The organism is Neobacillus sp. BP17, from assembly GCF_059579525.1.
This window is the reverse complement of record NZ_CM184198.1, coordinates 3,636,424-3,751,766: the sequence shown is the minus strand read 5'-3', so window position 1 is coordinate 3,751,766 and position 115,343 is coordinate 3,636,424. Positions and strand designations below refer to the sequence as shown.

The 115,343-nt window shown below is 39.7% G+C and carries 106 protein-coding genes and 3 rRNA genes (2 of these 109 only partly in view); 89 read left to right on the top strand and 20 right to left on the bottom strand.

Features of this window, described 5'->3' with window-relative positions; translation table 11 throughout:
* The 24 genes from AC4QJR_RS18070 to AC4QJR_RS17955 form a co-directional block, all read left to right on the top strand.
* Positions 1-1,115, top strand: partial view of a nickel pincer cofactor-dependent isomerase, group 22 gene (locus AC4QJR_RS18070; protein ID WP_496523775.1) — the 3' portion only. It extends 160 nt beyond the left edge of the window; the window shows 1,115 of its 1,275 coding nt (coding positions 161-1,275); its start codon lies off the left edge, out of view; the stop codon is at positions 1,113-1,115.
* Between the two features lie 36 nt (positions 1,116-1,151).
* Positions 1,152-3,350 carry a dihydroxy-acid dehydratase domain-containing protein gene (locus AC4QJR_RS18065; RefSeq protein WP_496523774.1) on the top strand — a complete coding sequence of 733 codons (2,199 nt, stop codon included), beginning with the start codon at positions 1,152-1,154 and terminating at the stop codon, positions 3,348-3,350.
* 29 nt (positions 3,351-3,379) lie between these two features.
* A complete protein-coding gene (locus AC4QJR_RS18060; RefSeq protein WP_375377260.1) occupies positions 3,380-4,327 on the top strand; it encodes a U32 family peptidase in 948 nt (315 codons plus the stop codon).
* 96 nt (positions 4,328-4,423) lie between these two features.
* A complete protein-coding gene (locus AC4QJR_RS18055; protein ID WP_375377259.1) occupies positions 4,424-5,326 on the top strand; it encodes a fumarylacetoacetate hydrolase family protein in 903 nt (300 codons plus the stop codon).
* Positions 5,327-5,401: 75 nt separating this feature from the next.
* Positions 5,402-5,704: a UxaA family hydrolase gene (locus AC4QJR_RS18050; RefSeq protein ID WP_496523773.1), complete on the top strand. Its 303-nt coding sequence runs from the start codon at positions 5,402-5,404 to the stop codon at positions 5,702-5,704.
* Positions 5,694-6,869 carry a UxaA family hydrolase gene (locus AC4QJR_RS18045; RefSeq protein ID WP_496523772.1) on the top strand — a complete coding sequence of 392 codons (1,176 nt, stop codon included), beginning with the start codon at positions 5,694-5,696 and terminating at the stop codon, positions 6,867-6,869. Before AC4QJR_RS18050 ends, AC4QJR_RS18045 begins: the two co-directional genes overlap by 11 nt.
* Before the next feature lie 27 nt (positions 6,870-6,896).
* A complete protein-coding gene (gucD, locus tag AC4QJR_RS18040; RefSeq protein WP_496523771.1) occupies positions 6,897-8,363 on the top strand; it encodes an alpha-ketoglutaric semialdehyde dehydrogenase GucD in 1,467 nt (488 codons plus the stop codon).
* Between the two features lie 88 nt (positions 8,364-8,451).
* A complete protein-coding gene (larE, locus tag AC4QJR_RS18035; protein WP_496523770.1) occupies positions 8,452-9,255 on the top strand; it encodes an ATP-dependent sacrificial sulfur transferase LarE in 804 nt (267 codons plus the stop codon).
* Between the two features lie 226 nt (positions 9,256-9,481).
* Positions 9,482-9,616 (top strand): FbpB family small basic protein, encoded by a 135-nt coding sequence (locus AC4QJR_RS18030; RefSeq protein ID WP_098573813.1) that lies wholly within the window; start codon positions 9,482-9,484, stop codon positions 9,614-9,616.
* Between the two features lie 682 nt (positions 9,617-10,298).
* Positions 10,299-11,732, top strand: coding sequence for a group II intron reverse transcriptase/maturase (ltrA, locus tag AC4QJR_RS18025; protein ID WP_496523769.1), 1,434 nt, complete (start codon positions 10,299-10,301; stop codon positions 11,730-11,732).
* Positions 11,733-11,923: 191 nt separating this feature from the next.
* Positions 11,924-12,733, top strand: a complete 810-nt coding sequence (locus AC4QJR_RS18020) for an Fpg/Nei family DNA glycosylase (protein WP_496523768.1) — start codon at positions 11,924-11,926, stop codon at positions 12,731-12,733.
* 187 nt (positions 12,734-12,920) lie between these two features.
* Positions 12,921-13,556, top strand: a complete 636-nt coding sequence (gene ccpN / locus AC4QJR_RS18015; protein WP_496523767.1) for a transcriptional regulator CcpN — start codon at positions 12,921-12,923, stop codon at positions 13,554-13,556.
* A 22-nt stretch (positions 13,557-13,578) separates the two neighbouring features.
* Complete coding sequence (locus AC4QJR_RS18010) at positions 13,579-14,394, top strand: pyruvate, water dikinase regulatory protein (protein ID WP_098573805.1); 816 nt, start codon at positions 13,579-13,581, stop codon at positions 14,392-14,394.
* 1 nt (position 14,395) lies between these two features.
* On the top strand, positions 14,396-17,065 hold the full coding sequence (gene ppdK, locus AC4QJR_RS18005; protein WP_496523766.1) for a pyruvate, phosphate dikinase: 2,670 nt from the start codon (positions 14,396-14,398) through the stop codon (positions 17,063-17,065).
* Positions 17,066-17,202: 137 nt separating this feature from the next.
* Positions 17,203-17,394: a YbxH family protein gene (locus AC4QJR_RS18000; protein ID WP_098573799.1), complete on the top strand. Its 192-nt coding sequence runs from the start codon at positions 17,203-17,205 to the stop codon at positions 17,392-17,394.
* Between the two features lie 78 nt (positions 17,395-17,472).
* The gene (locus AC4QJR_RS17995) at positions 17,473-20,049 is read left to right on the top strand and encodes a DEAD/DEAH box helicase (RefSeq protein ID WP_496523765.1); all 2,577 of its coding nucleotides are present in this window, start codon (positions 17,473-17,475) and stop codon (positions 20,047-20,049) included.
* A 209-nt stretch (positions 20,050-20,258) separates the two neighbouring features.
* Complete coding sequence (locus AC4QJR_RS17990) at positions 20,259-22,121, top strand: M6 family metalloprotease domain-containing protein (RefSeq protein WP_496523764.1); 1,863 nt, start codon at positions 20,259-20,261, stop codon at positions 22,119-22,121.
* Between the two features lie 115 nt (positions 22,122-22,236).
* Positions 22,237-23,586, top strand: coding sequence for a 3' terminal RNA ribose 2'-O-methyltransferase Hen1 (locus AC4QJR_RS17985; RefSeq protein WP_496523763.1), 1,350 nt, complete (start codon positions 22,237-22,239; stop codon positions 23,584-23,586).
* Positions 23,583-26,177 carry a polynucleotide kinase-phosphatase gene (locus AC4QJR_RS17980; protein ID WP_496523762.1) on the top strand — a complete coding sequence of 865 codons (2,595 nt, stop codon included), beginning with the start codon at positions 23,583-23,585 and terminating at the stop codon, positions 26,175-26,177. Before AC4QJR_RS17985 ends, AC4QJR_RS17980 begins: the two co-directional genes overlap by 4 nt.
* A 97-nt stretch (positions 26,178-26,274) precedes the next feature.
* Entirely contained in the window at positions 26,275-27,549 is a 1,275-nt protein-coding gene (locus tag AC4QJR_RS17975) for a LysM peptidoglycan-binding domain-containing protein (protein WP_496523761.1), read from the top strand.
* Positions 27,550-27,805: 256 nt separating this feature from the next.
* The gene (dacB, locus tag AC4QJR_RS17970; protein ID WP_496523760.1) at positions 27,806-29,266 is read left to right on the top strand and encodes a D-alanyl-D-alanine carboxypeptidase/D-alanyl-D-alanine endopeptidase; all 1,461 of its coding nucleotides are present in this window, start codon (positions 27,806-27,808) and stop codon (positions 29,264-29,266) included.
* 69 nt (positions 29,267-29,335) lie between these two features.
* Positions 29,336-30,175, top strand: coding sequence for a deoxyribonuclease IV (locus tag AC4QJR_RS17965; protein WP_496523759.1), 840 nt, complete (start codon positions 29,336-29,338; stop codon positions 30,173-30,175).
* Between the two features lie 79 nt (positions 30,176-30,254).
* On the top strand, positions 30,255-30,977 hold the full coding sequence (locus tag AC4QJR_RS17960; protein ID WP_496523758.1) for a CBS domain-containing protein: 723 nt from the start codon (positions 30,255-30,257) through the stop codon (positions 30,975-30,977).
* A gap of 86 nt (positions 30,978-31,063) precedes the next feature.
* Positions 31,064-31,285, top strand: a complete 222-nt coding sequence (locus AC4QJR_RS17955) for a hypothetical protein (protein ID WP_496523757.1) — start codon at positions 31,064-31,066, stop codon at positions 31,283-31,285.
* Between the two features lie 142 nt (positions 31,286-31,427).
* Here the strand turns inward: AC4QJR_RS17955 and AC4QJR_RS17950 are convergent, their stop codons facing one another.
* Positions 31,428-32,156 carry a hypothetical protein gene (locus tag AC4QJR_RS17950; RefSeq protein WP_496523756.1) on the bottom strand — a complete coding sequence of 243 codons (729 nt, stop codon included), beginning with the start codon at positions 32,154-32,156 and terminating at the stop codon, positions 31,428-31,430.
* A gap of 316 nt (positions 32,157-32,472) precedes the next feature.
* Here AC4QJR_RS17950 and AC4QJR_RS17945 point away from each other — a divergent pair, with 316 nt between their 5' ends.
* Positions 32,473-33,195: a DsbA family oxidoreductase gene (locus tag AC4QJR_RS17945; protein WP_496523755.1), complete on the top strand. Its 723-nt coding sequence runs from the start codon at positions 32,473-32,475 to the stop codon at positions 33,193-33,195.
* A gap of 71 nt (positions 33,196-33,266) precedes the next feature.
* Here AC4QJR_RS17945 and AC4QJR_RS17940 read toward each other — a convergent pair whose 3' ends face one another.
* Entirely contained in the window at positions 33,267-33,710 is a 444-nt protein-coding gene (locus tag AC4QJR_RS17940) for a CotG/ExsB N-terminal domain-containing protein (protein ID WP_496523754.1), read from the bottom strand.
* A gap of 206 nt (positions 33,711-33,916) precedes the next feature.
* Between AC4QJR_RS17940 and AC4QJR_RS17935 the strand changes: the two genes are divergently transcribed.
* The 14 genes from AC4QJR_RS17935 (at position 33,917) to rrf (ending at position 49,266) form a co-directional block, all read left to right on the top strand.
* Positions 33,917-35,008 carry a CotH kinase family protein gene (locus tag AC4QJR_RS17935; protein ID WP_496523753.1) on the top strand — a complete coding sequence of 364 codons (1,092 nt, stop codon included), beginning with the start codon at positions 33,917-33,919 and terminating at the stop codon, positions 35,006-35,008.
* A gap of 244 nt (positions 35,009-35,252) precedes the next feature.
* A complete protein-coding gene (locus tag AC4QJR_RS17930; protein ID WP_496523752.1) occupies positions 35,253-36,203 on the top strand; it encodes an N-acetylmuramoyl-L-alanine amidase family protein in 951 nt (316 codons plus the stop codon).
* 187 nt (positions 36,204-36,390) lie between these two features.
* Positions 36,391-36,846, top strand: coding sequence for an N-acetyltransferase (locus AC4QJR_RS17925; protein ID WP_098573775.1), 456 nt, complete (start codon positions 36,391-36,393; stop codon positions 36,844-36,846).
* A gap of 479 nt (positions 36,847-37,325) precedes the next feature.
* Positions 37,326-37,448, top strand: coding sequence for a GapA-binding peptide SR1P (locus AC4QJR_RS17920; RefSeq protein ID WP_251463149.1), 123 nt, complete (start codon positions 37,326-37,328; stop codon positions 37,446-37,448).
* A gap of 256 nt (positions 37,449-37,704) precedes the next feature.
* Positions 37,705-37,872 carry a hypothetical protein gene (locus AC4QJR_RS17915; protein WP_180230099.1) on the top strand — a complete coding sequence of 56 codons (168 nt, stop codon included), beginning with the start codon at positions 37,705-37,707 and terminating at the stop codon, positions 37,870-37,872.
* 227 nt (positions 37,873-38,099) lie between these two features.
* On the top strand, positions 38,100-38,756 hold the full coding sequence (locus AC4QJR_RS17910; protein ID WP_496523751.1) for a PIG-L deacetylase family protein: 657 nt from the start codon (positions 38,100-38,102) through the stop codon (positions 38,754-38,756).
* Positions 38,753-40,045 (top strand): glycosyltransferase family 4 protein, encoded by a 1,293-nt coding sequence (locus AC4QJR_RS17905; RefSeq protein ID WP_496523750.1) that lies wholly within the window; start codon positions 38,753-38,755, stop codon positions 40,043-40,045. Before AC4QJR_RS17910 ends, AC4QJR_RS17905 begins: the two co-directional genes overlap by 4 nt.
* 15 nt (positions 40,046-40,060) lie before the next feature.
* Complete coding sequence (locus AC4QJR_RS17900; protein ID WP_496523749.1) at positions 40,061-41,242, top strand: carboxylate--amine ligase; 1,182 nt, start codon at positions 40,061-40,063, stop codon at positions 41,240-41,242.
* Positions 41,243-41,270: 28 nt separating this feature from the next.
* A complete protein-coding gene (locus AC4QJR_RS17895; RefSeq protein WP_496523748.1) occupies positions 41,271-42,341 on the top strand; it encodes a phosphotransferase in 1,071 nt (356 codons plus the stop codon).
* A gap of 98 nt (positions 42,342-42,439) precedes the next feature.
* Positions 42,440-43,366 carry an NAD-dependent epimerase/dehydratase family protein gene (locus tag AC4QJR_RS17890; protein ID WP_496523747.1) on the top strand — a complete coding sequence of 309 codons (927 nt, stop codon included), beginning with the start codon at positions 42,440-42,442 and terminating at the stop codon, positions 43,364-43,366.
* 18 nt (positions 43,367-43,384) lie between these two features.
* Complete coding sequence (locus tag AC4QJR_RS17885; protein WP_496523746.1) at positions 43,385-43,954, top strand: kinase; 570 nt, start codon at positions 43,385-43,387, stop codon at positions 43,952-43,954.
* Positions 43,955-44,401: 447 nt separating this feature from the next.
* A 16S ribosomal RNA gene (locus AC4QJR_RS17880) occupies positions 44,402-45,939 on the top strand.
* Between the two features lie 196 nt (positions 45,940-46,135).
* Positions 46,136-49,071 (top strand): 23S ribosomal RNA (locus AC4QJR_RS17875).
* Between the two features lie 78 nt (positions 49,072-49,149).
* Positions 49,150-49,266 (top strand): 5S ribosomal RNA (gene rrf, locus AC4QJR_RS17870).
* Together the 16S, 23S and 5S rRNA genes form the textbook arrangement of a ribosomal RNA operon.
* Before the next feature lie 120 nt (positions 49,267-49,386).
* Here the strand turns inward: rrf and AC4QJR_RS17865 are convergent.
* Positions 49,387-49,695, bottom strand: a complete 309-nt coding sequence (locus AC4QJR_RS17865) for a hypothetical protein (RefSeq protein ID WP_496523745.1) — start codon at positions 49,693-49,695, stop codon at positions 49,387-49,389.
* 157 nt (positions 49,696-49,852) lie between these two features.
* On the opposite strand from AC4QJR_RS17865, the gene AC4QJR_RS17860 reads away from it, so the two are divergent.
* The 3 genes from AC4QJR_RS17860 to AC4QJR_RS17850 all read left to right on the top strand — a co-directional run bounded on the left by AC4QJR_RS17860 (position 49,853) and on the right by AC4QJR_RS17850 (position 51,978).
* On the top strand, positions 49,853-50,818 hold the full coding sequence (locus AC4QJR_RS17860; RefSeq protein ID WP_496523744.1) for a DUF1835 domain-containing protein: 966 nt from the start codon (positions 49,853-49,855) through the stop codon (positions 50,816-50,818).
* Between the two features lie 153 nt (positions 50,819-50,971).
* Positions 50,972-51,316 (top strand): lmo0954 family membrane protein, encoded by a 345-nt coding sequence (locus AC4QJR_RS17855; protein ID WP_098576490.1) that lies wholly within the window; start codon positions 50,972-50,974, stop codon positions 51,314-51,316.
* A 23-nt stretch (positions 51,317-51,339) separates the two neighbouring features.
* Entirely contained in the window at positions 51,340-51,978 is a 639-nt protein-coding gene (locus AC4QJR_RS17850; RefSeq protein ID WP_496523743.1) for a PspA/IM30 family protein, read from the top strand.
* A 47-nt stretch (positions 51,979-52,025) separates the two neighbouring features.
* Here AC4QJR_RS17850 and AC4QJR_RS17845 read toward each other — a convergent pair whose 3' ends face one another.
* Positions 52,026-53,003 carry a ring-cleaving dioxygenase gene (locus AC4QJR_RS17845; protein ID WP_496523742.1) on the bottom strand — a complete coding sequence of 326 codons (978 nt, stop codon included), beginning with the start codon at positions 53,001-53,003 and terminating at the stop codon, positions 52,026-52,028.
* 268 nt (positions 53,004-53,271) lie between these two features.
* Here AC4QJR_RS17845 and AC4QJR_RS17840 point away from each other — a divergent pair, with 268 nt between their 5' ends.
* The 9 genes from AC4QJR_RS17840 (at position 53,272) to AC4QJR_RS17800 (ending at position 61,949) form a co-directional block, all read left to right on the top strand.
* Entirely contained in the window at positions 53,272-54,504 is a 1,233-nt protein-coding gene (locus tag AC4QJR_RS17840; RefSeq protein WP_496523741.1) for a DUF438 domain-containing protein, read from the top strand.
* 272 nt (positions 54,505-54,776) lie between these two features.
* Positions 54,777-55,970, top strand: a complete 1,194-nt coding sequence (locus AC4QJR_RS17835) for a glucose-1-phosphate adenylyltransferase (protein WP_496523740.1) — start codon at positions 54,777-54,779, stop codon at positions 55,968-55,970.
* A gap of 113 nt (positions 55,971-56,083) precedes the next feature.
* The gene (locus AC4QJR_RS17830) at positions 56,084-56,875 is read left to right on the top strand and encodes an HAD family hydrolase (protein WP_496523739.1); all 792 of its coding nucleotides are present in this window, start codon (positions 56,084-56,086) and stop codon (positions 56,873-56,875) included.
* A gap of 180 nt (positions 56,876-57,055) precedes the next feature.
* Entirely contained in the window at positions 57,056-57,745 is a 690-nt protein-coding gene (locus tag AC4QJR_RS17825; RefSeq protein WP_496523738.1) for a LytA/YqiH family protein, read from the top strand.
* Between the two features lie 295 nt (positions 57,746-58,040).
* Complete coding sequence (gene brnQ / locus AC4QJR_RS17820) at positions 58,041-59,420, top strand: branched-chain amino acid transport system II carrier protein (protein ID WP_496523737.1); 1,380 nt, start codon at positions 58,041-58,043, stop codon at positions 59,418-59,420.
* 176 nt (positions 59,421-59,596) lie between these two features.
* Positions 59,597-59,797 (top strand): cold-shock protein, encoded by a 201-nt coding sequence (locus AC4QJR_RS17815; RefSeq protein WP_026568674.1) that lies wholly within the window; start codon positions 59,597-59,599, stop codon positions 59,795-59,797.
* An 83-nt stretch (positions 59,798-59,880) separates the two neighbouring features.
* Positions 59,881-60,759 carry a LysR family transcriptional regulator gene (locus tag AC4QJR_RS17810; RefSeq protein ID WP_496523736.1) on the top strand — a complete coding sequence of 293 codons (879 nt, stop codon included), beginning with the start codon at positions 59,881-59,883 and terminating at the stop codon, positions 60,757-60,759.
* 135 nt (positions 60,760-60,894) lie between these two features.
* Positions 60,895-61,263, top strand: a complete 369-nt coding sequence (locus AC4QJR_RS17805) for a CidA/LrgA family protein (RefSeq protein ID WP_251463211.1) — start codon at positions 60,895-60,897, stop codon at positions 61,261-61,263.
* Entirely contained in the window at positions 61,263-61,949 is a 687-nt protein-coding gene (locus AC4QJR_RS17800) for an LrgB family protein (protein WP_098576495.1), read from the top strand. Before AC4QJR_RS17805 ends, AC4QJR_RS17800 begins: the two co-directional genes overlap by 1 nt.
* Positions 61,950-62,006: 57 nt before the next feature.
* Here the strand turns inward: AC4QJR_RS17800 and AC4QJR_RS17795 are convergent, their stop codons facing one another.
* The gene (locus AC4QJR_RS17795; RefSeq protein ID WP_098576481.1) at positions 62,007-62,501 is read right to left on the bottom strand and encodes an SdpI family protein; all 495 of its coding nucleotides are present in this window, start codon (positions 62,499-62,501) and stop codon (positions 62,007-62,009) included.
* Positions 62,502-62,628: 127 nt separating this feature from the next.
* On the bottom strand, positions 62,629-63,450 hold the full coding sequence (locus tag AC4QJR_RS17790; protein WP_496523735.1) for an HAD family hydrolase: 822 nt from the start codon (positions 63,448-63,450) through the stop codon (positions 62,629-62,631).
* Between the two features lie 275 nt (positions 63,451-63,725).
* Here AC4QJR_RS17790 and AC4QJR_RS17785 point away from each other — a divergent pair, with 275 nt between their 5' ends.
* From AC4QJR_RS17785 to AC4QJR_RS17765, 5 genes are all read left to right on the top strand, one after another.
* The gene (locus AC4QJR_RS17785; protein WP_251463214.1) at positions 63,726-64,007 is read left to right on the top strand and encodes a hypothetical protein; all 282 of its coding nucleotides are present in this window, start codon (positions 63,726-63,728) and stop codon (positions 64,005-64,007) included.
* A gap of 121 nt (positions 64,008-64,128) precedes the next feature.
* A complete protein-coding gene (locus tag AC4QJR_RS17780; protein WP_251463215.1) occupies positions 64,129-64,305 on the top strand; it encodes a DUF2187 family protein in 177 nt (58 codons plus the stop codon).
* 201 nt (positions 64,306-64,506) lie between these two features.
* A complete protein-coding gene (locus AC4QJR_RS17775) occupies positions 64,507-65,943 on the top strand; it encodes a DHA2 family efflux MFS transporter permease subunit (RefSeq protein ID WP_496523734.1) in 1,437 nt (478 codons plus the stop codon).
* 138 nt (positions 65,944-66,081) lie between these two features.
* Positions 66,082-66,216 carry a hypothetical protein gene (locus AC4QJR_RS17770; RefSeq protein ID WP_257148630.1) on the top strand — a complete coding sequence of 45 codons (135 nt, stop codon included), beginning with the start codon at positions 66,082-66,084 and terminating at the stop codon, positions 66,214-66,216.
* A gap of 36 nt (positions 66,217-66,252) precedes the next feature.
* Entirely contained in the window at positions 66,253-66,399 is a 147-nt protein-coding gene (locus AC4QJR_RS17765) for a hypothetical protein (protein ID WP_180230251.1), read from the top strand.
* Between the two features lie 247 nt (positions 66,400-66,646).
* Here AC4QJR_RS17765 and AC4QJR_RS17760 read toward each other — a convergent pair whose 3' ends face one another.
* Positions 66,647-67,237: a guanylate kinase gene (locus AC4QJR_RS17760; protein ID WP_496523733.1), complete on the bottom strand. Its 591-nt coding sequence runs from the start codon at positions 67,235-67,237 to the stop codon at positions 66,647-66,649.
* 380 nt (positions 67,238-67,617) lie between these two features.
* On the opposite strand from AC4QJR_RS17760, the gene AC4QJR_RS17755 reads away from it, so the two are divergent.
* The 9 genes from AC4QJR_RS17755 (at position 67,618) to ehuA (ending at position 75,872) form a co-directional block, all read left to right on the top strand.
* Positions 67,618-67,962, top strand: coding sequence for a lmo0954 family membrane protein (locus AC4QJR_RS17755; protein WP_496523732.1), 345 nt, complete (start codon positions 67,618-67,620; stop codon positions 67,960-67,962).
* Positions 67,963-68,175: 213 nt separating this feature from the next.
* Positions 68,176-68,835 (top strand): PspA/IM30 family protein, encoded by a 660-nt coding sequence (locus tag AC4QJR_RS17750; RefSeq protein WP_496523731.1) that lies wholly within the window; start codon positions 68,176-68,178, stop codon positions 68,833-68,835.
* Positions 68,836-68,973: 138 nt separating this feature from the next.
* Positions 68,974-69,639, top strand: coding sequence for an LbetaH domain-containing protein (locus AC4QJR_RS17745; protein ID WP_496523730.1), 666 nt, complete (start codon positions 68,974-68,976; stop codon positions 69,637-69,639).
* Positions 69,640-69,847: 208 nt separating this feature from the next.
* Positions 69,848-70,048, top strand: a complete 201-nt coding sequence (locus AC4QJR_RS17740; RefSeq protein WP_007083691.1) for a cold-shock protein — start codon at positions 69,848-69,850, stop codon at positions 70,046-70,048.
* A gap of 324 nt (positions 70,049-70,372) precedes the next feature.
* Positions 70,373-71,545 carry a DUF3800 domain-containing protein gene (locus AC4QJR_RS17735; RefSeq protein WP_496523729.1) on the top strand — a complete coding sequence of 391 codons (1,173 nt, stop codon included), beginning with the start codon at positions 70,373-70,375 and terminating at the stop codon, positions 71,543-71,545.
* A 268-nt stretch (positions 71,546-71,813) separates the two neighbouring features.
* Positions 71,814-73,502, top strand: coding sequence for a PucR family transcriptional regulator (locus AC4QJR_RS17730; RefSeq protein ID WP_496523728.1), 1,689 nt, complete (start codon positions 71,814-71,816; stop codon positions 73,500-73,502).
* 189 nt (positions 73,503-73,691) lie between these two features.
* Positions 73,692-74,351: an ectoine/hydroxyectoine ABC transporter permease subunit EhuC gene (ehuC, locus tag AC4QJR_RS17725; protein ID WP_496523727.1), complete on the top strand. Its 660-nt coding sequence runs from the start codon at positions 73,692-73,694 to the stop codon at positions 74,349-74,351.
* A 1-nt stretch (position 74,352) separates the two neighbouring features.
* Positions 74,353-75,057, top strand: coding sequence for an ectoine/hydroxyectoine ABC transporter permease subunit EhuD (gene ehuD / locus AC4QJR_RS17720; protein ID WP_496523726.1), 705 nt, complete (start codon positions 74,353-74,355; stop codon positions 75,055-75,057).
* Positions 75,057-75,872: an ectoine/hydroxyectoine ABC transporter ATP-binding protein EhuA gene (gene ehuA / locus AC4QJR_RS17715; protein ID WP_098573048.1), complete on the top strand. Its 816-nt coding sequence runs from the start codon at positions 75,057-75,059 to the stop codon at positions 75,870-75,872. The genes ehuD and ehuA overlap by 1 nt, the downstream gene beginning before the upstream one ends.
* Positions 75,873-75,945: 73 nt before the next feature.
* Here ehuA and ehuB read toward each other — a convergent pair whose 3' ends face one another.
* Positions 75,946-76,830, bottom strand: coding sequence for an ectoine/hydroxyectoine ABC transporter substrate-binding protein EhuB (ehuB, locus tag AC4QJR_RS17710; RefSeq protein WP_496523725.1), 885 nt, complete (start codon positions 76,828-76,830; stop codon positions 75,946-75,948).
* Between the two features lie 253 nt (positions 76,831-77,083).
* Here ehuB and AC4QJR_RS17705 point away from each other — a divergent pair, with 253 nt between their 5' ends.
* The 5 genes from AC4QJR_RS17705 (at position 77,084) to eutB (ending at position 83,307) form a co-directional block, all read left to right on the top strand.
* Positions 77,084-78,772 carry a PucR family transcriptional regulator gene (locus tag AC4QJR_RS17705; protein WP_496523724.1) on the top strand — a complete coding sequence of 563 codons (1,689 nt, stop codon included), beginning with the start codon at positions 77,084-77,086 and terminating at the stop codon, positions 78,770-78,772.
* 208 nt (positions 78,773-78,980) lie between these two features.
* Positions 78,981-80,207 (top strand): NAD(P)/FAD-dependent oxidoreductase, encoded by a 1,227-nt coding sequence (locus AC4QJR_RS17700; protein ID WP_496523723.1) that lies wholly within the window; start codon positions 78,981-78,983, stop codon positions 80,205-80,207.
* A gap of 36 nt (positions 80,208-80,243) precedes the next feature.
* Positions 80,244-81,014 (top strand): electron transfer flavoprotein subunit beta/FixA family protein, encoded by a 771-nt coding sequence (locus AC4QJR_RS17695; RefSeq protein ID WP_496523722.1) that lies wholly within the window; start codon positions 80,244-80,246, stop codon positions 81,012-81,014.
* Between the two features lie 10 nt (positions 81,015-81,024).
* Positions 81,025-82,008, top strand: coding sequence for an electron transfer flavoprotein subunit alpha/FixB family protein (locus AC4QJR_RS17690; protein WP_496523721.1), 984 nt, complete (start codon positions 81,025-81,027; stop codon positions 82,006-82,008).
* A gap of 294 nt (positions 82,009-82,302) precedes the next feature.
* Positions 82,303-83,307, top strand: a complete 1,005-nt coding sequence (gene eutB / locus AC4QJR_RS17685) for a hydroxyectoine utilization dehydratase EutB (RefSeq protein WP_496523720.1) — start codon at positions 82,303-82,305, stop codon at positions 83,305-83,307.
* Between the two features lie 104 nt (positions 83,308-83,411).
* On the opposite strand, the gene AC4QJR_RS17680 is transcribed toward eutB, so the two are convergent.
* A complete protein-coding gene (locus tag AC4QJR_RS17680; RefSeq protein WP_496523719.1) occupies positions 83,412-84,587 on the bottom strand; it encodes a M24 family metallopeptidase in 1,176 nt (391 codons plus the stop codon).
* Positions 84,588-84,830: 243 nt separating this feature from the next.
* Here AC4QJR_RS17680 and AC4QJR_RS17675 point away from each other — a divergent pair, with 243 nt between their 5' ends.
* The 8 genes from AC4QJR_RS17675 to AC4QJR_RS17640 all read left to right on the top strand — a co-directional run bounded on the left by AC4QJR_RS17675 (position 84,831) and on the right by AC4QJR_RS17640 (position 94,663).
* Positions 84,831-86,015 (top strand): M24 family metallopeptidase, encoded by a 1,185-nt coding sequence (locus AC4QJR_RS17675; protein ID WP_496523718.1) that lies wholly within the window; start codon positions 84,831-84,833, stop codon positions 86,013-86,015.
* Between the two features lie 23 nt (positions 86,016-86,038).
* Positions 86,039-87,043 carry a cyclodeaminase gene (locus AC4QJR_RS17670; RefSeq protein WP_496523717.1) on the top strand — a complete coding sequence of 335 codons (1,005 nt, stop codon included), beginning with the start codon at positions 86,039-86,041 and terminating at the stop codon, positions 87,041-87,043.
* A 16-nt stretch (positions 87,044-87,059) separates the two neighbouring features.
* Entirely contained in the window at positions 87,060-88,259 is a 1,200-nt protein-coding gene (locus AC4QJR_RS17665) for a cystathionine gamma-synthase family protein (protein ID WP_251463227.1), read from the top strand.
* A 35-nt stretch (positions 88,260-88,294) separates the two neighbouring features.
* Positions 88,295-89,542, top strand: coding sequence for a M20 metallopeptidase family protein (locus tag AC4QJR_RS17660; protein WP_496523716.1), 1,248 nt, complete (start codon positions 88,295-88,297; stop codon positions 89,540-89,542).
* Positions 89,532-90,587 (top strand): homoserine dehydrogenase, encoded by a 1,056-nt coding sequence (locus AC4QJR_RS17655; RefSeq protein WP_496523715.1) that lies wholly within the window; start codon positions 89,532-89,534, stop codon positions 90,585-90,587. The genes AC4QJR_RS17660 and AC4QJR_RS17655 overlap by 11 nt, the downstream gene beginning before the upstream one ends.
* A gap of 94 nt (positions 90,588-90,681) precedes the next feature.
* Positions 90,682-92,133, top strand: a complete 1,452-nt coding sequence (locus AC4QJR_RS17650; protein ID WP_496523714.1) for an aldehyde dehydrogenase family protein — start codon at positions 90,682-90,684, stop codon at positions 92,131-92,133.
* A gap of 28 nt (positions 92,134-92,161) precedes the next feature.
* Positions 92,162-93,337, top strand: coding sequence for a M24 family metallopeptidase (locus tag AC4QJR_RS17645; RefSeq protein WP_496523713.1), 1,176 nt, complete (start codon positions 92,162-92,164; stop codon positions 93,335-93,337).
* A gap of 33 nt (positions 93,338-93,370) precedes the next feature.
* Positions 93,371-94,663, top strand: a complete 1,293-nt coding sequence (locus tag AC4QJR_RS17640) for an MFS transporter (RefSeq protein ID WP_496523712.1) — start codon at positions 93,371-93,373, stop codon at positions 94,661-94,663.
* 198 nt (positions 94,664-94,861) lie between these two features.
* Here AC4QJR_RS17640 and AC4QJR_RS17635 read toward each other — a convergent pair whose 3' ends face one another.
* Positions 94,862-96,157: an arsenic transporter gene (locus AC4QJR_RS17635; protein WP_496523711.1), complete on the bottom strand. Its 1,296-nt coding sequence runs from the start codon at positions 96,155-96,157 to the stop codon at positions 94,862-94,864.
* Positions 96,158-96,454: 297 nt separating this feature from the next.
* Positions 96,455-96,853 carry a hypothetical protein gene (locus tag AC4QJR_RS17630; RefSeq protein ID WP_496523710.1) on the bottom strand — a complete coding sequence of 133 codons (399 nt, stop codon included), beginning with the start codon at positions 96,851-96,853 and terminating at the stop codon, positions 96,455-96,457.
* 309 nt (positions 96,854-97,162) lie between these two features.
* Here AC4QJR_RS17630 and AC4QJR_RS17625 point away from each other — a divergent pair, with 309 nt between their 5' ends.
* On the top strand, positions 97,163-98,164 hold the full coding sequence (locus AC4QJR_RS17625) for an LLM class flavin-dependent oxidoreductase (protein WP_496523709.1): 1,002 nt from the start codon (positions 97,163-97,165) through the stop codon (positions 98,162-98,164).
* Between the two features lie 63 nt (positions 98,165-98,227).
* Here the strand turns inward: AC4QJR_RS17625 and serC are convergent, their stop codons facing one another.
* Together serC and AC4QJR_RS17615 are read right to left on the bottom strand one after the other, a co-directional pair.
* A complete protein-coding gene (gene serC, locus AC4QJR_RS17620; protein WP_496523708.1) occupies positions 98,228-99,325 on the bottom strand; it encodes a 3-phosphoserine/phosphohydroxythreonine transaminase in 1,098 nt (365 codons plus the stop codon).
* Between the two features lie 152 nt (positions 99,326-99,477).
* On the bottom strand, positions 99,478-100,779 hold the full coding sequence (locus tag AC4QJR_RS17615; RefSeq protein WP_251463233.1) for an MFS transporter: 1,302 nt from the start codon (positions 100,777-100,779) through the stop codon (positions 99,478-99,480).
* 306 nt (positions 100,780-101,085) lie between these two features.
* Here AC4QJR_RS17615 and AC4QJR_RS17610 point away from each other — a divergent pair, with 306 nt between their 5' ends.
* Positions 101,086-101,340, top strand: coding sequence for a DUF1292 domain-containing protein (locus AC4QJR_RS17610; RefSeq protein ID WP_496523707.1), 255 nt, complete (start codon positions 101,086-101,088; stop codon positions 101,338-101,340).
* Between the two features lie 58 nt (positions 101,341-101,398).
* Here the strand turns inward: AC4QJR_RS17610 and AC4QJR_RS17605 are convergent, their stop codons facing one another.
* On the bottom strand, positions 101,399-101,635 hold the full coding sequence (locus tag AC4QJR_RS17605; protein ID WP_098573088.1) for a hypothetical protein: 237 nt from the start codon (positions 101,633-101,635) through the stop codon (positions 101,399-101,401).
* Between the two features lie 441 nt (positions 101,636-102,076).
* Here AC4QJR_RS17605 and AC4QJR_RS17600 point away from each other — a divergent pair, with 441 nt between their 5' ends.
* From AC4QJR_RS17600 to AC4QJR_RS17590, 3 genes are all read left to right on the top strand, one after another.
* The gene (locus tag AC4QJR_RS17600) at positions 102,077-102,811 is read left to right on the top strand and encodes a gamma-glutamyl-gamma-aminobutyrate hydrolase family protein (protein ID WP_496523706.1); all 735 of its coding nucleotides are present in this window, start codon (positions 102,077-102,079) and stop codon (positions 102,809-102,811) included.
* Between the two features lie 23 nt (positions 102,812-102,834).
* Positions 102,835-103,950: a cysteine desulfurase family protein gene (locus tag AC4QJR_RS17595; protein ID WP_496523705.1), complete on the top strand. Its 1,116-nt coding sequence runs from the start codon at positions 102,835-102,837 to the stop codon at positions 103,948-103,950.
* 535 nt (positions 103,951-104,485) lie between these two features.
* Positions 104,486-104,791, top strand: a complete 306-nt coding sequence (locus AC4QJR_RS17590) for a BC1872 family protein (RefSeq protein ID WP_496523704.1) — start codon at positions 104,486-104,488, stop codon at positions 104,789-104,791.
* A 66-nt stretch (positions 104,792-104,857) separates the two neighbouring features.
* Here the strand turns inward: AC4QJR_RS17590 and AC4QJR_RS17585 are convergent, their stop codons facing one another.
* Both AC4QJR_RS17585 and AC4QJR_RS17580 read right to left on the bottom strand, forming a co-directional pair.
* Entirely contained in the window at positions 104,858-105,385 is a 528-nt protein-coding gene (locus tag AC4QJR_RS17585; protein WP_496523703.1) for a GNAT family N-acetyltransferase, read from the bottom strand.
* Positions 105,386-105,434: 49 nt separating this feature from the next.
* On the bottom strand, positions 105,435-106,214 hold the full coding sequence (locus tag AC4QJR_RS17580) for a Cof-type HAD-IIB family hydrolase (RefSeq protein ID WP_496523702.1): 780 nt from the start codon (positions 106,212-106,214) through the stop codon (positions 105,435-105,437).
* 334 nt (positions 106,215-106,548) lie between these two features.
* Here AC4QJR_RS17580 and AC4QJR_RS17575 point away from each other — a divergent pair, with 334 nt between their 5' ends.
* Positions 106,549-106,704 (top strand): hypothetical protein, encoded by a 156-nt coding sequence (locus AC4QJR_RS17575; RefSeq protein ID WP_155929020.1) that lies wholly within the window; start codon positions 106,549-106,551, stop codon positions 106,702-106,704.
* A gap of 48 nt (positions 106,705-106,752) precedes the next feature.
* On the opposite strand, the gene AC4QJR_RS17570 is transcribed toward AC4QJR_RS17575, so the two are convergent.
* From AC4QJR_RS17570 to AC4QJR_RS17555, 4 genes are all read right to left on the bottom strand, one after another.
* The gene (locus tag AC4QJR_RS17570; RefSeq protein ID WP_098573099.1) at positions 106,753-107,433 is read right to left on the bottom strand and encodes a zinc metallopeptidase; all 681 of its coding nucleotides are present in this window, start codon (positions 107,431-107,433) and stop codon (positions 106,753-106,755) included.
* Positions 107,434-107,564: 131 nt separating this feature from the next.
* On the bottom strand, positions 107,565-108,491 hold the full coding sequence (locus tag AC4QJR_RS17565) for a DMT family transporter (protein WP_496523701.1): 927 nt from the start codon (positions 108,489-108,491) through the stop codon (positions 107,565-107,567).
* A gap of 117 nt (positions 108,492-108,608) precedes the next feature.
* Entirely contained in the window at positions 108,609-108,890 is a 282-nt protein-coding gene (locus tag AC4QJR_RS17560; RefSeq protein WP_496523700.1) for a hypothetical protein, read from the bottom strand.
* Positions 108,891-108,944: 54 nt separating this feature from the next.
* Positions 108,945-109,136 (bottom strand): hypothetical protein, encoded by a 192-nt coding sequence (locus AC4QJR_RS17555; protein ID WP_098573105.1) that lies wholly within the window; start codon positions 109,134-109,136, stop codon positions 108,945-108,947.
* 159 nt (positions 109,137-109,295) lie between these two features.
* Between AC4QJR_RS17555 and pdxR the strand changes: the two genes are divergently transcribed.
* From pdxR to AC4QJR_RS17530, 5 genes are all read left to right on the top strand, one after another.
* Positions 109,296-110,726 (top strand): MocR-like pyridoxine biosynthesis transcription factor PdxR, encoded by a 1,431-nt coding sequence (pdxR, locus tag AC4QJR_RS17550; RefSeq protein ID WP_496523699.1) that lies wholly within the window; start codon positions 109,296-109,298, stop codon positions 110,724-110,726.
* 30 nt (positions 110,727-110,756) lie between these two features.
* A complete protein-coding gene (pcp, locus tag AC4QJR_RS17545) occupies positions 110,757-111,404 on the top strand; it encodes a pyroglutamyl-peptidase I (RefSeq protein ID WP_496523698.1) in 648 nt (215 codons plus the stop codon).
* 511 nt (positions 111,405-111,915) lie between these two features.
* Positions 111,916-113,451, top strand: a complete 1,536-nt coding sequence (locus tag AC4QJR_RS17540; RefSeq protein WP_098573114.1) for an NCS1 family nucleobase:cation symporter-1 — start codon at positions 111,916-111,918, stop codon at positions 113,449-113,451.
* Between the two features lie 182 nt (positions 113,452-113,633).
* Positions 113,634-114,668: an LLM class flavin-dependent oxidoreductase gene (locus AC4QJR_RS17535; RefSeq protein ID WP_496523697.1), complete on the top strand. Its 1,035-nt coding sequence runs from the start codon at positions 113,634-113,636 to the stop codon at positions 114,666-114,668.
* A gap of 49 nt (positions 114,669-114,717) precedes the next feature.
* A protein-coding gene (locus AC4QJR_RS17530) for an AraC family transcriptional regulator (RefSeq protein WP_496523696.1) crosses the window boundary here: on the top strand, positions 114,718-115,343 show its 5' portion. Its footprint extends 574 nt past the window's final position; 626 of the gene's 1,200 nt are visible here — the first part of the coding sequence; the start codon lies at positions 114,718-114,720; its stop codon lies beyond the right edge, outside the window.

The window sequence follows — 115,343 nt, the reverse complement described above, 5'->3', positions numbered from 1 at the left end:
TAGCGATCGCAGTAGGATCAAGGGGCGTAGCAGACCTGCCAATTTTGGTAAGGGAAACGGCAAATGCGGTAAAAAAAGCCGGAGGAAATCCTTTTATCGTACCTGCAATGGGCAGCCATGGCGGAGCCACAGCTGAAGGCCAGAAGGATGTGCTTGAGCAGCTGGGAGTAACAGAAGGAACCACAGGGGCCCCTGTCAAATCCAGTATGGAGGTCGTAGAGATTGGAAGGCTTGAAAATGGCCTTCCAATCTATATCGATAAACATGCTTATGAGGCTGATAAGGTAATTGTTATTAACAGGATTAAACCACATACTGCCTTTCGGGGGCCTGTTGAAAGCGGCCTGATGAAGATGATTACGATTGGCCTGGGAAAACAAAAAGGTGCGGAGGCGGCCCATGCGTACAGCTTTAAATATATGGCCGAGCATGTTATAAAAATGGCTAAAATTGCAATTGCCAGGGTCCCTATTATTTTTGGGCTTGGGACGTTGGAGAATGCCTATGATCGACCGGCGAAAATAGTCGCCATTCCTTCTGAAGAAATTTTTACAAAAGAACCTTCATTATTGCTGGAAGCCAAATCGCTGATGCCAAGAATTATGTTTGATCCAATTGATGTTTTAGTTGTTAATGAAATTGGAAAAGATATTTCCGGCGATGGCATGGATCCAAATATTACTGGAAGGTATGCAACGCCTTATGCAAGCGGCGGACCGAAGGTAACAAGGATCGCTGTTTTGGGCTTAACAAAAAAGACCCACGGGAATGCAAATGGAATTGGAATGGCTGACATGTCCACTAAAAAAGTACTTGATGAAACAGCTTTGGAAAAAGGATATGCGAATGCCTTAACAAGTACCGTGATTGATGTGGTGAAGCTTCCAATGATTTTAGAGAACGAGGAACTGGCTGTAAAGGCAGCAATCAAAACGTGCAACGCCTTTGACTTAAGCAAAGCCCGGGTCGTAAGAATAAAAAATACACTTGATATTCATGAAATATGGATCTCAGAATCCCTGCTTGAAGAAGCACGACAGAATGAATTTATTGAGATACTATCTGAGCCTATAGAAATGGACTTATCGTCAAAGACTGCGGAGCAAGTATATTAAAAAGCAGTTTTGCTTTAGGTAAATGGAGGATCAATCATGACAGTAAAGTACCCCAATATCGAAAATAAGGTAAATCCTTATCGGGATAACGTCCAGGGCAAGGCAAATGAACCTATTTGTGTTGCGGGCTTATTGGACCGTTCCAAACAAATCCTTAGTACAGAAATGAAAGGGGTCAAGCCGGACTGGACACTTGAAGAAATTTATGACAGGCTTCATAACAATGCTCCGCGTATTGCCATAATTGGCGGGTCTCCTGACCATCCTGCGCATATCATGGATTTTCAGACGATTGCCAGGGCTGCCATTCGTATTTGGCAAAACGGCGGTGTCCCATTCCAGTTTTCGACCCCTGTTATGTGTGATGGAACTGCACAAAGCAACCAGGGGATGAGTTATTCCCTTCAGAGCAGAAATGCTGTTGCCCAAATGGTCGTAAACCAGATGGAAGCGCACAGCTACCATGGAGCATTTGTTATTCAGGGATGCGATAAACAGCCTCTGGGTGTTGTTTCTGCACTTGCACATCTGGACCGAATTAGAAGACATCGAAATGAAGCGCCATTTATTGCGACTTTTGCACCTGCCCATGTTCTAAAAGGAGGCACTATTCCTGATTATCTTTTTGCAGAACTTGAAGAAGTGGCGGTAAAAGCAGAAGCTTCCGGTGCAGAGGATATTGCCTATGATTTAAGGGATGCATTAGCGTACATACTCCAATGTTCTTCTAACACGGCATTTCAGGGAGTATTAGAGAGGGCCAGGGAAAGAGGCATTATTTCCAAAGAGCAGCATGAAGATTATGAGAAAAGGCTTGCAGTTGCAACTTGCGATGGCCAAGGCGGTGTGTGTGCATTCAATGGGACCGGAAACAGTTCAAGGCATCTTGTTGCTGGAATGGGGCTTGTCCACCCGGCATTGGAGCTTTTGACTGCTCCGCCTACGCAGTTTGAAGTAAACCAAGCGGTTGACTCACTTGCGCCTATGATAAATAATCCTGTATTTGGTGTTGCCAACATCATGGCAGCCAATATAAAGAACGCGATTAGAATTCACAGTGCTTCAGGAGGTTCCACGAACTTAATGATGCATATAGTTGCCGGGATGCTTTATGGCGGCTATAAATTTGATTTATGGGATTACGACCAGATACACCACGAAATTCCAATTCCAGATTTGTTCAATTACAGCCTTACCGAAGGGCGGGACATTTTTGCCCTTGCGATGCAATGCTGCAGCGGCCAAATCAAAGGGATGGAGACTTTGTTCTATGAACTTATTCAAAATGGCGTTCCCATGAATTTGGATGCGCCAACTGTTACAGGCTCAACCTGGGCAGAAAGGCTATCAGAAAAGCATAAATTGTCCGCTTTAGGAGTAAAAGAGAATCCAATCATTTTATCAAAGCCAAGAAGGCTGTTTAGTGGAGTTGATGTCATTAAAGGCAATTTTTTTGAGAGTGCTGTGGTAAAAATTAGCGGGATGACAACAGATCAACTCGATACTTTCGACAAAAAAGCATCATTCGTTCTTTTCTATGATAATGAAGAAACTGCTAATGAAAGCCTGTTGGATGAAAATCTATTGGATAAGATTAAGAAAAACAAAGAATTCAACTATGATTCTATGCTTGCAATGCTAAAGCAAAATGCCTTTGAAAAGTACGATCAATATAAGGCGCTGGAATATGATCAGCTATTTGAAAAGATGGTTGAGGAGGGCACTTTGAAAATATCGATTATTGTGTCCGGGCAAGGGCCGGAAGCGTTTGGTATGCCTGAAATGTTTACACCTATGCAACATATTAATGCCAACAGAAAACTTAAACGAATTGCAACTCTTATAAGTGATGGAAGATATTCTGGTGTTACATATGGCGCAGCTATCGGGCATATGACACCAGAAGCCAAGAATGGCGGAGGCATCCTTTATTTGCAAACTGGCGATGTTCTTTATCTTGAACTCCGAAGCAAGAAAATAGAGTTTTTGGATGAAACAGAATTCCAGAATGGAAGATTATCTTTCAATTTTGAAGATACAAAGAATGCAAGACAGGCGCTTGGAGAGCAAAGGCTTCTTAATATTCGCGAGCGTCAGAGACTTGTAGCAGCAAGCAATAGGATGGCAGGGCATACAGATGCAGCAAACGGTGTCGTACCATATGCTGTAGCGGAAGATGCTGTTTTTGATTATAAAAATGACGTCCTATTCCCTGTAAAGGAAGAATTGAAATAAGAAAAGTATATCGATGGGAGAGAGTAACTATGGAAAAAACACGAAAGTTCATTGAAAGTCTTGGATTCCCAAGTGGAGATCTTAACAGCCTGCCAGATTCACAGAAAACTTTTCCAGATGGGGCTCAATACAGAATCGAAATTCCAAGTGTCGAGGGACCTGCTGCCTTCAGGGAAGTCATTCAAGCATCCCAGGATTATGATGTAGAAATTCACAGAATTTCACAGGGAAGCGGAATCATGCTCTTAACAGATGACGAGCTGAAAGAAATGGCTGAACTAGGACAGGATAACAACCTTGAAGTTAGTTTATTTGTCGGTCCAAGAGGGACTTGGGATGTTACACCGATGTCCTGGGCAAGCGCTGGTAAGGTGATCGGGCTCAGGGTCGAAAGTATGGACCAGCTCGTATATTCTATTGAGGATATTAAGAGGGCCTGTGATTTTGGAATCAGAAGCATACTGGTTGCTGATGAAGGATTGCTTTGGCTGGTAAATGAGTTTAAGAAAAAAGGAGAGCTTCCTGAGGACCTTGTTGTTAAAATTTCCGTACAAATGGGGCAGGCGAACCCTGTATCCATTAAGTTAATGGAAGATATTGGAGCTTCTACTTTCAATGTTCCTACTGATTTAACTCTTGCCCGTCTCGCTGCAATCAGGCAGGCAATTGATATCCCTATTGATATTTATGTAGAAGTTCCAGATGATATCGGCGGTTTTATCAGGCATTATGAAATTCCTGAAATCATCCGTGTTGCAGCTCCTGTTTATATTAAATTTGGGCTGAAGAATGCACCAAATATTTATCCATCAGGCACACATCTTGAAAAGACTGCAGTTGCTCTTTCAAGAGAACGGTTAAGAAGAGCGAAGATCGGGTTAGATATGATCAAACGATATGCACCGCATTTGAAAACCTCTAAAAAAGGAGCCATTGGCCTGGGAGTTCCAAAACAGGGAGTAGAAGTGAGGAGATAAAATCTTTCTACCCGTTTAAATAATACTGCTCAAAAGGGCAGAGTATGACATGAAGGTAAAACACGGTTTTACAATATAAAACAGGAGGGTTTTAAAATGAGAATCATTCGTTTCCTTGACAATAATTCACAAATTGTACTTGCGGCCTTAACCGATCAGGAAGAGGTTTACCCAATTCCTTTTAATGATTTTATGGAGTTGGTTAATTTAGCTGAAAAATCTGGAATTTCAACACTAAAACTTGTTGAAACTTCCATTTCCGGCGTTACCGCGCTTAAAGAAAGGGTCGAAGATCTTCAACTTATCGTACCTATTGAAGCTCCTGAAGTTTGGGCCTCCGGCGTAACATATGAGAAAAGCAGGGATGCAAGAAACTATGAAGCTACTGGTGGAAAAGTCGATGTCGAAACTTGTTATGACAAAGTCTATGATGCAGAAAGGCCAGAAATCTTTTTTAAATCTACGGCTGCAAGGACAGTCGGGCCAAACACGCCTGTGTACTTAAGAAGTGATTCCAATTGGCAAATTCCAGAACCTGAAGTAGCTTTGGTCATTTCAAAGTCAGGTAAAATTGTCGGTTATACTGCTGGCAATGATATGAGCAGCCGCGATATTGAAGGGGAAAATCCTCTTTATTTGCCTCAGGCGAAAATCTGGAAACATTCCTGTTCGGTCGGGCCTGCTATCCGCCTGGCTGAAACAGTGGAGGATCCATATAATTTCCAAATAACTTGCCGTATTTATAGAAATAATAAATTGGTTGTTGAAGGAACCGCCAATACATCACAATTAAAGAGAAGATTCGACGAACTCGTTTCTTTCCTTGAAAAAGATAATGAAATTTTTGATGGAACGGTTCTTATGACAGGAACATGCATTGTTCCTCCAAATGAGTTCACTCTTCAAGACAATGACCAAATTGAAATTGAAGTATCAACTATTGGTGTACTGTCCAATCCAGTAAAAGAACAGCAGCGAAGTAAAGAGGCTGTAAAATAATAGAATAAGTGGTATTTTACGAGTGAAGCGAAGTAACCTTACAATTCTACTTATTCTGTGTTTGGTGGTGGAATCATGGCAAGCAATTTAAAAACGGTAATGATGAAACCAATCGATAAGGTGGCCATTGCTTTAATGGCCATCCCACCCGATTCGGAAGTGGAGATAACGTGCCAGGACAAAACTTTTAAAGTAATGATTTCAGAAGAAATAAAGTTTGGCCACAAGTTTGCAGTGGTTGATATGGAGCAGGGAGAAGAAATATTAAAATACGGCGAAGTTATCGGTCTCGCCACTAAAAAAATCCTTGCGGGTGAACATGTTCATGTTCATAACCTGGAAGGGATAAGGGGAAGGGGAGATAAGGTTGCAACTTGATCAAAACTTAACCTTCCTGGGGTACAGAAGGCCTGATGGTAAAGTAGGGGTCAGGAATCATGTATTAATTTTGCCAACGATTACTTGTGCGACCCAGGCTGCACACCAGATTACCCAGCTTGTCCATGGAACAGTCAGTTTTATTCACCAGCATGGTTGTGCACAGGTGGGAGTCGATTATGAACAAACTTTCAGGACATATGTTGGTATGGGGCTTAACCCAAATGTCTATGGGGTAGTAGTGCTTGGCTTAGGGTGTGAAACACACCAGGCAAGAAGTGTTGCAGGAGAAATAGCCAAAAGCGGCAAGCCTGTAGAAGTTATTTCCATTCAAGATAGCGGTGGAACATTGATGGCCATTGCAGAAGGATCCAAAGCGGCGGCTAAAATGGTCCAGGAAGCTTCTGCACAAATGCGGGAGGTTTGCTATTTCAGCGAACTGACTATAGGTACGGAATGCGGGGGTTCGGATGCTTGTTCAGGAATTTCAGCAAACCCTGCAGTTGGCGTTGTAAGCGATATGATTGTCGAGGCAGGAGGGACTGCAATTCTTGCTGAAACAACTGAACTTATCGGTGCCGAGCATCTGTTGGCCAAACGGGCAACGAATGACAGAGTAGCAAAACGAGCTTATGAAATCATTGACATGATGGAAAAAAGAGCAATTTTAATGGGTGTCGACATTCGAACAGGAAACCCAAGCCCGGGTAATATAGAGGGCGGATTAAGTTCCCTGGAAGAAAAGTCCCTTGGTGCTTCAGCGAAATCCGGCACCAGCCCTTTAACCGAAATCGTTGATTACGCCCAGACGCCTACTCAAAAGGGGCTTGTATGGATGGATACCCCGGGCCACGATATTGAACAATTGACAGGGATGGCTGCTGGCGGAGCCCAGGTTGTTCTTTTTACAAGCGGAAGAGGGACACCAACCGGATCTCCTATTGTTCCAGTTATTAAGATTTCTACGAATACACCTATTTTTAATAAGATGAGTGAAAACATTGATATGAATGCTGGAACCATCATTGATGGCGAAGAATCCGTCGATGAAGTCGGCAAAAGAATCTTTCAAGAAATTGGCCAAGTGAGCTCAGGAAAACTGACCAAAGCTGAAATTTTAAAACAGCATGATTTTGGAATTTGGCGAATTGGCCCTACTTTTTAATCTATTTCAAATAAGAAGGAGAACAAAATGACTACACAAACACAAGCCAAAACATATAAAAACTATATTAATGGAGAATGGGTTTCTTCTATAGAAAATAATACAGTAAAAAGCGTCAATCCAGCAGACAGGAATGAAATTGTGGGTTATGTATACCTTTCTGGAAAAGAAGACCTTGATCAGGCTGTTGCTGCAGCAAAGAGTGCCAAAACCAACTGGCGTAAGCTTTCTGGTGCTGCAAGAGGAGATTTCCTTTACAAAGCAGCTAATGTCCTTGAAAGTCGTTTAGATGAAATTGCAGAAACAATGACACGTGAAATGGGAAAAACATTGCCCGAGGCCAAAGGGGAAACAGCGAGAGGTATTGCTATTCTCCGTTACTATGCTGGCGAAGGAATGAGAAAAATCGGGGATGTCATCCCTTCTTCTGATAATGAAGCTCTCATGTTTACAACAAGGACGCCGCTTGGTGTCGTTGGGGTCATTTCCCCATGGAATTTCCCTGTTGCCATTCCAATCTGGAAAATGGCGCCGGCATTGATATATGGAAACACTATTGTTATAAAACCGGCTACAGAAACTGCAGTTACAGCTGCTAAGGTAATTGAATGTTTCCATGAAGCAGGGTTCCCGGCTGGTGTTGTTAATTTTGTAACTGGTTCAGGCTCAGTGATTGGCCAAGGTCTTGTTGAACATCCAGATGTAAGCGGGATTACATTTACCGGTTCAGACTATACTGGAAAAAGAGTCGGTGCTGCTGCTTTTGCAAGAGGTGCAAAATATCAGCTTGAAATGGGCGGAAAGAACCCTGTAATCATTGCTAAGGATGCAGATTTGGATTTGGCTGTCGAAGGAACCATTAGCGGTGGTCTAAGATCTACTGGGCAGAAATGTACGGCAACTAGCAGGGTTTTTGTAGACAATGATGTCTATGAAACTTTTAGGGAAAAACTACTTTCCAAAGTGAAAGAGATTAAAGTTGGCCATGGACTCGAAAGTGAATCCTGGATGGGTCCTTGTGCCAGTGAAAGCCAGTTAAATACAGTTCTTTCATATATTGGAAAAGGAAAGGCAGAAGGTGCGGAACTTTTATATGGAGGAAACAGAGTAACAGGTAATGGCCTTGAAAATGGTTTTTATGTTGAGCCAACTGTTTTTGATAATGTTAACAATAATATGGCCATTGCCAGGGAAGAAATTTTCGGTCCTGTACTAGCCTTAATCCGATTCGATTCTTTAGAAGAAGCGATTGAATTGGCTAATGATACAGAATACGGCTTAAGTGCTTCTATTTATACAAAAGATATTTCAAAGATCCTTGCATTCATCAATGATATTGAAGCCGGCCTTGTTAGGGTAAATGCTGAAACTGCCGGTGTTGAGCTTCAGGCTCCATTTGGAGGAATGAAGCAATCAAGCTCACACTCACGTGAACAGGGGCAGGCAGCTATAGAGTTCTTTACTTCTATAAAAACTGTTTTCGTAAAAGCTTAAGCATTGGTTCTCCTCAACGATTGGGGAGAACCTTATTTAAATTTGGAGGCGTTGAAATGTTCCCAAAACATGTGAAGAGGGTGATAGGATGCTAGAATTGAAATATAACAAACTTCAAGAAATTTTAAGGGAAATGAAAACAGTAGTCATCGCCTTTTCGGGCGGTGTAGACAGTACGTTTTTATTGAAGGCTGCACTCGACACTCTGGGACGGGAAAATGTATTGGCTGTTACAGCTGATAGTGAAACATATCCGTTTGAGGAATTGCAAGAAGCAATTAAACTCGCCGAACAGCTTGGAGCAAGATATGAAGTGATTCAGACATCGGAATTAAATATTCCAGGTTATTCTGAGAACACATCAAACCGATGCTATTTTTGTAAAAAAAGCTTGTTCGAGCATCTTGTACCGATTATGAAAGAACATAATTACAATAATGTTGCTTTCGGCCTTATCGCAGATGATCTTGGGGAGCACAGGCCAGGTACAAAGGCAGCGAGAGAATATAATGTAAGGGGCCCGCTCCAGGAAGCTGATCTATATAAAAGTGAAATTCGTGAGCTATCACAACAAATGGGTCTCCCAACATGGGATAAGCCTTCCTTTGCTTGCCTATCGTCAAGGATAGCTTATGGAGAGCATATTACCATAGAAAAACTGAAAAAAATAGATAAATCAGAACAAGCTATTCGAGCTATTGGAATTCGGCAATTACGGGTACGTACCCATGGTGAGATTGCTAGAATTGAAGTAGAACCACATGAGATGCAACGTTTATTGGAACATCATCATGAAATTACAGTAAAACTTCAAGAATTTGGATACACCTATGTTACGATGGATCTCATTGGCTATAAGAGTGGAAGTATGAATAAGGTTTTGCACAGTTAGGTAGAAACTGATAGAGAAAGGCCTACTGGTCCCTCGATTATCGGTATCAATAAAAGTTATAGTCCTTATAGGTCAATGCTTTGTAAAGTTCAAAGCATTGATCTTTTTTGTTTTTATCATAATAAATATTTAAAAGGTTACTAATGTTCGAATAATTGTAATATTTATGATGATTCTGAGGTTTCTGATTTGGGTATAATAGAAACAAAGAAAGGTGGAGGAATGAATGAGAAAACGTAATCTTAGCTTTAAGGAATTAGTGAAGGATAATAAACAGGAAATAGAAAGTGATTTTAAAGCAATCGAAAGAATTGAGACGAAAATTGATGATAAACATTCGAAAAATTTGAAATATGCATGAGTACTAATTAGTAGAGCAACCCGCGGGGTTGCTCTTTGTGCGACGGGCAGTCGCGTAGAGTGTTGACTCAGTCGACACTCTTCTTTTTCATTATCTGAAAGAGACGTCATCTCGGTGAAACGACTTGGTGAGGATAATGAATAGGAATCCCAGATGGTGAAAATCCATACCCAAGGAGACTGACCTAGCTTGGGAAGCTTAATCTAGGGCAACACCGTGAGGTGTTGTCTGAAGGAGATGCGGAAAGTCGAGAGACCCGTAAGCGAATAGGTAGACCCTAATGCAATAAGTGTGAAGCACGGCGGCGAGATAAGTTGGCGACTTTTCGAAGAGTAAGGAAGCCCACTCAGGAGACATTTTCCTCGGAAGTCAGAACGAGAAAATGTAACTTATAGCGTGATGGTGCAGGGTATGCTTAGAAGGGAAATGCGATGACCCCGTGAGGACTCCACCTTACCGAACAGGCAGGGTTCTAGTCTATAAGGGTAATCCGAAGTGACAAAGAACAGGTGGAGTAGTCAGACATTCTCATAGTACGGGAGTAACTTGATGACCAGAACATCGAGTGAACGGAAGGGGAATGACCTATGGCTCCAAGCCATGAACAAGATGTAATGCCAACAATCATGTTACTGCGGTAAAACCGTTTGAATGTACATCAAGGAAAGGCGTGGAATATGCAATGAATCAAGAGTGGAAAATGAAATTACATAGTGTATATGGACAACTCTTATTTGACCGTAAATTAACCGAAAGTTTTCTTAAAGTAAAAGAAAACAAAGGTGTAGGTGGGATTGACGGAGAAACCATTGAAAGTTATGAAGCTAAATTAGATGAGAACATTCAAATCCTCCTTAACAAATTAAGGGCAAAATCGTATCAACCTCAACCAGTAAAAAGAGTATACATTCCCAAGAAGAATGGTAAGAGGCGTCCTCTTGGAATCCCTACGATAGAAGACCGTATTGTGCAACAGAGTGTGGTAAACGTATTACAACCAAAATTCGAAGATATGCTCTTTCACAATTGGTCAGTGGGTTACCGTCCAAATCGTGGAGTCAAACGAGCGTTACAATTAATTTTATGGAACATAGAATCTGGTTATAATCATATTTACGATTGTGATATTAAAGGATTCTTTGATAACATACCTCATAATAATCTCCTTCTAGTATTAAGGAAATATGTATCGGACCGTACGGTCCTTAATATGATTGAGAAATGGCTCAAAGCTGGGCATATGGAAGAGGGGAAAACCATTCATTCTGATTACGGGACACCTCAAGGTGGTGTCATTTCACCTCTCCTTGCCAATGTCTATCTAAACGAAATGGATTGGGAATGGGATTTAAACGGGATACGATTTGTCCGTTATGCAGATGATTTTCTACTATTTGCTAAAACAAAAGAGGATATTAAGAAGGCTGCCGTAATAACCAAGGATAAGTTAAAAGAACTCGGACTAGAAATTTCTAAAGAAAAGACAAAAATAGTAGATTTTAAGAAAGACGATTTCGATTTTCTTGGCTTTACATTTCACCATTGGAGAGAAGGAAAGAAAGACAAAAAGCCTGTCTTTCATGTAACACCAAAGGAAGAATCCATTAAAGACTTTCGTCTTAAGATAAAGGAAAAGACACGCAAAACACTTACATTGAGTAAGGAAGAGTGGATTGAACGTGTTAACCCTATAATCAGGGGGAAAGTCAATTACTACCTAACTGTAGTTGATGCAGTAAAAGGAAATATAAAATTAGGGATTTCAAACCATTGTATTACAAGGTGGGTTCGAAGAACCCTTTCTTCTCTAGATGGTTACATAAGAAAAAGACTAAGGGTGGCTTTTATTCATAATCATCCCTCGCAAAGAAAAGAGAGGAAGATGCGTAGTCTTTGGAGTAAAGCCTTCTTTCTCAAAATTAATCTGATTCCTACATATTGGCTCTATTTAAATAAAGCATATGGGTACACAAAGGAACAGTATTTAAACGAAATGACTAGTAAAGCAAAAAGGGACCTTCAAAACAGCATCAAACGTTCAAAAGCAAAAGGTGAGGAATATTATTCTCCTCACCGACTTCAAAAGATGCAAAATGCCTGGAACGCATCCTCTTGATAAACATTGTAACATTTGGTAAGCCGTATGCCTTAATAGGGCACGTACGGTTTGATAAGGGGGAAGCCTTGAGAAAGGTTTCCCTACTTTATTTTTTACTAGGGCAGGATTTTCTTTATAACTAAGAGGCTTCTTTTTTACTAAATAGGGAATTGTATTAAACACATACTTAATATGGAAGGAGTCATTTGATGCCAGAGCTTCCTGAGATGGAAAACTATAAAATCCTATTAAATCAAAAAATTGCAGGTCAAACGATAACAGAAGTACAAATAAATCGAGAAAAATCAATCAATTTAAACCCTGCCCTATTTATTAAAACGTGTCACCATCAAAAAATAATTGATATCAACAGGAGGGGAAAGCATTTACTTTTTCACTTGCAAAATGGTCAAATTCTTTTACTCCATTTAATGCTTGGCGGGTGGATGTTCTATGGGACAGAAGCAGACAAGCCAAAACGAACGGTTCAGATACGTTTATCCTTTGGTGAACATCACCTCTACTTTATTGGCCTCCGCCTCGGATATTTGCATCTTTATAATCAAACAGAAACAGAGCAGCACCTTGCCCATTTAGGTCCGGAACCGTTATCCACTGATTTTTCATTAAATAATTTTTTGAAAAGGATTGGCCAAAAGCATGGCCGGTTAAAAACGACAATGATTGATCAAGAGTTTATCGCAGGGATAGGAAATTGCTACTCCGCTGAAATTTGCTACGATGCCGGTATCATTCCTACAAAAGACATTGATGATATTGGCGATTCAGAGCGAAAGAAACTGTATCAATCGATAAAAACAATCCTCCAAAAAGGCATCCAACATGGCGGTTACATGGATAATCCGCTCTTTAAGGATGATAAATTAACAGGAGGGTTTAATGCTTTGTATCAGGTGTATGATCGTGAGGGTGAAAAATGTAATAGATGCGGGTCTATTATCAAAATGGAAACAATATCATCAAGGAAAACCTTTTATTGCCCTATTTGTCAAACATAGTTTACAGAATCTCGTCGAATGCGGCGAGATTTTTTTTGAAAAATTAAACTTTGTTATTTTGTCAAAAAAAATAAAACTTATTGTTTCGATTTTCGTCCTAATGTAATATACTATATACAAATAAGTATAACACATTTATAATCAACCTAATGAATAAAACATATTTAATGTGATTAAGGGGGTGGTAATGATTAAATTATCTAAACGCCAGGACGAAATCCTCGAGATTGTTAAACAAAATGGACCGATCACAGGGAAAGACATCGCAGAGAAACTTTCATTAACAAGAGCTGCATTAAGACCCGACCTCGCTATATTAACGATGTCTGGAAACTTAGAAGCAAGGCCTCGGGTGGGTTATTATTTTAATGAAAGCTATGAATCAAAGCAGCAAGCGAAGAAATTCATCCTTCAAAAGGTAACAGATTATAAAGCCCTTCCGGTCGTGGTTGAAAAATCTACTTCCGTCTATGATGCAATTGTTCAACTATTCCTAGAGGATGTTGGAACACTCTATATTGTTGATTCTAAAGGCCATTTAGCTGGGGTTGTATCTCGAAAGGATTTGCTCAGAGCATCACTAGGAAATCAAAATCTACATGAATTGCCTGTTAGTGTGATCATGACGAGAATGCCAAATATTATGACGATTAATCCCGAAGAAACCTTGCTCGAGGCAGCTAAAAAGATGATTCATAATCATATTGACTCCTTACCAGTTGTAAAAGAAGTAGATGGCCAAAAAAATACATATTTACTTCTTGGCCGCATCACTAAAACAACGATTACACGAGCATATTTAGAAATGATGGAAAATAAATGAAGCGAAGGAGAGTGGCTGTCTTTTGGTACATAAAGAAGTAGTTTATGTTGTATCCGATTCAGTAGGAGAAACCGCTGAGTTTGTTGTCAAAGCAGTAGCAACACAGTTTAATGGCGGGCAGGTTGAAATTCGGCGGAATTCCTATGTGGATGACTTCGAAGATATTGAGGATATGATTTTATTGGCGAAAAAAGGCCCTGCTATTATAGCCTATACAATCGTTGTACCGGCATTAAAAAATTATTTAGATTACCGTGCCGAAGAAGAAGGAATTTTGGCAGTTGATCTATTGAGTCCATTAATGAATGCGTTTGAAACGAGCTTCCATAAACAGCCGCACCATCGTCCAGGTTTAATGAGAAAATTGGATGAGGAATATTTCCGGAAAATTGAAGCCATCGAATTTGCTGTCAAATATGATGACGGCCGTGATCCAAGAGGGATTACAAAGGCTGATATTGTACTAATTGGTGTGTCACGTACATCGAAAACTCCCTTGTCTATGTACTTAGCTCACAAACGCTTTAAAGTGGCTAATGTACCGCTAGTACCAGAGGTGGCACCTCCAGAAGAATTGTTCAATATACCGCGCAAAAATTGTATTGGATTAATTATTTCACCAGATAAGTTGAATGAAATTCGCAAAGAACGTCTAAAAGCAATGGGGTTAGCCTCACAGGCGAACTATGCTAGCTTTAAGCGAATACTTGAAGAGCTTGATCATGCTGAAAAAGTAATGAAGCGTGTTGGCTGTCCAGTCATTGATGTCTCAAATAAAGCCGTAGAAGAAACAGCAGGTTTAATCTTAGACGTGTTAAAAAAGGAGAGGGGTTTATAATATGGAGAAATTCGTTTATTTATTTCATGAAGGAAATGGCAATATGAAAGGTTTGCTCGGGGGGAAAGGTGCGAACCTAGCGGAAATGACGCGAATTGGACTGCCGGTGCCTTATGGTTTTACGATCTCTACACAGGCATGCAATGCATTCTATGAAGCTAGCAAAACGATTCCTACCATTGTTGAAGTTCAAACGTTAGAAGCCCTCGCGCGTCTTGAGGAGAAAATGGGGAAAAAGCTCGGCGATCCGGAGAATCCTTTACTAGTTTCTGTACGATCTGGTTCTGTTTTCTCCATGCCTGGTATGATGGATACCATTTTGAACCTAGGGATGAATGATGAAACCGTGGTAGGAATGGCAAACTTAACGAATAATCCGCGTTTTGCCTATGATTCTTACCGCCGCTTCATTCAAATGTTTAGTAATGTCGTCCTTAATATTGATACCTACTTTTTCGAACAATTATTAGAAGAGATTCGTGAAGAAAAAGGCTATTCTTCTGACCCGGAAATGAGTGCGGAAGACTGGAAAGAAGTCATTATTGGCTATAAAGAAATCGTCAAAAAACATACTAGAAAGAATTTCCCACAAGATCCAAAAGAGCAATTATTCCTTGCTATTCATGCTGTGTTTAATTCTTGGAATAATCAGCGGGCGATTGTCTACCGCCGCCTGAATAAAATTGCGGACCATTTAGGAACAGCCGTAAACATTCAAAGTATGGTGTTCGGAAATATGGGTAATGATTCAGGCACTGGTGTGGCCTTTACAAGAAACCCTTCGACTGGTGAGCATGTCCTTTATGGTGAATACTTAATTAACGCCCAGGGAGAAGATGTGGTTGCAGGGATTCGTACTCCACAGCCGATCGCCACATTAAAAGACGAGATGCCTGGAGTATACAAGCAATTCACTGAAACCTGTAAGAAACTCGAGTCCCATTATGAAGAAATGCAGGACATCGAGTTCACGGTTGAACGCGGCAAGCTTTTTATCCTGCAAACTCGTCACGGTAAAAGGACCGCACAAGCGGCTATCCGCATTGCGGTGGAAATGGTCGAGGAAGGAATTATCGATAAAAAGACCGCCTTGCTTCGTGTCGACCCTGACCAACTTAATCAACTCTTGCATCGCCGGATTGACGATAAATTTCAGAAAACGGTAGTAGCGAAAGGCTTACCGGCTTCACCAGGAGCAGCGACAGGTCAGGTTGTTTTTGATGCAGATGAAGCGGAGCAATTAAGCATTGATGGAAAAAAAGTAATCCTTGTTCGTCCGGAAACAACACCGGATGATATCCACGGAATCGTTGCATCCCAAGCTATATTGACAAGCCGAGGAGGAATGACCAGCCACGCTGCCGTTGTTGCACGTGGAATGGGGAAAGCCTGTATCTGCGGTTGCGAAGCCTTAAAGATTGACTTAAAGGCTAAACAGTTTACGGTAGGCGATCAAGTGGTTAGTTATGGAGATATCATTACGATTGATGGCTCCACTGGTGAAGTAATGCTGGGAGAAATTCCAATGATTGACCCAGAACTATCGGATGAATTCCAGTTGCTGCTTGCATGGGCAGACCAAGAACGAAAACTAGGGGTCCGTGCCAATGCAGATAATCCTGAAGATGCAAGAAAGGCATTCGAATTCGGTGCAGGCGGAATTGGATTATGTCGTACGGAACATATGTTCATGGACTTGAAACGGATTCCAATTGTCCAAAAAATGATTCTTGCTGAAAATTATAATGAGAGAATGGTAGCGTTGAATCAGCTTTTACCAATGCAGCAAGGAGATTTTGAAGGAATCTTTGAAGAAATGAAAGGATTACCTGTCACTATTCGGTTACTTGATCCGCCGTTGCATGAATTTTTACCAAATAAAGAGGATTTGTTGGTGGAAGTGACGAAACTTCAAATCTTAGATCCTCAATCACCAGAATTAAAAGCGAAAGAACAGTTGCTGAAAAAAGTTCGTCAATTAGATGAGTTTAACCCAATGCTAGGGCACCGTGGCTGCCGCCTAGGAATGATTTATCCAGAGATTTACGAAATGCAAGCGAAAGCCATTTTCTATGCAGCGGCAACGCTTGCAGACAAAGGTATTGAAGTACAGCCAGAAATTATGATTCCTTTGGTTGGTCATGTGAATGAGTTAAAGGATATGCGTAAATTGGTAATTGATGCGGCAGTATTGGTTCAAGAAGAAACAGGGAAGAACTTCGAGTACACAATTGGAACCATGATTGAAATTCCACGTGCTGCTTTAACTGCTGATAAAATTGCCGAAGAAGCAGATTTCTTCTCCTTTGGTACCAATGATTTAACTCAAACCACATTTGGCTACAGTCGTGATGATGCCGAAGGAAAGTTCTTGCAAGCTTATATCGAAAATAAAGTGCTGCCGGAAAATCCATTTGCGGTTCTCGATCAAGATGGTGTAGGAAAACTCGTGGAAACAGGCGTCAAGTTGGGCCGTGGAACAAAGCCTTCGTTAAAAACTGGAATTTGCGGTGAGCATGGCGGAGAAAAGACCTCCATTGATTTCTGTTACAAAACAGGCTTAGATTATGTCAGCTGTTCGCCATACCGTGTACCACTTGCACGATTGGCAGCAGCACAGGCAACGATTCGCCATGAATTAAACAAAGCAGAAGTATATACAACAGCATAAAGCAAGGAAAAGGGATGTGTGCAAAGTAAAGTGCACCATCCTTTTTTATTTTCCCAAGGGTGTTACGAACTTATATGGGATTAGGATACTTTATTCTGCTTATACTATAAAAAAACAGAAAAAGGGGACTCACTCCAATGGGGGCAATTGAACGAAGCGGATATCGATTTGTACCAGAATTTAGTGTCATTCAACAGAATGGAGCAATACACGTGTTCCATCAAGAAAACTTTATTGAGGAAATTAAATTTCAATTTTCAGGAAAGTTTCCTGAAATGGACCAAATCGAAGACTTAGTGGATCAATATTGTGATAACCATCAGTTATAAAACCGAATATTCGTTCGGTTTTTATTTTTATGTTATAATAGACTAAACCATCCATTTTATAGAAAAGGAGGGAATTTGATGAATAAATTAACGACCATATACCCTCAAGCGATTGAACATACAAAAATGAAAGTTTATGAAGATATTAACCATTATTTTGAAACGAAGGAAACACCTCCATCCTTTAAACAATACCTAGCCGACCGCAAGGATTATGTCGAACAAATTTGGATTAATGTTTGGCTGAATAAGTCGACCAATGATGTCCCGCGGAATGAAAAAAAGCAATTGCTAAGTGAAAAAGGCTTTGAGGTACAGGGAATCGACCGTAAGTTGATCAACAAATTGTTTAGAGATGAAATGCGTACATATCGACCTTTTGATGCGATGGCGTGGATTAAGGAAACATTTTCAGGAAAACCAGACGAGTGGCAGAAACAGTATCAGGATGCGAAAATCAATTTTATAAAACGCGAAGAACAAAAACAACTGGAAGAACACAAGCAATTCATTAGAAGTGAGATAGAGGATCACGCAGTTGCGATTTTAGAAGAACAATATGAAGGGTTCTATTTATCGTTACGATACTTCGTGGCAAAACAATTAGTGGCGGATTTACAAAATAACGTGAAATTTCAATCTGTCGATACCTTTGCGTTAGAAGAGAAATTAATTGATGAAGGTCATTTTAATCCCTCATCCTACACCACGGTTGCCAGCTTTTTTGAGGAACTAACCGGAGATATTCATAAAACGATGAACTGGGGCAGAAGTTTATATGAATATCAAACCTATTTCTTTGTTTATGAAAGTTTAATTGGTGATTATTTGTCCGACCTTATTCCGGAAAAAGTTTTAGAGCAGTTACCAGATCAACTGAAGGCTGATTTCTTTCAAACTTTTCATGAAAAACTATCGGCTTCTTTTGTAAAAGGCAGTATTGCACAGGTGCTTTATGATGTTGAAGGGTATTTTATTGAGGATATTCAAGCTGAATACCTAGCAGATTTAATCAGCTTGGCTGAAATTCCTTTTGATGAAAAGGTACACAAGGAAATTTTTGAAAAAGACCTCCAAGAGCGCGAGCGAAAACAAAAGGAAGCGGAAGAAGAACTAAAGCGAAAAAGAGAAGCAGAAGAGCGGATGATGAAGGACATATTTGCCACAGAATACGACCCTTCGCTCCAGAGACAGATCCGCTATGTCCTTCATATCGGTGAAACTAATACAGGGAAAACACATCATGCGCTTGAAAGGATGAAAGAGGCCTATAGCGGCTTATATTTAGCTCCGCTTCGACTATTAGCCCTTGAAGTTTATGATAAATTAAACGCTGAGGGGACGCCTTGTTCTTTAAAAACGGGTGAAGAAGAAAAAATGACCCTTGGGGCCAATCATACGTCCTGCACCGTGGAAATGTTTCATGAAAAAGAGTTCTATGAAGTAGTCGTCATTGATGAAGCGCAAATGATTACCGATAAAGACCGTGGTTTTTCCTGGTATAAGGCAATTACGAAAGCCAATGCAGAAGAAGTACATATCATTGGAAGCCGGAATTCAAAAACGATGCTGTTGCAGCTTTTGGGTGAATCAAATATTGAGATACATGAATACACACGCGATACCCCGCTCGAAGTAGAAACAAAAGAATTTCATATTAAACACGTTAAAAAAGGAGACGCACTGATTTGTTTTTCACGTCGGCGCGTGCTTGAAACGGCCTCACGACTGCAAAATGACGGCCATACCGTCAGTATGATCTACGGAAGTATGCCTCCAGAAACAAGAAAAAAGCAGATTCAGCAATTTAATTCTGGCAAGACAAAAGTAATTGTTGCAACAGATGCGATTGGTATGGGTTTAAACCTGCCGATCCGTCGGATTGTTTTTTTAGAAAATGATAAGTTTGATGGAACACGGCGGCGTTTACTGACCTCACAAGAAGTAAAGCAAATTGCTGGCCGCGCTGGGCGAAAGGGTATTTACAATATTGGCAAAGTGGCATTTACGAGTGATATCAGAAAAATGCGGAACTTACTTTTGCGGGAAGATGAACCTGTTCATACCTTTGCGATTGCACCAACCAATTCCGTTTTTGAACGCTTTCTACGGTATTATCACGATTTAGGTACCTTTTTTGAACTATGGGGGAAATTTGAAAGTCCGAAAGGGACGAAGAAGGCATCGCTGGCAGAGGAAAAGTCGCTTTATCAAATAATCGCGGGGACGGAAATTGAAGCAAGGCTCTCTTTAATGGACCTTTATGGCTTTTTACATCTGCCGTTTTCAAAAAATGAACCCATCTTAACCAGGCAATGGGAAGATACCATGTATGCAATTATCCAGGGACGTGAACTTCCTGAACCGATTGTGAAGGAACGCAGCTTGGAGGAATTAGAACTTAGCTACAAGGCTATCGGTCTCCATCTCTTATTCTTATATCGATTAGGAGAGGGAACTACAGCCCTCTATTGGGAACGACTGAGAGAAGAGGTCAGTGATAAAGTTCAAGATCGCCTGAAAACAGATATTAAAAAGTTTGTAAAAAAATGCAAAAACTGTGGCAAGAAACTGCCGTGGGATCATTCATTTCCAACCTGTGAGGCATGCTTTGCAGCAAAAAACAGAAGATATCGATATGGTGATGAATATTAGTTAGTAAAAAAGGCCTGATAGGCCTTTTTTATTTTTAGTAGAGAAATGAAATATTCATGTCGAAAGGCGCATTTATTATAACTTTTAACAGGGAAAAAAAACTATATTTCGCCTCTCTAAATTATTTTATATGTAGGTATATCGCAGCTTTTAGTAGGTTGATTATTCTGATAAATTAGAATTCTACAAAAATAAAAGGGGTGCTGTTCTTGTTAAAAGTCCTATCAAAATCTGCATTTGCCTTAGCGTTAGCTGGTAGTCTTACCCTAACTGGCTATCAATCTACCGATTTGCAGCCTAAGGTAACTAAAGCACAAAGTACATATGATTTGAGTCTTGCTCATTATGTTGGGGCATCCCCCGAATTAGCAGCTAAGGCAAAGGAATTAGGGAAAGATCTATCAAAAGTAGATCCTGCTGAGAAAGTAGCAAACAATAAGGGGACGAAATTTCAGCAGGCTGGGGATAACCATGTTGTAAATCAAAAAGCAACTGGAAATGTACCGGTTCTAGTAATTTTGGCAAAGTTCAAAGATGGAGATGAGCCAAAGGGGGATGTACCAGGACAAGTACCAGCCAAATATTTTGAGGATTTGATTTTTGGTGATCATTATGATCCATACCAATTAGATGAATTCAAGCAGTACGCTGAATTTAATGGGGTAAAAGCACCAACAAATAGTACAATGCAAAATATTTACAAGGAATCTAGTTATGGAAAAGTGACACTAGTAAAGAAAGATAATACCGATCTTGTTTGGGTCGAACTTCCAAAAGGGGCTTCCTACTATCTAGATCAAGAAGGTAAGTACGCTGAAAATGGTAAGTATAAATATGGCAACGTTAATGGAGATGCCCATAATGGTGAATTAGTGACAGACCTATTTAAAGCAGCAGATAGTGTAGTAGATTTTTCAAAATATGCTGTTGATGGAGAAGTTCCAAACGTATTTATCGTTCATGAAGGAACAGGAGCAGAATTTAGTGCAGACCCTGCCCAAATTTGGTCGCATAAATGGAATGCGCTAAGTGCTTCATATTACGGAAAGTATTATGAAACAGGGAAACCTGCAGCGGATTTAAACCAAGACGGCGTTGAAACCGATGAAGAGTGGAATACATGGTATTCAAAGTTTGTTGAGGACCACACTTTTGACGGTGTTTATGTAGATAATTACAATATCCAGCCGGAAATCGGTGGTAACGTTGCCGGATACAATGAAGCAACCGGCGGTTATGACGAAGCATCGAAAACAGGTCCATTCCCTGGACAGCCTGGTGTATTTGCCCATGAATTTGGACATGCCTTAGGTCTTCCCGATTTCTATGATACGGTTTACACATCAGAGGGTGTTGGTAACTACTCCATGATGGCAGGTGGTTCTTGGATGAGATATCCAGATGCCGCTGCATACTCTGGTAACTCGCCAGTCCATTTTGATCCATATTCAAAAATTTTCCTTGGCTGGGCTTCACCAAAAGAAGTTAAGCCTACTGATGGTATTAAAACAATTACATTGCCACCGGTCAATGCGGCCACTGCAGAAAATGGAATTGTGAAGATGGAAGTGCCTGGATCTAACGGTACTGAATATTTCTTATTTGAAAATGTTCAGCAGAAAGGTTTTAACAAAGGGTTAATTCGTGAGGGTGCAGATGCTCATGGACTAGTAGCTTGGCATGTCGATGAAAATGTTCTATCACTCTATCAAACAGCTGGCTTCCGTCCGAATAATGTGGAAAACTGGATGAATAAGCGCTTCCAGTTCAATCAATCACAAACAGCTAGCAATGGCGATATTGTCACACACTACGGATTATCTATCTTACAAGCGGATGGTAAGTATGAGCTTGAAAAGAATGTGAACCGTGGAAATGCCGGAGACTTCTTTAAAACAGGCAGCAATCTTACTCCTGTTTCCGGGAATGTTCATACTGGTTCCTACTATTTCTGGAAAGGCTATAGTTCGACACCTGCCGATTCCGGCATCCATGTAACCGATATTAAAGAAAACAAGGATGGCTCAATTACAGCAAAATTCTTCTATAACTTTAATGAATCTAGTAAGTAAAGGTCAGCCCGGGTTCCTTTGGAACTCGGGTTTTAATTTTTCCCTTAATTCCATTTTTGGGAAATTGTGATAAAATATGACTTAAAAATATAGAACCATGAAAGTGGTGTGAAAATTGCAGCTATCCATAACGGTTAGAGGCCCAGGAGCAGAAGCTGTTTCTTATCTTCTAGCCAAGAATCCAAATAATCTTTATGAACGCGGAGAAAAAGGGCTAACCGTCCGCCTGGTTTATCCAACTTTTTCTAGCGAAGAAGTACAGTTCATCATTTTTGTAAAAACAGACCCGATTGATTTGGTTAAGAATACATCCGATTTATATGATATTACTCACTACATAAATGACCGCGAGTTTGCAGCAAGCAGTATCTTTGTTACCTCCATTCGAAAAGCATTGGGGACTGCCTTAAATGGAAAACCGAAGGAGGAATATGCCTCATGGGTCGAACATCCCTTTGACATGGAATTATCTTTTGGTCCGGTGGCCACGGATTTAAGCAACCGTGAGCTGGAAGCGTTATTTGCACCAATCGGTTATGCAGTCAACATAGAATATGGAGAAAGTTTTATCCGTGAAAAAAGCTCAGCAAGGTTTATCACCCTTTTAGGGAAACAAACACTTCAGAATGCACTCAAACAACTTTCGATTCTGATTCCGGTTATCGATAACTATAAACATTATTTTATTGATGAACGAGAACTAGAGAAGTTTGACCGATACGGTGAAGGCTGGTTAGAGAACCACCCACAAAAGTTGTTGATATTAAATCGTTCTTTACGGTTCCAAAAAATGATTTCACAGTCAAAGTTCTATGAAAAAGAAACGAAAAAAGAGGAGGGAAACGAGCCGCCGAAAATACGTTTAAATGATCTTCGCTACGAAGCGATTATTAAATATGTTGAAGCTTTGACCAAAAAACAAACCATTGTTGACTTAGGTGCTGGGGAAGGAAAGTTATCAGTTAAGTTAGGATTTATTGAAGGGGTGCAGGAAATTCTTTCAGTCGAGCCATCGAATCGAGCTCGGTTAAAGGCATTAGACCGATTTGATCAAGCAAAAGAAAAACGTGGATTTGTGGAGCCTCAGTTATTAGCAGGTTCGCTATTTTATTATGATGAACGCCTTCTCAACAAAGATGTCATGATTCTTTGTGAAGTGATTGAACATATTGATGAATATCGGTTACCAAGGATTTTTGAGACGATTTTTAAAGACTATCGACCAGAAGTATTGATCGTGACGACACCGAATCAAGAATATAATGAGGTTTATGATATGGATGAGGCAATGAGACATCATGATCACCGCTTTGAATGGACAAGGGCAGAGTTTACGGGGAAATGTGAAACTTGGGCAAGTTCCTATCCTTATCAAGTACATTTTCAAGGGATTGGAGAAGAACATCCAAATTTTGGTCAACCGACCCAGATGGCTATTTTTTCAAGAGAGGAGGGGCAATCATGACCAAAATCCACTTACCCTATGCAGGCATTGTCCTTTTTGTCGGACCTTCGAATAGCGGCAAAACCACGTTATTAAACCGACTCGTCCATGAAAAGAAGATTCTAGCTTCGGAAGTTGTCAGTTCTGATCAATTCCGGGTGCTCGTCAGTGATGTAGAATTTATCAACTGGAATCAGCGTCCAAAGGATGAAGCGGATGCCCTATTTGATGAATACTACCGGATTTCAAATGAAGCATTTGATGCGATGGAATATTTAATTGGGAAGCGGTGCCGTTTAAATAAACTATCAATAATTGATGCGACACACTTAAAAGAAGAGGATCGTGAGCGTTATCTTCGTCTAGGTAAGAAATATCATGTCCCCGTCATCGCGATTGTGTTTAATTTAACGGAAAAAGAAATCCTTTCTCGTGATAAGGAGCGGGATTTTCCACGCGGGAAGAATCGGCTCAAACAGCAATACCAGCACTTCAAGCGAACGCTTAGGTTTATTAAGAAGGAAGGCTTCCACCGGACCTATATTTTAGATGAACCGGAACTTGAGGCTTTGGATATAGGGCGACTTGCGAATCCTTTATTCATCGATGTGGGTAATGGCATTGATTTTATTGGGGATATTCATGGCTGTTTTGAAGAGTTTATTGAATTGATAACTAAGCTGGGCTATGAGGAAAACGAGGAGGGCTTGTTCCATCATCCTGAGGGAAGGAGAATCCTTTCACTTGGTGATGTCATGAGCCGTGGACCAAGGTCGCTGGAAACTATGCAATTTTTCAAAAAACATGTAGATGCTGGCATTGCCTACATGATAGATAGCAACCATGGCTGGAAAATTGCCCGCTGGCTGGATGGTCGAAAGGTGAACCTGGCACATGGTGATGAGAAAGTCGAAGCTGAATTTATTGAGTATGAGCGCGAATTAGGTAAAGAAGCTACTGAGCAATTAAGAGCAGAATTAAAGGAACTTCTCCTTGCTTCGAAATCGCATTTGGTTATCCAAAAAAATGGTGTAAACGTGGCGGTCGCAACACATGCAGGCATAAGAGATGGGTATATTGGCAAACAATCGCAGCGCATTTCTGATTTTTGCCGGTACGGAGATTCAGAGGGGATTGATGAAAATGGCAAGCCGCGGCGAAAAGACTGGACCATTGATCACAGATCACAAGAATTAATTATTTGGGGTCATGATCCAAAGCCGCAGCCACTATTGGTAAATAACACACTTAACATTGACCAAGGAGTGGTATTTGGCGGGAGGCTAACCGCCTATCGTTTTCCAGAAAAACAGTTTGTTTCTGTGGCCGCTAAACAGGATTATGCTAATGTTCCTGACAACCCAATTAAGGAATGGGAACAAATGCGGCTTGCCCCTCCTAATTTAGGTAAGTTAATTAATGGGTTCTCGGTGTTAACCGAACAGTATGGGGAGATCGCTATTCATAAGGATGTGGCCAAATCCGCCTTGGACGACTTTTCTCATTACACCCTGCCGCTTGAGGAGATTGTCTATTTACCACCGACAATGAGCCCAACTCCGAAACCTTCGAATTTAGCGGGATACTTAGAGCACCCGCAAGAAGCGTTTGACTACTATCAGGCAAATGGCATTGATACGATGATTGTGGAGAAAAAACATATGGGCAGCCGCGGCATTTTACTTCTTTTTAAACATAAGGAAGCAGCCAAAGAGTATATCGGCAGAGAAACATTAGGTTCGATTTATACGCGGACTGGCCGGGCCTTTTTCAAAAAAGAGCTGGAGGCACAAATTTTACAAACTCTGCATGCCGATTTAAAAAGTTATTTTGAAACATACAACACAGATTTTGTCCTAATGGATGCTGAGATCCTGCCTTGGAATCTAAAAGCAAAAGAACTAATCATGAATCAATATGCACATGTGGGCGAAATGGCGTTACTCGATCGCAATAAATTAAAAGAACAACTGGAGAAAGCCGCTGCTAACGGCAAGGATGTGGCCAGTTGGCTCTTGGAAACGGATGAAAAGATTCACAATGCAAAAGTGTTTAACGATGTGTATCAAAAGTATTGCTGGGACACAGAAGGGTTAGCAGGCATTCAAATTGCTCCTTTTCATACTCTAGCTCATAGTAATGAAACATTTTTCGATAAACCGCATACCTGGCATATGGAGAAAAATAAAGAATTCAGTGTCCTTTCTGATTTGTTTATGGAAACGGAATATCGGATTGTGACCGACGAGGACTCCATGAAGGCGGCAATCGTTTGGTGGGAAGAAATGACTGAAGAAGGGCATGAAGGCTTTGTTGTTAAACCGAAAGTCTTTGTGGCCCGTCATAAAGGTAAGCTGGTCCAACCGGCTATTAAAGTCAGAGGCCGTAAGTATTTGCATATTATCTACGGCATTGATTATTTACAACCAGAAAATTTGACCCGGCTTAAACAAAGAAATACTGGAAAGAAACAACGCAATGCCTTAAAGGAGTTTTCCTTAGGTATGGAAGCAGTGAGGCGCTTTGTTGGGAGGGAATCATTGGACCGCTACCATGAATGTGTGTTTGGGGTTCTCGCGTTGGAATCGGATCCAATTGATCCACGATTATAGGTACAAAAGGGCGAACTTGTCTATTGCAAGTTCGCTTTTTCTATGTAATAACTTAACATCTCATGCCCATATGATAGTAAAAAAGGAGTGTGAGAACATGGCTGTTCATATTGTGGCTGCTGGTGAAAATTTATGGAAGATTTCCACAAAGTATGGTGTATCGACCCAAACGATTGTCGCACTGAATGGATTGCCATCATCTAATGCACTCACTCCAGGGCTTGCATTATATCTCCCGGATCATCTGCCTCCACTTCACGCGTATCGAATTAAAGCCGGCGATCATATCTGGAATATAGCTAAGCAATTTAACAGTCATCCGGCAGACATTCTGGCCGCAAATCCCGGTTTGAATCCAACTCAATTGTTAATAGGTCAAACCATCAATGTGCCATCTCCGATGAAATCGGATCTAGCAACCCTTGGATTTTTAGTACCTTCCTCCGTAGCTGCAAATCTGGCAACCTTGAATTCTATTGCGGGGCAACTTACTTATTTGGCAGTGGTCGCTTATTCTTTTACAAAGGAGGGATATGCTTTTAAGATGGTCGAGGATTCAGCCATAGTTGCTAGAAGCAATCAATTGAAGGTCGTCCCATTGATGATGATTAGAAATTTGGTGGGAGCAGATTTTAGTGCGGAGTTGGCTGGAAGGGTGCTCGAAAATCCAACATATCGTGCCAATCTAGTGGCAAGTATTGTGAATTTAACGAAACAACGTGGGTTTGGCGGCGTTAGTATTGACTTTGAATTTATTCCTCCTGCACGACGGAATGACTTTATATTGTTTCTTACGGCATTAAAAAGTAGTTTAGGACAATTGATATTACATGTAAATGTTCATGCGAAAACAGCTGATATACCGACAAATCGAATTATCGGTGCATACGATTATGCTGGGATTGGTAATGTAGTTGATTTACTTGCCGTGATGACAATGGATTATGGTTACCCTGGAGGACCTCCTGATCCAATTGCCCCGATTCCGTGGCTGGAGCAAGTCATTCAATACTCACTTACGCAGATTAATCCTCGTAAGTTACAAATCGCGTTGGCGTTGTATGGGTATGACAAGGTTGTTGGGACGAATCAAACACGTGCCCTATCTGTAAATGCTGCACAAAATCAAGCGATTGCTGTTGGCGAACCGATTGAATTTGATGCTACAGCGAAAGCACCATGGTATCGCTACTGGCCTGGTGGGAAGGAACATATCGTTTGGTTTGAAGATATTCGCAGTTATATAGAAAAGTATAACTTAATGGGTATTTATCGATTAGCGGGCACGACTTTTTGGCAAATTAGCTTACCGGCACCTCAGAATTGGGCATATCTTAGAAAAAATTTTAATGTGGTGAGGAGAATGGTGTAAAATTACACTACGTTTGGTGAGGGAATTTGGCTTTTGTTTAATTTTAAGGTGGTTTTGTACAATTTTGGGATAGTTTTGTGGAAATTTTACTGCCTTTTGTACAAAATATTGGGTGTTTTGTACCGTTTTCAAAGGGTTTAGTACAATTAGACATATTCTGGAAATCTAACGGTTGTCCTATTAAAAAGGGCATTGATGATATTATTTGTTTTTTTCGGACAAACTTTTAGGAAAAAGGAAAGGCTGGTAGCAAAGCTTGAGCAAAAGATTTAAATATTACATTCTTATTTTAATATTGATGATTCCATCTTCAATAAAAGTAAATGCCATGTATAGGCACGAAAAAATGGTCCAACAGATGGATCAACTAATCAATAACGAGCCAGCATTAAAGGGGGCCATTGCTGGGGTTAGTATCCGTTCTGCTGAAGATGGAAAAATCATCTATTCCCATCAAGGCGATGTCCGCTTAAGACCCGCTTCGAACATGAAGCTATTAACTGCCGCTGCCGCCCTGCATATCCTTGGAGAAGATTACACGTTCACGACGGAGATATATACAGATGGCGCGTTGAAAAAGAAAACTCTCAACGGAAATCTCTATTTAAAAGGGAAGGGCGACCCAACATTATTGAAATCCGATTTTGATCAAATAGCTGTTGAAATCAAAAAACATGGCATCAAAAAAATAAACGGAAATATCGTCGGCGATGATACCTGGTATGATGGTGTCCGCTATTCACTCGACCTGCCCTGGAGCGACGAAACCACCCATTATGGGGCACAGATTTCGGCACTAACGGCGTCACCAACCAAAGACTTTGATGCTGGATCTGTCAAAGTAGTTGTACAACCTGCAACGAGAAAAGGTGAGAAGCCAATCGTGAAAATGACCCCTATAACCAATTATCTAAAAATCGTCAATCATGCCGTCACTGGTTCAGAGGAAGATAAAAGGAATATCACGGTCGAGCGGGTACACGCAAAAAATGCCATCACCATCAAAGGAACAATCCCAATGAAGGCAAATCCGGAACAGGACTGGATTGGTGTCTGGGATCCAACAAAATATGCCATGTCCCTATTAAAACAATCGTTAACAGAACACGGAATTCAAGTGAATGGAAAACTAAAAACAGGAATGGTGCCTGACACCGCAAAAATGTTTACAACCTATCATTCGATACCATTATCTGAATTAATTGTTCCTTTTATGAAACTGAGCAACAACGTCCATGCGGAAATATTAATGAAGGAAATGGGCAAGGTTGTGAAGGGAAAAGGGAGTTGGGAAAACGGATTGAAAGTATTAAATTCCGAATTAGTCAAATTTGGGGTTAACCCCAAAACATTGGTGCTGCGAGATGGGTCCGGTGTTTCGCATGTCAATCTGATACCAGCAAACCAACTAACGCAACTGTTGTTTGCCGTGCAGAAAGAAAAGTGGTTTTCGAGCTATCTTCAGTCATTACCAGTCGCTGGGGCACCTGGAAAGATGGAAGGCGGGACCTTAAGAAATCGCTTAAAAGATCCTCTTGTCCGAGGAAGGGTAAAGGCAAAAACAGGAACCATCTCTACGGTGAGTTCTATATCAGGATACATAAAAACGAAAAGTGGACAAACCTTAATCTTTTCGATTCTATTAAATAATTTACTTGAAGATACTAAAGGGAAAAAGGTAGAGGATCGTATGCTAACTATAATAGCCAATCAATAATTAACCTAATTCGAATAGAATAGTCATGCTCAACAAACCCTATTTGTAAAAAGTACGGATGGAGACTCAATGATGATCTATGGCAGTCATGTTAGCATTAGAAACGGATATTTAGGAGCAGCAAAACAAGCGGTTGCAAACGATGCATCCGCTTTTCAATATTTTCCGAAAAACCCGAGAAGCCTTTCCATTAAGGATTTCGACCGAGAAGATGCGAAAAACTGTAAACAATTTTGCAAACAGCATCAACTTCAATCGATTGCTCATACACCATATTCCACAAGTTTAACACCTTCCGAGGACAAGCGGAAATTAACAATCTCTTCCCTTTTAAATGATTTAGAAATTGCCAATGCCTGTGGGTCCATTGGGGTCGTGGTCCATTATGGAAGCCAAATTAGCCAAACTGATCCACTAGCAAGTTATCATTTAATGCTTGCGATGTTAAATGGAGTACTCAGTCAGTGGGATGGAGACTGTTTGATACTGTTAGAGAATAATGCTGGTACAAAAGGAGCTTTAGGAACAACCTTTGAGGAACTGGTCCAAATTAGAAATCTATGTGATTATCCGGAAAAGATTGGTTTTTGCCTCGATACCTGCCATGCCTTTGCGAGCGGCCTTTGGACAGGGGAAAATTCAGGTGATCTGCTCGAAAAAGGGGAAAGTTTAGGATACTATGCCGAGTTAAAGGCCATTCATTTAAATAACTCGAAATACCCAACAGGCTCAAAGAAAGATCGGCACGCAAACATTTTCCACACGAATGGCCTGATCCAAGCCCATCAATTAATGGAACTAATAACATCACCTGTTTTTAAGGGAATCCCCTTAGTCCTAGAAACTCCTGATGATGAAGGTATGACTCATAGAGAAGAAATTGAAATGCTCAAGCAAAAGTGGGGGTAATAATTTCTTGAAAATTTGAAGTATTAATTTTACTATAAATATAATGATAAATAGTTATTCCGTGGGAGAGCAAAAGAATATGAATAAAAAACAAGGACAGCTTCTTTCTGAACGTTTTGAAGTAGCTTTTAACCAAGTACATGATGCGTTGCGGGATATCGTTCAAATAAATGATGATAGATTCGTCGTCCTCGTGAAGGTTGGCGCAAAAAAATATCAAATGATTGAAACGTATAAAAAAGACTTAGAGCAATATGCTCGGCTTCGGAACGCCATTGTGCACGAGAAAATGGAAATTGGCTTTTATATTGCGGAGCCCAATGCAAAGGTTGTTTCTCATATTGAAAAAATCGCTAATGTGTTTAACCGACCTAATTATGCACTATCGATTGCTACGAAGAAAGTGGTGTTCTTTGATTATCACGACAGTATCTTAAAAGTAACCGCCGCAATTAAACAGTATGGTTATTCTAAGTTTCCAGTCTATAAAAACAAAAAATGTATGGGCTTACTTACCTCAAGTTCAATTGTGAAATGGATGGCACAAAATCTGGAGAGTGGTCTAGTTAATTTTGCTGATATCCAAGTGGCAGAAATCATGAACTATGAGAAAGAATATCCATTGGAAATAGTTTCCAAAGAAATTAATATCTTTGAGATTGAAAATATTTTTGAAAAAGCACATAAGAAAAAACGAAAGATCGAAGGTGTAATCATCACTGAGAATGGGAAAATGGATGAGGCACCATTGGGTATGATTACCCCATGGGATTTAATACAAATAGATTACACAGTAGAGTAATCTTCTCTCGCTTGAAATCAATAAATTCAATCGATATCGGAAAAACTAGTGTAGATGGTATTCTTTCAAAAGGGAAGGGTGAATTTATGCGAAATTACCGATTTCTCATCAATGAGCAATTTCAAGCGAACAGTATAGCGGAAGATTTAAGAGTGCAAATGGAAGTCAATCGGTTCAATGATGTTAATATTTTGTCTGTCGACAATCGAAATGAAATCCTTGTCCAAGTGTTTGAATCAAACGAGGCAGCTAAAGAAACGGTTGAGACGTTTATGCAGGATTATCAAAAAGGGATCATTATGGAATAACAGTTAAGGTTCTCCTTAAAAGGGAGAGCTTTTATTTATCGGCTGTGTTACCCCTTCAATGATCGGATCGAAAAGGTTACAATCAATCAACTAGAATTGAGCAATAACGAGCACACCTGCAGGTATGCTCGTGCAACTTAGCTTAAAATTCAAACTCACTTAATTGATCCATATGCGAGGCAATCATGGCGATGATGGTGGTTGCTTCTTCTTTGCTAAAAATAAAATGGGATTCATCTTTAATTAATTCATCATCAGTTGTCCAGATTCGATTAACACGTTTGAGGACACCGTCACCAGTGGCTTGAACCAATCCGAATTGATAGGTGACTTCGACTTCATCTTCATGTTTAAAGGCTGTTACCTCCGGTGTAGACCAATCTACATCAATTTCCTCAAAGATGTCGTCACTCTTGACTTGTTCCGCTTCGTAATACTCTTCTTCGTCGTCATCATCCACATAAACGGTTTCAATCTCACCATCATCCTCATCATAGACCTCGGAAGTCTGAAGATAGACCCCATCATCTGTATAATGGTCATCGCCGTTCATATAATCATGCAGACTGGCGTGAACTTCCTCGATAATGTCCTCTATATCTGAAAGGATGACCTTCGCCGTATGTCCGGTGTCCACATCGAAGGTATCGATGTAAAACTCCTCGTTTTGAGGATCAAAGAACAATGAGCAGAAATAATCACGCTCCAACTCTTCCGTATCAACATCTGCGGTATCGACATAAAACTCAATCCTCGGATGTTTGGCAGCTCTTTCAACGGTCATTTGACCAACCTGATCATATTCTTCACAAATAGATTCCAGGTGTTCTTGCAGTTCTCCACATACCCTGTCAAACCATTCTAACGACATCAAACATCCCATCCTTTCTATGTTAACCCGAGGTTATTATTACCAAATTTGAACGATTTATTCTTTTCTTATAATTTGAATGTATATTCTTCTTCAGCCACTGCTTTTACTCTCTTTCACAAAATGGAACGACGATTTTGTCGCTTGCTACATTTTCCCTTTAACCGTTGATGATCAACTACTTGAGGCATTATTTTTTGCATATCCTCAAGTGACCCATTTAACAATCCCCAAACTATTTCAGTGAGCATCATGAATTGGATTTCACTTGCCTTGTGGTACTATATAACTTATCAGAAGAAATGGAGGTGCCGAAATGAAAATTGAAGTTTGGTCTGATTATGTATGTCCGTTTTGTTATATAGGAAAACGCCGATTAGAATTAGCTTTGGATCAATTTCCTCACAAGGATCAAGTAGAAGTAGAATTCAAAAGTTTTGAGCTTGACCCAAATTCGCCTAAAAAGATTGATCAAAGTATTCATGAAGTGTTGGCACATAAATACGGGATGAGTTTGGAGCAAGCGAAACAAGCGAATCAGGGGGTCGGTCAGCAGGCAGCCACTGTTGGCTTGACGTTTAATTTTGATGAAATGAAGCCAACGAATACATTTGATGCCCACCGTTTGGCCAAATTTGCAGAAACACAAGGAAAAGAAGCGCTCGTCTCAGAAAAACTTCTCCGTGCCTATTTTACAGAGTCGAAGCATATCGGGGAAATTGAAACACTTGCGGATATTGCTGAAGAGGCTGGTTTAAATCGACAAGAAGTATTGAATGTCTTAAATGATAAAAATGCATTTGCGGTTGATGTCCGCAATGATGAATCCCTTGCCCAGCAGTATGGTGTTCGCGGGGTACCGTACTTCGTCATTAATCAAAAATATGCAATTTCAGGTGCCCAACCTACAGAAACCTTTATCGGAGCGTTGCAAAAAGTTTGGGAAGAAGAGTCTCCGGTTCCAGTTCTGCAAGAACTTTCAACCGAGGAAGATGTTAGTTGTGCGGATGGCAATTGTGTTATTCCAGAGAAAAAGTAGAGATTGTTTCATAAATAAGGATGGGAAAGGAAGACAAGTTTCCTTTCCCATTTTATTTTATAAAGACCTTATTAGCGGCTGCGGACTCTTAAATTCCACATGTTGCCATCTTTCCAACAACGATTTATGATAGAATTGCATCTATAACCTCGACGCCATCCTGTCCATCTGCAGCATCTAGAAGTTCTTCGTCTTGAGGTACACCTTCTGGAAGTATTTCTTCTCGAAGTATTTCGGCGTGATGTATTTCGGTTTCTTGAAGTATTACGATTTCTAGAAGTATTCCGGTTTCTTGAAGTATTACGATTTCTTGATGTATTACGATTTCTTGATGTATTACGATTAGATGTGCTCATCCGTGATGTCATTTGCTGTCTGGATGTTCTACGTCTAGATGTCCTTCTTCGTGTAGTGCGACGGTCTTGACTAGGGTCACGGAACATAAAGTCCCAAAATTCGCCTCGTCTTACTTCATCTGCCGCTCTTTCAATATCTTCAGCTGAAAAATCGCTCATAGTAACTTAGCACCTCCTTTAAGCTTGAAAAGGGAGTACATATCTGATTGACAAATTTGTCCAAGAAACTCTCTCTTCTTCTAATAAATTACGTGTGTACAGGTACATTTGAGTGAGAAAAAGGCCTATCAATGAAAAAAAAGCTGTCCAACCGGGGACCTCCTTCCTACAATTCTCATACGAATATAGGAGGGAGGAATATAATAATGGACGAGACAGCACTACTACCGCAATACAAACTATTTATTAGACCCATCGACCTGCGGGAACTAAGAAGAGACATTTGGATTGATGACCCAATACCAGCCCAGTTAACAATTGAAGGGAAACGGCTCGATATTGATATTGCCTATCGAGGATCACATATCCGTGATTTTTCGAAAAAGTCATACCAGGTTTCCTTCTACAAACCAAAAACCTTCAGAGGTTCTAAACATATTCATTTGAATGCGGAATTTAAGGATCCTTCATTTATTAGAAACAAACTATCATTTGATTTCTTTGCGGAGCTAGGTGTTTTATCACCTCAATCGCATCATATCTTTTTGAATCTGAATGGGAAAGCTGAAGGGGTCTATTTGGAAATTGAGAGTGTGGATGAGAATTTTTTAACAAGAAGGGACTTACCGAAAGGGAGTATCTTTTATGCCGTTGATGGGGACGCCAACTTCTCACTAATGAGCGATTTGGACAAAGAAACAAAAAAGTCCCTACGATTAGGCTATGAAAGAAAATTTGGTCCGCCAGAAGATGATTTTTACTTGCAGGAATTTATCTTTAATATCAATACATTTTCAAAAAGTGAATTCGAAAAAGAAATTCATAAATTTGTAGATATTGATAAATATCTCCGTTGGGTGGCTGGTGTTATTTTTACATCAAACTATGATGGGTTTGTTCATAACTATGCCCTTTATAGGAATGGTGAAACACGCCTTTTTGAGATTATACCGTGGGACTATGATGCGACATGGGGCCGGGATGTCAATGGGAAAACGATGGAGTCTGATTATGTTCCGATTGATGGTTTTAATACATTAACTGCGCGATTATTATATGTGGATACCTATAGAAAGCAATATCAACGGCTCCTAAAGGAGATAATGGAGCAGCAATTTACAATAGGACATATGATTCCGAAGGCGGAAAAACTCTCACAATTGATTCGTCCCTATGTCTTAGAGGACCCATATAAAAAACAAGATATGGATAAATTCGACCAGGAATTATCGGTCATCACGAAATATATCGAGGAAAGAAGAAAATACTTATCCAGGAAATTAGCAGCGCTAAATTGAAATGTTCAGAGGAAAAGGAGCCATCTACTTGCTAGGTGGTTATTTTTATCGTGGTTCAAAATTAGAAATGTAGGATTTCATAAAGAGTTTGTCGAAATATAATACTATCTGTAATTATTCGGAATTTTACTCAATAATATGTTATTAAAGATGGCTCGGCCCCATAATATGATTGTGGCCCATTAAATATTGTTGGAAATGACAAGATGAATTTGATCAATAGCCGAAAGGAGTTTCTGTTGTAATGTCAAAGACAGTAAAAATAGGAATCACAATCATAATCCTTCTAGCAGTGATTCCTGTGTACTTTCTCTTCAATCAACCAATCGAAGAGGGAGGAAATGACTCAACAACGAAGAATGTGAAGTTGGAACAAAAAGTTGTTAAAACAGCAGCGATAGAAACTAAGGAAGAAACAACTGATACGAATGAACTGACTTCAGAAAGCCAAGAAAACCCAGGAGCAGAAATGAACGAAGAACCTGTCAAACAGGAATTAAGTAAAGAAGATCAAAAAACTATTAAAACGTCGGATGAAGAAGAAAAAGAGGAAGGGCAAAACGACTTTTTAGTCGTCATTGATCCTGGACACCAACGTTCGGCTAACCTGGGACAGGAGCCTGTAGGACCGGGTGCGTTAGAAACCAAAATTAAAGTTACAGGTGGAACGGCTGGAGTTGCTACAGGGAAGCCAGAGTACAAATTAACGCTAGAGGCCTCGCTAATTTTAGGAAAATTGCTTGAAAAAAGAGGAGTAAAAGTCATTTATACCCGAACAACCCATGATGTGAATATGAGTAACAAAGAAAGAGCCGAAATAGCTAATCAATATCACGCCGACTTATTTGTGCGGATTCATGCGGATGGATCAACCAATCGGAGTGTTAAAGGTCTTTCTGTCTTAACTCCTTCTGATGATGATCCATATACAAAGGCTATTTATCAAGATAGTCTAAAGGCTTCCCAGCTTATACTTGATGAAACTAAAAAAAATCCAGCTGTAAAAGTAAATGGGATATCGTTTCGCAGTGACCTATCAGGCTTTAATTGGTCGAAAGTGCCTAGTACGTTAATTGAAATGGGCTTTATGAGCAATCCTAGCGAAGACAAGAACCTGTCCGACACGGGCTACCTTACCAACTTAGTCACCAACATTTCAGATGGGATTATTAACTACTCCAACAGGAATAAATAGGTGTTAGAAAAGGGTGTCAGGCACCTAACGGTGCCTGACACCCTTTTTTTCGACGCATTAGAGGTTACCTCGATTTTTTAATTAGTTTAGTAGTTTTAAAATCCCTAAATTTTTTGTTATAATATAATTGAATAAAAATACAAATAATTGTATTTTTATAAATAAATGTTACAAAAGGAGATACAGAATGGATATTTACCATGCAGTGACAAGTGATGTTAAAGATATTTATGATTTAATCCAAATCTTTGCTGAAAAAGGAACCGTATTGCCTCGTACGTATTTATCACTTTATCAACATATACAGTGTTTGTATGTTATGAAAGAGGATAATAATATACTAGGGGTTGCAGGATTACATGTTTTAGGACAAGACCTGGCAGAGATCCGATCTTTGGTTGTTTCTCCCGATTATGCTGGAAAAGGTATTGGTCGCAAATTAGTTAATCGTATTATAAGTGATGCACCGAAACTTGGAATTAGCCGTGTAATGTCTTTCACATACGAAACAGAGTTTTTCAAAAAATGTGGCTTTAAGATCGTAGCAAGGGAGACTTTGCCTGAAAAAGTGTGGGTGGATTGTATGAATTGTCCTAAGTTGGATTGTTGTGATGAAGTCGCAATGATTAAGTATGTGGGGTAAGGTGTCAGATAGGTTGCATAAAGTGATATTAAACTTGGCAGTTTACAAGAGAAATAGGAATGGTGCCATTATGTGGTGCCATTTTCTTCGTTGTGTAGGAAATGATAAATTCTAGATTTTATTTTTTCTGAAAATTCAATTAAAGTTTGAAAATGTAAGCGTTTTCTATTATAATAGATAATGGGTTGGATGGCATGCGTGGCCGTCAGCGTATTTGGCGTAGGTGGGGCCGATACTAGGGACAGATGTAAATTAATCTTTGTGGTTATCTACTTTTCAAGTTATCTGAAATTTGTGCACCAGTACCTTAAATTTATAGTTTCCTAACAATCGACATTATTCCTTGAAATGTGTTATACAATTTACGATTGACAATCTAAATGTGATATACTATTATAATATCAACAAGTAAAAACCGCTTACATTTTAAGAGGTTAAAATTGTCTATCTAATAAAATTCGAACAAAGGGGTTTTTCTAATGGGAACTATCATATGCCAAAATTGCAATAACACAATTGAGCAATTTGAGAATGAGAAAGTATCAACTTTGTACGGACAATGCACTTGCTGTGATAAACAACAAAAGAAGGCTTCTAAATAATTCAAGATAAATTAATACAATAAAAACCGTTCTCAAATATTGAGAACGGTTTTTATTGTTCCTGCAACAATCGTATTTACAACATCATAAAAACTATATTTGATCCGTTTTCGGTTGTACCGCAAATGATTATTGCATACTTTATCTTGTACAGTGTTTTATGGATGCCGCTAGATGGCTTTCATATCCTTTTTTGAAAAAGGGCATGCTTTGAAACTTTTATAGAAAAATAAATGAAATGTAGAGGTGGGGAAGAATGCTGCGCAAGGTGATTATGGTTATAGATGATGAAGAAAGTGTAAAAAATGCAATAAGAGAAATCTTAAAATCGAAAAATAAAGGACATGAGTATGCGCTAGATTTAACCAGAATTAAAGATAGGGAACGAAAAACAGACATCATGAAAAGGTTAACGAGGTTCTAATGAGAAAGGGTTGCTTTTTAGAAAATGTACTTGAAAAAATTATCCAGCTCTAGAGAACATATGCGGAATGCATATGTTTTTTTTATTAAAAATCTAGTGTAGAAGGAAATAGCCAAGAGTTCCCAAAAATGCCTATTTTTCTTTATTACCATATTTGTCCATATCGCCTTCTTCTTATTAACATATAATTACAAGAAAACTATTTTAACAGGAGTTGAGGTTTTCTAATGAGTAAGTATGTGCTTGTGATTGCCGCTCATCCTGATGATGAGATTCTTGGAAGTGGAGGTACCATTAAGAAATTAATTAATCATGGCTATAAAGTCATTACTGTGATTGCTGCTAAGGGGCGGAAGGAAGAGGAGCATCATATACAAGAATTTATGTTGAAAGCAAATAAACACTTAGGTGTAGATGAGGTTCTATTTCTGGAATTCCCAAATTTATTACTGGAAACAATCCCGCTTGTTGAAATTAACAAATCGATTGAGAACCTGATGGACAAATATAATCCTGCCATGATATTCACCCATCATTATGGAGATACCAACCGTGACCACCAAATATTATTTCAGGCAGTGTTAACAGCAGCACGGCCGTTGCCTGGAAAAGATCCGGTTGAAATTCTTTGTTTTGAAACGGTTTCGTCGAGTGAATGGAGTCAGCATACAAATGACAAAGAATTCAAACCTAATTATTTTGTGGATATTACAGATACCATAGAAGATAAAATCAGATCTCTTCAATATTATGATGTAGAAATGAGACCATTCCCACATCCACGTTCCTATGATGGTGTGAGATATTTGGCGCGTATCAGAGGTATGACGGTTGGGGTCGAATACGGGGAAGCATTTGAAATCATTAGGAGGGTATGGAAATGATCGAAAATGACCAACCTTTTATGCCAGCCATTTTTCCATATTTAATCTATACATTGGATCAATATTACGGAATTGATCAACCTATTGAACAAGAACTAGCAACAAAAAGGGAGCACTTCTATACAACAAAAATACCAAACAAAAAATTAAAAATATTAATCACAACATTTTGGGAATATCCATTGATAGGCGGTTTGCAGAAATATATCAATACTCTTAAAATTGGCTTGGAAAATTTAGGACATAGTGTCGATGTAATAGCATTAAACTCTTTTTCGCCAGAGGAAATGAAGAAATTACGCAATCACTTTTCTGAGGAATTTAAACAATTTTTTCTTAATCGTTATGGCAGTTTTAATGAAAAAATTCTACACAATATCAGCAAATTATCCAGTTATTATATGATGTTAAAAAATTTTGATCTGTCTCAATACGATATTATCCACGCACAAGATCGATATACAGCTAATGTACTGGGAATGCTTAACCAATCCTTTCAAAAACCTCTTCTTTTTACACCTCACGGATTTATGACCCAAAACAGATTAAAGTTTAACTTGATGGAGGAAGGTTCGGTTGAGCAAAACTATTTTTGGGCGATTGATAGCCATGCCATAAAAAATGCCAATCAAGTAATCGTCCTTTGCGATATCTTCCGTCCAATTCTAGGAAATTTAGGTGCAGCGGATAATAAAATAACTACTGTTCATACAGGGATTGATTTTGGTGTAGGGAATTTTCAGAAGAAAAGCAGGAATAAAACGGTCATAACTTGTATCGCACGGCTTCGTCCTCGTAAAGGACATAAGTATTTATTTGAAGCGTTAGCGCTAATAAAAAACAAACTGAAAAATGTAGAAGTGAGGATTGTCGGCGATGGTGAAATGAGAAAGGATCTTGAGAAGCAGGTAAAACAGTTGAGATTAAAAAATATTACCTTTTTAGGGAGCAGAAATGACATACCCAAGTTGTTAAGCGAATCAGACATTTTTGTACTCCCAACAACTAGTGATACACTGCCGCTCTCCATTATCGAAGCAATGTTTAGCAATCAGGCAATCCTTACAACCAATTGCGGGGGGATTCCAGAGATTATTGAAGATAACTATTCAGGAATTATCGTTGAACCTGCTAACTACAAGCAACTTGCAGACAAGTTATTGCTCCTCTTACAAAAAAAATCATTAAGGGAAGAATTAGCACAAAATGCCTATGCATATGCACAACGACATTTAACCGTTAATAAAATGGTTCGGAAAATTGAAGAAGTTTATCAATCATTATTATGAAAGGAGGAGAACAACATGCGACACGATGTTCCTGCTGTTGTCCTTGATCTTAGTGCAACAGGTATAGGAATTGTAAGAAGTTTAGCGCAAACCGGAATAAAGGTATATGCCTTTGATACGAAAGGAAAATATGAAATTGGTAAAACTCGATTAGCCACTTGTGGAATTTGTCCGAATCCAGTTAGTGAAGGACCTGCATTAATTTTATTTCTTACCAGGCTGGCACAAAAAGTAGGACAAAAGGCAGTCCTGTACGCAGGTTCTGATGACTTTGTTCAGTTTATTTCAAAAAACAGATTTGTCCTTTCCCACTATTATAGGTTTCTATTACCAAAACACACCCTGGTAGAAGCGGTATTGGATAAAAGACTAACATACGAATTGGCGCTTAAATCAAATGTGCCATGCCCAAAAACATTTGCTATTAATAACGAAGAGCAGTTCGAAGAAATTATTGATCAAGTTACCTTCCCTTGCATTTTAAAACCAGTTTATTCCTCCCATTTTCGCACAAATATCGATCATAGACTCTATAAAAAAGCAATCGTTGTTGAAGAGCCTTCTAAATTGAGAGAAGAGTACCTTTTTTATCGCCCATTCGGGGAACTCATGATTCAGGAAGTCATCCCTGGTAATGAGGATTGCATTTATTCTGTGAAAACATTTTTTGATGAGAAAATGAATTTAGTTGGCTTGTGGATGAATCAAAAATTACATCAATTTCCCCCACATTTTGGATCAACAGCCCTTGCACTTAGTATTAGGGACGAAGAAGTCATTCAACTCGCTACGACATTTCTGAAAGATATTGAATTCAAAGGCTTAGCTATTGCCGAATTTAAACGGGACCCAAGAGATGGAAAACTGAAATTTATTGAAATCAATTCAAGAATCGGTTTAACTCAAGCGTTATCAATTGCTTGTGGGGTTAATTTGGCTCACTTGTATTATTTATCCCTTACCGGGCAAAATCCCACACCAGTGACACAGCAGAAAGAAGGGGTCAAATGGGTTTACTTTGTTCGGGATTTTCTATCCTTTCGCCAAAAACACAAAAAAGGGGAAATGAAATTCTTTGAGTGGATAAAGAGCTTATCTGGTAAAAAAGTTGAGGCTCTTTTTGCTTGGAATGACCCACTTCCATTTGTTCGAAGTTTTGTTTCCCATTTGCGAAATTTATGGGGAAGACAGTTATAAATAATAAATGAAGGAGGGAACATTCTTTTTGAATAGTTTAGAAGAAGTTTTAAGCTGTTGGAAACAATATGATTGGGAAGTAAAGCTAAAAAAAGTCATGAATAAAAAAGTAAAATTAGTAGATGAAAAAATAGAATGCCTTAAAAATACTCGTGAAAAGACTAGTATTTGGAAGTTGATTCTAACAGATGGACGGGAGTTCATTCCCATCGTGCTAAAGATATACAAACAGCCGCTGAAAGAAAATCATCGGTTGGAAATCAATATGTATCAAAAAGCCTATAACATTTATCAAGAGTTTATGCCGAAATTGTATTGGTTGGAACCGAACGTTAATGGCGAAGAAACATGGATGTTTACTGAATGCTTACAGCCGTTACGTGGACAAATAAAATTAGCCCCCAAGCATTTGGAACAAATTATCCCTACTGTGGCAAAATTTCATGCCATAACATATGATAAACGATTTTTACAGCATGCGGACCTATTTGACTCCTCACTTCCTTACTTTGATTCCGAGGAAAAGGTTAAGGAAAGGACGAAAGGAATCAAAAAGGCAAAGGAAAACCTAGAACGGGCAATGAAAGATCCTAATTTAACAGAATTGATAGCACCAAGGTATAAAATAATCAAAAAAATATTAAAAAAAGGTCCCGTTTTTTTTCCTGAAATTACTGAATCCGGACAATGTCTCATCCATGGCGACCTCCATGTCCATAATATTTGTTGTGAAAATGCCAATGATGTAGAGAATTGGAAAATTACTTTAATTGATTGGGAGTCTGCGAAACATTATCCATGCTGGTATGATTTAGTCGTTTTAGTTGAATTATTAATAGATTTTCGCTCAGATTGGCAGCAGAGTGAAGAAGAGATTCGAAGAAATTGCGTGCAAGTTTATTGTGAAGAGATGTTAAAATATGGAATAACATTTAATGAAGATCCACTAAACCTTCTTAAAAAAGCCTATTTACAAAGAACCTTAGAAAAAAAGCTCTCCAGTCATTTGCAAAAGGTGTTGGATGGAGGTAAGAGCACACTCCTCAAGAGATATCTCGTGAAAATAGAGGTTTGGGGCAAAGAACTGGGGTTATATTAATGAAGAACCCAAAGTTTATAAACATTTAAAGGGGTTTGTTGTATGGAAAAGATTAGACGATCTTCCCTTAGTTTAATTAAAGAGAGTAGTGAGTTTGGATGAAGGTGCTCGTAACTGGGGGAGCTGGATTCATTGGTTCGCATGTTGTTGATTTATTAATTCAATCCGGTTATGAACCGATCGTAGTAGATAATTTACGGTCTGGTAATAAAGCATTTGTCCCTCCAAACGTTCGATTCATTAAAATGGACATCTCCTCACCCAAAATGGAGGCTGTTTTTGAAAGAGAAAGACCGGATGTGGTGATCCACTTAGCGGCACAAGTAGATGTTGCCTCCTCGATAAAAAATCCAGTCGAGGATGCAAACCAAAATATTCTGGGAACGATTCGTTTGCTAGCCTGCTCACAAAAGTTTAATGTTAAAAAATTCATTTTTTCTTCGTCTTGTGCTGTATATGGGGAAAAAGATGATTGTAGTATAAAGGAAACGTCCCCCGTTCAGCCTCAATCCTTTTATGGAATTAGCAAATATTCTTCAGAACTATACATTCAGGCCTTTTATCAACTTTTTCAACTTCCTTACACGATTCTTAGATATGCGAATGTTTATGGACCGCGCCAATCTTCTATTGGGGAAGGCGGGGTCATCTCGATCTTTTTGAAGAAAGTGCTCAATGGTGAAGCCCCATATATATTAGGAGACGGAGAACAAACAAGAGATTTTGTGTATGTGAAAGATGTCGCGCGTGCCAATGTATTGTCAATTGAAAAGGGGACAAATGGTATTTTCAATATCGGCACTAATTCTAAAACAAGCATTAACCAACTATATCAAGTAATCACTTCATTAACTAATAGTAATCTATTACCTATCCCTATGCCTGAACGCGAAGGGGATATTCGTTATAGTCGATTGGATAATACCGAAGCTGTGAATCTTTTGTCGTGGAAACCTAACTTTGATTTGCAAACAGGATTAAATGAAACATTAAACTATTATAAAAGGATATTGAAAGAAGAATGAAATAAAAGGAGATAAGAAATGAATGATTTTAATAAAATAGCAGCCAAAAATAATGGCAAAATAACGTTACAAGATTTGAACGGTTTTCCAATGCTTGGAAAAGGTGCAGATGGGTCCGTCTTTCAATTGTCACCTGAGAAGTGTGTCAAAGTATATGTTAATGAAGACAATCAAAAAAAAGAGTTAGATGCTCTACAAATAGGACAATCAAGTTCCGTTATCCCCCGTCTCTATGAATATGGATCCAATTATATTGTAATGGAATTAGTGAATGGAGGGAATCTAAAAGCCTACTTAAAAAGGGAGAAGCAACTTTCCAAACTAATCGTCATGAAGATATTATTCATGCTAGCAGAATTAAAAAAGGTTGGTTTTGCTAGACTTGACACCGAGGTTCGGCACATTTTTTTTAATGAGCTGGGAGAAATTAAAGTGATCGATCACAAGAGGGCAATGACTACTGTAAGGTTTGTCCCGACCAAATTATTCACTGGATTAAAAAAACTTGGTTATTTAGATGAGTTCTTAGGACATGTGAAGGAATTAAACCCATCCTTATATGAGGAATGGAAAAAGATAAAGTTATAATAAAAATAAAAGGACATAAGGGCTGTTGTGGTTTGCGAATCACAGCCCTTTTTAGTTTACTGGAAAAATTTCTCATTGAACTTTACTCAACCAACATGTTACTATAAGAAAGTTCTCTTCGAGCAGGTAAACATTTTTGAATAATTAACATTCTGATTTTAAAATAATGTTGACTTGTTTGTGAGAATTATAGTATAATATTTTTTGTCGCTTCTTACCGGAGTGGGTTTGTTCTTTGAAAACTAAACAAACAAAATCGTGCAAACAAACAATAACTATCGTGTTTCTTCTGTAATAGTAAGAACATGAGCCAACGTAACAAATGAGCTAATCAACTTTCTCGCTTATTAACGAGCAGTAATATCCTAACGGATAAACTGCCCGTAAATACCCGATCGATTCGACTAACCATCGCGGGGGAAAACACCCCACGATGGAAGTCTCATCTTATTGGAGAGTTTGATCCTGGCTCAGGACGAACGCTGGCGGCGTGCCTAATACATGCAAGTCGAGCGAGACTCTTCGGAGTCTAGCGGCGGACGGGTGAGTAACACGTGGGCAACCTGCCTGTAAGACTGGGATAACACCGGGAAACCGGTGCTAATACCGGATAATCCTTTTCCTCTCATGAGGAAAAGCTGAAAGTCGGTTTCGGCTGACACTTACAGATGGGCCCGCGGCGCATTAGCTAGTTGGTGAGGTAACGGCTCACCAAGGCGACGATGCGTAGCCGACCTGAGAGGGTGATCGGCCACACTGGGACTGAGACACGGCCCAGACTCCTACGGGAGGCAGCAGTAGGGAATCTTCCACAATGGACGAAAGTCTGATGGAGCAACGCCGCGTGAGCGATGAAGGCCTTCGGGTCGTAAAGCTCTGTTGTTAGGGAAGAACAAGTACCGGAGTAACTGCCGGTACCTTGACGGTACCTAACCAGAAAGCCACGGCTAACTACGTGCCAGCAGCCGCGGTAATACGTAGGTGGCAAGCGTTGTCCGGAATTATTGGGCGTAAAGCGCGCGCAGGCGGTCCTTTAAGTCTGATGTGAAAGCCCACGGCTCAACCGTGGAGGGTCATTGGAAACTGGGGGACTTGAGTGCAGAAGAGGAAAGCGGAATTCCACGTGTAGCGGTGAAATGCGTAGAGATGTGGAGGAACACCAGTGGCGAAGGCGGCTTTCTGGTCTGTAACTGACGCTGAGGCGCGAAAGCGTGGGGAGCAAACAGGATTAGATACCCTGGTAGTCCACGCCGTAAACGATGAGTGCTAAGTGTTAGAGGGTTTCCGCCCTTTAGTGCTGCAGCTAACGCATTAAGCACTCCGCCTGGGGAGTACGGCCGCAAGGCTGAAACTCAAAGGAATTGACGGGGGCCCGCACAAGCGGTGGAGCATGTGGTTTAATTCGAAGCAACGCGAAGAACCTTACCAGGTCTTGACATCCTCTGACACTCCTAGAGATAGGACTTTCCCCTTCGGGGGACAGAGTGACAGGTGGTGCATGGTTGTCGTCAGCTCGTGTCGTGAGATGTTGGGTTAAGTCCCGCAACGAGCGCAACCCTTGATCTTAGTTGCCAGCATTTAGTTGGGCACTCTAAGGTGACTGCCGGTGACAAACCGGAGGAAGGTGGGGATGACGTCAAATCATCATGCCCCTTATGACCTGGGCTACACACGTGCTACAATGGATGGTACAAAGGGCTGCAAGACCGCGAGGTTTAGCCAATCCCATAAAACCATTCTCAGTTCGGATTGCAGGCTGCAACTCGCCTGCATGAAGCCGGAATCGCTAGTAATCGCGGATCAGCATGCCGCGGTGAATACGTTCCCGGGCCTTGTACACACCGCCCGTCACACCACGAGAGTTTGTAACACCCGAAGTCGGTGGGGTAACCGCAAGGAGCCAGCCGCCTAAGGTGGGACAGATGATTGGGGTGAAGTCGTAACAAGGTAGCCGTATCGGAAGGTGCGGCTGGATCACCTCCTTTCTAAGGATATAAGCTGGACTTGTGAGCCAGACAAAACAGTTTGTTCGCGATCTTTGTTTGTTTAGTTTTGAGAGTGCAATTCTCTCAAACTAATCGTTCTTTGAAAACTAGATAATCGTAATGAAGAAGCAAAGTAAACATCGAGTAATCGCCATTTTAGTTTTCTCTCTTATTAAGTTAAGAGAATAACCTTTTAGGTTAAGTTAGAAAGGGCGCACGGTGAATGCCTTGGCACTAGGAGCCGATGAAGGACGGGACTAACACCGATATGCTTCGGGGAGCTGTAAGTAAGCTTTGATCCGGAGATTTCCGAATGGGGGAACCCACTGTTCGTAATGGAACAGTATCTTTACCTGAATACATAGGGTATGGAAGGCATACCCGGGGAACTGAAACATCTAAGTACCCGGAGGAAGAGAAAGCAAACGCGATTCCCTGAGTAGCGGCGAGCGAAACGGGACATAGCCCAAACCAAGAGGCTTGCCTCTTGGGGTTGTAGGACACTCAACATGGAGTTACAAAGGAACGGGGTAGATGAAGCGGCCTGGAAAGGTCCGTCAAAGAAGGTAAAAACCCTGTAGTCGAAACTTCGTTCCCTCCTGAGTGGATCCTGAGTACGGCCGGACACGTGAAATCCGGTCGGAAGCAGGGAGGACCATCTCCCAAGGCTAAATACTCCCTAGTGACCGATAGTGAACCAGTACCGTGAGGGAAAGGTGAAAAGCACCCCGGAAGGGGAGTGAAATAGTTCCTGAAACCGTGTGCCTACAAGTAGTCAGAGCCCGTTCATGGGTGATGGCGTGCCTTTTGTAGAATGAACCGGCGAGTTACGATCCCATGCAAGGTTAAGTTGAAGAGACGGAGCCGCAGCGAAAGCGAGTCTGAATAGGGCGTATGAGTATGTGGTCGTAGACCCGAAACCAGGTGATCTACCCATGTCCAGGGTGAAGTCCAGGTAACACTGGATGGAGGCCCGAACCCACGCACGTTGAAAAGTGCGGGGATGAGGTGTGGGTAGCGGAGAAATTCCAATCGAACTTGGAGATAGCTGGTTCTCTCCGAAATAGCTTTAGGGCTAGCCTCACGTAGTAAGAGTCTTGGAGGTAGAGCACTGTTTGGACTAGGGGCCCTCATCGGGTTACCGAATTCAGACAAACTCCGAATGCCAAAGACTTATCCGTGGGAGTCAGACTGCGAGTGATAAGATCCGTAGTCAAAAGGGAAACAGCCCAGACCACCAGCTAAGGTCCCAAAGTATACGTTAAGTGGAAAAGGATGTGGAGTTGCTTAGACAACCAGGATGTTGGCTTAGAAGCAGCCACCATTTAAAGAGTGCGTAATAGCTCACTGGTCGAGTGACTCTGCGCCGAAAATGTACCGGGGCTAAACGTATCACCGAAGCTGTGGATTGACATCTCTGATGTCAGTGGTAGGAGAGCGTTCTAAGGGCGTTGAAGCTAGACCGTAAGGACTGGTGGAGCGCTTAGAAGTGAGAATGCCGGTATGAGTAGCGAAAGATGAGTGAGAATCTCATCCACCGAATGCCTAAGGTTTCCTGAGGAAGGCTCGTCCGCTCAGGGTTAGTCGGGACCTAAGCCGAGGCCGAAAGGCGTAGGCGATGGATAACAGGTTGATATTCCTGTACCACCTCTTTATCGTTTGAGCAATGGGGGGACGCAGGAGGATAGGGTAAGCGCGCTGTTGGATATGCGCGTCTAAGCAGTTAGGCTGAGAGGCAGGCAAATCCGCCTCTCACATAAGGCTGAGCTGTGATAGCGAGGGAAATTTAGTACCGAAGTTCCTGATTCCACACTGCCAAGAAAAGCCTCTAGCGAGATAAAAGGTGCCCGTACCGCAAACCGACACAGGTAGGCGAGGAGAGAATCCTAAGGTGAGCGAGAGAACTCTCGTTAAGGAACTCGGCAAAATGACCCCGTAACTTCGGGAGAAGGGGTGCTTTTTGAGGTGAATAGCCTCGAAGAGCCGCAGTGAATAGGCCCAGGCGACTGTTTAGCAAAAACACAGGTCTCTGCGAAGCCGCAAGGCGAAGTATAGGGGCTGACGCCTGCCCGGTGCTGGAAGGTTAAGAGGAGGGGTTAGCGCAAGCGAAGCTCTGAATCGAAGCCCCAGTAAACGGCGGCCGTAACTATAACGGTCCTAAGGTAGCGAAATTCCTTGTCGGGTAAGTTCCGACCCGCACGAAAGGCGTAACGATCTGGGCACTGTCTCAACGAGAGACTCGGTGAAATTATAGTACCTGTGAAGATGCAGGTTACCCGCGACAGGACGGAAAGACCCCGTGGAGCTTTACTGTAGCCTGATATTGAATTTTGGTACAGCTTGTACAGGATAGGTAGGAGCCTGAGATACGTGAGCGCTAGCTTGCGTGGAGGCGTCGGTGGGATACTACCCTGGCTGTATTGAAATTCTAACCCGCACCCCTGATCGGGGTGGGAGACAGTGTCAGGTGGGCAGTTTGACTGGGGCGGTCGCCTCCTAAAAAGTAACGGAGGCGCCCAAAGGTTCCCTCAGAATGGTTGGAAATCATTCGCAGAGTGTAAAGGCACAAGGGAGCTTGACTGCGAGACCTACAAGTCGAGCAGGGACGAAAGTCGGGCTTAGTGATCCGGTGGTTCCGCATGGAAGGGCCATCGCTCAACGGATAAAAGCTACCCCGGGGATAACAGGCTTATCTCCCCCAAGAGTCCACATCGACGGGGAGGTTTGGCACCTCGATGTCGGCTCATCGCATCCTGGGGCTGTAGTCGGTCCCAAGGGTTGGGCTGTTCGCCCATTAAAGCGGTACGCGAGCTGGGTTCAGAACGTCGTGAGACAGTTCGGTCCCTATCCGTCGTGGGCGCAGGAAATTTGAGAGGAGCTGTCCTTAGTACGAGAGGACCGGGATGGACGCACCGCTGGTGTACCAGTTGTTCTGCCAAGAGCATCGCTGGGTAGCTATGTGCGGACGGGATAAGTGCTGAAAGCATCTAAGCATGAAGCCCCCCTCAAGATGAGATTTCCCATAGCGCAAGCTAGTAAGAACCCTGAAAGATGATCAGGTTGATAGGTCAGAGGTGGAAGCGTGGTAACACGTGGAGCTGACTGATACTAATCGTTCGAGGACTTAACCATTTTTAAGGTGAACTCAGAGTTTACAAAAACTTCTTCTACATTATCTAGTTTTGAGGGAATGAAACCTCAACCAAATAGTCTGGCAGCAATAGCGAGAAGGTCACACCCGTTCCCATACCGAACACGGAAGTTAAGCTTCTCAGCGCCGATGGTAGTTGGGACACGCGTCCCTGTGAGAGTAGGACGTTGCCGGGCACGAAAAGGACAATCTGAAAAAAGGTTGTCTTTTTTGTTTTTCATATTTTTTAACGGTTAAGTAAAAAAGGGCAATGAGTTAAAATTCATTGTCCTTTTTAGTATCTTTATATAATGAAATTATCGCCTCAAACGACGTAATACCTTATATTCAAAATCATCACGATCGATATCCAATCCCAACACTTCATTTCGGAAAGTCTTGAAACGCCCATTTTCCACTTCCAAAGTAAAATAGCCTCTTTCACTTAAAAGATTTAAATCACCAATAATATTTTTCCTGCGAACAGGGTCAAATAAATTTACTAAGTTAGGATTACTTGGATGTGGCTTGAATTGACATCCTTGTTCCACACAAGTCCTCACGATGTTTTGGACTTTTGGATGGGCAATACTCTCAATTTTCCTGGTTGCTTCGATACTAAGCATAACATCACTCCTTTTCCCGTCTTAAAACGATATGCATAGGCAATCACTAATATGCAATCCTTTCTTAGCAAACTACAGGTCCATACATATATTAGAAGGATATATGTATTTCCATGCTAAAATAGATTTATGCTAGTCACAACGGAGGTATATTGCTATGATACATATTGTGAATGGGGATGTGGTGGGGAATAAGATTGGAAATCTTCCAGGAGATGTTCTGGTTTGGCGGGAAATGTATGATTTTGGTCCACTCTCTCATGACATTTCCGGTGAAAAATGGATTAGTTGTCGAGCCGATTTTTTTGAAAAAAAGGTAGCGATTCCAGCTGCGTTATTCATCCAGAATTGTAAAGACCAAAATCGATTTCTTTCTGAGATTCCAAAGGAGACAGAAATCGTTCTCTGGTTTGAGCACGATCGATATGATCAAACGATGTTAATGTATTTACTCAATGAACTCTCAAAAAAAGAAATGAAGAATTTATCAATGGTGACCATTAATGAGTATGAGGGGGAAGAGCCATTTTATGGCCTTGGGCAATTAGCTTCACATCAGTTGGAAGAACTTTTTCATAAAAAACAACCCATTTCAGATGAGCAAATAAAAGAGGCAATTACGGGCTGGCAAGCATATACATCAAAGAATCCCATGGAGATTGAAACTTGGATTGAAGCCTCAAAGCAAAAATTACCTTTTTTTAAACAAGCATTACAAACTCATTTAAGCTTCTTTCCTTCAATACAAACAGGTTTAAATGAAGTAGAAACCTTCGTTATTAATTATCTTGATAAAAATACTTGCCCCCTTACGGAATTGTTCCAAGTCATTACACAAAAAAGAAGTAACGATGGTATAAGTGATCTTTATTTTGCAGCTATGCTAAACGAACTGGTGAATGGCCCATACCCATTGTTGGAATGTGATAATCCACTTCCTGACTATCAGAACCCAGAGCCGTTAGCCAAACTTAGGTTAACTTCCAATGGTTTAGACGTTTTATATGGAAGAAAAACGTCCTTTGAATTTTATGAACGAGATTGGTGGCTTGGCGGGGTCTATTTAAAAGAGGATATATGGTTCTGGAATGGAAAAAGGCTTATTAATAAAGCTGAATATTAAATATTAGGGTCAGTCCTTCACAACACATAAAGTTGTAACGGACTGACCCTTTCTACGTCTTTAGACCGAGTGAAAAATCAAGCGTAGGCGCAATTATGATAATCAGGGAAAAAAGGTAAGATGATATCAAGATAAACAAAGGAGGAAAACAAAATGAAAAAATTCGGTTTACTTTTAGCAGGTGGGATTGCAGCAATCGTCCTGCTTTCAACAATTGGTCCGATGCTAGGTCTGATTGTAAGTGCAGTGCTGTTATATTTCATCTACAAAAAATTCCTAAAAACAGAATCAACTGGTTGGAAAATTGGCTTAGCGATTATCGGGGGGATTGTCCTGATCGCTTCTCTACACAATATTCCTGCCATCATTGGTGTTGCAGCTGCCTATGTGCTGTACCTAGTCTACAAAAAATGGAATAGCAGCAAGGTGATTTTTGAAAAAGAGGAATCAGATCCATTCATTAATTTTGAAAAGCAATGGAATGAATTAAAGAAATAAAAACAAAAAAAGGAGAGAATAACATGACAAACTTATTTACAAGAATTAAAAACACGATTACAGCAGATTTACACGAGGCGATTGATCACAAGGAGAAGAAAAATCCAATTGCTCTTCTTAATCAATACCTTCGCCAATGTGAACAAGAGACCGAAAAGGTGCGAAAGTTGTTGGAGCGCCAGTATGTCTTGAAAGATGAATTCCAAAGAGAATTACAGCATGCAGAAGAGTTAGCAGAAAAAAGAACATACCAAGCCGAAATTGCATCAAAAGCAGGGGAAAATGAGTTATATCAGTTCGCCGCCGCCGAGCAGCAGCAATATACCGATCGAGCAAATCGTTTACGTACTTCCCTAGAACAAGTTAATGGGCAGTTAAGTGATTTAGAAAGAAAATATGAGGAAATGAAGCATAAGGTGAAAGATATGCATCTTCGCAGAATGGAATTAATGGGCAGAGAAAATGTGACTCGCGCGAATCTTCAAATTAACCAAGTGCTCGATTCCCATTCATACTCTGATAAATCATACTCAAAGTTTAAGGAAATCGAAAACTATCTTGACCGCTTAGAGCACCAAGTGAACAGCTCATTTTACCGCAGTACAATTGATGCGCGCGTCGCACAATTAGAAAAAGAAATGAAAAAAGAAACGATTTCATAAGTTTTTAAATGAACAAAGAGCGGGGCATCGTTGCCTCGCTCTTTGTTTTATTCTTTAATGAATTCCTTGGTACTTCTAGTCGTATCAATTGGACGAACCATACTCTCAATTTGTTCCCGTTTGGGTTCTAAGAATGGCGGTAAAGATAATTTTTCGCCTAATGTTTCGTAAGGCTCGTCGCCCATAAATCCTGGACCGTCGGTTGCAAACTCAAACAGTATTTGTGGTGCCACTCTTGCATATAAGGAACCGAAGAAGAAACGATCGACGAACCCTGACGTTTGGAAGCCGAAGCTTTCCATGTGTCCAATCCATTCTTCTAAGACAGACCGATCTTCGACACGGAAAGCCGCATGATGGACGGTCCCGAAGCCTTGGCGGGCTTGAGGGAGGATCGCATTATACTCGACAACCACTTGTGCACCATTTCCGCCTTCACCCACTTCAAATAAATGATATGAACCTTCATTTGCTATTTCTTTAAAGAGGAGTACTTTTTCCATCATTTCTTTAAAGTAGTCGAAATTTGCGACACGAACAAAGATCGGACCCAATCCTGTAATAGCATAATCTAATGGTATAGGCCCTTTTTGCCATGGGGTACCGGCTGCAATCCCTTGATTATTTTCATCTGAAATCAATTGATAATGCTGGTCATCAAAATCCACAAACGACAGGGTTTTTTTACCGAATTGTTCTTTAATCCCTGTATGTTTTACCCCTAAACGATCAAAACGTTTCACCCAATACTCAATCGCCGCGTCACTTGGGACACGGAAGGATGTTTTGGAAATTTCGTTGGTCCCATGAACTCCTTTCGGAATCCCTGGAAAATCGAAAAAGGTCATATCGGTTCCTGCACTGCCAACATCATCAGCAAAGAATAAATGATAGGTTTGAATATCATCCTGGTTAACTGTTTTCTTGACTAAGCGCATCCCTAATACATATGTGAAAAATTCATAGTTTTTTTCCGCACTGCTTGTAATCGCGGTCACGTGATGTATACCTTTTAATCCATTCATTGTTGTTCCTCCCATTTCCCTCTATAATTAGCATTTATTTTCATAGTATCTTTTAAGATTAAATGGAATATTATCTTGAATTAATTTATCTTTAATTCGAAATAAATATAACATGAAATAACTTTGCTGTCAAAAGTTCGTTCCTAAAATTTTCACAATTAGCTTGTTACTAATGATGTTAATCACTAACAAGGATTTTCGGAAGTGGTAAGTTACTAATGAGAACAAATATCAAAAGTATTTTGCCACAATGAAGGAGAATCCTATTATGAGTGAAATCATTAATAATCGTGAACAACTGACTAAATCAAATTCAGAACGCTTAAGTATATTAAAACAACTGTTTGTCGATCTTCATCAAGGAAGAAACTTGGACGAGGTTAAAGCCCACTTTGATGCATTGATTGGAAAAATAACCATTGAAGAGATTACACAGCTCCAACATGATTTTGTCGAAGAGGGAAGTATTTCTGCGAAAGAACTACAACATCTCTATCATCAGCATTCAGCTATTTTTCAAGGAGCGATTGTGGAAGATGGAACCCAAAACGGAAGATTAGAAGAACAGCCTGGGCATCCCGTTCATACTTTTAAGCGTGAGAATCAAGAAATAGATAAATTGTTATCGAAGAAGCTTCAGGTCCATTTGGAGAAATTTATGAAGGAAGATTCTACAGAGAATATTTACAAACTAATGGAAGATATCAATCTATTGCTGGATATTGAAAAGCATTATAGCCGTAAAGAGAATTTGATTTTTCCCTATTTAGAAAAGTACGGGATTTTCGGTCCAACCACCAATATGTGGAGAATTGATGATTTCATTCGGGACGCGATTAAGGATTGCAGGCAGAAACTTGTTAATTATCAAGGCGATAAGGAAGCTATTATTGCCGTTGTAAATTATGTCATTCAAGAAGTAGCAGGGATGATTTATAAGGAAGAGAACATCCTTTTCCCAATGGCCTTAAATAATTTTACGGAAGATGAATGGGTTAAAATCGCCCATGAAAGTGATGAAATTGGTTTTTGCCTGATCGATTCTGCCGAGGTTTGGAGGCCGGAGAGAAAGGCCTTGGAAGAAAAGGCCATCTCTGAAGGGTATATTAAGATGGAAACAGGGATTCTTTCCTTAAAGCAGCTGGAGTTGTTATTAAACCATTTACCAGTGGATATCACGTTTATTGATCAGGATGATGTGGTCCGTTATTTCTCACACGGGAAGGAAAGAATTTTCGCGCGGACGAAAGCCGTCATTGGCCGAACTGTCCAAAACTGTCACCCTCCAAGAAGTGTCCATGTTGTAGAGGCGTTGTTGGCAGACTTTAAGTCTGGCAAAAAGGACTGTGAAGATTTTTGGATTAAGTTCAAGGATAAATATGTTTATATTCGCTACTTTGCGGTTCGTGATGAGAACGGAAACTATATCGGCACGCTTGAATTTACCCAGAATATTGATCCGATCAAAGCAATTGAAGGAGAGAAACGAATCTTAAATTAAGAGCATATATAAAAAGAACTGTCATTTCAATGTCGAGGTAATCGTCAAGAAATGGCAGTTTTTTTGTTATGGGAACTATTCAGTTTTTAAAATTACGACAATACTTGCTAATATTTGAGTTTGCTTACAGTTTGTGTCGATAAAAAAGCTGGTCACTTTCACAAAGCTGTAACAGGTTCAACGGAAAACTGGAAGAAAACGGAGATAATAAAAGTAGAGGAAGATGTTATAGATGTGCACATGTTAGGAACTAATTTTCGAGGAGGGTAACAATGAAAAAACAAAAATGGATTGCTTTGTTATTGGCAGGCGGGAAGGGAACAAGGTTAAACCTGCTGACAAAGTCATTAGTGAAACCAGCAGTCCCCTTTGGCGGGAAGTACCGTATCATTGATTTTGCTTTAAGTAATTGTCTGAATTCCGGAATTGAGATGGTTGGCATTTTAACGCAATACAGGCCCTATGTGCTGCATTCACATCTTGGTCATTACAGCTATTGGAACTTGTATAATCGTCACGGGGGCCTGACGATTCTCCCACCATTTCAACGCAATAACTCTGGAGTAGAATGGTATGAAGGAACTTCCCATGCTGTCTTTCAAAATATTGAATTTATCGAGCAGCAAAAGCCAGAGCATGTTCTGATTCTTTCTGCAGACCAAATCTATAAAATGGATTATTCTTTAATGCTTGAACAGCATATTGAAACGAACGCGGATTGTACGATTGCTGTCGTTGAAGTTCCGTGGGAAGACGCCGGCCGCTTTGGACTCATAAAAATGGAGAAGGAAAGCTATAAAATTATCGATTTTGAAGAAAAACCAGAACATCCGACGACGAATTTGGCATCAATGGGTATTTATATTTTCAAATGGCCAGTGTTAAAAGAATACTTGCTGCAAGAGGAGCAAAAAGAAATTACAAATCGAGACTTTGGTAAGGATATCATTCCTTCAATGCTGTGTGATGGACGAGGGCTCTATGCCTATTATTTCAACAACTATTGGAAAGATGTGGGGACCGTTTGGAGTTTTTGGGATGCTAATTTAGATCTTTTAAATAAGGAGACAAACATTTTTCTGCAAAATCCGGAGTGGAAAATCCATACGGTCGAACATAATGCGGACCCTTTATATTTGGATCAATCCGCAAAGGCTCAACAAAGTTTACTAAGTGAAGGCTGTGAAATATACGGGACTATCGAAAAATCTGTTGTGTTTAGCGGGGTGAAGGTTGGAAAGGGGGCGCGAATCAAGAATGCTGTTATCCTGCCTAATACCATTGTTGAAGAGAACGCTTGGATTGAAAATGCGGTCATAGGCAGCCAAACAGTGATTAAGAAAGGTGTCATCCTTGTCTCAAAGGATCCGGACATCCATTTAATAGTTGTCGGAAATAATGTGACCGTGGATCCTGCCCTTCACGAAACAACGTCCAAAAACAATGTATTGACAATATCATCCTAAAAATCGGAAACCTTCCCTTTTAAAATAAAATAATAAAAAATTCAGAATGATATATTTTTTATTTGTAAAATGGTAAACTAGTAAAATATATCTTGGACAAGGGGAAGATTACGATGGTTAAAGCGATTTTTTTTGATTTAGATGATACACTGCTTTGGGATCAAAAAAGTGTTAAGGAAGCTTTTGTTGCTACGTGTAAAGTGGCAGAGGAGCGGTATGGGCTTAATGTGGATCAACTAGAAGAGGCCGTTCGAGAAGCTGCGAGAAGTATTTATGCCAGCTATGAATTTTACCCTTTCACGCAAATGATTGGCATCAATCCGTTTGAAGGGCTGTGGGGGAATTTTTTAGATGATCAAGATGACTTTAGAAAGATGAAGGAAATGATGCCTGTCTACCGGAAAGATGCTTGGACAACGGGTTTGAAAGCAATGGGAGTAGACGACGCTGATTTTGGCTTGGAGCTGGCGGAACGTTTTCCTCAGGAACGCAGGAAATTACCTTTTGTATATGAGGAATCTTTTAAAATTCTAGATAGGTTAAAAGGAAATTATCAACTGCTATTATTAACCAATGGTTCACCAGATCTTCAAAAAACAAAATTGGAGATTACACCGGAACTTGTTCCCTATTTTGACCACATTGTTATATCGGGGGATTTTGGCAGAGGGAAACCTGACCCGACCATTTTTGAACACGCACTTGAGTTATTGTCGGTTGATAAGGATGAGGTCATTATGGTAGGGGATAATCTGATGACCGATATTCTTGGTGCGAATCGAGCAGGAATCAAGACAGTCTGGATTAACCGACATGACAAAGCGAGAAATGAAGTTATTCCTACTTTTGAGATTAAACATTTAGAAGAACTTTTTCCTTTATTAGAGGAATTGAAGTCGAAATAAAACACATATTCTTAAAAAATTGCTGTAGATGTAGGGGGGTATCCTATATTTATGGCAATTTTTTTGGTTTTAATGGAAATTGTCGAACTTAAAATATTTAGTAAAGATGTAACTTTGTTCTCCTTTTCGGCGACTATATGGCTAAGACCACCAAATTGCTTTTTGAAAAGGAGAGGAAAAATGCGAAATATTAAATGGTTTTCTATTCTTTGTTCAACATTGGTGATTGGGCTTATAGCAGGGTGTGGAACAAATTCTGTTCCTAAGGGGAGTGCAGAAGGGACGAAGACTGAAACCCCAGAAGAATATGAGATAGCTGCTAAATTTCATCCTACGATCGAAACGAAGTCTGAGAACAATTCAATGATTATTAAGTACAAGGTTAAAAATCTTTCAAACAAGTCCCAGAAGCTGACGTTTCCTAGCGGATTAGAGGCAGATTATATTGTTTATGATTTACAAGGGAAGAAAGTTAAACAATATTCAGATGAAGTCATGTCAACCCATGCGATAAAAGTATTAGAGTTAGGTAGTAATCAAGAAATTGTTAAAAAATTTACCATCTCAAACCTCCCAAATGGCCGCTATAAAATAGAAGTGTTCTTAACGGCAAAAGAAGAAGAAGCCAAAGCGGTAACCGAATTACTCGTTAAAAATTCATTTAGCGAGGGGAGCGGAGTGCTTGTAGGTCAAATGGATCCTCATTCAATTGAAATTGATATCAAGGGTAAAAAGGTAGCCTTTCAGCTAACAGAGGAAGCTATCAAGCAATTATCGCAGCTTAATGAAGGTAAACAAGTATCATTTTTATACACAGAAAATGAGACCGGACAAAAGTTGATTCATAAATTTGTTACAGGGACTCCATAAATGCTAGAGGTAATCAAAAAGATCTTTGCCGACAGTTGGATAGAGGTCTTTTTGTTTTCTTAATTGTGAATATTTGTTATCTCAGAATAGAACTTCAAAATTGGTTAGAATCATTTGGCATCTTTTTCTTGTTTTGAAAAATCAAGTAAATTTGTTTTATAAAGGTATTTTATTCCTGTCGAAATTATCTAATAAATCTTAAAAATAGGTTGATATTAATTTGTAAGGATAGTAATATAATTCTCGGAATATATTAAAAGCTAAACATAGAAACAATTTAGGTAGGAGTAATAAAATGCAGAATAAATTACCATTTTCAAGGTATTTCGTTATAGGAGTTATGCTATTTGCTCTATTTTTCGGGGCTGGCAATTTAATTTTTCCAGCGGCACTTGGTCAGAATGCAGGTTCTAACGTTTGGATGGCCATTACTGGATTTTTAATTACTGGAATTGGGCTCCCTTTTTTAGGAATTCTTGCAATTGGTTTCTCAGGTAGTAAGAACTTAGAGGAACTTGCAAGCCGTGTCCACCCGCTCTATGGGGTGATATTTACTTCTGTTCTTTATTTAACGATTGGGCCATTTTTTGCCGCACCAAGGACAGGCGCAGTCGCCTACGATATCGGAATAGCCCCGTTTGTTAGCGAAAGTTATGGACAAGTTGGCTTATTTGTGTTTACATTGCTCTTTTTTATCGTGACATTATGGTTTTCGTTAAACCCAGCCAAGCTAGTCGATCGGGTCGGGAAAATTCTTTCTCCTGCGATTATTGTATTAATTTTTATCTTATTAGTCATGGTTATTGTCAAACCGCTCGGTTCTATTGAAGCGCCACAAGCGGCTTATGCTGACGGAGCGTTTATGAAAGGATTTATGGAAGGTTATAATACGATGGATGCTCTTGCATCACTTGTATTTGGGATCATCGTCATCAATTCTATTCGTTCAATGGGTGTTACAACTACTCGAGGAATCCTATCAGCTTCAGCTAAATCTGGGTTGATTGCAACCATTTTCCTTGGAATCATTTATGTGGGTGTTGCCTATTTAGGGGCGACGAGCACAAGTGCATTCGGTCTGTTTGAAACAGGAGGTCCTGTCTTAGGGAAGGCATCTACTTATTATTTTGGATCAATCGGAACGGTGATGTTGTCGGTTATTATCCTGCTCGCTTGTCTAACTACGAGCATTGGCTTAATGTCAGCGTGCGGTGAATACTTCCATACGCTGCTTCCTAAAGTCAGTTACAAAATGTGGGTGTTGCTTTTTTCAGTCGTTTCATTTGTGATTGCCAACTTTGGTTTATCGAATATCATTAATTTTTCCATTCCGGTATTAATGTTGCTATACCCTTTGGCGATTGCGTTAATGCTGCTGACATTTTTGTCGAAACTATTTAACCACTCACGAATTGTTTATGCAGCTGTCATTATTGTCACCTTTATGATTAGTACCATAGATGGTTTTAAAACTCTCTGCGATCTGCTTGGGATTGAATATTTCGGCTGGCTTGCGAAGATTGTTTCGTTTTATGATCAATTCTTGCCTTTTTATCACAATGGGCTCGGATGGTTCCTGCCAGTTTTGGTTACGATCATCATTACTGGAATCATCGTCAATGTGAAGAATTTTACAACGATTCGTGTAAAAAACAAAACTGAAAGTTTCTTATAACATACAAAAACACTCTTCCTCGAAAATAACTATTTGCATTCCTGTCATTTTTCTGTTATAGTTAAGAAGAATTATTTTTGTTAGTTGTAGGATAATAAGTGCTAAACTTTCTGTCTTAAAGAACTGAGCAAGGATAGTAACACAATGTGTGCCAAGCACACGAGGAGGAAACAACAATGGAACAAGGTAAAGTAAAATGGTTTAATGCAGAAAAAGGTTTCGGATTCATCGAACGCGAAGCAGGAGACGATGTATTCGTACACTTCTCAGCTATCCAAAGCGAAGGTTTCAAAACTTTAGACGAAGGTCAAGCAGTTACATTTGAAGTAGAACAAGGTCAACGTGGACCACAAGCTACTAACGTTCGTAAAGCATAATTGAACCTAAATAATAAAAGACTCTCTTATGAGGGTCTTTTTTGTGTTTAAATGAAATAATCAAATTTTCAGAGGTGGAAGTGTTGGAATTAAGGCAATTACAATTATTCATGGAAGTGGCTAAGCATAAAAGTATAACAAAAGCGGCAGAAAGCATGCATCTCTCACAGCCAGCCATTAGTAAGTCAATCCGGGCGTTAGAGGAAGAGCTAGGGATGACGTTGATTATTCGGACCAATAAGACGAGTGACCTAACTGATGCAGGAAGAATTGTTTTAGAATATGCGCAGAGAATAGCTGGAATTCTATCTGAAATGAAAACAACCTTAAATGATATAACGAACCTGTCTAGAGGGCAGATCGATATTGGGCTGCCCCCTTTTATAGGCAGTTTATTTTTTCCAAGGGTAATCGCGAAGTTTCATCATTCCTATCCAAATATAGTACTGAATATTACTGAGTATGGTGGAGCAAGAGTGGTAAAAAGTGTCGAGGAAGGAGAGTTCGAGCTAGGTGTAGCAGTTCTCCCTATTGATGAACAGCAATTTGATGTGTACCCCATCGTGGAAGAAGAAATGAAGCTGCTGGTTTACAAAGAACATCATTTAGCAAGGCATAATGTAGTCGATATTAAGGAATTAAGGAATGAGGAGTTTATTTTTTACCACGAAGAATTTGCTCTTAATCAAATTATGAGGAATCATTTCATTGCTGCCGGTTTTGAACCCAATATCTTATTTATGAGTTCTCAGTGGGACTTGATGACAGAAATGGTAGCTGCCAACCTCGGAATTACGATTCTTCCACAATCTATTTGTAACCGGGCATTTAACCCAGATATTAGGATTATCGACCTTGAACAACCGATTTTATGGAGGCTTGCGGTTCTAACCAAGAAAGACCGCTATATCTCTAACGCGGGTCGAACCTTCATTGATTTTATCTTAAAAGATCCATTATAACTTTAAGTTATGTAAACTATTCGATATATGTATTTTACGAATGACGGAAATCAGCGTACGATATACTCTATAGTTAATTTAGGAATGAAAAGGAGTTTATTAGCTCCTTTTTTGCATTATGGAGGGATTTTTTCGATGAAACTTGGAGTTATCATCTTACAGGTATTATTTTTACATGTATTCTTATTTCTCGGCGCGTCACTGAAAGAGGTAATTCCACTTCCTATTCCTGCGTCTATGTTCGGCCTGTGCCTTCTATTTCTCGCGCTCTACATCAAAATAATCAAATTGGAATGGGTGGAAAAAGGAGCAAATTGGCTGTTAGCCGAGCTGTTGCTTTTCTTTGTCCCATCAGCGGTGGGAATTGTCAATTATGATGAAATACTTAGTGTTGAAGGGGCAGAAATTGTCGGTTTGATAGGGATTAGTACGATTATTGTTATGGGAATTACCGCACTAATTGCTGAAAGAATAACGGGTAGGAAAAGGAGTGAGCAGCATTGATGATGTTTTTATTTACGATTGTAACATTTCTTGTCTACCGACTTTCGAAGAAGGTTCATTCAAAATGGAGTCTGTTCCTTTTCCATCCTTTATTGCTGGCCCCTATTTTATTAATTATATTGATTTCCGTAACGCATGTCTCAGCCAATCAATACCTAGAGGATACAAAATGGCTGTCACATTTATTGGGACCAGCGACAGTTGCGTTTGCTGTACCGATTTATAAACACTTAAAGATTATTAAAAAATATGTGGGTACGATTATCATCAGTATCACCTCTGGCTCACTTGTGGCGATCTTTTCTACTTTTGGTTTGTCGAAATTGTTTCACTTAAAATATGACTTTATCACATCGATGCTTCCAAGGTCGATTACAACGCCGATTGCCATTGAGGTTTCAAAAGAAATTGGCGGTCTGCCAACCTTAACAACGGTTTTCGTCATTTTAACGGGGATTATTGGCAGCATTGTTGGGCCATCGGTGATCAAAGGGCTATCCATTAAAACACCCATCGCCAAAGGCCTTGCATTAGGCATGGGTGCCCATGGAGCAGGAACAAACAAAGCGTTTGAATACGGGAAACAAGAAGCAACCTTCTCATCCCTTGCCATGATCTTCGCAGCATTAATTACCTTAATTTGGGGTGCTCTTCTCATACCACCACTAATGCATTTTACTGTCTGAAAATATAAAGGTGTCAGGCACCATGTGAATTTTTCACATGGCGCCTGACACCTTTTCCTAATGATTTGGGACACGTGTTTGTTTTTGATAGCTAGTTTTGAGTCTGCCTGTTGGTTTTTCCCAAAAGTATGCAAGGTGGGGTGTATTTTGGTTAAAGAGTTCAATAAGTTCATGGAAGTTTTTCATCTGATATACATTAAAGGCGATGCCCTTTTCTGTTTTTACTTGAAAATAACATGTGGTGGTATTATTTTCACCTGCCGATTCTTTCTCATAATAAAGGGTGTCCGTTACGTCTTCCCATGTATACTCATTAACAATTGTCCCTTTTCTTTGGTTCGCGATGGTGACAGTAAACCCTTTTTCATGACAAATAACCGTGGTGTCATTGCCAAAGAAATACATAATTAGAAATATGACGAGGGCAATAATAACGATAATTGATCCAATTAATACGTTAATAAACATGAATCCAATTCCAATAAAACAAAAAATAAGTCCAAAAATACCAGAAGATCTGGATGACGTTTTATTTGCGAATTCTCTGTTCAAAAAAAATCCCTCCTTTAGTAAGAAGGGTATGCTTTCCACTATGTTAAATGACTGAACAAGTCTAACAGATGGTAAGAAAATTAACCGACAAATTGTGCAAAATCAAATGATAAAGTGAAATCTTTCATCATAAGATTGTTTCTTTAGCATTTAATAACTGTAAGAGTTCGCGAACAGCATAGGAAAAACCATCTTCGTCATTAGTTTTTGTGATAATATCGGCTTTTTGTTGAACAAGGGCAGGGGCGTTCCCCATTGCAACAGACGTGGTTGCGACTTCAAACTGGGCAAGGTCATTACCGCCGTCACCAAAGGCAATAATTTCCTCAAAAGAAAGATTCATCATTTGCTGGTATCGTAATAATGCTTTTCCCTTATGGGCTTCACTCGAGGTCATTTCCACATTGTTTGGAAAAGAAGAAGCCATAGAAATATCAAATTTCCCATCTAAGGCGGCTTTAACTTTTTCAATTTCTTCTACTTGGTCAAGATGGACCAAAGCAATAAGTTTATAGATTTTTAGATTGTCTTTTTCAAGAATTGTATCATAATTAAATGTTTGAAAAAGTTCATCCAACTCCTGTTTACTTTTGCCGTGTAATGGCGGCAATGTGGAAGGAAAACCTCCATAATTCGTGTAAACAAGAATGCCTACACCTAGTCCTTTCAGTTTCTCCAAAATATTTTTGTAGGTGGAAATAGGTAAGACAGCCTCATACATTAATTCTCTAGTTTCTGAATATAAAACGGACCCATTGATACAAAAGATCGGAATCTCCATATTTTGAACAGCTTTTAATTTAATGACATCTGCGTAAGCCCGTCCTGTATTCAAAATAAGGCAGTGACCTTGAGCCTTTAATTCGTTTAAAACTTTCTCATTCTCCACAGAAATTTCATGCTGCGAGTTTAATAATGTACCGTCTAAATCAATTGAAATACATTTCATAATATCAAAATTCCTTTCCATTCCATCATAAAGACAACTATATCAGATTTACACACAAAAATGGGATTCCAAATTTTATAGTTAAATGAGAAATAGTGGTGCCTGACACCAATAATCAGGAAATGATGCTTGAATATTTAACATTTTAGTTGATATAACATTTTTTTCCTTCTATAATCAATACAATAACCTTATTGGTGAAGTGTACTGTCCCATTCCTCACGTTACTTTTTCACAGATTGTTTTTAAGAATAAGAGATCGGGAGTGAATTGTGATGATATTGAGAATTAGTGAAATAACTGGATTTCTTCATGACTTTGAGAGATATGCTCACCAGGATGGTACGAAGTATTATCTTACATTAAACACGTTAAGTCCAAAAGGTACACTTACGATTATGAAGTATCCAGAGGGGAATTTTACCTATCACCGAAAAAATGAAAATTATTGGGACATTAAAGAAGTTGATATTGACCTGGAGATGTTATCTGATATTATATGGGGGTTTAGAAAGACCATTAACGATATGATCTTAGCGGGTACGATGGCACATTAGTGGTTTCATAAAAAATAACATAGCCTCCTGAACATGCAAATTCTTGTTTTCTTGCAATAATCCATCATTTGAAAAGTATGTTTTCGGGAATTTATGGATACGATATTGTCGAGGTGATGGAATGGCAACGGCTAAGTTAGGCGATACAATTTCCTTTCAACGGGATGGAAAAAACCTTGAAGGTGTCGTTTCTGGGATAAGGGAAAATTCTGTTATGGTCCAATATGGATTCTCGAAGGAGAAAGATGAGCCTCTGACAACCATAGTCAACCATAAAAATTACAAAATTAAGAAGTAAGCGTAAATTAGGAGTTCTTTCCATTAGTGGGGAAAGGGCTCTTTTTTGTGGCAGGGGTGCAATAGACGGCGGCTAAAAACAAAGAGCATTTAATTGGCACATTATGGATAAATCAGTTAATCTGTAAAAGTACGTTTTTTTCAAAGGCTAATGGTGGAGCTCACCATCATAAAGAAATAAAAGGGAACGGGGGATGGATAGATGGCGATTACAAATAATAAGCAGTCGACGATTGTTGCGCTTTTGCTTGCAGGAACTTTTATTGCTATTTTAAATCAAACTTTGATGATTACAGCGATACCTCCAATTATGGAGGAAATGAATATAACCGCTAACAGTGCGCAATGGCTGACAACCGTTTTCATGTTAGTTAATGGAATCATGATTCCGATTAGTGCATTTCTATTAGAGCGGTTTACAACAAGGCAGTTGTTTCTTACGGCGATGAGTATTTTTGCTGTTGGAACCCTTGTAGGCGGAGTTGCACCTAATTTTGAACTACTTCTATTAGGAAGGATTATACAATCTGGCGGGGCAGGGATTATGCTTCCCTTAATGACAACGGTATTTCTGATGATTTTTCCAGTCAATAAACGGGGTGCCGCCATGGGGCTGGTCGGTCTAGTCATATCCTTTGCGCCGGCAATTGGTCCGGCACTGTCAGGATGGGTTACCTCACAATATTCATGGCGAGTCCTGTTTTTTATCATTTTGCCAATTGCTCTTATAGATATTCTTGTTGCGTTCTTTGCTTTAAAAAATGTAACTGAGGTATCAAAACCGAAAATGGATGTTATTTCCATCGTGTTATCTACACTAGGTTTTGGCGGCTTGTTGTATGGGTTTACTTGTGCAGGAAATTATGGATGGGCAAACCCGACCACGCTTTTAACTTTAGGAATTGGTGGATTGTCACTGCTTCTATTTATTACCAGGCAGTTAAAGCTTAAACATCCCATGCTTGAATTCGGTGTATTTAAGTATTCCATTTTTCCATTTGCCATTATCATTGGTATGATTGGCTTTATGGGATTGATTGGGGCAGAAACGATTATCCCTTTATTTATGCAGCGGATGCGCGAATTTACGGCTGTGGAGGCAGGCATCGCACTATTACCTGGTGCGCTAATCAGTGGATTGATGGCACCAATTATTGGGAGAGTGTTTGATAAAATCGGCGCGAGATGGTTAGTAATGATTGGTTTAACAATTATGACTGCATCTTCGTTTGCTTTTACGAATTTGGGTCCTTCGACGACAATGACCTATATTACTGTTTTATACGGGGTCAGAATGTTTGGCTTTTCGATGGTAATGATGCCGGTCGCAACATCTGCCTTGAACCAGTTACCCAAACAATTAATCCCCCATGGAGCGGCCGTGGATAATACGATGAAAATGATTGCAGCCTCTGTTGGTACTGCTATCCTTGTCACGGTTATGACGACCACAGCGGAAAATGCCCAGACACGCCCAGAGATTTCCAATCCAGATATGTATGGAGCCAATGTCGCGTTTATGGTCATATCCATCCTGTCACTATTAGCCCTCATTCTTTCCTTTTTTATAAAAAATAACCCTCAGACAGAAGGGGATGGAAAGCGACAAAAGAAGGTAAAAGTTAAATTGCAGGAGTAGATTGATTTATTAACCAAACAAGAACTCTGAAAAACAAAGGTAATTTGTTTTTCAGAGTTCTTTTCATTTGGCATGTCATTAGATCAGGGAATGAACCTTCTGATTAGGTTCATAATAAAACCAAAAGGAGGGAACAAAATGGACCAAAAATACAATACAGGCGATGATGCTGCAATTGAATTAAAAAAGGCGTTAAACAAAAGCCGGCCCCGAAGCAATCCGAATATGAGTGAAGCCGAGCAGAAACTTAAATTGCAAAATAAGAAAAGCTAAGGGAGTTAATGGAGGTTATCAATAGGAGGTGAGAAAATGCCGAAGAATAATCCAATTGAGTATTCCGGGAAAGTTCTAGATCAAAGAAATGATCTTACTGGACCAGATGAAGGAAAGGGTACCTATCCTGAACGGCCAATGCATGTACCGATTCAAGACCCAACCAGCAAAAAAGGGAAATAAATGAGGCTTGGGCTAAAGAAACGGTAAAAAGTTACTATGTGTTAAACGAAAAAGGCGGAACAGCGATTCGTTATTCGTTCAGTTTTCGTAGTAAATAAAAATGGCGTAATAACCTACATAAACACCTCATTTAAGTTGACAAAATAGAAGATAATGAAGCGGTATTTAATGAACTTGAAAAATTAACAAAGCAAGTAAAAAGGAAAGGTGTCAGGCACCGACCAAGCACTGACACCTTTCTTTTTATTTAATAATCGGTAACGATAAAGCCTCTCTCAAGAAAATCCTCAATGACTTCGCTAACTTGAAAGGAAATCTGCGGCGAATCATAATTTTCAAAGACGTGTTCACAGCTATTTTTGTAGTTCATGGTTTCATCATAATGGGCCATGTGGCGAGCAATGTCTTGATCATTATCTTGTCGTACTTTCTGTCTTTCAATAACCGTATCACGGTCGGCATAGATGAAAAAGCGCATGACACGATCACCGTACATTTGTTTTAATTTTTCGGTTCCTTCGGGATTTAATGTGAGGTATACGAGGTTGTGGGATTCGAATGCTTTAACAATGTCCTCTTCGCGAATACCATAATGGATACCATCGATTTCTACACATTCAAGAAACTCCTGATTTTCTTCCATTTTTTTGAATGTGTCTTCATTAATAAAATGGTAGTCTTCCCCATTCTTTTCATAGTGACGAGGAGAGCGAGTCGTGTAGGAGATGACTGTCTCCATGTCAAAAGCGGTCGCTACCATTTTGGCAACTGTTTTTCTTCCTGAACCATCTGGTCCTGTGTAAATGAATAGCTTTTCCTTGTTCTTAATATTATACATAGATAACCTCCTGAAATGGATTATATAAAAAAGAATCTACCTATTGGCAAATGCTTTTTAGTATTACACCATTATTTGGTCGGACTGGTAATATTTTAATTATATCAAAAAGTTGCAGAAAGAAAAGTTTGACTCTTCAATTTTTTAAAAGACTATGCTTTAGTACTAAAATACAAAGAAAATCAATTGAAGCTCACACTCACTTTCAAGGTAAAGTTAGTGTGGGCTTTTTTTGTACCAAATGTAGTCCGTTTATATCTACGTCTTAAGTCGTAGTGAAAAATCAAGCTAAAGCGCAATTATGAAACACTATGAAAAAAGGTAAGATGAAATCAAGATAAAGTTATGAAAAGTTAAGTGAAACGAAGGAGGATAATAGCATGAAAAAATTTGGTTTGCTGTTGGTGGGTGTAATTGCAGCATTTATTTTACTAAAAACCATTGGTCCAATGGTGGGGTTACTTGTCAGCTTAGCGATTCTTTACTTCATTTATAAACAGTTTTTGAAGGCGGAATCTACAGGGTGGAAAGTGGGGTTAATCATCATCGGCTTAATTGTCTTATCAGCAACCATCCACCATATCCCAGCTCTTATCGGGGTAGGGGCAGCTTATGTACTATTTCTTGTTTATAAACAATGGAATAAAAATAAAAAGCCGCCAGTGAACAAAGAGTCCGACCCATTTGAAAATTTTGATAAACAATGGAATGAATTAAACAAATAACTGTGTTAAAGGTTAATGTTTATTTTGGTACTCTGTTGTTTGGAGTGGAAGGCACGAAGACTCCTGCGGGAGTACGGGGCAGGGGAGACCCCGCAGGAGCAAAGCGACGAGGAGGCTCCCCGGCACGCCCGCGGAAAGCAAAGTGCCTGAAACGGAAATCAACAGACAAGTTTAACACAGCCAAAAAAATAATAATCAAAGGGGAAAATGAAAATGGCAAACTTATTGACTAAAATTAAAGATCTTATTATTGCTGATTTGAATGAAACGCGTCAACACAAGGAAAAACAAAGTCCAATCGCTTTACTAAATCAATACCTTAGTGAGTGTGAACAAGAGACAGAGAAAGTTGGTAAACTAGTCGAACGCCAAGCAAGTTTGAAGGAAGAATTTACGCGAGAATATCATCAGGCAACAGAGCGAGCGGAAAAAAGGAAGTACCAAGCAGACATTGCTTCAAACGCTGGTGAAACAGAACTCTACCAATTTGCAGCAAAAGAGCATCAGCAATATGCTGAGCGTGCAGAACGTCTGAAGACATCGCTTGCGCAAGTTTCGGAGCAGTTAAGTGAATTAGAAAGAAAGCACGATGAAATGAAACATAAGTTAAAAGACATGCATCTGCGCCGGATGGAATTAATGGGACGCGAAAATATCACACGGGCTAATCTCAAAATCAATCAAGTTGCAGAATCCAGTTCTGTCCCGGACCAATTTTCATCCAAGTTTAAGGATATTGAAAACTATTTGGAACGATTAGAACAAAAGGTGAACCACTCCTTTTTCCACAGCACAATTGATGCACGGATGGAGCAGTTAGAAAAAGAAAGGGGTAAGCAGGACGAACAATCTGTGAACCTAACAAAAGAATAACGTGAAAAGGGCAGTGATTTGGGGATCACTGCCTTTTTGTTGAACGGAAGGCCCTATTATGGGTATGAATCTTATTATCTTACGTATATGTAGTATGAGAATCAATAAGAAATCAATGCTCAGAAAGGGGAATATATTTTGTGGTACTATCGCAATAATGTAAATGGTGCTTTTAATATGTATAGTTACTATGTCGGAGCAAACCCTCCAACATCAACAAATCCAACCCCCATTTTTCCAAAAATCAATAAAACCGTCTTTTTAAGTCCGTTCACCTATATTGTCGGCGATGTCACGATTCGCAGTAATACGTTTATTGCCCCATTTGTCAGTATCCGTGCAGATGAAGGGACGCCATTTCATATCGGAAGCAACTGTAATTTACAGGATGGTGTGATCCTGCATGGCTTAAAAAACAAACAGATAGAGATTAATCACAAGAAATACTCTATTTATATTGGGGACGAGGTATCCTGTGCCCACGGGGCGCTGATTCATGGTCCTTGTCAGATTGATCAAAAGGTATTTATTGGATTTAAGTCTATCGTTTATCATGCCAGGATTGGTGAGGGCAGTTTCATTGCCTCCGGAGCCATTGTTACCGGTGGTGTGACACTTAAACCGGGCAGCTTTGTCCCACCCGGAGCTCACATTGATTCGGAGAAAAAGGCGGATTCCTTATCCCAAGTTCCAAAAAATGAAGTCGAATTTGCCCGTGAGGTCCAGCGGGTAAATCAAGAATTTCCTTCTGCCTATTCGATTGTTTTTGGGGAAAATCGGTGCACATGTGGTTTATCGTATTGATCATATTGAAAATCGTGTTGGATTAAATTTGTACCTTGCAAGAGAATCTTTCGTGTAGAAGGTTTGCATTAATAGGCGGTCTCTGTTATAGTAAGGAAGAATTATTTTTGTTTGTCGGTAGGATAATAAGTGCTAAACTTTCTGTCTTGAAGATCTGAGCAAGGATAGTAACACAATGTGTGCAAAGCACACGAGGAGGAAACAACAAATGGAACAAGGTAAAGTGAAATGGTTTAATGCAGAAAAAGGATTCGGATTCATCGAACGTGAAGCAGGAGACGACGTATTCGTACACTTCTCAGCTATCCAAAGCGAAGGTTTCAAATCTTTAGACGAAGGTCAAGCTGTAACATTTGAAGTAGAACAAGGTCAACGTGGACCCCAAGCTACTAACGTCCGCAAAGCATAATAAGAATCAATAGATATAAAAGACTCTTTTGTAGAGTCTTTTTTTTTGTGTCCAATAAAACATAAAAAAACCCTACTCGGCAGTCGAGTAGGGCGGGTATTAGAATAACGTAAAGCAAATGGTATACAGAGTATAGCACACAATCATAGTAATCCCTAATCTTTTTTACAAAGTTATATTTTCCCATTCCCCCACATACTAATCCCAAGATCACTTTTAACCATATTATTTTTCAATTTTTAAAGGAAAAATTAACTATTTAAAGGTTTTCGAGCCTATTTTGTTGAATTAAAAAGGTAAGGATTTTGGAGTGAGGTGGGGAGAATGAACGATATCCAATTAGCTTTTATCGACGAATCAGGTGATTATAGTTTTGATTTTGAAAATAATGAAGTCTCAACCCACTTTATTATCGTAACTATTCTAGCAAAAGAATCTAGTAAAGAATGGTTAGAACAGGAAGTTGAGCAAGTTCGACAAAAATATTTTTCAACCGAAGTTATGCAATCAGACAAAATCGACAGCCCCCATGTAAGAATTCAACTATTAAATGAACTGAAGGATCTGCCGTTTAATATCTATGCCTACATCGTCGACAAAAGGAAAATTAGAGAAGAGAGCGGCATCATGTTTGAAAAGACGTTTATTAAATACATGAATCGGTTGATATATGATGACTTACAAAGAACCTTTGATCAGCTTGATCTTGTTTTGGTTGAACAGGGATCGAAAGAATTCATGAATGAATTTAAAACCTATATCACCGAAAAAAGTATTCCCGATCTATTTAATTACTCCACCTTTGGATTTAACAACAATTCATCAGAGATTCTCCTTCAATTGGCTAATATAATCGCTGGGACGATTGCAAAAGGGTATGATCAACCTCAGTACTCGGAGCATTATCCACATTTTCATAAAATCATTAAAAAGAAAATCATTGCAATGAATTTATGGCCGCAGAACTATAAAAATTATTTGCATGATTACATATCAAGGAATCAGGACACTCAGTTTGATGAGGTTATTTTTCAACAATCGGTGAATTTAACCATTCATTACCTAGAGAAAAATAAAAACAATGAAGACTTAGATGAAAAAATTAGAATTGATTTTCTCAAGTTTTTGCTATTTAATCTGCGAGAAAACCCAAATGAATATGTCTACACGCAAGAAATTCTCGATAATCTTAATGCTATTCGGGTGAACAAAATCAATCACCATTACTTCAGGTCTAACATCGTCTCCAAGCTCCGGGATAGCGGTCTGTTAATTGCCAGCAGCAATAAGGGCTATAAATTGCCGGTTTGTTTAACAGACGTATACGATTTTGTTAATTTATCCAGCCTAACGATTCACCCGATGATTCAAAGAATATCCAAGTGCCGCAATCAAATTCTATTGGCCACAAACAATGAGATCGATATTCTCGAAAATAATGAATATGAATATCTAAAAAAAATGATAGAGATGGAAAAATTTTTGGTTACGGAATAAAGGTCAGTCCCTGCTAGCAATCGTTAGTAGGGAACTGCCCTTTTTTTACTTTTTTATAAGAGAATTGTAAAATACATCTATTTACCTAATTTACTGAATAGTGCGGATTTGTTAAAATATTACTAAAGTATAAAACTATTCATAATATATATGTAAGATTATTTTGAAATAGTTTTTTCGATAAACAATCCATTGTCCCTCAGATAAATCCAACGATGTAATGAGGAGTAGTTACTAGAGATTGAGAAAATCATCCAGGAGGGATTCGGTGAGTTTACAAATATTCGATATTTTACAATTAGAAATTATGAAAGACGCTAAAGTGTTATCTGGGGCAAAACTTATTAACAAAACTGATGTTAAATGGGTATCTGCTATCGAAATGCCGGTCGAGAACTTTGTTCGAAAGAATGAATTTGTTTTAACAACAGCCATAGGTTGTGGCCATAATCTTGAGGAATTTGAAAAATTTGTTAAAGATATCATGGATTCCGAAGCATCCGCACTAGCTGTAGCGTTAGGACGGCATATTTATGAAATCCCGAAAGAAGTCATTGAAATGGCCGAAAAGAATAATTTTATAATTATTGAAATACCATGGGAAGTCCGTTTTTCGAGTCTAATAGAAGCGGTCATGTTGAGGTTAAATCATGTCTCAAACGAAGAAAATCGGAAATCAGAAAAAGTTCAGCAGGATCTTTTAAATTTAATTTTAAAAGAGGCAGACCTTGCATGTATATCAACCTATTTACATGAGCACCTAGGATTCCCTGTCATTATCACTGATCAAACTGGTACCATTCATGCCCAAAGTAAAGAGATACCGAATTTATTGGAAAACTGGAAGAGGTATGTTGTTAAAGGAATCATCCCTGCTCTTAAGACGGTATCCTTATCTTCACATGACCCTATGATTCAGAAAATTCAATTGATTAATATAGAAGAGCATTGCATTGTACAACTTCCGGTTATTCAGGTCTCTGAAAATACACATAATTATCTGTTTGTCATACTGTCATCTGATATAAATTTGGATTGTTTTTTATCACAAAATACAGTCAATGTTCTCGAGCATGCTGCGACAACAATAGCACTGTGGTTCTCAAGGAAAAATGCAGTAGAAGAAACAAAAATAAAACTCCATGCTTCTTTTATTAACGAGCTAATTAATGGAGAATTTAATTCCTGGGAGCAAGCAAATTCAAGGGCTGAACTTATTGGCTATAATTTGAAACTCCCATATCTTTGCATAATTGGAGCTCCAGAAAATTTAAAAGAACTTTTTAAAAAAAGGAAGTTAACCCAAGCGGCTTATCAACAATGGGCTGATAGCATGATCCATTATATAAAAGAAGAAATATTCTATGCGGCACAAGCATTAAATAAAGAAGTAATGATTACCTATTATGAAGAGAAACTGTTGGTTTTTCTTGAAATTTCACTAGATAATAAGAATGAAAGTATTACGAACTTTTTAGATCTTGTGGATCGCCGAATGAAGAATTTGCTGCCCAACGTCATTATTTCTTGGGGGATTGGTAATTATAATGAGGAAATTTCTGGTTTTAAAGAAAGTTATCAAAATGCGAAAATTGCCTTAAATATCGGCAGGAATAAAAAAGGGATTGGTCATCGGGTTATGTATGAAAATACTCGTATCGACCGTCTACTGTTAAATCTATTTCAAAATCCTGATATGAAAGAAATCATTATGTCGACCATCGAGCCTCTAGTAGAATATAATACACAGCGGAATCTTGATTTAATAGAAACGATAAGTACATATAACCAATATCAAGGGAATGTAAGTCAAACCGCTAGAGCACTATTTTTACATAGACAATCTTTACTCTACCGTTTACGGAAGATTGAAGAATTAACGGGTCTTTCACTTGTCGATCCTGATGATTTGTTTTTATTAGATTTAAGCATAAAAACATGGAAAATGGGATGTTAATACATCAAAAAAGCCAACTATCATAGTTGGCTTTTTTGATGTCCATAGATTCGTTATTGTTTAAACTGGATAAATTTATTAAATAAATTCATACAAAATTGTCATTGTTCAATAGATAGTGTTTATCTAAAATATAACTAACACTCTAATGTTTTAAAAATTCAAATAATTTAGTAATATTGAAAGGAAGTGACCGCTATTAATACGTATGTTGAACTATTACCATCTTTATTAAATGGAGCAAAGGTTACCGTGCAAGTCCTTCTATTGTCTATGATTTTTACTTACTTAATTGCATTTCTTGCGGGACTTGGAAAGTTATCTAAATTTAAAATGATAAGAGGAATTAGTACGTTTTACATTGAAATATTCCGGGGAACATCACTGCTTGTCCAATTGTTCTGGATATACTTTGTGCTCCCTTTCTTCGGAATAGAATTATCCGCACTAGCGGCAGGTGTGATTGCTATGTCATTATGCTACGGGGCGTATGCATCAGAGATTGTTCGCGGGGCCATTCTTTCTATTCCAAAAGGTCAGACGGAAGCTGCGATCGCTTTGAATATGACACCTTTTCAAAGAATGAGGAATATTATACTTCCTCAAAGTTTAAAAATCATGCTTCCTGGTTTTGGGAATATCTCGATTGAATTAGTGAAGGGAACTTCACTTGTCTCATTAATAACTCTCGGTGATCTAACCTATCAAGCCTTAACAATAAGGAATACTAATATTGGACAAACAACAGAAATCTTCACATCGTTACTCGTTATTTACTTTGTCATTGCCCTGCCTCTTATTATAATAGCCCGTTGGTTAGAACATAGAACTTCTGTAGGAGGTGTTTAAAATGAATATTTGGGATTGGAATTATGCAATGGAGGTATTTCCAGTTATATTTAAAGCCATGTGGACAACATTGTCAGCCACTATTGTTGCGTTTGGATTGGCTATGATCCTTGGATTAGGATTAGCTGTCCTCCGCCGTTCGTCATTTAAACCGCTCACATGGCTAGTGATTGGGGTAAGTGAATTTATTCGGGCAACCCCGCCACTAGTACAATTATTATTTGTATTCTATGTGTTACCATTTTTCGGCATATCTTTATCCCCTTTTGTTGCTGGAACACTTGCCTTAGGTGTTCATTACAGCACGTATTGTGCGGAGATTTATCGTTCTGGAATTAATTCTGTTCCGCGTGGACAATGGGAGGCAGCAACGGCCCTTAATTTCACTAGCAGCCAGAAATGGACGAGGGTTATCCTTCCACAAGCCATTCCACCGATCATACCAATGTTAGGTAATTATCTAATATCTATGTTTAAAGATACTCCAATATTATCAGCAATCACAGTGGTTGAAATGCTGCAAACGGCAAAAATTGCAGGTTCTGGGTCATTTCGTTATTTGGAACCATTCACGATTGTAGGTTTACTGTTCTTACTACTAAGCTATCCATCTGCATTACTCATTAATAGATTAGAAGTGAAATTGAATCGAAGAATGGTAGTGAAAAAAGAAAAAAATTCTAAACATAAGGGAGTGGCGGCATAATGCTGGCAGCTAAAAAACTAGAATTTGTAGAGGAATTAGCAATTAACACAGGAGTTCCACTAGTTTCATATAAGCAGGTAAGTAAATCATTTGGTGATATTAAAGTAATTCGGGAGTTAGATTTTGAAGTATCTCCAGGTGAAAAAGTGGCGATTATTGGGCCAAGTGGATCAGGCAAAACAACCTTAATCAGGCTATTAATGACTTTAGAGGAACCAACCTCAGGAGTTATTGAAATTAACGGTGAGCCTCTCTGGCATAAAGAGGCAAAGGGGAAGCTCGTAAAAGCAGATGAGAAGCATTTACATAAAATGCGGGGACAAATTGGAATGGTCTTTCAGCAATTTAATCTTTTTCCACATATGACAGTTTTGCGAAACTGTATTGAGGCACCGGTAAAAGTGCTCGGAATGAGCCGTAAAGACGCTGAGGAACGTGCTAAGGCCATGTTAGAAAAGGTAGGGTTAGGGAACAAATTAGATAGCTATCCTGCACAATTATCGGGTGGACAACAGCAGCGTGTGGCCATTGCGCGTGCACTCGTGATGCGTCCAAAGGTCATGCTGTTTGATGAACCAACGTCAGCTCTTGACCCAGAACTAGTAGGTGAGGTACTTGATGTTATTCGAGAAATTGCTGCTGAGGGTGAAATGGCGATGATATTAGTAACCCATGAAATGGATTTTGCAAAAGATGTCGCTGATCGAATCGTCTTTACAGATGGAGGGAAAATCGTCGAACAAGGGCCGCCAAAAGAGGTATTTGAGAATCCGAAAAGTGAGCGTCTTCAGGCCTTCTTGAAAAGAATGAGATAGCAGTCAAAAAGATCCCCTTAGTTCCGATCATTCATCGGCCTAAGGGGATCTTTTTATTTGGCTATTTCTATTATTATGATTTACAAATTTGCTCTGTTTTCATATCACCAGGTAGTTCATTTTCAGAGAATCCAAACGGACTAATAATTTTTAGTAATTCGCCAGAATCCTTTAACTTTTGCAACTCAGCATTAAAGGCATCTCGGAATTCAGTATCATCTAAACGGAAAGCAGATGCTCCAAAACCTTGAGTTGGTTTCCCATCAATAATTGGTTGTTTAAAATCTTTTACTCTATCAATTTCATTACTTCCAGCACTTTCTAACATTGCTTCCAATGAAGGACCGGTCATCGTAATGGCATCTACTCGTTTCGCAAGAAGAGCTTGTACAGCTGAAGGAATATCTGGAATAATAGTGATTTGTTTGTCTGGAATTCCTGAACTCTTTAAATAATCATGTTCAATCGCTCCAGCCATGACTCCAACTTTTGCATCAGGATTTGCTTTAATATCTTCGTAGCTTGTTAGCCCAAGTGGATTTTTTGCTTTAACTCCTAAGGCAGCCCCAATTGTGTATTCTGGCTCTGCGAAGCTCACTTGTTCACAACGATCGGGTTTAATAAACATTCCGGCTGTAATCATATCAAATCGCTTGGCTTTGAGGCCAGGAATTAATGATCCAAATTCTGTAAGGACACCATTAACCTCTTTAACTCCTAAATTTTTTAACACTGCACGGGCCACTTCAACTGCCTCACCAGTTATTTTTCCATTGCTGTCTTGATAAGCATAAGGTTTCTCATTCGCAAATCCGATCGTAACAACTCCTTTACTTTTTACCTTTTCTAAAGTTGACTCTGATGATCCATTTGTTTCTTTTGAAACTGAATCGCTTACTTGACATGCAGTCAAACCTAGCAACATGAGCAGGCCTAGAATAGATAGTAATTTTTTCATTTTTTTCCTCCTTCTACTTTTCTGATTTTTCCGAAACTTAATCTAAGTTTAGCTTTTACACTAGCTATTGACTATTACCAAAATGTCGAAATAGTTAGACGTTTTTTCTACAATTTGAAGGAGTAAACTATTAATTGTATTGATGTTAAATTCTTAATAATGTAAAATTTTAAAATATCGATGTACTTTTGATACCTTCATAATTTGCATTTACTAATGTTGAAAAATAATTTTTCTGGAGGTTTTAAGTCAAGTGCTGACAATACAGGATGTTCTAGAACTAGATATATTAAGTGGAGCCAAAGTAAGAACAGCAAAAAACAAGTTGTCAAAACAGCCAGTCGAATGGGTTTCGATTATGGATATTCCCGTAGAAAATTATATTCGTAAAAATGAGTTTGTCCTGAATACAGGTGCAGGATCAGGAAATAACATGGAAGTTTTTCATCAATTTGTAGAAAGTGTGTATGAATCAGGTGCCTCGGCCCTTGCAATTGCCAAGGGTAAGTATATTAAGGATATCCCCAAAAGCGTGATTAAGTTTGCAGAAGACAAGGAGTTTCCTATTATTGAAATCCCTTGGGAAATTCGCTTTGCTGAAATTTCTCATTGCATTATGAATAAGATTAATAGTGAGCAAAACCAAGAGATGCAGCTGGTTGAAAACATCCAACAAACGCTTCTAAATATGATCCTGAATAATCAAAATCTATCAAAGATCGCCGATTTTGTGGCAGAAAAAATAGGTAAGTCCATCATTGTTGTTGATAAAGCCAATGACATCAAAGGGAAAAGTATGAATGCTAATGATTTGATCGAAAAATGGAATCATCATACGGCTACCAAAGAAGTTGTCTCGCGAATATCATTAAAGAATAGTCAACATCCACTGCTTACTAGAATCGAAAGAATTAACCTACTGAATAGCGTTATTTTACAAATCCCGATCCAGTCGACGAATCGGTTTCAAGGGTATCTAAATATTGAAATTAAAGATGAAACAAAAGTAGAGTCCTTTCTTTCCATTCAAAATGTTAGTGTTCTAGAACATGCCTCTACAGTCCTTGCGATGTGGTTTCTTCGTGAAAACGCAATTGAAGAAACAAAAATGAAACTAAGAGGGGACTTTGTCTGGAGTCTAGCAAAGGGAGATTTTTCTAGCTGGGATCAAAAGATTTCACAAGCCAAATCTCTTGGTTATGTTTTGGAACTGCCCTATATTTGTCTAATCGGGACTCCTGAAAACTTACAGGAACTTTACTATCGAAATTATTCAGATTCACCCTTCGAACGATGGAAAGAAAGCATGCTTCACTATATTCAGGACGAAATTTTTCTAGTAGCTAATATGGTAAAGCAAAAAGTAATGACGACAGATCATCGAAATGACATTATCTTATTTGTAGAGACGTCGTTAACAAGTAAATCTGATAAAGTACATAACTTTCTTGATTTATTAAATCGCCGCTTAAATAAATTATTACCCGGGGTCATTTTATCTTGGGGAATGGGCAGATGTCATGAGGGCGAGAGAAGGTTTTCAGAGAGCTTTTTGGATGCTCAAAAAGCTTTACATATTGGTAGAAAGAAAGACGGAGCAGGTTGTTGTACCAACTATGAGGATACAAGAGTGGAACGCGCGTTATTAAGAATTGCGAATGATAAAGAAATGAGTGAAATTGTCAATCATACGATCCAATCCCTTATAAGCTACGACGAACAAAAAAACGCAAACTTAATGGAAACAGCAATGGTTTATAATGCAAATCAAGGGAAAACAAGTCAGACGGCAAGGGATTTACATCTACACCGGCATACTTTACTCTATCGATTGAAAAAAATTGAATCGCTCACAAATCTTTCGTTATTCGACCCTGAAGATAGATTTCTGTTAGAATTGAGTATAAAGTTATGGAAGCTTGGCGAGGATTCTGCAGAATAGGATAGGACGACTTATCATGGACAGGCATTTTTGCCTGTCCTTTTGCGTGGGAAAAATATACCCAACTTCAAAATGTCGTAAGTTCATAAAAATAGTTCCAACAAAATGTCTAATGACGTGTCCAAGAACGGAGAGTTAAGATGAATTCAGAAGATTTAGGATATTCCTAAAAAATCTGAACAATATGTTTGAGAGGTGTGGATACAGAATGAACAATCTGCCAAAGACAGCTGATGTTGTCATAATCGGCGCGGGGTTAATGGGGTGCAGCACGGCCTATGAGCTTGCGAAGAGAAATGTAAAAAACATTGTGGTGTTAGATAAAAATGCAATCGGATCAGGCGCCACCGGCCAATCAAGCGGTGTGCTTCGCGGCCATTACAGCTATCCCATATTAACGCGAATGGCTGTGCAAAGTTTGGAAACCTTTAAATACGCAAACGAGATTTTAGGAAATGAAGTCGGCTACAAGCCTGTAGGGTATATGTTTGGTGTCGATCATGAAAATATTGAAACATTGAAAAAGAATGTAGAAATGCAAAAGAAAAATGGCGTGAATACAAGTATCGTATCAAAGGAAGCAGTCAAAAAGGAAATATGGCCCGAATTGGATACGGAGCAATTCGGTGCATTTGCCTATGAACCTGAAGGTGGTTATGGTGATCCGGTTCTAACCAACCAAGCCTTTGCGGATGCTGCGAGGGCATTGGGAGTTACAATTAAGCAGCATTGCGGTGTGAAGAGGGTGTTGACAAGTGATGATGGCAGCAAGGTTGTAGGGGTAGAGACCATTGATGGTCAGGTAATCTTTACTCCATATGTCATTGTAGCGGCTGGAGTAGGAGCCCACCACATAATGAAAAATGTGGGTGTGAATGTACCAGTTAAAGGGCAGCGGGCACAACTCATTTATATTTCTCCAGGTGCTTCATTGGGCAAGGTTCCTTCTTTTGGAGATTTTAAGCATGACCAGTATATTAAACCTGAAGTAAGCAGCGGTCACCTGCTTCTTGGGAATGCCGATCATGCTGATCCACAATATATTGATCCGGCTGATTATGATGCGGACCAGTACCCTAAGCATGCGACTGAAGCGGCGATAGAGAAGGCAATAATGAAATTCCTAAGCTGTTTTCCATCGCTCGAACAAGCTAAGTTGTTAGCTAGTTATTCTGCGGCCTATGAAGTGACACCAGATGGAATTCCGTTTATAAGTCGAACGCCGATTGTTGGTGCCTACCTTTGTACAGGGTTTAGCGGTCATGGATTCAAAATAGCACCAAGCGTAGGGAAATTGACGGCGGACCTAGTATTGGTAGGGAAAAGTAAGCAAGAAGGCATTGATCTTGCTCCGTTCCGATTAACCCGTTTCGAAGAAAATGATTTACTTTTACCTGATCATCCATATACCACAACAGTTAATAGCCACGTCTAAAATGTAAATTTCTTAGGAAAAAGGAGGTAAACGAGGATGAATATTGTTGTCATTTTGAAACAAACATTTGATACAGAAGAAAAAATCATCATTGAAAATGGGGAAGTGGTTAACGACAATGCCCAGTTAATTATTAACCCATATGATGAATATGCGGTGGAGGAGGCTGTTAAGTTAAAAGAGGTGCATGGCGGTGAGGTAACAGTTATTACTTTGGGACGATCTGAGGCTGAAAGTGCCTTACGGACAGCACTTGCGATGGGCGCCGACAATGCCGTCCTGATAGAAAATGAGGACGATTTGTCACTGGACGAGCAGGGGATTGCAAAAATATTAGCGGCTGCCATCAAAGAAAGAGATTTTGATATTATTCTAGGCGGGAATATGTCGGTAGACAATGGTGCGAGCCAAGTAGGACCTCGAATAGCGGAGGAACTGGGAATTGCCCATGTAGCCACGATTACGAAATTGGAGATTAAAGACAGCTTCGTTAAGGTTGAAAGGGACGTGGAAGGAGATTTGGAAATCATTGAATCCGCTTTGCCAATATTAGTTACGGCTCAGCAAGGCTTGAATGAACCGCGTTATCCATCATTGCCGGGAATTATGAAGGCGAAAAAGAAACCGTTGGAAAGACTGGACATTGAGGATTTAGATATTAGTGAGGATGATCTTCAGTCGAAATCGAGAATCATCGACTACTATTTACCGAAGAAAAAAGAGGCGGGACAAATTCTAAAAGGTGACATCCAAGCTCAAGTAAAAGAGTTAGTTCTGTTGCTACATGGTGATATTAAGGCTGTTTAAAGGGGGAAAAATGATGACGAAAGTACTTGTACTCGCAGAAGCTAAAAATGGAAAAATGAGAAACGTTTCTTTTGAAGTTTTAACTGTGGCTGCTCGAATCGCGAAGGGTGATGAAGTTACCGCTTGTGTATTTGGAAGCGATGCAGAAAGATATTGTCAAGAACTTGCAAAATATGGAGCACAGAAAGTGTTCATTGTTGACCATGAAGAATTAAACAATTATTCCCCTGATGGTTACAAACAGGCTTTGTTAAATGTTATTGATGAAGTAAAGCCGAAAGTGGTCTTAACAGGACATACGTCGATCGGTAAAGACATTTTTCCTCGCGCAGCAGCACGATTAAATGCAGCAGTTATTTCAGACTGTATCGAAGTAGAAGCTGGCGAGGAAATTGTTTTCACTAGACCGATTTATTCAGGAAAAGCGTTTCAAAAGAAAGTAGTTACTGACGGTCTCATTATGGCTACGATTCGGCCAAACAATATCCTAGCAATTGAAAACCAAGCTATTAGTGAATCAATCAAATTGCTAGTAGAGATCAAAGATTTACGGACAGTGGTTAAAGAAGTGGTGAAGAAAGCTTCTGGTAAAGTCGATCTTTCAGAAGCTAAGGTGATTGTATCCGGTGGACGGGGCTTGAAAAGTTCCGAAGGATTTAAACCATTACAAGAGTTAGCGGGGGTTCTCGGTGGGGCAGTTGGGGCATCTCGTGCCGCTTGCGATGCAGAATATTGTGATTATTCCTTGCAAATTGGCCAAACAGGGAAAGTGGTTACCCCCGATTTATATATTGCTTGCGGTATATCAGGTGCGATTCAGCATCTAGCAGGAATGTCCAGCTCTCAGGTCATTGTTGCGATTAACAAAGATCCAGAAGCGAATATTTTTCAGATAGCTGATTATGGGATTGTCGGAGATTTGTTTGATGTTGTGCCATTATTAACAGAAGAATTTAAGAAGATTATTGCTGAAAAGCAAGCGATTACAAATTAATATTTGAGAGATTAATAAATTTGGGGCTGACATTTTTACCTTTGGTCAGCCCTCTCATTTTTATTAGATGGGGTGAATCCATACGGATAAATGAATTACCTAAAGCAGCATAATGGTTTTGTCAGTCGGCTAAGAAGTATTTGGGATATATTATGAAAGATTGTTTTTCTATCGTTAAAACTGTATGAAAAGTTACTTTAGATTATAGTCAGTTTTGGCAATGGATATCCCAAATAGATGGATTTAGTATCATTAATATAAATACATAATTTTAGGTTCTAGGAGGGGGATTGTATGACTTTTACTAAACTAATAAAAACATCCAAAGATATCGACATTCGCGATGTTTGGGAAGCAAGAAAACGAATAAGCCCGATTATTAACAGAACTCCGATTATTCATTCTTTGATTCTATCAGAAAAAATCGGTCGTAATGTATATTTAAAGCTGGAAAATATTCATGAAGTAGGAGCCTTTAAAGTGAGGGGCGCTGCTAATAAAATTCTAAGTTTAAGCGAAGAAGAAAAAAGACGCGGGGTTGCCACGTTTTCAACAGGAAATCATGGGATGGCTGTAGCGTATATTGCCAAGAAGCTTGGAATTGATGCGGTTGTTTGTATTTCCAATCGGGTCCCCAAGGCAAAAGTGGACTCACTAAAAAGGCTTGGTGCTCAAATTGAAATTGTTGGTGACAGCCAAGACGACGCAGGAGTGCGGTGCTATCAATTGGAGAAGGAAAAGGGATTAACTGTAATAGAGCCCTTTGATGATCCCCATGTGATAGCTGGACAAGGAACGATCGGGTTGGAATTATTGGAGGATCTTCCTCATTTAACAGATGTGATTGTTCCGCTTTCAGGTGGCGGGCTGCTCTCTGGAGTTGGCTTGGCCTTAAAGTCCAATGATAAGAACCTTCGGGTAACAGGTGTTTCTATGGAAAAATCTGCGGTAATGTATGAAAGCTTAAAGGTCGGCAAACCAGTCGTTCTAGAGGAAAGCGAGACACTTGCAGATAGTTTACTAGGTGGAATAGGACTTGATAATCAATACACATTTCAAATGGTCCAGCAATATATGGATGATGTCTTACTTATTCCTGAAAAGGAGATTGCCTATAGTATGGCTTTTATGATGGATAAGCACCGAATCATTATGGAAGGGGCAGCCGCGACAGGAATTGCGGCAGTTTTAGGGAACAAAATCCCTCACCAAGAAGGGGACTTAGCAGTTATTATAAGTGGTCATAACGTTGATTTATCCGTCCTGCATACATTAATTCAAAAATATATTAGTGAATAAAAAGGTTAATAAAATTACCAGATACTTCTTACCTAAGAAGTCCCTAATAACTAGGGAACAATAGGTAAAGAGGTATCTGGTTTTAATTTTCATCAAAAATACTGCTACCTAACAAACAACTCTCTAGGGAATCTTGTAATGGTTTCGCAGCCACTTTCAGTAACCCTTATCGTTTCAGTGATTGCTACACCATAACCTTCCAACCACATCCCAGGCATCATATGGAACGTCATATTCGGCTTTAAGACAGTTTTATCTCCTGGTTTAAAAAATGCTGAATTTTCCATCCACACTGGTGGATAGCCTATGCCAACAGTATAGCCCATTCTAGATTCTTTTTCTAAACCGTATTTGTTAATGGTAGCTTGCCAAGCTTGTTCTACCTCTTCACATGTTACACCCGGCTTTACTGCAGAAAGGGCTACATTTAATCCCTCAACGACAATTTTAGCCGTTTCTCTAACTCTCGCAGGTGGCTCCCCAATAAAGATGGTCCTTGTTAACGGTGCATGATATCGTTTGTAACTTCCTGATAGTTCCATATATACTAACTGACTATCTTGATATTTTCCTTCTGTGGTCCATGAGAAGTGGGCTCCTGCTGTTCTTTCTCCTGCAGGCATAACAGGTGCCAGTGCAGGATATTCCCCACCATACACTCCCGTTCCTTTCACTAAGTCACTATATACGCCAGCTGCAACCTCGGATTCTCTTACTCCCACGCCAATTTTCTCGATTGCATTATACATTGTCTTTTCTACTATTCTAGCTGCTATCTGCATGTATTCTAATTCTCTTACCGATTTTTGTCCTCTTACCCAGTTTACAAGTGCTGTCGCATCAACCAAGGTCGCATCTGGCAAAACTTTCTCTAATCGGTTATACCAATGTGCATTAAAATAATAGGCATCAAATTCGAGTCCTATTTTTTTATTATGAAGCCCTTTTTCTTTTAAAAATCCTCCTATAAAATCCATTACATGCAAGACCTTTGGTTCCCACAAATATTTGTCTGGATAGGAAATCACATTTTCATCACACATCCAAGTGGTTTCGGATGCGCAATACAAATCTTGCAATCTGATGAAACATACTGGCTCCTCAAGGCCTGTTGCAATGATTACTCCCTGTGGTACGTAATAGGACATCGCATCATATCCCGATACATAGTTCATGTTTGAGGGATCAGTTATTAATAATACTTCGATTCCTTGTTCTTCCATACTTGTCTTTACTTTTCTTACTCGTTCCTGGTATTCCGTTTTTTCAAATGGCAACATGTTCGTCTACCTCCATTTCATCTTCTTTATTCATCATACTGAAAAGAAAGTGGAACAATCATCCGACAGATTGTTGGAATAAAATCGCGATAAAAGTGCATTTTGACAAATTTGACTAGAAACGAACAAAAACGTTCATACAATCTGTCAGATGAAAAACATCAAACGTATTTCGTATAATGAACCCAGATAAAAGAAATATTCGAAAAATTTAGTTAAAGTTAGACGGGAGCGAATGAGGATATGTCATTCTTAACAACTGAATATAAAGAAAGACTCCATAAAACAAAAGAAAGGATGCTGCAAAAAGGAATTGATGTCCTCCTAATTACTGACCCAGCCAATTTAAATTACCTTTCTGGCTATGATGGATGGTCATTTTATGTACACCAGATGCTTGTCCTCATTATTGATGAAGAAGAACCGAAATGGATTGGACGGGGTCAGGATGCCAATGGCGCAAAAGTGACAACATGGCTCTCGCACGACAATATTATCCCTTACCCAGATGAATATGTTCAGTCGGACATCTTGCATCCTATGGATTTCGTGGCCGATCGATTAAAAGAGTTAGGCCAGGAAAAGCGCTCGATTGGCGTAGAAATGGAAAACTATTATTTCACAGCCAAATGTTATCAACAGCTCACAAAGGGATTACCGAATGCAACCTTTTTAGATGCTTCTTTATTAGTCAACTGGGTTCGGCTAATCAAGTCGGATACAGAAATTGAATACATGAAGCGGGCGGCAAAAATCGTAGAAAAAGCGATGCAGGCTGGGATCGATTTGATTGAAGAAGGCGTAAGAGAATGTGATGTGGCAGCCAAGATATTTTATACACAAATTACTGGAACAGAAGAGTTTGGCGGGGATTATCCTTCCATCGTACCACTCCTGCCATCCGGAGAAAAAACGTCGACACCCCATTTAACTTGGACAGATGAACGATATAAAAATGGCGATGCAGTGATCTTGGAAATTGCAGGTTGTTACAAAAGATATCATTCACCGCTTGCAAGGACCGTTCAGATCGGTACACCAAAGGAAGAAATGAAAACCCTTTCAAGTGTCGCCGTGGAAGGCATAAATGCTTGCCTGGAGATGATTCGCCCGGGCATTGCAGGTGAAGAAATTGAAGAAACATGGAGAAAAACCATTGAAAAAAGTGGATTTGTGAAAGATTCACGACTTGGATATTCAATGGGACTGAATTATCCACCTGATTGGGGCGAACACACCATGAGTATTCGAAAAGGTGATAAAACAATCCTGCAGCCAAATATGACTTTTCACCTTATACCAGGATTATGGTTGGACCATTACGGTTTTGAAGTAAGTGAGTCGGTCCGGGTTACCGAAACTGGATGCGAAACATTTGCTAATGTCAACAGGGATTTGACTCTAAAGGGGCATCAAATGACGAAATAATGTGGGGGGAGGTGAACAACCCGATGCTTATTTTTACCGAAAAGGAATTAAAACAATATGTCCAAATCAATCAAGATGCAATAAAAGTAGTGGAGGATGCCTTTACTAAACTGTCCAGTAATGAAGTGATCATGCCACCAATCATGAGAGTGGACATTGAGGACCAGAATGGCGAAGTTGATGTGAAATCAGCGTATATCAAGGACAAAGAAATGTTTGCGATTAAAATTTCTTCCGGCTTTTTTAATAATGTTCAGCTAGGCTTACCAAGCGGGAACGGAATGATGATTTTAATCAGCACACAGACTGGGGTACCTGAAGCTATTCTTTTAGATAATGGGTACTTAACCGAAGTTCGTACTGCTGCTGCAGGTGCAGTAGCCGCTAAATATCTGTCTAAAGAATCTATTGAAACCGTAGGTGTTATTGGTGCCGGCAGCCAGGCAAGATTTCAACTCAGGTCATTAAGTCTTGTAAGGAATGTTAGCAAAGTATTGGTTTATGCTCGCTCCGCGAAACGCGCTCAAGCATTTGCAGCTGAAATGGCCGCCGAATTGGGAGTTGAAATCACAGCGGTGCCTAATGCGGAAACTGTCGTTAGAAACAGTGATACCGTGATTACTACAACCCCGGCAAAAGAACCGCTAATTAAAGCAGACTGGCTCCATCCTGGACTACATATTACAGCAATGGGTTCGGATGCGGAACATAAACAAGAATTAGAAGCTGAGGTATTGGCGAAAGCGGATCTGCTGGTTTGCGATACAAAAGCTCAATGCGCCCGTTTAGGGGAATTACATCATGCACTAACGAGAGGTGTACTTACTGAGAACTCGCCAATTATTGAATTGGGTGAGCTTACTTCCTTGCAGGTGGAAGGAAGAACAAGCAATGAACAAATTACAGTTTGTGATTTAACAGGTACAGGTGTACAGGATACAGCGATTGCCTTGTTTGCCTATCAAGAAATGAAGAAGAGAAATTTAGGTTTAAACATTGAGGGCAGCAATTTACTAATAAAAAACTAATTGAGGAGTGGTTAATATGACAAACAAACAACCAAAAATGGGAACACAATCAGTATGGGCAGGAGAGAAAGATTATTTAGTACATGGTGCAACACAAGTTCCAGTTGTATTAAGTGTCGCTTATGGCTATGACGATATGGATGAATGGTATGATGTGGCAATTGGCAAGAAAAAAGGTCATATCTATGGGCGTAATACAAATCCAACTGTTCAAGCATTTGAAGATAAAGTCAAAATCCTTGAAGGTGCAGAAGCTGCAACAAGTTTCTCAACAGGGATGGCAGCGATCAGCAATACACTTTCTACCTTTTTAGTACCCGGTGACCGCATTGTTTCAATTAAAGATACATATGGCGGAACAAATAAAATCTTTACAGAGTTCCTGCCGCGCCAAGAAATTGAAGTGGCTCTTTGTGAAACAGGAAACCATGACCAAATTGAACGTGAAGTTGCCAAAGGCTGTAAAATTTTATATTTGGAAACACCAACAAACCCAACGGTGAAAATTACCGATATTGAACGTATGGCAAAAGCAGGCCGAGCAGCAGGGGCGCTTGTTGTCGTGGATAATACCTTTGGAACTCCAATTAACCAAAATCCAATCGCTTTAGGTGCAGATTTAGTCATTCATAGTGCGACAAAGTTTTTGGGTGGACATGCAGATGCGTTAGGCGGTGTCGTTTGTGGTTCTCACGAACTTGTTGAAAAAATCTATCATTTCCGTGAAATTAATGGAGCAACAATGGATCCAATGGCAGCCTATCTTATCCTGCGCGGAATGAAAACACTTCATTTACGTGTCCGCCAGCAATGTGAAAATGCGATGACCCTTGCAAAATACCTGGAGACAAAAGAAATGGTCGAGGCAGTTTATTATCCAGGTCTTGAAACACATCCGAACCATGACATTGCAAAGAAACAAATGAAAAACTTTGGCGGAATGCTTAGCTTTGCCGTAAAGGGTGGAGTAGATACCGTTCGAGACCTTCTTCCTAAATTACAATATGCCAACCGAGCAGCAAATTTAGGTGCGGTAGAAACAACAGTTGGACCGGCTCGTACAACAAGCCACGTAGAATGTACACCAGAAGAACGTGCAGCCATGGGAATTCCGGAAGGACTCATTCGAATCTCTTGTGGAATTGAAGACATCGAAGACATTCTTGCAGATTTCGAGCAGGCCTTCAACCATGTTGAAAGTATTTTAAAAGTTTAATAGCTTTCAATCCAGTTTTAGGAGGAAAACAGCAGATGCCGGAACGTTACGATCACCCTACAGTAGTTCAAGCAAACGAGTTATCAGATAGGATTATTGAATGGAGGCGCCTGTTTCATCAACATCCCGAACTCAGTTTTCAAGAGTTCGGGACCTCAAAATTTGTTGCTGAAACGCTAAAGAAAATTGATGGATTAGAGGTTGAAACTGGTATTGGCGTAGAAACGAGTGTCGTAGCCACATTAACGCAAGGCGTGGGCCCTGTGATTGCCATCCGTGCGGATATGGACGCACTGCCAATTAAGGAAGAAAACACCCATCATTTTAAATCAGAAAATGAAGGAATCATGCATGCATGTGGTCATGATGCCCACACATCCATATTACTTGGTACAGCCCATCTTCTTGCAAATAAATTTAAAAAAGAAGAGTTGAAAGGAACTATTAAATTTATTTTCCAACCGGCTGAGGAAAGTACGGATGACAAAGGCCTATCGGGTTCACCGTACATGGTTCAAGCCGGTGCGTATGACCAAGTAGATGCTGCGATTGCCCTCCATATGTGTCCATGGCTTCCTGTTGGGGCAGCACAAGTGAACGATGGATACAGCATGGCTAATGTCGATGTGTTTTCGGCGAAAATTTTTGGAACAGGTGGTCATGGCGCCTATCCAGAACTTGGAACAGATCCCATCTGGATGCTCGGGGTTGTCATGCAAGCATTGCATGGGATCGTTGCTCGTAAAATACCAGCATTGGAAGCTGGAGTCATCAGTATTGGTCAGATCCATGCGGGGACGGCAAGTAATATTATTCCTAATGAAGTCAATATCTCAGGAACTATTCGCAGCTATACACCTGAGGTCAGGGATATATTAAGTTCAGAATTAATGAAAGCTCTCTCTGTGGTTGAATCCTTGGGCGGAAGGTTTACACTCGATGTCGAAAGAGGAGAGCCAGCTTTATTCAATGATTCTCGTGTGAACAGTTACTTATTAAAATCGATAGAAGAAATGTATCCAGAGTGCCAAATTGTAAGGCGTCCCTTTGGGATGGGCGGCGAAGATTTCGGCTATGTGACACAAAAGTTACCAGGAGCATTATTTTTCCTTGGAAGCGGCACAGCGGATGGAATCAAAAGAGATTTACATACTCCCATCTTTGATATTGATGAAAACAGCCTAGCGATGGGTGCAGCTATTCTTGCACAAACTGCGGTCCATTTTTTAAAAGATGAATCTAATTCACCAGTTAACAAGGAGGGAAAGGCACATGTCTCATAAACTAGCTTTTATCGGATTTGGTGTAGTTGGTCAAGGGTTAGCAGAAATTTTGCTAAATAAAAAAGAAGAATTGAAACAAAAAGAGGGATTTAATGCTACGGTAGTCGCCATTTCGGATTTTCTGAAAGGTTCCATCTATCATCCCAATGGACTTGATTTAGATGTCGTATTGAAAACCTTAAAGGAAACCGGGAATTTAGAAAATTATCCGCAGTCACCTGGATTAATCACTGGATGGAACAGCCTGCAAACGATTGTTGGTACAAATGCAGATACGATTATTGAGGTGTCATATACCGATGTAAAAACTGGCCAGCCCGCGATTGATCATTGCAAAGCCGCATTTGAAAGCGGAAAAAATGTTGTCATGACAAATAAGGGACCGGTAGCTCTGGCTTATAAGGAACTATCAGATATTGCTGAGAAGAATGGTGTTTATTGGGGATTTGAAGGCACCGTTATGAGTGGGACCCCATCTTTAAGAATGCCTATTGTTACTTTGGCTGGAAATGAAATTAAAGAAATTCGTGGTATTCTAAATGGAACGACCAATTATATCTTAACGAAAATGGAAGAAGAAGGCGTCACCTATGAAGCTGCCTTAAAAGAGGCTCAGGCGCTTGGCTATGCGGAAGCAGATCCAACTAGTGATGTGGAAGGTTATGATGCAAGATATAAAATTGTCATTCTAGCGAACTATGTCATGGGTATCCCGTTAAACGTTGAAGATGTTTCTTGCAAGGGAATTACTGAGATTACATTAACCGACATTGAAGAAGCAAAGGTAGAAGGAAAACGCTGGAAGCTGCTGGCTAAAGTCAAAAAGGAAAACGGAACGATTGTTGCTTCCATCGCACCAGAAAAAGTGGATATCACGGATTCCTTAGCATCCATTGGCGGCGCAGTCAATGCGATTACATATGAGTGTGATTTACTAGGACCTGTCACACTAAGCGGAGCGGGAGCCGGAAAAACAGAAACAGGATTTTCACTTTTAATAGACTTGATTAATATCAACCGTGAACGTAAACCGGTAACTGTATAAGGAATAGAACTTCCTATGCGCGCGACGGAACCGGACAATTCTCAAAGTCAAAACTTATTTAATTAACGTTAATAAGAGAAGGGCGGGAATGATTATGTCAGTTCAAATTGCAGGAAAGAAGATGCTGCTTGGTGGAGAATGGGTGTGCCGTGACCAGATTATTGAAGTGCGTGATCCTCAAGATAACAGCTTAATAGATACCGTTCCAGCTGCATCAGCTGAAGATATGATTCGCTGTATTGAGGAAGCTAAGGAGGGTGCAAAGCTTGCCGCAGCCATGCCCGTCCATGAGAGAATGAGAGTCCTCAATGCAGCAGCGGATTATATTGAAATGCATCGAGAAAGATTCGCTGTTACCATCTCAAAAGAAGGCAGTAAAACAATCAGGGAAGCAACCAAAGAAACAACTAGATGTATACAAACCTTAAGAATCAGTGCAGAAGAGGCAAGAAGAATTAATGGTGAAACGATCTCCTTTGATCAAATGCCAGGAAGCGAAAACCGAATCGGGTATTACTATCGCTTCCCAATTGGTATTATTGGCGCAATCACTCCGTTTAATGATCCATTAAACCTTGTTGCACACAAAGTAGGACCAGCTATCGCCTCTGGTAACGCCATTATCGTGAAACCAGCAACAGTGACTCCATTAAGTGCTCTATTGCTTGCCGAAGCCTTTGCACATGCAGGACTTCCTCCGAAAGTTTTATCCGTCATAACAGGTTATGGGCATGAGATAGGGGATGTTCTAGTAACCCATCCTGCCATACGAATGATTTCCTTCACAGGAGGACTGGAAGCGGGGGAAAACATCGTTCGAAAAGCAGGGTTAAAGAAAATGAGTATGGAGCTTGGATCCAATTCCCCAGTGATCGTATTGGAGGATGCTGATCTAGAAGAGGCTGTTGAATCAACCGTTTCCGGTGCGTTTTGGGCGGCGGGTCAGAATTGCCTTGGTGTGCAGCGTCTCTATATTCAAGAGAGCGTCATGTCTAGTTTTCAAAAAAAGTTCGTCACTCGTACGGAGCAATACATTATCGGTGATAAACAAGTACAAGAAACGGATATGGGTCCGCTAATTAATGAAAAAGAAGCGAAGCGCGTGGAAGCTTTAGTTAATGAAGCCATCGAAAAAGGGGCCAATCTTTTAACGGGCGGTCATCGCAAGGGTGCTTTTTATACTCCTACTGTCCTAACCAATATTCCTGAAAATTGTAGAATCGCTAACGAAGAAATTTTTGGACCGGTAGTACTTCTTTATCCGGTACAGGATTTAGACCATGCCATTCAAGAATCTAACCGAGTTGATTTTGGACTGCAGGCGGGGATTTTTACTAAAAATATTGAAAAAGCCCATCAGGCGATTGCGCAAATGGAAGTTGGCGGCATTATGATTAATGACAGCAGCGACTATCGGATTGATGCCATGCCATTTGGCGGAGTAAAAAAATCTGGATTAGGCAGAGAAGGAATAAAGTTTGCCATCCAGGAAATGACCGAACCAAAGGTTGTGTGCTTTAAATTGTCTACCGAACATTTTAGATAATCCATCTTGAGAATATGGGGGTTTTTTGATGTCATTTTCAACAATTGAGTATAAGGAAAGAATCAGAAAAACAAAAGAACGAATGATCCAAAAGGGAATTGATGTCCTTCTTATCACAGATCCAGCCAATATTAATTACCTATCTGGCTATGATGGATGGTCATTTTATGTCCATCAGATGCTCGTTCTAATCGTTGATGAAGATCAACCAATGTGGATTGGGCGAGAAATGGATGCTAATGCAGCAAAGGTAACCACATGGCTCTATCGTGATAATATCATTCCTTATCCAGATGACTATGTGCAATCGGAAAGTAAACATCCGATGGATTTTGTCGCAAGTATTTTAAGGGAAATTGGTCATGATAATCGCTCTATTGGTGTTGAAATGGAAAACTATTATTTTTCAGCTAAGTGCTATGAACAGCTGAAAAAAGGTTTAGTGAATGCCACTTTTACAGATGCCACCTTACTAGTAAATTGGGTGCGCCTCATAAAGTCGGATGCTGAAATCGCATATATGAAAAAAGCTGCAATCATCGTTGAAAAAGCAATGCAGGCTGGCATCCAGTTGATTCAGGAGGGTGTCAGAGAGTGTGACGTGGCTGCAAAAATTTTCTATACGCAAATCACAGGAACCGAGGAATTTGGCGGTGATTATCCTTCCATTGTCCCTTTGCTGCCTTCAGGTGAAAAAACTTCTACGCCGCATTTAACGTGGACCGATGACCGTTATAAAGATGGGGACGCTGTTATTTTAGAATTAGCGGGTTGCTATAAAAGGTACCATTCGCCATTGGCACGGACCGTTCAGATTGGAAAGCCGAAGCCTGAAATGGAAACCCTTTCAAAGGTTGCTGTCGAAGGGATCAATGCTTGTTTGGAGATGATCCGTCCAGGTATTGCTTGTGAAGAAATTGAAGAAACTTGGAGAAAAACGATTGAAAAAAGCGGCTTTGTAAAAGAATCGCGTCTAGGATATGCGATGGGTCTGAATTATCCACCGGATTGGGGCGAGCATACAGTGAGCATACGAAAAGGGGACAAAACGATTTTGCAGCCAAACATGACTTTCCACCTCATTCCAGGATTGTGGCTTGATCATTATGGCTTTGAAGTAAGTGAGTCGATTCGAATCACAGAAAACGGCTGTGAAACCTTTGCCAATCTTCCAAGGAACCTGACATTAAAGGAATTTGTTTAGCGAGTGGAATTTAATAAAGGGGATGGTGCATGTATGAAGAAGGCTACAATGGCGACTGCAATTGGCAATCTTGTTGAATGGTATGAATACGGTATTTATAGTTATACTGCAGCAATTATTGGATCCCAGTTTTTTCCGGAAGGGAGCGGTACAACTGCTTTACTTTACGCTTTTGCGGTGTTTGCCATTTCGTTCTTCTTTAGACCATTGGGAGGCTTGATTTTTGGATCAATTGGTGATCGCTTGGGTAGAAAGAAGATATTGGTCATAACAATTATGCTTATGTCACTGTCAACAGCTGCCATTGGTCTGGTTCCACATTATGGAACCATTGGTGTAACGGCAACAGTGTTGCTTATCATTCTACGGATTGCCCAAGGGTTGGCTGCAGGCGGGGAATATACAGGTGCTTCTGTTTTTATGAATGAGTCTTCTCCTTCAAATCGCCGGGGACTATTCACTAGTTTACTTGAATCAGGGTCTTTGTTGGGGTATATCATCGGATCTGTTTTTGTCGCTATTCTTACTTCTATTCTAAGTACTGAAGATATGGCAAGTTGGGGCTGGCGGATCCCATTTATTTGTTCACTGCCATTAGCGCTAGTAGGTATGTACGTCAGAACGAAAATTGATGATACGCCAACATTTATAAAAATGAAGGAAGAAAACACCTTGTCAAAGAATCCTCTCAAAGAGATGTTCTTAACAGCACGAAAACCTTTAGTTATCTCATTTTTAGTAGTGGCGTTCGCAAATGGAGCTTATTATACATTATTGACCTATCTTCCATCTTACTTTGAGACGCAAGTCGGTTTATCGAGTATGGAATCAATGATTGTTACTACGCTAGGAATGGTATTAATGCTCATTCTTATTCCAATATTTGGTGTAATGAGCGACCGGTATGGAAAAAAGCCTTTTCTATTATTGTCATCTGGATTAACGATTCTAACAGCCATTCCAATCATTGCTTATGTTTCTAGTGGTGCGCCATCAGGCCCATTGGTTGGTTATTTTGCTTTAGATGTAATCGTTGCCATCTTTATAGGTGTTTTCCCATCCACATTGCCAATGTTGTTTCCAAATCGAGTACGAAACACGGCATATGGAGCTTCCTACAATGTTTCAACAGCCATCTTTGGAGGGGGTGCGCCTCTTATCATTACTTCATTACAAACATCGACAGGGAATAAATTAATGCCTGCATTCTTCTTAATGGGTACGGCATTAATGGCGATAATCGCTATCATGAATTTGCCGAAAGCTATTAATAACTCAACAAAAATTGATAGTGATACTTCAATTGAAAAAACTAAAATCATTTAATAGGAATTCATTTCCTATCTAGTAAAGTCTTTTCAGTTTGCGTTAAATTAAATAATCGACCTCCGCCGGAATCTGATAAAGGAGTAGGCGGAGGTCTTTTTATTGCAAGTGTCTGACTATATGTTGAAAAGAGGAAATAGATTGTATGGGATAATTTTGGAGCTAACACTTTGACAACAAGTCCATATTGCAAATCCCTTATTTGAAGATAAACCATTCATTCCAGTAATATAAAGCCACTAAGCTTGTCATTAATCCAATTGGTATAACGAGTAAAGCGACTTTAATATACTTACCCCACGTAAATCTAATTCTATTGCTTTTTAAAATGTACATCCATATTAAAGTAGCAAGAGTTCCTACAGGGGTTATTAATGAACCAATATCACTGCCAAGCACATTTGCCAAATAAGATAATTGTAAGGTTTGCAGATCTAATCCCATATTGGTGAGGGATAATGTACCGATCATCACAGCAGGTAAATTATTAAATATATTTGACAAAATCGTTAATAATATACCCATTGTTAGACTAGCATTTAAATGACTACTTTCTACTAGGGGGTGAAGGTAGTTTACTAATAAGGATGTTAATCCAACATTCTGAAGACCGTATACTAAAACATACATACTAAAAGCAAAAATAAGTATATGCCACGGGGTTTTACTTATGACATCTTTTACCCCTTTTCCTGCTTTATACCACCTAATCATAATTAGTAAAATGGCACCTGCTAATGCAATCCACTCCATAGGAATACCAAACGGTGTTAAGATAAAGAAACTGGCTCTTACTGCTACAACAATGACCATACTTACCCTAAACATCCACCAATCAATCTTTATATTTATTTGGCTCGTAAGCGGATCAGTAAAGTTTTGATCAATCTTTTTCGGAATATCCTTTTGATAGTACAAATAAAGTAAGCTTGCAATTGTTATAATACCAATCATAGATGGTACAAACATCATTTCTACATAGCTGTTTAAATCTATCCCAACAATTTTCAATGCAATTAAATTTGATATATTACTAATTGCAATTGGAGCACTGGAAGCGGTTGCAATTAATGCTCCAGAGAGTAAATAGGGAATTCTTTGATGGGGTTTAAGGTTGAGGTATTTAGTCATATGAATTATTATCGGGGTAGTAATCAATATACTTCCATCATTATTAAAAAAGATAGTCGTTAAAAAACAAATTAGGTTTACAAAAATGTAAAGTAAAGTTCCTGAACCTTTTGCTTTTTTAACTAAATTGAATGCAACCCAATTAAAGAAACCAATGCTTTCTAATACAATAGACATAATAATCGTTGATAAAATGGTAATAGACGCTCCACTAACGATATCGAGGATTTTATAAATATCATCTAAAGGCACAATTCCTAAAAAAATAGTAATCGCTGCTCCAATAGCTGTGGGGATCGATTCATTGAGCCCTTTAGGCCGCCAAATTATTAAACTAATTACTGATAAAAAAATGATAAACATGAGGATCAATTCTAGGTTAAATATCTTGTTTCACCCCAAGGTTTATTTGGGACCCCTTCATATCGTCGTTTATCCTCGCTTGTTTTGCTGAATTACTATACTTTGTAGGTGGAACCAAGAAAATGTAGAAAAAAATCCCTAATAGCAAAACAATCAATGTAAACCCTCCTACAAATAAAAATTAGTAAATATATGTTAGAAGACATCCAATAAGGCTAGTGATATATGGAGGGTTTTATTGGTGGCAAAAAATAAATTTTGCCACCAACTTATCACCAGTTATCTCCAGTTTCACAATTAGTTATTTTTCTTCTTTCCCTTTGGGCCTTTCTTTTTGTTTTGATTATTTTGAGCTTGAGAGTTGGCTCCATCGGCTTGAGCTTGAGAGTTGGCTCCATCGGCTTGAGCTTGAGAGTTGGCTCCATCGGCTTGAGCTTGAGAGTTTTCCCCATCAGCCTGAGCTTGAGAGTTTTCCCCATCAGCCTGAGCTTGAGAGTTTTCCTCATCAGCTTGAGCTTGAGAGTTTTCCCCATCAGCTTGAGGTTGAGAGTCTTCACTAACAACTTGAGATTGTGTGTTTTCTGCTTCAGTTTGAGCTTGAGCGTTTTCTTCAGTTTGAGCTTGAGATCCTTCTCCTTCAGTCTGAGATTTATTATTTTGGGCTTGTCCCTGATGATTCTTATTGTGTTTTGGCAAAATAAACACCCCCTTTACCTTTTCTAGGTGCAAGAGTAATATCGATCGCTCCTGTACCTGATCATAAATTCATTAACATGCTATGATTAGTAGCTTAGTATTTTATATGCACCTTCTATTATAAAATTGCGGGCGAGTTTCTCTGATTAATCTGCCAATTTTTCCGATTCTGGTATCAAGATAGTAAGCGTCTATAATCCTCCCCTTAAAATATTTAGGAACCTGAAATATAATGTAAGCATTTATTTTTGATTTCTTCTTTCCTATTGTTACTATAGTAATATTCTCTCTAGGGAAAGGAATGATAAAATGACAACTATTCAAATACCTGTATCTGTCTTAAATTTAGCACCAATTCGAAAAGGGCAGAGCCCAAGTCAAGCGATTGAATCAATGGTCGAACTTGCACAAGCGGTTGAAACAATGGGCTATCAACGTTATTGGATTGCAGAACATCATAATACAGCTACACTTGTGAGTTCAGCTACATCTATTTTGATTAAACATGTGTTAGAGCATACCAATACTATTCATGTAGGTTCTGGCGGGATAATGCTGCCAAATCACTCTCCGCTTGTGGTTGCTGAACAATTTGGCACGTTAGCAACAATTTATCCTGATCGCGTTGACCTGGGACTCGGCCGGGCACCTGGTACAGATATGATGACAGCAAACGCCTTAAGACGCTCGAAAAATGATTCAGTTTACACCTTCCCAGATGATGTTAATGCATTGCTTACTTATTTTGGCCCAGCAGAGCAGCAAAGTTATGTGAAAGCCTATCCTGGTGTTGACACGAATATTCCGATTTATATCCTGGGGTCATCGACTGATTCAGCGTATCTAGCGGCAAACTTGGGATTGCCATATGTATTTGCCTCCCACTTTGCCCCAAGATTCATGGAAGAAGCGATCTCAATTTACAGAAGTCGTTTCAAGCCTTCAGAATATTTGGATAAACCATATATGATGGTTTGTTTAAATGTCATTGCCGCTGAGACTGACGATGAAGCACAATTTTTATCGACAACGATGCAGCAATTTTTCCTAAATGTTGTTCGTGGAACGCAAAATCCGTTGCAGCCGCCAGTTGAAAGCTTGGATGAGATCTGGACTCCGATGGAGAAGGAAATGGCCGCCACGAAGCAAAGTGTTACATTGATCGGAAGTAAAGAAACTGTCCGTCAACAGTGGACTGCATTCCAAGAGAAATATCACGTTGATGAACTCATGGCAGTATCGTATATTTATGACACGGAAAAACAAAAACGTTCGTATGAAATATTGAAAGAAGTAGTTGACGGTAGATAATGAAAATAAAAAAGACCAGAAGAGACATTTTATCTCCTCTGGTCCTTTTGTTGTACAGAAATCTTAATTATTTTCTGATTGGAATTTAATCATAAACTCTTTGAATGCCTGGCAGGCTTCCACTGGAACCGCATTGTAGGCTGATACACGGCAGCCGCCGATGGAGCGGTGTCCGTTTACGCCAACAAATCCTTCTTGTTTCGCCTGCTCGAGGAATTTCTTTTCTAAGTCTTTTGATGCTAAGTTGAATGTAAGATTCATGAGAGAACGGCTTTCTGGTGTGGCATGACCAATATAAAAACCATTACTAGCGTCGATTGTATCGTAAATTAAGTTCGCTTTTTTCTCATTCAGCTTCGCAATGGCATCCAAACCGCCCAATTCACGCGCCCAGTTTAATACCTCTCCAAGCATATAAATACCAAAAGTCGGCGGTGTGTTATACAAAGAATTATTTTTAGAGTGGGTGCTGTACTTTAACATCGTTGGGATATTTGTGTTTGCTTGTTCAAGGAAATCCTTGCGAATAATCACAACGGTTACGCCTGAAGGGCCAAGGTTTTTCTGGGCACCAGCATAAATGAGCGCAAACTTGCTGACATCAATTGGCTTAGACAGAATATCACTTGACATGTCAGCGATTAATGGAACATCACCAGTATCTGGGAAGTCCTTCCATTGTGTACCATAAATCGTATTATTTGAAGTTACATGGACATATGCGTCAGATGAATCGTACTGCAATTGATCGATGGCAGGAATGCTGCGGTAGCTGCCTTCTTTTGTAGAAGCCGCATGGTAAACTTCACCAAATAGTTTTGCCTCGGTGAAAGCTTTCTCTGACCAAGAGCCAGTCATGACATATGCTGCTTTTTTACCTGTTTGTAAAAAATTCATCGGTACCATTGAAAACTGAAGACTAGCACCACCCTGCAAGAAGAGTACTTCATGCGTATCAGGAATAGACAGAAGCTCCTTTAAGCTGTCAATCGCCTGATTATGTACCTCTTCATAAGCTTTGCTGCGGTGGCTAAGTTCCATGACGGACATGCCCGTACCTCGAAAATCTATTAGTTCTGCCTGAGCTTTTTCTAGAACAGAAATGGGTAATGCAGAAGGGCCTGCATTGAAATTATAAGCACGTTGGACTTGCAGTTTCATTTTTATCACTCCATTTTTTCTTTTCTATGACTATACCACACATATAAATTTCCGAAAATAATTTTAATTGTGAAATAGTGAATTTTTAAATATTTTTTTCAAAATAACAAAAAGAAATAGGATGTCATTTCCAGAAATCCTATTTCTTCTCATCAGCTTATTTCCTTTATTTTTTGATTACTACGAGACCAGATAACGACAGGAATAAGCAAAAGGGAAAGAATTGCTCCAGCGAATGAAAGCCCTGCGTAACTTGTTTGTGCGACCACCATTCCGGATAGGGCTCCCCCAGAAGCCCCTGCTAAAGCAATCAAGACATCTACCGCTCCTTGAGTTTTGGCACGTGTTGAGGGATGAGTGGAATCGACGATTAATGCAGTCCCACTTATTAAACCAAAATTCCAGCCAAGTCCAAGCAAGGAAAGCGCGACGATTAAGAGAAGCATGGAATCTGAAGGAGCGCTGCCAGCTAGTAAGCCCGCCGAAAGAAGTGTAGCACCAGAAGCAATGGCCATTGCGGTTCGACCGACTTTATCCACGAGAATACCTGTGATGAGAGAAGGAAGATACATCGCGCCAATATGGAAGCCGATGACCATTCCAACCTCCCTTAGACCATGACCATGATGTTTCATATAAACAGGTGTCATCGTCATGATTGCGGTCATGACAATTTGCGTTAACACCATAATGGTTGCTCCGACAACGATTCCTCGTTTATTCATTGCAAGATTACTAGATTGCTTCTCAACAGGATCACTCTTGTCGATGACCTGCCGATCTGCAAGGGCGTTGGCAACAATCAAAGGATCTGGCCGTAGAAAAAATAGCAGGACTAATCCTGCCAGTAGAAAGGCTGCAGCCCCTAAAATGAAAGGACCAGCAAGAGCAGGGACACCTATAGAGATTGCAAATCGGCCCATGACGTCCACCAAGTTTGGTCCTGCCACTGCCCCAAAGGTCGTTGAAACCATAGCGATACTGACAGCGGTCGCTCGCTGTGTGGGCTTGGCTAAGTCTACCCCTGCATAGCGTGCTTGTAAGTTTGAAGCAGATCCCGCACCGTATACAAGGAGTGATGCAAAAAGAAGAAAGATATTACTAGTAATGGCTGAAACAATGACTCCAACTGCACCAATCCCGCCGGTCAAAAATCCTCCCGCAAGACCAATGCGACGGCCAAATCGTTGGGAGGCACGACCGATTAGCAGCGCTGCTCCTGCCGAGCCAAACGTTAACAATGCTGCCGGAATCCCTGCATAACTGTCCGTCCCTAACATTTCTTGGGCAAGGAGTGCACCAACAGTAATACCAGCAGCTAATCCAGCCCCACCAAAAATTTGTGACATGACGACAATGAGCAATGTCCGGCGATATAACTTTTGCTGCTTTTCTGGTGAATCGACGTAGTTCTGCAACCAAGCTGGTTTTGAATTTTTTGGATTATGTGACACACTTAAACCTCTTTCTTTTTAAAGGTTGATATTTGTTTTTTTATTTTAACAAGAAAGAAAAGCAGTTTATATAGAATAGTGTCGAAAAATTCAAAACTTGTTCACGCTTATAATTCATATAATTCCAGTTCTAATCATTTATTTCTGTTTATACTCAGCATCATATGAATTTTCACCGGAACTGAAAGCATAATGGTCTCCTCTCTCATTTTTATTTTGCCCAATTTACTACGGATAGTAAAAACTATAAATTTCCATCTAGCACATTCTTTGTTAAGGGAACAATAATTGTTGAGGTGAGATAGGATGAAACGTGATGAACCACGTGATTATATAACGATTCAGGATAACCAAGGGAATCATAAAGATTATGCTGTTGAAGCATTGTTTGATATGGAGGAGGAATCCTATGCGTTATTAAAGGCTGAGGATGAAACCATCGTTATGAAAATAGAAGGAGAGGAAGGGAATCAAGATTTAGTGGGTATTAATGATCCTTCCGAGAGTGAAGCGATATTGGATGCATACCAAATCGCCGTGGTACATGCTCCAGCAGAATAAAACAAAAGCAGCGAAAGGTACCTCCAGAAAACCGAGGGCCTTTCGCTTGATTTTTTTTTCAATAGTAATTAAAGCCAAGATAGATGATATAAATGATGATAGCTGTCATTGCGATTATCCAGACAAGAAAAACTGGATTCAATAAATAAGGATGTCTTTGTGTGCCTTCATTAATTGGAGTATCAAATTCCCCTGATTTAGTACTTACCATTCTTCCAGTACCCAACGTAACAACTAAACCGATGATTAAGACTAACAAGACAATTCCGGCCAAAATCAGATGCCAATTATTCATGAGAACCCCACCTTTTTTATCATATAATTTGAGAAAATGTGGCGAAATATACATAACTAGGTTTAAATTTCTTCAATTAAAAAAAGCTGAAAAAGGGTACATTCCCTTTTTCAGCTTTTTTTAGTTTAGGTCTGTTAATTCCGATGAATGAACCAATTGTATATTATGTATACTATCGACTTCCTTAATTTCGCAGAATCCTGAAGTGTATTTATAAAGGATTAAATATTTCTTGCCATTGTAAAGAACATACTCCATTTTATCTCCATCCCTTGACAATATTTATATTATCTTATATAAGTCGTACACAGTAATCTATGAAGGTTATTTAAAGATTATGTAAATTTTTTTTGAAGTTCAAATAGCAGCTCATTCAAAAATATAATCTATTAGAATGATTATGGTAAGATATTGTTGTTAGCATGTTAAGGGGGAAAAATTATGAACAAAAAACCAGTTATCGGCATTACGGGTGCCTATGTAAAACATAACGAATATATGGAAGGTGTCTATGTGCACCATGATTATCATAAAAGTGTTGCTGCCAATGGAGGAATACCTGTCATTCTTCCTTACATTAACCCTGAGATGGCATTAGAAACAATTGCCTTGTGCGATGGAATCATTCTCAGTGGTGGAGAGGATGTCGATCCAAAGCTTTTTGGCCAGGATCCGCATCCACACTTGGGCCCAACTACACCGGAGCGGGACGTGGCAGAGATTGCGATGGTGAAATTCGCGCTTGAAAACAATATTCCGATCCTTGCCATTTGCAGAGGCGTTCAGATTTTGAATGTTGCTCTTGGCGGTACGTTAATCCAGGACATCCCGAGTCAAGTCAAGGAACCCATTCAACACAACCAGAAAATTGATAGAAGTCGAGATACTCACTGGGTGACCATCGCCACCGATAGTAAATTATTCGAAATGGTCGGTTCTGAACGAGTACGTGTGAATAGTCTCCATCATCAAGCCATTGATAAGGTGGCCAATGACCTTCGAGTTGTTGCCCAGTCATCCGATGGGATTGTTGAAGCAGTGGAGTATATCCATCCAACCACCTTTACGGTCGGTGTTCAGTGGCATCCTGAATCAATGGCGAGTACAAACCATGAAATGAACAATTTATTCAAAGATTTTATTAACAGTATAGTTAAGGTCCCAGCTTCTGTCTAAGGGGAAAGGAATTGAATAACTAGATGGAAAAAATTTATCTTGATTACAATGCCAGTACACCGATTGCTCCTGAAGTAGCCGCGGCAATGAAGCCATTGTTAGATCAATTTTATGGAAACCCGTCGGCCTTACACTGGGCAGGGTTACCAGTAAAGGAATTGTTACATCAAGCCCGAGCGCAGGTGGCCGAATTAATTGGCTGTTCCCCCAGAGAGGTTATTTTTACAAGCGGAGGCAGTGAAGCCAATAATCTTGCATTAAAAGGTTATTTTTTAAAAAATCGGCATAAAGGCAACCATATCATTACTTCCAAAATTGAACATCCTGCGATTATGAATCCCTGCAAATTCCTAGAACAAATTGGGGCAAAAGTCACATATGTAGACGTTGATCGGAATGGGAAGGTTACACTAGAAGCAATAAAAAACGCAATCACAAAAGAAACCATTCTGATTTCGATAATGCACTCCAATAATGAAACCGGTACATTGCAGCCCATTATGGAGATTGGGGAAATAGCTAAGGAACATGGGGTTGCTTTTCATACGGATGCTTCCCAATCGGTTGGAAAAGTTCCGGTGAATGTGAATGATTTGAAAGTGGATATGCTAACGATTGCCGGCCATAAGCTTTATTCACCTAAAGGAATTGGCGCGTTATATATACGAGAGGGAATCCATCTGGAACCGCTTATCCATGGAGCGGGCCATGAGTTTGGCCTTAGGGCAGGTACCGAAAATACTTTATTGGCGGTGGGTTTAGGAAAGGCCTGTGAGATGGCTAAACAACACGTAGAAGATTGTGGAATAAAAGATTTAACCGATTATTTTTGGATGCAATTAAAGGATACGTTTGGTAATCAGGTAGAATTGAATGGCCATCCAGAGGACCGTCTGCCGAATACTTTGAATGTTAGTTTTGTGAGAAGAGTGGGTCAGGAGCTATTAGACGCAATCCCTCAGTTAGCTGCGTCAACAGGATCGGCATGCCACGCCGGCAGTATAGAATTATCCCCAGTTTTAAAGGAAATGGGTGTTTCTGAAGAGGTTGGAATGGGTGCCATCCGTTTTAGTTTAGGAAGGTATACGACGAAAGATGAGATTGACCAAGTAGTGGATTCGATTAAGGGGATTCTTTGAAAGTCTTACGAATGTAGCTGCTGGTGAACGCTAACATCAAGCAGGCATGAAAGGCGTGAATTTGTAATAGTTGATTGACGACTGACCGTCCTCGTATCGGCTAATATGGGTCGCCATAGGAGTGATTGACGACCGCCGGGCCTCGTATCGGCTAATATAGGTCGCCAATAGGAGTGATTGATGACCGACCGTCGCTTTTTTGTCTCATGCGGGTCGTCAATAGACGTGATTGACGACTGACCGACGACATTTCGGCTAAAATAGGTCGCCAATAGCTCCGATTAACGACCGACCTGGCTAGTTTCGTCTCATGCCGGTCGTCAATAGACGTGACTAATGACCGACCGGCGTCGTTTTGGCTAATATGGATCGCCAATAGTCCCGATTGACGACCGACCTGGCTCCTTCAAGCAAACTGTGGTCATCTATACCTCCTCCACACCTTAGAAGAGTCACAAAATTGAAATTGATTACGAGGAACAGGCACGATGAAAATGGTAAAATAAGAAAATACAGAGGAAGGAGCCAAAAAAAAATGAACCAAGTAGAAATTATTGCTCGTAGAATACTAGGTTGGAAGTTAAATAGATGGGACAGATGGTTTGACTTTGAAAAGGGGGCATTCATACCAGTTGCAGATTTTCAACCTGAGCAAAATCTTGACCATGCGATGCTCATCGTAGAAAAATTAAAAGACTTCGGTTATACCTATACAACCAATGGGAGCACTGAAGTTTGCTTTAACAACATATGTGAAACGGGCGACACACTAGCTCAAGCCATCAGCAATGCAGCCTTCACCATTGCTGATAATAGCTCGATCGCTGAGGAATGGCTGTAATAAGTACATATAAAAAGCTTGTAGATTATATCCATATGGATCAAATCCTACAAGCTTTTATCGCTTCTACTTGCTTCGTAATACAGTTATAAACCCATCCAAGATTTCATGGCTGACCGAAAATCCCTTATGTTTGTAAAATTCCAGCGCGTCATTATTGCCGTTAGAGACAAAGATAAAATAATCCTCAACCTCATCAAATTGTTTTAACCACTCCATCGACATCTTGAAAAGTGTAGACCCCAGCCCATACTTCCGATACTCGTCCTTAATATAAAATTGCGACAAACAACCAACATTAGGTCTACGAACTGTAGACATGTCAAAAAAAGTAGCAAAATCATTAGAATAGGTCGCTTTTGGCGAGATATTAGAATAAACGTACCCAACCACTTGTTGGCCATCCTTCACGATCACGATATAATTATGAATGGCGCTATTAATTGAAGGGGCCATTCTGGTGTCAAAATTCATGCTGTCGAACAGTTCTGGTGTTATGTAAGCTTTGGACTTTTGAAAGGCCATTAGTTCATTGCATAAATCCCGGCAATATTCTATTTCTTCGTCCGAGATTACTTCATATGATAAATTCATGATTGCTCACTCCTTATCTCCCATTTCAAAACTGAAAAGAGCTCTCGGTTTAAATTAAACCAAGACGCTCTAATCCGTAACGGACACCGTCTTCTTCAGCTGAGAGTGTGACCATATTTGCCACTTCTTTCAATTCATCACGGGCATTTCCCATGGCGACGCCCATTCCGACCAATGACAACATTTCCATATCATTTAATCCATCCCCAAAGGCCACAGCTTCATCAGGTGCAACCCCAAGTTTTTCTAATAATTTACTAATACCTACTGCTTTGTTAGAATTGGACAAATTCACATCACACGTACGTGCCCCTGAACTCCATCTGCGGAAATCCAGTTCTGGAACCTTTGACTGATAGGATAATTCCTCTTCCAGATCGCAATGAAGGAAGATTTGATAAATATCCTGGTCTTTCCAAAATTGCGGCGGGGCCAGTTCCGGTTTCCATGGATCATGCTGGTACGCTTCAACGACGAAGGGATGTTCTAAATGCGTGACTTTAAAGCTTGTATCGCCTAAATAAGTCAGCGGATGTTGTAAGTCATTGGATAATTGATGGACTCTTTCTAGTACTTGCTTATCAATTGAACTCTTGTATATTTCTTTTCCTTCATGGAAGGCAAAGGAACCGTTAAAAAAGACCATCGAGTCGACCCCAGTTTCTTGAATAATCGACTCGGTAAAATAAGGTGCTCTCCCGGTAGCAATCACCACTTTCGTCTGTTTCTCTTTTAACCTCTGGATGGCATCCTTTGTGGCATGACTAAGTGTTTTTCCATGCGGGAGGATGGTTCCGTCTATATCTAAGATGACAACCTTATAATTCATAAAACACGCTCCCATAAATTCTTTCACAGATATTTCTATAGCAAAGTATAACATGTTCCAAGAAAAACCCTATGCAAAACACACTTAAACAGGAACATTTATGATCGATGGGGATCTATTATATAGGTTCAGGATAATCACAGTCAAATTTAACAGAAACCCCGATTAGAAAACTTAGGTATGTTCCATTTTTATTAACAATAATTACATTATGTAAACTTATAGGCGGGATTTGAAAAGGATTCATAGAAAATGAAGGTCTCGGGCAAAATGTGAAAATGATAATGGTTTCTTTTATGGAAAAAACACAACACGCATTAGGGGAGGTATTTCTGTGGATCAAATAGAGAAAAAGCGAAAACTACTTCGTGATTACGGCTATCCTGAAAAAGCCATTCCGAGATTAATGGAGGAAATAAGTTCGATGGACTACAATAGGCTGGAAAAACTGATTTTGCCATATAACGACATAACGTCAGAAAAATCCTAATAACTGAAGTAAAAAAAGACTCCAACCCAGGAGTCTTTTTTTAACTTCTTAATCTTCATTATTTTGCATTCCAGTAAACATGAGTACAAAACGGAGTAATTCTGCTACTGCTACTACAGTTGCTGCTACGTACGTAAGCGCAGCCGCGTTTAGCACTTTTTTCGCTCGATACTCTTCTTCATTTCTAATCAGACCAGAACCAACCATTACATCCAGAGCTCTGGAACTCGCATTGAATTCGACAGGTAACGTAACCACCTGAAACAGAACTGCAGCGCCCATAGCGATAATTCCAAGTAATAAAAAGTTGGCAGAGGATAAGAGAATACCGATTAAAATCAAGATAAATGAAAAATTTGAGCCAATATTTGCGACTGGTACCAATGCATGTCTTACACGTAAAGGTACATAACCATCCTTTTGTTGTAAACAATGGCCAACCTCGTGAATGGCAACGGATATTGAAGCAATCGAGGTCCCATGGTAGTTCGTTGAGGAAAGCCTAACACTTCTACTTCTTGGATCGTAGTGGTCCGATAAGTGACCTCTCACTTCTTCTACAGATACGTCGTATAAGCCATTTTGATCCAAGATTCTTCTAGCAGCCTGGGCACCCGTAAATCCAGAAGATGAGCCTACTTTCAAAAATTTAGAGTAGGTACTCCTTAAATACATCTGCACAAATATTGGAATTATCATGATTAGAATAAAATAAACGATAAAACCCATAATGCATACTCCTTCTCAAGATGCTATTTTATATACATTATTATACTTTAAGGTACACTTTTTTAGTAATAATGTGCTTGTTAAAAAAAGGACTAACCAATTTGGTCAGTCCTTTTACGTGAGTATTTTAATTAAATAGCACGGTTGACCGTACTTATTTTTTTCTTAAATATCTTCGTATTTGTTCCAATATAAACACCAGATAGGACAAAGGCTGCTCCAATTCCGTGAGCCAAAGTGAAGGTTTCATTTAAAAAGATGGTTGCCATCAAGACGGCCGATACTGGCATGACATTAATAAAAATTGAAGCTTTTGCCGCGCCAATTTCCTTGATACCGTAATAATACATAATAAATGCCACCACTGTTACGAAAATACTCATGTGGGCGATGGCTATCCAGGTTGAAATGTCAGCATGCTGTACATCTTTCCAAGTGGTTTCCACTAATGCAAATGGTAATAAAAATAATGTACCAAAAGCTACTGCATAAGTAGTGGATTCGACTGAACTAAATTTTTTTAAAACCACTTTGCCAACGACGTTGTACAAGGCCCAACAAATCACCGCACCAAGTAAAACAAAATCGATCGTTTCAAAGCCTATCTCCACCAGTGAAAGCACATGACCATCTGTAATTATAAAAGTTACCCCAATAAGAGCAGTCACCATACCAATTATATGGTTCTTGGTAATCGTCTCTTTTAAAAAGATGCCTGACAAAAGAACAATTAAAACTGGATTTGACGCAATAAATAAGGAACTCTTAATTACCGGTGCATGTTTGGTGGCAATAAAAAAGCAAATATTATAAAGTGCTATTCCAGTTAACCCTAAAACCGCAAACAAGCTATAATCTTTAAGAGTAGGCCTGATCCGATTTTTTTCAGTTAACCACATTAGCGGGAACAATAGAACTGAAGCTCCTAAAAAACGTAAAAAAGCAACTGTAGCCGGTTCAAAGTCTTGAACAGCAATTTTTCCAGCAATAAATGCACTTCCCCATGTCGCCGTAGCGAAAATCAACATTCCATATAAAAGCCATTGCTTTTTTTTCATTCATGTCCCTTCAATCTATTAAAAGTAATAATTAGAATTGTAACATTTTTTTCGGATTTCGAAATAATTATTTTTAATAGATTTTTAATTATGCGATAAATAGGGGAGAGCTTAAAATTATTTCTTTTGTTTATTTCTAAAGGAAATAATATTAGTCTTTAACGATGCATAAGTTCCAATCGCTGCATATCCGTAAAACCAGCCCATAAATATACCGCCAAGAGTGTTGTGTTTATGACTAATAAAAATTGAAATTCCTAATCCAAAGAGAAGTGCAATGGTTGGCACAAACCACTTCGGTAATTTGAAATATAGCTTTATTAGTTGAGTTAATACAATAATGATGGGAATCGCAAAAACTGCATCCCAAAAATTTGTTTGAATGGCAGGGAAATCCACAGCAGAACACACCTTTTTTAACTTATTATGTGTGTTCTGCTAAAGTTTTATGATTTAGCTTATACTGATATACCAAGCCAAGCCCCCAATTGCAGCTAAGATGACAATGGCATAAATAGCCGTCAACCGTATCGTGTTTTGTTTTGTGGAACTTTTATAGTCCTCATCCGGTTTCCCAGTAAGTGCTAAGGTACCAATAAGGGCACCAATTAAAACAACAATGATAAGAATCATGCCAAACGTCATAGTATTTCATCCTCACTATATGATAAAATTATTGATTTTTCATTAGACATAGTATGATTCCTATATTAAGGTTAAAGTTATAAAAAATGACCAGCCAATTACTAAAAAAATGGACCATCCACTTTTACTGTCACAAGTAATTGGAAAGGAGTGAGTTGGGTGGATTGGAGACCCGATCGAACAACTAAAAGACCAATTTATAAACAAATTGCTGATTACATTGAACAAGGTATTGCCACAGGCCATTTTTCACCGGAAACCATGTTACCTTCAGAAAGGGCCTTAGCTGAAGAGCTGCAAGTGAATCGTAGTACAGTGGTAGCCGCATATGAAGAACTGCAGTCAATGGGGATTGTTGAGAGAAAAAAAGGTAGTGGGACCATTGTGAGTACGGATATTTGGGGGCTCGAACATAGACGGATTCCAAACTGGGGTAGATATTTGGAGCGTGGCTCATTTCTTCCCAACCTTCCTGTTGTTCAAAGAATTCGTAAGGAAACCCTAGATAATGACCTTATTAATATGGCAAGTGGTGAATTGTCATCTAGTTTATTTCCAAATGAGCAATTCCAACATATTCTATCCGCGCATCCTTTTACAGGCTATCTTGGCTATGACGATCCGCAAGGAAATGAAGAATTAAGGTGTACGATTGCCGATCATGTGAATGAATATAAGAAAATTAATACAACTTCTTCTTCGATTCTTATCACATCGGGTGCACAGCAAGCACTGCATCTGATTGTCCAATGCCTGCTTAAACCTGGTGACGCTGTGGCAATTGAAGATCCATCCTATTGTTATTCTCTGCCCATTTTCCAGACGGCAGGTTTAAAAATCTTCCGATTGCCTGTGGATTCAAATGGGGTAAATCCGGAAGACCTTGTTCAACTACATAAGAAACATAGAATAAGAATGGTATTCCTAAATCCCGATTATCAAAACCCAACGGGAAAGGTTCTTTCCCTGCAACGGCGTCAACGAATTTTAAACATTTCAGCAGAATTTGGAATTCCAATTATTGAAGATGACCCCTATAGTTTGACCTCCTTTGATGGAGTGGTAAATCCATCGTTAAAATCAATGGATGATAATGGGAATGTTCTATATATTAGTTCGTTGTCGAAAATTATTGCTTCAGGATTACGAATCGGTTGGGTTATTGGCCCCTCAAAGGTCATTCAACGGCTTGCTGACGCCAAACAACAAGTTGATTTTGGACACAGTGTATTTCCTCAATGGGTGGCGAACGAATTTCTCAAGTCACAGTCCTATGATACACATATACAATTTTTAAGAAAACAGCTTGAACAACGGAGAGATCAACTTGTTCAAAGTCTTAATCAACTATTGGGTGAAAAAGTTTCCTTCTCTATTCCAGATGGGGGGATTCATCTGTGGTGTAAAGTGAACAGACCTATCGACGTGCAGAAATTACTGGAGGAATCAATCAAGAAGGGAATTGCCTTTGTCCCAGGAAATGTTTTAGGCACTGAAAAAGGGTGTCTCCGTTTTACCTATGGCAGGGCGGAAACAAATTTGATTCATGAGGGTATTAATAGATTTTCACAGGCATTAAAGAATCTATAAAGTAAATAATTAGTAGAAAGGATAATGACGATGAAAAAGATACTTATTACTGGCTTTGACCCATTTGGAGGAGAGCCCGTTAATCCTGCGCATGAAGCGGTAAAGTTTTTACAAGGAAAAGAAATTGCAGGCTGCGAAGTGATCACAAGAGAAATCCCCACGGTTTTTGGCAAAGCGATTACTAGTCTTAAAGAAGCGATCGCTGAACTAAATCCAGATATAGTCATTTGTGTCGGCCAAGCAGGGGGGCGTGCCTCAATCACGCCTGAACGTGTGGCAATTAATGTAGACGACGCCAGAATCCCAGATAACGAGAATAAACAGCCAATTGATAAAGAGATTGTCCCGGGGGGACCAACAGCTTATTTCTCTAAATTGCCAGTCAAGGCTATGGTGAAAAAGATGACGGAGAACGGAATTCCTGCTTCCGTTTCAAACACAGCTGGAACATTCGTCTGCAATCATATTTTTTATGGGTTGATGAATCTTATTGAAACTAGCCGCAAAGACATCCGAGGCGGCTTTATCCATATTCCCTTTATCCCTGAACAAATTGTCCGTAACCCCGGTCAACCAAGCATGAGTCTAGAATTAATTGTAAAGGGTCTGGAATTATCCATTGAAGCTGTAATTTTAAATGAGCAAGATATTGCAGCAGTTGGCGGGGAGATTAGCTAATTATAAGGCTGTGTTAAAGGTTAATATTGATTTTGGCACTCTGTTGTGGAAAGCGAAGTGCCTGGAACGAAAATCAACAGAACCAGTTTAACACAGCCAATAATAAAGAAATAATGTAAGGATTTCATACGCAATGGAGGACAGATTCTGTTCTCCTGATTATAATCCTCTATATGGTATGGAATCTATTCAGGAAGAAATATCTAATCCTTGATTCACACTTTACATAACATAAAAAAATTAACCTAAATCATACTACTATTTGTCCAATGACAGGAAGAATTAGAGAGATATAATATAAGGTAGAGAAGTAGGTTTTTAACCTTTTGCTTTGCCTCAACCATAGGGACGGCAAATAGGACCCTGCTGGCAGGAGTTGAAGGATAGAGGGGGGATGTTATGGGGAGATAGTAAAATCCGCTGTGAATTTTTTAAATATTCGTTCAATTGAATTTACACATCATTGTTTCACTAGAAAAGCATGTTAAATAACCAATAAGGGGGAAATTTGTTGAAAACGCAAATTGAACAAAATGGTATTGTTACCCTGACGCCTGAAGCAGCTAATGGTTTAAGTAACAGTGAAATGTGGAATGATGACCTGCGCCCCACGACTATGAAGGAACATTCCTGGAAAGGGCTGAACTTTGCTACTTTATGGATTGGTATGTGCTTGTGTATTCCTGCTTATACGATGGCTAGTGGCTTGATTTCGTTAGGAATGAATTGGTGGCAGGCAATTGGAACGATTTTTCTTGGAAATGTCATTGTTCTTATCCCTATTTTATTAAATTCCCACGCTGGTACAAAGTTTGGCATTCCCTATCCGGTATTTGCTCGTTTATGGTTTGGCTCAAAAGGTGCCCATATCCCGGCTTTAGCTAGAGCGATTGTTGCTGCTGGGTGGTTTGGGATTAACACCTGGATTGGTACAGGTGCGATTGACACACTTTTATCGGCATCATTTGCCGCTTGGAGAAACATCCCAGGACATACGGCGATTGTATTTGCTTTGTTTTGGGGATTAAATGTAGTTGTTGCTTATAAAGGACCTCAAGCGATGAAAGTCCTTGGCTTAATTGCCACACCGATTGTAGGTATCTCTGCTATAATTCTTTTTATCTGGGCATTTACGAATGCAGGAGGCTGGGGGCCAATCCTGGACACGCCATCAAAGTTCACGACCACAGGGGCATTTTTAAAAGTATTTTTTCCTGCATTAACAGGTGTCATTGCCTTTTGGGCAACACTTGCCTTGAATATTCCTGACTTTTGCCGCTATGCGAAAAGTCAAAAATCACAAATGTTGGCTCAAAGTTTCTCTCTTCCACTTACCATGAGTATCTTCTCCTTTATTGGAATTGCAGTCACATCTGCGACCGTAGTTATTTTCGGGACTGCACTCTGGGATCCCGTTCAATTGCTTGCAAAATTCCCGCCATTCGTTATCTTTTTGGGAACATTAATCATTGTCATTGCGTCCTTAACGATTAATGTCGGGGCAAACATTGTTGCACCGGCCCGTGCCATTGAAAATCTAAATCCAAGACGAATTACCTTTGGCATAGGGGCAATAATCACTGGAATCTTTGCAATCTTAATGCAGCCTTGGTATATCATGGAGAACTTTGGAAACTATATTTTTGGCTGGTTGGGAACGTACGGTGCTTTACTTGGTCCGATTGATGGAATTGCCATTGCGGATTACTGGCTTGTTCGCAAGAGGCAAATGGCCCTTAACGAACTATATGATGTAAACGGCCGCTATAGTTATACATCCGGTTTTAATAAAAACGGTGTTTACGCCCTGATAATTGGTGTCGCTGTTCCTGTACTTGGACTTCTCATCCCAGGTCTTCGCTTTTTGTGGGAAAATGCCTGGACATTCGGATTATTTATCTCGATTATCGCTTACACCTACTTAATGAGAGGGGATCAAAGTGTCCTAAAACCAGGGGAATATGAAAAGATTACGGCATTCAAATCGTCAACTCCTGGTAATAAAGCAGATTCAGTTGCACATAATGAAACAGAATTCTTTTATTAAAAAAATGAGTGTCAGGCACCTTTATGCCTGACACTCATTTTTGTTTTACTTCTTAATAGTAAAAATCCGATTATTTTGAAATATATCGGGAAATGTAGGATAATTACGCTTGGTATTTCTTAAATTACATTTAAATATACTCAGGCCATAAGCGGCCTTAGCTTAATAGGAGGAGATTCTTTATGGAAATAGGTGTGAGCACGTTTGTCGAGACCACGCCAGATGTGAAAACCGGGAAGGTAATTAGTCATGCGCAACGAATCCGTGAAGTGGTAGAGGAAATTGTCCTTGCAGATCAGGTTGGACTCGATGTTTTTGGTGTCGGTGAGCATCATCGCGAGGATTTTGCTGCCTCTTCTCCTGCCGTTGTGTTGGCTGCTGCCGCTTCACAAACCAATCGAATCCGATTAACCAGTGCAGTAACGGTTCTTTCTTCCGCCGATCCGGTCCGAGTTTTTCAGGATTTTGCAACACTTGATGCAATTTCAGATGGCCGGGCCGAGATTATGGCAGGCAGAGGCTCTTTTATTGAGTCGTTTCCGCTGTTTGGCTATGATTTAAAAGACTATGATGAATTATTCGATCAGAAGCTAGAGCTATTATTAAAAATACGAGAGTCGGAGAAAGTGACCTGGGATGGCGGCCATCGACCAGCTATCCAAAATCTCGGTGTGTACCCTAGGCCGGTTCAAGATCCTTTGCCTGTTTGGATTGGAAGTGGAGGCAACCGTGATTCTGTGATTCGAGCAGGTCTGCTGGGGTTGCCACTCGTTCTAGCCATTATCGGCGGGCGCCCGTTGCAATTTGAGCCACTTGTAAGACTTTATAAGAAAGCAGCCGTTCACGCTGGTCATGATGTGTCTAAACTAACGGTTGCCTCGCACTCGCACGGTTTCATTGCGGAAACGAGCGAAATAGCAGCTGAGAAGTTTTTCCCTTCCACCCAGCAGGTTATGAATAAATTAGGACGCGAGCGCGGATGGGGGATGTATGACCGTTCGAGCTTTGATGCGGCTCGCAGTTTGGAAGGAGCATTGTACGTAGGGGATTCGAAAACAGTAGCCGAGAAAATCATCCACCTTCGGAAGAATGTTGGAATCACACGGTTTATGCTTCACTGTCCTGTTGGTTCCATGCCCCATAATGATGTAATGAAAGCCATCGAACTATTAGGAAAAGAAGTTGCTCCTATCGTTAGAAATGAAATAGGGAGATGAGAAGCTGAAAACGATCATGTGAATCCAATGAATCTGAAAGGTGATTAAAGTGGATGAACTTCAAAGTAAATGCTGGCTAATTAAGAATGCTTTTCAAATAGATGTACAAGTCATTGATCATCAATTTCAAACCATTTTACATATATCTGATGATAGTGACCCCCTCATATTTGTGGAGGCACGCAAGAAAATCTATTTGGATCTTAAAAATGCATTAGAAGCAGCCAATAAAAATAGTTTTTGTTTTCATACAGATTCTTTCCAACTTTCGTATTTGGCAGCGGCCCTGCACATGGATGAACAATTTCATGGAATGGTTATCGTCGGACCTTTCATGTTAGAAAAGATCACTGACCATTTTATCTGGAGTGTTATCAGAGAAAATCGGCTTGAAAATAATTGGGGTAAACCCTTTGAGAAGTTTTATAAATCATTGCCATATTTAGGACAATCCTATTTAGCAATTGGTGATCTATTAGTGAATCTATTAATGAATCCGCGAGTTGACTCCCAATTTGTTACGGCTCCAAATCATAATGAGCATAATCAACCGGAGGTACAGCCTCTGGATTATGATCAAGATGGTATGGAGGTGAAGCTCAGATATGCCGCTGAAAAGAAATTTTTACATTTTATCGAAATTGGGGATAAAGATTCTGCACTGAAAGCATTGAT

Coding starts and splice junctions, on each gene's coding strand:
- AC4QJR_RS17935 (WP_496523753.1), top strand. CDS start 33,917: ATGGACGAGACAGCACTACTACCGCAATACAAACTATTTATTAGACCC.
- AC4QJR_RS17625 (WP_496523709.1), top strand. CDS start 97,163: ATGACAACTATTCAAATACCTGTATCTGTCTTAAATTTAGCACCAATT.
- AC4QJR_RS17565 (WP_496523701.1), bottom strand. CDS start 108,491: ATGAAAAAAAAGCAATGGCTTTTATATGGAATGTTGATTTTCGCTACG.
- ehuA (WP_098573048.1), top strand. CDS start 75,057: ATGCTGGCAGCTAAAAAACTAGAATTTGTAGAGGAATTAGCAATTAAC.
- AC4QJR_RS17770 (WP_257148630.1), top strand. CDS start 66,082: ATGGACCAAAAATACAATACAGGCGATGATGCTGCAATTGAATTAAAA.
- AC4QJR_RS17675 (WP_496523718.1), top strand. CDS start 84,831: ATGTCATTCTTAACAACTGAATATAAAGAAAGACTCCATAAAACAAAA.
- AC4QJR_RS17555 (WP_098573105.1), bottom strand. CDS start 109,136: ATGACGTTTGGCATGATTCTTATCATTGTTGTTTTAATTGGTGCCCTT.
- AC4QJR_RS17660 (WP_496523716.1), top strand. CDS start 88,295: ATGCCGGAACGTTACGATCACCCTACAGTAGTTCAAGCAAACGAGTTA.
- AC4QJR_RS17595 (WP_496523705.1), top strand. CDS start 102,835: ATGGAAAAAATTTATCTTGATTACAATGCCAGTACACCGATTGCTCCT.
- AC4QJR_RS17765 (WP_180230251.1), top strand. CDS start 66,253: ATGCCGAAGAATAATCCAATTGAGTATTCCGGGAAAGTTCTAGATCAA.
- AC4QJR_RS17955 (WP_496523757.1), top strand. CDS start 31,064: ATGCGAAATTACCGATTTCTCATCAATGAGCAATTTCAAGCGAACAGT.
- AC4QJR_RS17840 (WP_496523741.1), top strand. CDS start 53,272: ATGAGTGAAATCATTAATAATCGTGAACAACTGACTAAATCAAATTCA.
- ppdK (WP_496523766.1), top strand. CDS start 14,396: ATGGAGAAATTCGTTTATTTATTTCATGAAGGAAATGGCAATATGAAA.
- AC4QJR_RS17680 (WP_496523719.1), bottom strand. CDS start 84,587: ATGTTGCCATTTGAAAAAACGGAATACCAGGAACGAGTAAGAAAAGTA.
- AC4QJR_RS17950 (WP_496523756.1), bottom strand. CDS start 32,156: ATGTCGTTAGAATGGTTTGACAGGGTATGTGGAGAACTGCAAGAACAC.
- AC4QJR_RS18055 (WP_375377259.1), top strand. CDS start 4,424: ATGAGAATCATTCGTTTCCTTGACAATAATTCACAAATTGTACTTGCG.
- AC4QJR_RS17650 (WP_496523714.1), top strand. CDS start 90,682: ATGTCAGTTCAAATTGCAGGAAAGAAGATGCTGCTTGGTGGAGAATGG.
- AC4QJR_RS17785 (WP_251463214.1), top strand. CDS start 63,726: ATGATATTGAGAATTAGTGAAATAACTGGATTTCTTCATGACTTTGAG.
- AC4QJR_RS17585 (WP_496523703.1), bottom strand. CDS start 105,385: ATGAATTTATCATATGAAGTAATCTCGGACGAAGAAATAGAATATTGC.
- AC4QJR_RS17905 (WP_496523750.1), top strand. CDS start 38,753: ATGATCGAAAATGACCAACCTTTTATGCCAGCCATTTTTCCATATTTA.
- AC4QJR_RS17835 (WP_496523740.1), top strand. CDS start 54,777: ATGAAAAAACAAAAATGGATTGCTTTGTTATTGGCAGGCGGGAAGGGA.
- AC4QJR_RS17845 (WP_496523742.1), bottom strand. CDS start 53,003: ATGAATGGATTAAAAGGTATACATCACGTGACCGCGATTACAAGCAGT.
- AC4QJR_RS17600 (WP_496523706.1), top strand. CDS start 102,077: ATGAACAAAAAACCAGTTATCGGCATTACGGGTGCCTATGTAAAACAT.
- AC4QJR_RS17975 (WP_496523761.1), top strand. CDS start 26,275: ATGGCTGTTCATATTGTGGCTGCTGGTGAAAATTTATGGAAGATTTCC.
- AC4QJR_RS17860 (WP_496523744.1), top strand. CDS start 49,853: ATGATACATATTGTGAATGGGGATGTGGTGGGGAATAAGATTGGAAAT.
- serC (WP_496523708.1), bottom strand. CDS start 99,325: ATGAAACTGCAAGTCCAACGTGCTTATAATTTCAATGCAGGCCCTTCT.
- AC4QJR_RS17760 (WP_496523733.1), bottom strand. CDS start 67,237: ATGTATAATATTAAGAACAAGGAAAAGCTATTCATTTACACAGGACCA.
- AC4QJR_RS18050 (WP_496523773.1), top strand. CDS start 5,402: ATGGCAAGCAATTTAAAAACGGTAATGATGAAACCAATCGATAAGGTG.
- AC4QJR_RS17910 (WP_496523751.1), top strand. CDS start 38,100: ATGAGTAAGTATGTGCTTGTGATTGCCGCTCATCCTGATGATGAGATT.
- AC4QJR_RS17775 (WP_496523734.1), top strand. CDS start 64,507: ATGGCGATTACAAATAATAAGCAGTCGACGATTGTTGCGCTTTTGCTT.
- AC4QJR_RS17960 (WP_496523758.1), top strand. CDS start 30,255: ATGAATAAAAAACAAGGACAGCTTCTTTCTGAACGTTTTGAAGTAGCT.
- AC4QJR_RS17590 (WP_496523704.1), top strand. CDS start 104,486: ATGAACCAAGTAGAAATTATTGCTCGTAGAATACTAGGTTGGAAGTTA.
- AC4QJR_RS17535 (WP_496523697.1), top strand. CDS start 113,634: ATGGAAATAGGTGTGAGCACGTTTGTCGAGACCACGCCAGATGTGAAA.
- AC4QJR_RS17940 (WP_496523754.1), bottom strand. CDS start 33,710: ATGAGCGATTTTTCAGCTGAAGATATTGAAAGAGCGGCAGATGAAGTA.
- AC4QJR_RS17645 (WP_496523713.1), top strand. CDS start 92,162: ATGTCATTTTCAACAATTGAGTATAAGGAAAGAATCAGAAAAACAAAA.
- AC4QJR_RS18065 (WP_496523774.1), top strand. CDS start 1,152: ATGACAGTAAAGTACCCCAATATCGAAAATAAGGTAAATCCTTATCGG.
- AC4QJR_RS17665 (WP_251463227.1), top strand. CDS start 87,060: ATGACAAACAAACAACCAAAAATGGGAACACAATCAGTATGGGCAGGA.
- AC4QJR_RS17805 (WP_251463211.1), top strand. CDS start 60,895: ATGAAACTTGGAGTTATCATCTTACAGGTATTATTTTTACATGTATTC.
- ehuB (WP_496523725.1), bottom strand. CDS start 76,830: ATGAAAAAATTACTATCTATTCTAGGCCTGCTCATGTTGCTAGGTTTG.
- AC4QJR_RS17735 (WP_496523729.1), top strand. CDS start 70,373: ATGAACGATATCCAATTAGCTTTTATCGACGAATCAGGTGATTATAGT.
- larE (WP_496523770.1), top strand. CDS start 8,452: ATGCTAGAATTGAAATATAACAAACTTCAAGAAATTTTAAGGGAAATG.
- AC4QJR_RS17925 (WP_098573775.1), top strand. CDS start 36,391: ATGGATATTTACCATGCAGTGACAAGTGATGTTAAAGATATTTATGAT.
- AC4QJR_RS17780 (WP_251463215.1), top strand. CDS start 64,129: ATGGCAACGGCTAAGTTAGGCGATACAATTTCCTTTCAACGGGATGGA.
- AC4QJR_RS17885 (WP_496523746.1), top strand. CDS start 43,385: ATGAATGATTTTAATAAAATAGCAGCCAAAAATAATGGCAAAATAACG.
- AC4QJR_RS17900 (WP_496523749.1), top strand. CDS start 40,061: ATGCGACACGATGTTCCTGCTGTTGTCCTTGATCTTAGTGCAACAGGT.
- AC4QJR_RS17790 (WP_496523735.1), bottom strand. CDS start 63,450: ATGAAATGTATTTCAATTGATTTAGACGGTACATTATTAAACTCGCAG.
- AC4QJR_RS17855 (WP_098576490.1), top strand. CDS start 50,972: ATGAAAAAATTCGGTTTACTTTTAGCAGGTGGGATTGCAGCAATCGTC.
- AC4QJR_RS17580 (WP_496523702.1), bottom strand. CDS start 106,214: ATGAATTATAAGGTTGTCATCTTAGATATAGACGGAACCATCCTCCCG.
- AC4QJR_RS17865 (WP_496523745.1), bottom strand. CDS start 49,695: ATGCTTAGTATCGAAGCAACCAGGAAAATTGAGAGTATTGCCCATCCA.
- AC4QJR_RS17930 (WP_496523752.1), top strand. CDS start 35,253: ATGTCAAAGACAGTAAAAATAGGAATCACAATCATAATCCTTCTAGCA.
- AC4QJR_RS18000 (WP_098573799.1), top strand. CDS start 17,203: ATGGGGGCAATTGAACGAAGCGGATATCGATTTGTACCAGAATTTAGT.
- AC4QJR_RS17830 (WP_496523739.1), top strand. CDS start 56,084: ATGGTTAAAGCGATTTTTTTTGATTTAGATGATACACTGCTTTGGGAT.
- gucD (WP_496523771.1), top strand. CDS start 6,897: ATGACTACACAAACACAAGCCAAAACATATAAAAACTATATTAATGGA.
- AC4QJR_RS17755 (WP_496523732.1), top strand. CDS start 67,618: ATGAAAAAATTTGGTTTGCTGTTGGTGGGTGTAATTGCAGCATTTATT.
- AC4QJR_RS17655 (WP_496523715.1), top strand. CDS start 89,532: ATGTCTCATAAACTAGCTTTTATCGGATTTGGTGTAGTTGGTCAAGGG.
- ehuD (WP_496523726.1), top strand. CDS start 74,353: ATGAATATTTGGGATTGGAATTATGCAATGGAGGTATTTCCAGTTATA.
- AC4QJR_RS17740 (WP_007083691.1), top strand. CDS start 69,848: ATGGAACAAGGTAAAGTGAAATGGTTTAATGCAGAAAAAGGATTCGGA.
- AC4QJR_RS18030 (WP_098573813.1), top strand. CDS start 9,482: ATGAGAAAACGTAATCTTAGCTTTAAGGAATTAGTGAAGGATAATAAA.
- ltrA (WP_496523769.1), top strand. CDS start 10,299: ATGAATCAAGAGTGGAAAATGAAATTACATAGTGTATATGGACAACTC.
- AC4QJR_RS17750 (WP_496523731.1), top strand. CDS start 68,176: ATGGCAAACTTATTGACTAAAATTAAAGATCTTATTATTGCTGATTTG.
- AC4QJR_RS17695 (WP_496523722.1), top strand. CDS start 80,244: ATGAATATTGTTGTCATTTTGAAACAAACATTTGATACAGAAGAAAAA.
- AC4QJR_RS17815 (WP_026568674.1), top strand. CDS start 59,597: ATGGAACAAGGTAAAGTAAAATGGTTTAATGCAGAAAAAGGTTTCGGA.
- AC4QJR_RS17965 (WP_496523759.1), top strand. CDS start 29,336: ATGATGATCTATGGCAGTCATGTTAGCATTAGAAACGGATATTTAGGA.
- AC4QJR_RS17850 (WP_496523743.1), top strand. CDS start 51,340: ATGACAAACTTATTTACAAGAATTAAAAACACGATTACAGCAGATTTA.
- AC4QJR_RS17690 (WP_496523721.1), top strand. CDS start 81,025: ATGATGACGAAAGTACTTGTACTCGCAGAAGCTAAAAATGGAAAAATG.
- AC4QJR_RS17915 (WP_180230099.1), top strand. CDS start 37,705: ATGCTGCGCAAGGTGATTATGGTTATAGATGATGAAGAAAGTGTAAAA.
- AC4QJR_RS17920 (WP_251463149.1), top strand. CDS start 37,326: ATGGGAACTATCATATGCCAAAATTGCAATAACACAATTGAGCAATTT.
- ccpN (WP_496523767.1), top strand. CDS start 12,921: ATGATTAAATTATCTAAACGCCAGGACGAAATCCTCGAGATTGTTAAA.
- AC4QJR_RS17995 (WP_496523765.1), top strand. CDS start 17,473: ATGAATAAATTAACGACCATATACCCTCAAGCGATTGAACATACAAAA.
- AC4QJR_RS17825 (WP_496523738.1), top strand. CDS start 57,056: ATGCGAAATATTAAATGGTTTTCTATTCTTTGTTCAACATTGGTGATT.
- AC4QJR_RS17945 (WP_496523755.1), top strand. CDS start 32,473: ATGAAAATTGAAGTTTGGTCTGATTATGTATGTCCGTTTTGTTATATA.
- AC4QJR_RS17800 (WP_098576495.1), top strand. CDS start 61,263: ATGATGTTTTTATTTACGATTGTAACATTTCTTGTCTACCGACTTTCG.
- AC4QJR_RS17980 (WP_496523762.1), top strand. CDS start 23,583: ATGACCAAAATCCACTTACCCTATGCAGGCATTGTCCTTTTTGTCGGA.
- AC4QJR_RS18060 (WP_375377260.1), top strand. CDS start 3,380: ATGGAAAAAACACGAAAGTTCATTGAAAGTCTTGGATTCCCAAGTGGA.
- AC4QJR_RS18020 (WP_496523768.1), top strand. CDS start 11,924: ATGCCAGAGCTTCCTGAGATGGAAAACTATAAAATCCTATTAAATCAA.
- pcp (WP_496523698.1), top strand. CDS start 110,757: ATGAAAAAGATACTTATTACTGGCTTTGACCCATTTGGAGGAGAGCCC.
- brnQ (WP_496523737.1), top strand. CDS start 58,041: ATGCAGAATAAATTACCATTTTCAAGGTATTTCGTTATAGGAGTTATG.
- AC4QJR_RS17610 (WP_496523707.1), top strand. CDS start 101,086: ATGAAACGTGATGAACCACGTGATTATATAACGATTCAGGATAACCAA.
- AC4QJR_RS17570 (WP_098573099.1), bottom strand. CDS start 107,433: ATGGGTTTTATCGTTTATTTTATTCTAATCATGATAATTCCAATATTT.
- AC4QJR_RS17700 (WP_496523723.1), top strand. CDS start 78,981: ATGAACAATCTGCCAAAGACAGCTGATGTTGTCATAATCGGCGCGGGG.
- AC4QJR_RS17605 (WP_098573088.1), bottom strand. CDS start 101,635: ATGAATAATTGGCATCTGATTTTGGCCGGAATTGTCTTGTTAGTCTTA.
- eutB (WP_496523720.1), top strand. CDS start 82,303: ATGACTTTTACTAAACTAATAAAAACATCCAAAGATATCGACATTCGC.
- AC4QJR_RS17635 (WP_496523711.1), bottom strand. CDS start 96,157: ATGTTTATCATTTTTTTATCAGTAATTAGTTTAATAATTTGGCGGCCT.
- AC4QJR_RS17890 (WP_496523747.1), top strand. CDS start 42,440: ATGAAGGTGCTCGTAACTGGGGGAGCTGGATTCATTGGTTCGCATGTT.
- AC4QJR_RS17640 (WP_496523712.1), top strand. CDS start 93,371: ATGAAGAAGGCTACAATGGCGACTGCAATTGGCAATCTTGTTGAATGG.
- AC4QJR_RS17670 (WP_496523717.1), top strand. CDS start 86,039: ATGCTTATTTTTACCGAAAAGGAATTAAAACAATATGTCCAAATCAAT.